The following is a 113,792-nucleotide window of genomic DNA, read 5'->3' as shown; positions in this document are numbered from 1 at the left end:
CCTTGGCACGCGCCACCGACAGCCGGAACCCCTCAGCCGCGGGCGGCGCCCACACCGAGCAGGGCCGCCAGGCCGAGCGCGCTGCGTGGCGCGTACGCCGTGCGCCACAGGCCGCCGTGCACCGCGGCGTACGCCTCGTCCTGCCAGGGGTGGTCGTGCCGGGGACCGCCGTCGGTGTGGAGGTCGTGCACGAGGAGCGCCGCCATCAGCACGTTGGAGGTGGCCGGCTCGAAGACCTCGACCCCGAACCGGTGGGCGCCGGCGTACGCCGCGGCCAGGGCCCGGTTCTTCACCACCGAGCGGGTGCGCGTGGGCGGCGCCACGTTCATCGACACGGTGCCGCCGTCGGCACGCGCCACCACGGCCCGCCAGCGCTGGACCCGCTTGGCGAGCGCGTAGTTGGGCCCCTGCTGGGGCACCAGCGCATCGGTGACCCCGGGGTCGGCGCCCGCCAGGTAGTGGCGTTGGAGCAGCCGGCCGCCGGAGACCGTGCGCAGCGGCCGGCCGAGCAGGCGACCCGCCCGGGAGCGCTCCGCGTAGGCCGTGCTCGCGTGCGCGACCGCGTCGCCCGGCACCACGAACACGTCGGTCGGGGTGGCCAGGAACGCCAGCGCGGTCTCCGGCCGGGCCCGCTGCACGCGGAGGGTGAGCGCGTCGACGGCGGTGGAGACCAGCAGGTTCTTCGCACCGTCGGCGTAGACGTAGTTGCCGAGCACCGGACGGCCGGGCAGCGCGGAGAGCCACTCGGCGACCGGGGGCGCGGCGCCGACCAGGTCGACGCCGGCGGCGCGGGTGAGCTCGGCGTCCGGGTCGCGCACCGGCGCCAGCAGCGTGCCGGCGCCTCGCTGGGCGTGGCCGAGCACCCTCTCCCAGACCGGCGGCGACGGCAGGTCGACGGCCGCCACCGTGGCGCCCCAGCGCAGCAGGGCCTGCAGCGGACCCATCTCGGCGCCGGCCCCGAGCACCGCGACGGTGCTGCCCTCCACCCGCAGCCACCGGGGGTTGGCGGCGACCGTGCGCACCGCCTCGGCGGCGGACGGCTCGAGGATCCCCGCGTCGGCCCACTGGTCCAGCCGGCGCAGCAGGTCGTCGCCGCGCAGCCGACGGCCTCGGTAGGGCAGCGACAGCTCGGTCTCCGGCTCGGCGTCGCCGCCGACCTGCGCGGTGACCGGCACCTGCTGCGCGCCATCGGGCCGGGGGTCGTCGAACCAGTCGCTCAGCGGCGAGTCGGCCTGCTCGTCGCCACCCGGGCGGTCGACGACGCGCATCCGCTCGTGCAGCGACGCCAGCCCGCTCCGGGCGATCCGGTGGGCGGCCTCCGGGGAGGCCAGGCCGGCGACCACCAGCCGGCGGAAGTGCGGTAGGTAGCCGGTCCGCCACGTCGTCTCCTGCTCGGCGGCGAGGGCACCGGCGGCGTCGACGAGGCGCAGGGCGTCGGCGACCACCGCCCGCCCGAGCGCGGAGGTGCTGCGCTGTCCGTCGGCCGTGCGCGGGAAGGCGACGCCCTGGTCCTCGTGGGTGCTCATGGTCCTCTGGTCCCCCGGGTGCCGGCGTACTACGCGTATGCCTGGCCAGGCCCGGGCTCAGGCTCGGGCTCAGCCGAGGGTCTGGGTGATCTCCCGCCGCCGGTCGTCGACGACCACCCGGGCCGGGGCGCCGTTGACCAGCGGCAGGTAGGGCGGCACGTGACCGCACTCGACGTCGAGCACGATCGGCACGTCGAGCCCCCCGAGCGCGTCGAGGACGGCGTCGCGCTGGGTGAACTCGCCGGTGGCGGGGCTCGAGGAGGGCGCCCGGGTGCGCCCGACCAGGATCGCGTCGGCGTCGTCGAACCAGCCGGCCAGCCGCAGGCCGTGCAGGTTGCGGCAGATCTCCAGCGCGGGGTCGTCGGAGGCCTCGACGTAGACGATCAGCCCCTCGTCGGCGTGCTCGCGGCCGAAGCCGGGCAGATCGCCGTACGGCGTGCCGGTCAGGTTCGAGATCGTCTCGATGCAGCCGCCTACGAGGCGTCCGGAGACGTCGACTCCCCCGCCGCCGACGACCTCCCAGGTGCCCTCCGCGTCGAGGGTGTAGCCGGTCGTCGTCGGGTCGTCCTCCCACCGGTCGAAGCCGCTGCTGCGGTACCGGCCGCTCCCGCGCTGGGTGAGCGGCCCCGTGGCCGCGGCGACCTCGGTCCAGTGCGCCAGCCCGTCGACCGCGGTGTAGGGGGTGTCCATCAGGTTGGCGCCGTGCAGGGTGGCCCAGCCCAGGCGCAGCGTGATCGGCAGCATCAGCGTGGTGAGGTCGCTGAAGCCGACCAGCCAGGTGGGCTCGGCATCGGCGAGCGCGTCCCAGTCGAGCCGGTCGAGCAGGTCGATCGCGGTCTCGCCGCCCCAGGGCGGCACGACCGCGCGGATCCGCGGGTCGCAGAGCATCCGGGACAGCTCGGCCGCCCGCTGGTCGGCCGGGGCGCTGACGTGACTGGTGTCGCCGTCGAGGCACTCGCCGACCTCGACCTCGTAGCCGCGCTCACGGAGCCAGCCGACGGCGAAGTCGAGCCGCGGCCGCAGAGGGGTCTGGACGCCGCTGGAGGGCGCGGTGACCCCGATCCGGTCGCCGGGGGTCAGGGGCCGGGGGAAGCGCACGGTCATGGGTCTACCGTGCCAGCCGGGCCAGCTCCTCGCGAACCAGTTCCAGCCCGCGCCAGAGCTCGTCGTACGACGTCGACAGCGGCGAGAGCCCCAGGCGCAGGCCCTGCGGCGCCCGGAAGTCGGGGATCACGTCGCGGTCCCACAGGGCGGCGGTGACCGCCCGCATGTCGGGGTGGTCGAGGGTGAGGTGGCCGCCACGACGGTCCGGGTCGCGCGGGGAGGCCAGCCGGACGCCGTGCTCGCCCAGCAGCTCCTCGGCCCAGGCGATCGCCTGCTCGGTCAACGCGACCGACTTGGCGCGCACCGCGTCGACGCCGACCTCCTCGAGGAGCGCGAGCTGGTCGCGCATCGCGAGAATGCCGACCACCGGCGGGGTGCCCGACAGCATCCTCCGGATGCCCTGCGCGGGCTGGAAGTCGGGCCCCATCTCGAAGGGGAGGGCGGCGCCCATCCAGCCGGTGACCGGCTGGGCGAGCTCCTCCTGCCAGCGGTCGGCGACGTAGCAGAACGCCGGCGACCCGGGACCGCCGTTGAGGTACTTGTAGGTGCACCCGACCGCGAGGTCGACGCCGGCCTCGTCGAGGGCGGTCGGCACCACCCCGGCCGAGTGGCACAGGTCCCACAGCACCAGCGCGCCGGCGTCGTGGGCGATCGCAGTGAGGGCGGGCAGGTCGGCCAGCCAGGCCGAGCGGTAGGCGACGTGGCTGAGCAGGACGACGGCGGGCTCGTCGTCGAGGGCGGCGGCGAGCGCTTCGGGGGTGACCCCGCCGTCGGGGTCGACCTCGACCCAGCGCAGCGTCAGGCCGCACTCGCGGGCGACGCCCTGGGCGACGTAGCGGTCGGTCGGGAAGTTGTCGCGGTCGAGCACGATCGTGCGGCCCTCGGGCCGGGCGTCGACGGCGGCGCGCAGCAGCTTGTAGAGCAGCACCGTGGTCGAGTCGGCCACGATCGTCTGCCCCGGTGCGGCCCCCAGGCAGACCCGGCCGATCGTGTCGCCCAGCCGGGTGGGCAGTTCGAGCCACTCCTCGTCCCAGCCGCGGATCAGCCGTCCGCCCCACGCCTCGTCGACGAACTCGGCGAGGCGGGCGGCAGTGACCCGCAGCGGCCGGCCCAGCGAGTTGCCGTCGAAGTAGACCAGCGGGGTCTCCGACCCGACGTAGCGGTCGCGGTAGGCCGCCAGCGGGTCGGCGGCGTCGAGCCCGGCGGGCGTGGCGGGCGTGGCAGCGGTGGAGGTCACCCGGCCATCCTGCCGGGTCACCGGCCGGTCACTGGTAGCTCACGAACCGCACCCGCGGCCGGATCGCGTGCACGGCCGCGGGACCCATCCGGTTGCGGTCCTCGTCGTAGAAGAGCTTCAACCCCATCGTGAACCGACCGGGTCGGGCGATCACCCGGTAGGTGTCGAGCTTCTGCCGGCGGGTGCCGAAGCCGTCGGCGTGCTGCACCATCGCCAGCCCGGGCCGGTCCCGGATGCGCTCGATGCGGGGCAGCATCGAGGTGCGGAACTGGTGCAGCACGAACAGCTTCTCGGGCAGGTCGTGGCGGCGCACCAGGCGCGAGAGCCAGGCCGAGGTGCGGTTGACCTCGGCGGGCCGGACGTGGCCGATCACCGAGGCCGGCACCGAGCGGGGGCCCATCCGCCACTCGGGGTCGAGCGCCAGCCCGACGTGCGGCTCCCGCAGCGCCCACGCCCAGCGCCGGGCGACCGTGGCGAAGTCGGAGCGGCCCGGCTGCAGGTCGAGCAGCAGCAACGCGCCGTGCCGCCGCGCGGCGCGGACGTAGCGGCGCACCTCGGCGCGCGGGATGTCGTGGCTGTAGTCGCCGTCGCGACCCGGGGTGCGGTCGGCGATCGTCACGATCAGCTCGTAGACGATCTGCACCGGCTGCCCGGGGCGGCGGAACGGCCGGGCGGCGCGGCGTACCCGGTGCTGCATCTGCTCGGGCTCGGTCTCGCCGAGCACTCCCAGCGCGCCGGTCTGCGCCGTGCCGTAGTAGGCCACCAGGAACCGGTTGCCGGCGAAGATGCGGCGGCCACCGTGCGGTAGGACGGCCTGCTCGCCGGAGCCCGCGTCGGTGTCGGCCTCCGACTGGGGACTGTCGCCGGGCTGGTCCGGGCCCTCAGCCGCCGACTCCTCTGTCTCCTCCGACCCGTCCTCGGGGTCGGCGGCGGCATCGGGTCGACCCGGCGTCCAGCCCATCCCCACCGGTGTCCGTGGCTCCGGCTCCCCCGCCCGGGGCTGCCCGCCGAGGACCGCGTCGGGGTGCGCCGCACCCCAGGCGACCACGAGCAGCCCGGTCAGCACCAGCGCCAGCAGGAACAGGATCGGCCCCCGGGGCTCCGGCCTTCCTCCGCCGGTCACCGGATCCCCGGGCCGCGACGCGCCTGCCCCTGCCGAGTCATGGCGGACACCCTAGGTGTTCCTAGATCCGTAACGGTCACGGATGTGGCCGGCCCCGCCGGCTGCCCGGTGCGGATCGACGGCGGCCGGACGGCCGGGGCCCCTCGGTGCCGTGCAGATTTTACCTGGTCCGGGTCATGACACCCCCAGGCGGGTCGATGGGTCAGCCAGGGAGAGGCCAGTCTCGGCCGGGCCGCGAGCCCCCACGGACCGCGGCATCGGATCTGGCGCCCGTCGAGACCATCAGCCCGGTGGTCGTCGAAGCGTCGAGGAGTCCACGCATGTCCGTCAGCACCCCTGCCCCGCCGGAACCGACCACATCGCGGAAGGGGCGACGCGCCGTGCGCTGGTTCGACGACCGCAGGCTGCGCACGAAGGTCCTCGCCGTCGCGGCGCTCGGCCTGGTGCTGGCGGCGTCGGTCGGCCAGCTCGCCGTGACCCAGATGGGGTCCGTGGCCGACCAGGCCCAGCTGATCAAGCACGACGGCCTGGACCCGGTGCGTGAGACCGCCTTGATCCGCCAGAACTTCCTGCAGACGCGACTCGACGGCCTGGCCGACGAGATGGCCGAGGAGGAGGGGCCGGAGCACGAGGCCTACCTGGCCGACGTCCAGGCGGTCAACGCCTCCCTCGACGACTTCGAGCGCTCCAACGACCTCTCTGCGCAGGACGCGCAGCACCTCGCCGACTTCCGGGACAGCTGGACGCAGTACGAGACGCTGGTCAGCGGCGAGCTGCTCGACCTGGCCCGGGCGAAGAAGATGGATGCCTTCTACGAGCTGCGCAACGACGTGGTCAAGCCGCTCGCGGTCGCGATGCACGAGTCACTGACCGCGCTGGAGGTCAGTGCCAGCGAGACCGCGGACGCCGCGGTGGAGGAGGCCAGCTCCACCTACGCCGCCGCACGCACCACGACGTACGTCGTGCTGGGCCTGGGCCTGCTCCTCACGCTCGGCCTGTCGCTCCTGGTCGCCCGCCGCATCGCCGGACCCATCGTGGCCACCGCAACCGCCCTACGCGGACTCGCCGCCGGCGAACTCACCCAACACCTCGACCTCGACTCCAAAGACGAAGTCGGCCAAATGGCCACCGCCCTCAACACCGCCAGCGACCGCCTCGCCGAAGCCATGACCAACATGGCCGACAACGCCGGATCCCTCGCCTCCGCCGCCGAAGAGCTCTCCGCGGTCTCCAACCAGATGTCCGGCTCCGCAGGCGAGACCGCCACCCAGACCGAGCTCGTTTCCGCCGCCGCCGAACAGGTCTCCCGCAACGTCCAGACCGTCGCCGCCGGCACCGAAGAGATGTCCGCCTCCATCCGCGAGATCGCCACCAACGCCACCAGCGCCGCCGGCGTCGCCACTCAAGCCGTCGAAGTCGCCGAGTCCACCAACACCACCGTCGCCAAACTCGGCGAGTCCTCCATCGAGGTCGGCAACGTCGTCAAGGTCATCACCTCCATCGCCGAACAGACCAACCTCCTCGCCCTCAACGCCACCATCGAAGCCGCCCGCGCCGGCGAAGCAGGCAAGGGCTTCGCCGTGGTCGCCAACGAGGTCAAGGAGCTCGCCCAGGAGACCAGCCGCGCCACCGAGGACATCAGCACCCGCATCCAGGCCATCCAGACCGACACCGAGGCCGCCGTGCAGGCCATCGCCCACATCTCCACCATCATCGCCGAGATCAGCGACGCCCAGACCACCATCGCCTCGGCCGTCGAGGAGCAGACCGCCACCACCAACGAGATGAGCCGCAACGTCAACGAGGCCGCCCTGGGCGCGGGCGACATCGCCCAGAACATCACCGGCGTCGCCCGCACCACCGGCGACACCACCGCAGCCGCCAACTCCACCAGCCAAGCGGCCGGAGAGCTCGCCCGCATGGCCGCCGAGATGCAACGACTCGTCGGCGGGTTCAAGTACTAGGAGCCTGCTGAGCAGTCTGCTCGACCTTTTGCCTCGGATGCCGTCAAGCGACCGCTGAGCCCGTCGATGTTGCAGGCATGAGTGGCCGTCCAGTGACGGTGGGAGACAACCCGAGAAGACGTGGGGCCCTGGCCGGCGGCCGGGGCCCCTCGTGGGTTCTGGGTCAGCTGGTGACGGCGCCGTGGGCGGCCGACTGCACGGTCTTGGCGTACTTGCCGAGCACGCCGCGGGTGTACTTCGGCGGGTTCGGCTGCCAGCCGGCCTTGCGGGCCTCCCACTCCTCGGGCGTCCCGTCGATCTCGACGTCGAGGGTGCGGTTGAGCACGTCGAGGGTGATCGTGTCGCCGTCGCGGACGAACGCGATCGGGCCGGCGTCGACCGCCTCCGGGGCGATGTGGCCGACGCAGAGGCCGGTGGTGCCGCCGGAGAACCGCCCGTCGGTGATCAGCAGGACGTCCTTGCCGAGCCCGGCGCCCTTGATGGCGCCGGTGATCGCGAGCATCTCGCGCATGCCGGGACCGCCCTTGGGGCCCTCGTAGCGGATGACGACCACGTCGTTCGCGACGATCCGGCCCTGCTCGAGGGCGTCCATGGCGGCGCGCTCGCCGTCGAAGACGCGGGCGGTGCCGGTGAAGACCGACTCGTCGAACCCGGCGGACTTCACCACGGCCCCCTCGGGGGCGAGCGAGCCGTGCAGGATCGTGATGCCGCCGGTGGCGTGGATCGGCCGGTCCAGGTTGCGGATCACGTCGTCGTCGAGGGCCGGCGGGGCCAGCGCCTCGAGGTTCTCGGCCATCGTCTTGCCGGTGACGGTGAGACAGTCGCCGTGCATCAGGCCGGCGTCGAGCAGCGCCTTCATCACCACGGGGATGCCGCCGATCTTGTCGACGTCGTTCATCACGTAGCGGCCGAACGGCTTGAGGTCGCCGAGGTGGGGCACCTTCTCGCCGATCCGGTTGAAGTCGGCGAGGGTGAGGTCGACCTCGGCCTCGCGGGCGATCGCGAGCAGGTGGAGCACCGCGTTGGTGGAGCCGCCGAGCGCCATCACCACGGTGATCGCGTTCTCGAAGGCCTCCTTGGTCATGATCTGCCGGGCGGTGATGCCGCGACGCAGCATCTCGACGACGGCCTCGCCGGAGCGGTGCGCGAAGCCGTCGCGGCGCCGGTCGACGGCGGGCGGGGCGGCGGAGCCGGGCAGCGACATGCCGAGGGCCTCGGCGACCGCGGCCATGGTGTTGGCGGTGTACATGCCGCCGCAGGCGCCCTCGCCGGGGCAGATGTTGCGCTCGATCTTGTCGACCTGCTCGCGGCTCATCTTGCCGGCGAGACAGGCGCCGACGGCCTCGAAGGCGTCGATGATCGTGACGTCCTGGCCGTCGACCTGGCCGGGCATCGTGGAGCCGGCGTAGAGGAACACGCTGGCGAGGTCGAGGCGGGCCGCAGCCATCAGCATGCCGGGCAGCGACTTGTCGCAGCCGGCGAGCAGCACCGAGCCGTCGAGCCGCTCGGCCATCATCACGGTCTCGACGGAGTCGGCGATGACCTCGCGGGAGACCAGCGAGAAGTGCATGCCCTCGTGGCCCATCGAGATGCCGTCGGAGACGGAGATCGTGCCGAACTCCAGCGGGTAGCCGCCTCCGGCGTGCACGCCGTTCTTGACCGCCTTCGCGAGCCGGTCGAGCGAGAGGTTGCAGGGGGTGATCTCGTTCCAGCTGGACGCGACGCCGATCTGCGGCTTGGCGAAGTCGTCGTCACCCATGCCTACCGCCCGGAGCATGCCGCGGGCCGCCGCGCGCTCGAGTCCGTCGGTGACGTCGCGGGAGCGGGGCTTGATGTCGGGTCCGGCACCGGCCGGGGGACGCTGCGAAGGGTCCTGCTGGGTCATGGGCTGAGCCTAGTGGTGGGGGTACGCCGCTGCGGGCGCGCGGTCGGGATGTGGGCCGGGCAGGGCGGGGTTGATCACCGACCCCGACGAATGTCGGCGGCGCGAGCAGCGGCGACGTGCGAGCATGCGTGGATGACCCGCCGCGTGCTGATGATGTGCGAATACGGCGTCGACTTCCCGCTCTGGAGGCGGCGGGGAAAGGTGACGATGATCCAGGACCGGGCGGCGCTGCGCGCCGAGCTCGGCATCTCCGACGAGCTGATCTCCGAGCTGGCCGCGTGGCAGGAGGCCTGGCGGCCCCTGGACGCCGACTTCTCGGAGGCCGACCACCAGGAGGCCGGCACCGCGCTCCTCGAGCGGCTGCGCGCCGAGGCCGCACCGGGGTTCAGCTTCAGACTGTTCCGGTCCTGAGCTGCTTCCCCGCCCCGGCAACCAACGGTCCTCGGCCCGCATCCCACCGGTGAGGGAAGAAGGAGATGAGGGCCATGCGACTGCGCTGGGCCACCACCGTCTGCACGCTGCTGCTCCTCGCCTCGTGCGGGTCGTCGGACTCCGACACCCCGTCCGCAGGAGAGCCCGAGAGCAGCGCACCCACCAGCACCCCGGCCAGCAGCCCGGAGTCCCCCGAGGCGTCGCCGAGCGCCGACCCGGTGCTGATGCCCGACCTGATCGGCATGCCCCAGACGTTGGCCGGCCGAGCTCTCGGCCGGATCGAGGCCAGGCACGACCTCGGCCTCTCCTCCGCCTGGGGCCGGCCGGTCACGGTGCGCTGCGGCACCCGCCCCGAGACCGTGGCGTTCCAGCACCCCGACCCCGGGACGCCGCTGCGGCCTGGCACCACGGTGCGCATCCGCACCGCCGCGCTCGACCTGGCGCGCTTCCGCGGACCGTGCGAACCCGTCGACGGTGACCTCGGCCCGGTCACCGGCCCGGACGCCACCCTGGCCCGCGCCTTCTACCGGTTCGCCGCCGACCCGACGCTCGGTGCGCCGTTCGCGCCCGGAGCCGTGTGGACCGGTATCGAGGACGGGCTCGCCGGGACCAACCTCGACGAGGCAGCACGCACCGACCTGTCCGCCTGGCAGCTCCACACGACGTACGCCGAGCGCGGCGGCCCGTTCTCCGCGCTCGACGTGGTGGCGGCCAGCGGCGGCTACTACGAGCTGACCCGCGGCGTCGCCGGCACCTGCCCAGCGGGCGAGGGTGAGGCTCCCCCCGAGCTGGCGGGCCTGCGCGCCCTCAGCCTGACCGCACCGCGCGACGTCACCGACTCCTGCATGGAGTGGTGGGGCGTGACGCTGTTCCTCGACGGCGAGGACCACATCCGCGGCATCGCCCTGCGCCTCGGCTCACCGTGAGCGTCCGCTCGTAGATCGACGGACGTAAGCCCCGACCAAGCGGCGGGTCCACGCCTGGCGCGGACCCGCTGGCCGGCGTTGTGTCCGTCCATCTACGACGCCCGAGGAAGGTAGGCTCGGGCCCCGAGCCACCCACGGCTCACCGGACGAGGGAGCCGTACCCGGCACGCGACAAGACGGCCACCAGGAGGTCATCGTGGCGTGGCTCGTGCTGGTGGTGTCGGGAGTGCTGGAGTCGGTGTGGGCGGTCGCCCTTGGCAGGTCCGAGGGGTTCTCGAAGCTCGCGCCGTCGGTGCTGTTCGCCGTCGCGCTGACGCTGAGCATGGGCGGCCTGGCCTACGCGATGCGCGCGATCCCCACCGGCACCGCGTACGCCGTGTGGGTGGGCATCGGCGCCTCGCTCACCGTCGCCTGGGGCATGGCGACGGGCACCGAGCCGGTGAGCATGGTCCGGGTGCTGCTGCTGACCGGGCTGGTGGCCTGCATCATCGGCCTCAAGCTGGCGCACTGAGCATCGTCGGCCTCGGCCGGTGGCGCGGCTCTCACACCGCGATCGGGAGAGGTCCCACGCGCCCACCACGGCTCCCCTAGCCTCGGACGTGTGAACACCCGACACCCGGAGGTCCGCCCGGTGGACTGGACGCGCTTCGAGGCGGTGCTGTTCGACCTCGACGGCGTCGTGACCCCGACCGCCGAGGTGCACATGCGCGCCTGGGCGGAGATGTTCAACGAGTTCCTCAGCGCCTACGGGGCCGACCCCGCGGTCGACACCGCCCCCTACACCGACGCCGACTACTTCGCCCACGTCGACGGCAAGCCGCGCTACGACGGGGTCCGCGACTTCCTGGTCTCACGGGGGATCGAGCTGCCCGAGGGCACCAGCGACGACGCGCCCGACCAGGTGACGGTGCGGGGCCTGGGCAACCGCAAGAACGACGCGTTCAACGTGGTGCTGGAGCGCGACGGGGTGGTCGCCTATCCCGGCTCGGTGGCGCTGCTGGACCACCTGCGCGACCTCGGGCTGCCGCTGGCGGTGGTCTCCTCCTCGGCGAACGCCCCGGCGGTGCTGGCCGCGGCCGGCCTGGCCGACCGGTTCGAGACCGTCGTCGACGGCCGGGTCGCCCATCGGGAGGGGCTGCCCGGCAAGCCGGCGCCCGACACGTTCGTGCACGCCGCGACTCTGCTCGGCACGACGCCCGCGCTCAGCGTGGTGCTCGAGGACGCCGTCTCCGGCGTCCGCGCCGGGGTCGCCGGCGGCTTCGGGCTGGTGATCGGCGTCGACCGGGGCGCGGGCGACGCGCTGCGCGCGGCCGGGGCCGACCCGGTGGTCGCCGACCTGGCCGTGCTGGTGCCGGGGGCCGAGACCGGGGCCGTCCGGTGAGGCGCCGCCGCATCCCCGCGGACCCGATCGACCGGGGCCGGTTCCCGCTCGACCCCTGGCGGCTGGTCGAGGAGGACCTGCGCACCGACGACCTGGGCGTCACCGAGACCCTCTTCTCGGTCGCCAACGGCTACCTCGGCATGCGCGGCAACCCCGACGAGGGCCGCGACTCCCACACCCACGGCACGTTCATCAACGGCTTCCACGAGACCTGGCCGATCCAGCACGCCGAGGCCGCGTTCGGCTTCGCCCGCACCGGGCAGACGATCGTCAACGTCCCGGACGCGAAGGTGATCAAGCTCTACGTCGACGACGAGCCGCTGCTGCTCGCCACCGCCGACCTCGAGCACTACCAGCGCAGCCTGGACTTCCGCGACGGCATCCTGCGGCGCAGCCTGATATGGCGCACTCCCGCCGGCAAGCGGCTGCGGATCAACACGACCCGCATGGTGTCGATGACCGAGCGCCACCTGGCGATGATGACCTTCGAGATCACCATGCTCTCCGGCGACGCGCCGATCGTGCTCTCCTCCCAGCTGCTCAACCGGCAGGACGGCCGCGACGAGTACCACGTGCCGTCGGCGGCCATGGGGTCGGGCTTCGACCCGCGCCGCAGCTCGGTGTTCACCGACCGGGTGCTGCTGCCGCAGCTGTCGCAGGCCGCCGGAGAGCGGCTGATGCTCGGCTACCGGTGCGCCCGCTCCGGCATGACCCTCGCCGTCGGCGCCGACCACCGCGTCGAGTGCGAGTCCGACTACGACGTGCTGCTGCGCCACGAGGACGACCTGGCCAAGCTGGTGCTGCGCGCCGAGCTCACCGAGGGCTCGACGCTGCGCCTGGAGAAGGTGGTGGCCTACCACACCTCGCGCGGCGTGCCCGTGCGCGAGCTGACCGACCGCTGCGAGCGGACGCTGTCCCGCGCCGCCAGCCACGGCGTCGAGCACTACCAGCGGGAGCAGCGCGCCTGGTTCGACGGCTTCTGGGAGCGCGCCGACGTGCAGGTCGACGGTGACCCGGCGGCCCAGCAGGCGATCCGGTTCAACCTGTTCTCGCTCGCGCAGGCGACGGCCCGCTCCGACCAGATGGGGGTGCCGGCCAAGGGCGTGACCGGCTCGGGCTACGAGGGGCACTACTTCTGGGACACCGAGGTCTACGTCGTCCCGTTCCTCAGCTACACCGACCCCGACGTGGCCCGCAACGTGCTGCACTTCCGCACCCGGATGCTGCCCGCCGCGCGCGAGCGGGCGGCCGAGATGGCCAACCGCGGCGCGATGTTCCCGTGGCGCACCATCAACGGCGAGGAGGCCTCGGCCTACTACGCGGCCGGCACCGCACAGGTGCACATCGACGCCGACATCGCCTTCGCGCTCGCCAAGTACGTCTGGGTCTCGGGCGACGAGGGGTTCGCCGTGCGCGAGGGCATCGACGTCGTCGTCGAGACCGCGCGCATGTGGGCCGACCTGGGCTTCTGGCACGACAACGGCGAGCGCACCTTCCACATCCACGGGGTCACCGGGCCGGACGAGTACACCACCGTCGTGAACAACAACCTGTTCACGAACGTGATGGCCCGGTTCAACCTGGAGAAAGCCGTCCAGATCGTCGACTACGTCCGCGAGAAGTACCCCTCGTCGTACGCCCTGGTGGTCTCACGGCTCGGCCTCACCGACGAGGAGGTCGCCGAGTGGCGAGCGTGCGCCGAGGGCATGACGATCCCGTTCGACGCGGGGCTCGGCATCCACCCGCAGGACGACTCGTTCCTCGACCGCGAGGCGTGGGACCTCTCCCGCACCCCGGAGGACCTGCTGCCGCTGCTGCTCAACTACCACCCGCTGGTCCTCTACCGGTTCCAGGTGCTCAAGCAGGCCGACGTGGTGCTCGCCATGTTCTTGCAGGGTGACCGGTTCAGCCCCGACGAGAAGCTCGCCAACTTCGCCTACTACGACCCGATCACGACCGGCGACTCGACGCTCTCACCGGTGGTGCAGTCGATCATGGCCGCCGAGGTGGGCTACCGCATCGCCGCCGCCGACTACTTCCGCGAGGCGCTCTTCGTCGACCTGCTCGACCTGCACCGCAACACCGTCGACGGGGTGCACATCGCCTCAGCCGGCGGGGTGTGGCAGGCGCTGGTCTTCGGGTTCGGGGGGCTGCGCGACCACGAGGGCCACCTCTCCTTCGACCCGCGGCTGCCCGACGACTGGACCGCGATGCGCTACCGGCTGCGGGTCCGGGGCCTGTCGCTGTCGGTCGAGCTGACCGCCGAGGCGCTGAGCCTCTCGCTGGAGTGCGACGGCCCGCGCGGCGCCGGGGTGTCCGACGACGGGCCCGGCTTCGTGCACTCCCACGAGCTCCACCTCACGGTGCGCGGCGTCGACCACGTGATGCTCCCCGGCGAGACGCTGCGCCTCGAGATGGACTGCCGCGGCCCGCGCCAGACCGCCCGGCTCGGCAAGCACCCGCGCACCGGCGGGGTCCGCGCCGACGGCACCAGGATCACCGCCGGCGTGCCCGACCCGGTGCGCCACCGCGATCCGACCGACGCCGACCAGACCGGCGAGCTCCCGGCGATCTCGCTGGGGCCGGACGACGGCCTGCTCTCCCCGAACCGCACGCCCGACTGAGCCGAACGGGTACGCCCGGACGGCGTACGCCGGTCAGCCCGGCAGGGCGGCGGCGCGCACGGTCATCACGTCCGGCAGCCCGCTGACCACCTCCCGCCAGCTCTCGCCGTCGTCGGCCGACCCCCACACCGAGCCGTTGCGACCCCCGAAGTAGACCCCGGCCCGCTCGTGGTCGTCGGTGCACATGGCATCGCGCATCACCGCCACCCAGAACGTGTCCGGCAGCCCGTCACCGAGCTCCTGCCAGCTGCCGCCGGCATCGCGCGAGCGCCACACCCGGGCCCGGCCGTGGGGTGGGAAGCGCCCCTCGCCGCCGTCGAGCGGGAAGACGAAGATCGTGTCCGGCTCGTGGGGGTGCACCACCATCGGGAACCCGAAGTCGCTGGGCAGCCCCGCCCCGATGTCGACCCAGGAGGCGCCGTGGTCGTCGGAGCGGTAGACCCCGCCGTGGTTCTGCGCGAACAGCCGCTCCGGGCGCGCCGGGTGCCGGGCGACCTTGTGGACGCACTGGCCGAACGCGGGGAAGCGCTGGTCCTCGGGCAGGAAGTCGGCCCGGATGCCCTGGTTGCGCGGCGCCCACGAGCCCCCGCCGTCGCTGGTCTGGTAGACGCCGCCGGTCGAGATCGTCACGGTCACCGAGGCCGGGTCGGACGGGTGCGGCAGGATCGTGTGGAACGCCTGACCGCCGAAGCCGGCGCCCCACTCCGCACGGTGCGGGTGGTCCCACAGGGCCTGCTCGAGCGCGAAGGTCTCGCCGCCGTCGGTGGAGCGCCACACCGCCCCGGGCTCGGTGCCGGCGAAGACCACGCCCGGCTCGCTGCCCGGCGTCAGCTGCCAGACCCGCTCGACGCTGGCCCCGGCGTCCTCGGCGAACCGGACGCCGCCCCCGGGGGTCTCCTGCCAGGTCTCGCCGAGATCGTCGGACCAGCGCACCGCGGGCCCCAGCCAGCTCGACGACGCCCCCGCGAGGAGCCGCGGCGGGCGACCCTGCGGCGTACGCGCGTCGACCAGGCAGGAGTAGACCTCCTCCATCGCGAAGTGCGGACCGGTGACCTGCCACTCTCGCCGCTCCTCGTCCGAGGTGCCCAGCCACAGCCCCTTGCGGGTGCCGATCATCAACACCGTGCGCTCGCCCATCCGGCTCTCCGTCCCGCGCCGGGGGCGTCCCCCTCGGCGCACTCGTGGTCGCATTCCCTACATTGACCCGGTGACCACCCGAAAGTCATCGCCCGGGCTGGTCCTCTCCCCCGTGTGGCTGGTGCTCGCCGGGATCGCGTCGGTCCAGCTCGGCGCCGGGGTCGCGAAGAGCCTGTTCGACGAGGTCGACCCCACCACGATCGTGTGGTTGCGGCTGGCGACCAGCTCGCTGGTCCTGGTCGCGGTGGCCCGGCCGCGGCTGGCCGGCCGCTCGGCCGCCGACTGGTGGGTAGTGGCCGGGTTCGGGCTCAGCCTGGGGCTGATGAACTGGGCGATCTACCAGTCGTTCGCACGGATCCCGCTCGGGGTCGCGGTGACGATCGAGTTCGTCGGGCCGCTGACGCTCGCGGTGCTCGGCTCACGACGCCCGCGCGACCTGCTGTGGGTGGCCCTCGCCGCGATCGGCGTCCTGCTGCTCGGCTTCGAGGGCGCGGCCCTGACCGTCGCGGGAGTGCTCTTCGCACTGCTCGCCGGCGCCGCGTGGGCGGCGTACATCCTGTTGAGCGCGCGGACCGGACGGCACTGGGCCGGCTTCGACGGGCTCGCGGTGGCGAGCGTCGTGGCCACCGTGCTGTTGACCCCGCTCGCGGTCGGCGGGGGCGGGGAGCAGCTGGTCGACGGGCGGGTGCTGCTGCTGGGGGCGGCGGTCGGACTGCTCAGCTCGGTCATCCCCTACAGCTGCGAGCTGGTGGCGCTGCGGACGCTGCGCCCCGCGGTGTTCTCCATCCTGATGAGCCTGGAGCCGGCCGCGGCGGCGCTGGCCGGGATGCTGGTGCTCGCCGAGTTCCTCTCGGGCTGGCAGTGGCTGGCGATGGCCTGCGTCGTCGCGGCCAGCATCGGCGCCACCCGCAGCGGGCGGGCGATCGCCGAGCCGGTCCCGGACTGACCGGCACCGGCCGGTCCCTCGAGCTCGTTCACGGACTCGTCACACGACGGTGACCGCCGGGTCGCATGCGCTGCCTAGCGTTGGGGGCCCGTCAGCACCTCCCACCCAGCCCCACGGAGTCGCAGATGCTCGGATCCTCGCTCCTCCTGGCCGCCCGACTGCCCCGCGTCGCCCTGCGTCCGGTCCTCCAGCCCGCCACCCGCCGCTTCGACCGCTGGTCGGTGCAGGCCCAGCAGCAGGCTCGACGCAACGCCATGATCGCCTCCACCGTGCTCGCACAACGGCGTGCGGAGCACGTCGAGGTGGAGGAGTTCCTCGCCGCCCGCTTCGGCCGGGCCGCCGAGGACACCCTCGGTCTGCCACCCGCCGCCGCACCCTTCGCGGAGGCGGCGCACGGCTGACCCTCGGGGCCCGGTCGCCGGAACCGGCCGGGCCCCGAACCGTGGGCGGCTCGGGCACAATCGGTGCATGCCGACCTCCGCGGCCCGGGCCGCCACCCAACGTTCCCTCGCCTACCGTGACGTCCTCTCCGACGACGGCACCCGGCTGCGGGCGTGGACCAACGACCCCGACGGCACCTCCGGCGCACCCACCGTGCTGCTGTGCAACGGCCTCGGGACCAACCCGTGGGTGTGGCCGGCGCTGCTGCGTCCCGACTGCGGGGTGCGGGTGGTGTCGTGGTTCCACCGCGGCGTGGGCGGGTCGGCGCGGCCGACCGACCCCGACCGGGTCGGGGTCGAGGTGATGGTGGAGGACGCCCTGTCGGTGATGGACTCCTTCGGCATCGACAAGGCGGTGCTGCTCGGCTGGTCGATCGGGGTCAACACGATGTTCGAGCTGGCCGCCGAGCACCCCGAGCGGGTGCGCGGCCTGTGCGCGGTCGCCGGGGTGCCCGGCGACACGTTCGCGACGATGCTCGGCCCGTTCCGGGTGCCGATGCCCGTGGCCAAGGTCGCGGTCCGCGGGCTGTCGCGGGCGTTGAAGCTCGGGGGGCGTGCGGTCACGCCGGTCACGAGCCGGCTGCCGGTGGGCACGAAGACGATCGGGGTGCTCAGCCACACCGGGTTCATGTTCCCGATGCCCGACCAGCAGGCAGGCGCCCGCGCGGTCGCGGAGTTCCTGCGCACCCCCGTCGACTGGTACTTCCACTCCGCGCTGCGCGCCTCGGAGCACCCGCGGGTCTCGCTGAGCCGGGTCAAGGTGCCGGCGGTGTTCATCTCGGGGCGCTACGACCTGATGGCCGGTCACCGGCACCTGGCGAGCGCGGCGGAGCGGATGGACGACGCGACGTACGTCGAACTGCGCGGCAGCCACTTCCTGCCGCTGGAGCAGCCCGACGAGGTGCACCGCCACCTGCTCGAACTGATCAACCGGGCCGAGCGGGCCGAGCGGGCCGAGCGCAACGAGCGGGACGGCTGAGGTGCGGCGCCGGCCCGGGCTGCTCTCGAGTTCGATGGTTGGGCTGCTAACCACAGGGGTGCTGGTCGGCTGCTCGCAGGGCGGCAACGAGGTCGACGTGAGCGTCACCGGCACGCCGGTGCCGTCGGTGTCGGACTCCCCCACCGGGTCGCCGTCGGCCACCGACGATTCGAGCGGCCCGAAGAGCGATCGCCCCGACCGACCGCCGAGGGTGCTCGGCACGATCGCCTCCGGCCTGGAGGTGCCGTGGGGGCTGGCCTTCCTGCCGAGCGGCGACGCGGTGGTCACCGAGCGGATCAGCGGCCGGGTGCTGCTGTTGAGCGGCCCGAAGCACCGGGTGAGCGAGCTCGGCACGATCGCCATCACCGAGCCGAACGTCGAGGCGGGGCTGCTCGGCGTGGCGGTCTCCCCCGACTTCGACAGCGACCGGCTGCTCTACTTCTACGTCAGCACCGCCGAGGACAACCGGGTGGTGCGCGCCGAGCTCCGCGGCGGCGGGCTGGGCGAGCTCCAGGACGTGCTGACCGGCATCCCGAACGGCTTCATCCACGACGGCGGCCGGCTGCTGTTCGGCCCCGACGGGCTGCTCTACGTCTCCACCGGCGAGATCGGCGAGCCCTCGCTGGCGCAGGACCGCGACTCGCTGGCCGGCAAGATCCTGCGGATCACCCCCGACGGCGACCCTGCCCCCGGCAACCCGTTCGACAGTCCGGTCTGGTCGTGGGGCCACCGCAACGTGCAGGGTCTGGCCTTCGACGACGCCGGCCGGCTGTGGGCCTCGGAGTTCGGCGACAGCTCCTTCGACGAGCTGAACCTGATCGAGAAGGGAGCCAACTACGGCTGGCCCGAGGTCGAGGGCATGCCGCAGGGCAGCCAGACCGACCTCGACTTCACCGACCCGCAGGCCACCTGGGACGTCGCCGAGGCCTCCCCCTCCGGCCTGGCCTTCGCCGACGGCTACCTCTACCTCGCCGCGCTACGCGGCGAACGCCTGTGGCGGGTGCCGGTGACCGGCAGGGGCGCCGGCAAGCCCGAGCCGTTCCTGGCCGGCGAGTACGGCCGGATGCGCACCGTCGCCGTCGCCCCCGACGGCACCCTGTGGGTCACCACCAGCAACCGCGACGGACGCGGTGAGCCGACCAAGGACGACGACCGGATCATCTCGGTGCGGCCCTGAGGCATGAGGTGGCGGGGGTTCCTGCCCAGCCATTCGGTCGCGACGTGGCGCACCGCCGTGCTTCGCTTCGTCATGCTGGAGGCAGGGATGAGGCGAGGCGTCGGTGAACTTCTGCCACGGTCTGGGTCGGAAGCGGACCGTCCGCACTGAGATTGGCATACAGCCTCTTCGGCCACAGCGCCTGGACGCCCGGACTCGGCTCACCCTCCACGAAGCAGACGGTATCCGCCAGCAGGGCATAGGGGGCTCCCACTTCACGCAGTCCGCAGCCGACCAGATCAGCGCCTTCCGTCCGCGCCCCTCCGCCGCGATCGCCTTCAGGCGGCAGTGGTGTCGGGCAGCCGGCGGCTGCCGGTGTGGTCGACGAGGTAGAAGCCGCCGTGGGGGTCGCGCCAGAGGTAGATGCCGGGGAAGGGTTGCTTGGCGTCCCAGTTGCCGTGGGTTTTCAGGCGGTGGTGGCTGGTGGTCATCGGGCCGTAGTTGCCGATACGGCTTTGGCCGGGTGGACCGCCGGGGTCGTAGGCCTTCGTGTGGTCGATCTGTTGCCTGCGGCTGGTCGATGAGCCCCACGGGAAGGTGTCGGCGGGGGTCATCAGGTGCACGGCCTGGCGGTGGCGTTCGGGGATCTCGTAGGCATCGACCGGGGCCTGGCCGGCCAGGTCGAGGACGGGCTGGATGCGGAACTTCGCTCGGGGCCCGAGGAGGTCGCGGATCCAGGCCTCGCTGACTGGTCCGTGGCCCTCGACCCGGGCGATGCCCTCGCCCTCGCGGCCGCCGTAGCAGTGGATGTGCAGCTGCACGGCAGGCAGGAGGTCGCTGGTCTCGGTGGTGGCGTCGGCTTCGGGGTCGGCGCCGGTGGCGAGGGCGAGGACGGCGTGGACCCGGCGCTCGTCGTCGGTCGCGAGCAGCGGGTCATCAGGCCGAGCGGCGGCGAGCTGGTCGGCGCGGGCGGTGATGGCGGCGTCGATGGCGTTGATAGTCGCGACATCGGCGCGGATCAGGAACGAAGCCATCCCGTGCGCCTCGCCGTGGACCTTCTTCGCGAACCTCGCCCGGGCGGCCTTGAGCTCCTTCTCCCGCGCGGTGGCGGGGGCGGCTTGGGCGACCTTAGCCTCGACCAGGGCCTCGAACCGGGACCAGGGGATGCGGCCGTCGGCCGACTCCACCACCCCAGCGTCGACGAACGCGGCTTCGTCGGGTTCGAGGTCGCGGGTCTTGGTCACGACGTGGCGGGCGTAGGAGGCACGGACCTCCCCGGCCTGGACCCGGGCCCACAGTTGGGGGTGGCGATGGTGGAGGTCGAGGGCGTCGGCGATCAACTGCGCGCCGGCGTAGGAGGAGCGCCCGATCCGCGCACCGAAGGTCGCGGCCGCGAACTCGCTCACCATGGGCGTGCCCTTGCCGCCGAACAGCTTGGGCTTCTCCCGCCCCGGCCGCGCCGACACCTTTGGATTCAGGCGGTCGGGGTGGTGCAGCACGGCCCACTGGTGGGCGAGCTCGAGGAGGTCGGTCTCGGCGTCGCGGATCGCGTGCGCGCGGGCGGTGGCGGCGTCGAGGACCTCGTCATCGACATCTCGTCCACTGCTTCGATCATGGGTCTAGTAGATCAGTGACCACCGACAGTCGAACGTGCATTCCCACCACTTTCCGAGGCTTCAGAGGTCACGAAAAGGTCACGATCTCCTCTACAGGCCGCGGTCGACCACCGGGGCAGGGGGTCTCGGCAGGCTCGACCACCGGAGCGGGTCGGCGGCCCGGCGGCGATCGAGGGGTGACCCGGCAGAGCGACCTCGTCGCAGCACCTACGCAGGCGGCCGGATCGCGCTCCATCCGGTGATGTCGCACTGACCGTGCCCGTTGCTTCCGGCGGCGACCACGGTTCCGTCCGTGCGTAGTCCCAGGGTGTGGGTGGATCCGGCCGCCACGGCGACGATCCCGCGCCAGCCGGCCACGTCGCACTGGCCGGAGTCGTTGCCACCGACCGCCACGGCTCGGCCGGCCGCGGTGACCGCGACGGTGTGAAAGCTGCCCGCCGCCACCGCCACGACGTCCCGCCAGGCACCGACGTCACAGGCTCCAGCCGATCGGTCCCCGACCGCGAGGACGCGTCCCTCGTCGGTGAGACCGACCGTGTGAAGGGAGCCGGCGGCGACGGCGACGACGTCCCGCCACGTGTGGACCGCGCACTGCCCACGGCGGTCGTTCCCCACGGCCACGGTGGTCCCATCGGCGCTGAGGCCCACCGAATGCCAGTCGCCACACGCCAACGCGACAACCTCACGCCAGTGACTCACGTCGCACGCCCCCTCGCGGAGCCGGCCCGCAGCCACCACGGTGCCGTCGGCGACGAGTCCCAAGGTGCGGCGCCAGCCCGCGGCGACACCGGTCACGCCGCGCCATGCCGCGACGTCACACTGTCCGGCACCGTTCCAGCCCGTCGCCCTCACCGTGCCGTCGGCGCAGAGTCCGACGCTGTGCGACCGTCCGGTGTTCGGCGCCGCGTGCACGTCACCCGCGGCCACGGCGACCACCTGGGTCCAGTCTGCGACTCGACACTCACCGGATCTCCCCGTGCCCGCTGCAACCACGGTGCCGTCGGCACACAGCCCCAGCGAGTGCCGGGGTCCAGCGGCGATGACAGGGCCACGCACGCGCCCAGCATGACCGATCATCTGGCGCCACGGCAGACCACGTCGCTCGGGCTCCTCGACCACCGAGCGGCACACCGACTAGACGGGCCGCAGGAGCGCGACCAGGAAGTCGGAGTCCTCGCGCCACGGTCGCAGGTCCCACGAGGACAGCAGCAGATCGGCCTCCAGCCCCGCCTCACGCGCATCCGCCAGGAACGCGGAGAACTCGTAGCCGCGTCCGGCTCCGAAGCCGATGACGGCCCGGCCCTCGGGTCGGACGTGCGCCCGGAGCCGCCGCAGCACCTCACCGCGCGTGCTCGGGGCGAGGAACGTCATCACGTTTCCGGCACACACGACGGCGTCGAAGGGCTCCGAGACACCGTGAGCGGCCAGGTCGAGCTCGGCCAGGTCCCCGACGATCCATCGAGGACCGGGATGATCCTCGACCGCGGCCTCGATCAGCACCGGATCGACGTCGACGCCGACCACGTCGTGCCCGAGGCGGGCGAGCTCGGCGCCGACCCGACCGGGACCGCAGCCCGCGTCGAGGATGCGCGCCCCGCGCCCCACCATCGCGTCGACCAGGCGTGCCTCCCCGGCCAGGTCGTGGCCGGCCGCCGCCATCGAGCGGAACCGCTCGACGTACCAGGACGAGTGGTCCGGGTCCGCCGCGACCTTCCGCATCCACGCGCTCTGTTCCACCATGCCTGCATTGTGCCGCCCGGGTGCCCAGGTCGATGAGCGGCACTAGGGTCGACACGTGCACGAACACGAGCGATTCGACGACGCGGCCGCGACCTGGGACGACGACCCGGCCCACGAGGCACGCCAGCAGGCGGTGGCTCACGCCATCGAGGAGGCCCTCGTCCTCACCCCGGAGTCGAGGGCACTCGACATCGGCGGCGGCACCGGCCGGTTGAGCATCCTGCTCGCCGACCGAGTCGGCTCCGTCGTGGTGACCGACACCTCCGCCGGCATGGTGCGGGTCGCGCAGGAGCGGATCGCGCAGGCCGGGCTCGGCGACCGGCTGCACGCCGTCCGGGCCGACCTCACGACCGACCGGCTGGAGGGGCCCTTCGACGTCGTGTGGAGCTCCATGGCCTTCCACCACGTGCCGGACCTGCCGGCCCTGCTGCGCTCGCTCGCCGGCCTCCTGGTGCCCGGCGGGCGGCTCGCCGTCGCGGACCTCGAGGAGGACCCCGAGGGCGCCTTCCACGCCGACAAGGCCGAGTTCGACGGGCACCACGGGTTCGACCGACAGCATCTGGCCGCCCAGCTCGCCGACGCCGGCTTCACCGACATCGCCTTCGTCGACGCCACCACCATCGTCAAGCAGGACCGCGAGTTCGGCGTCTTCCTCTGCACGGCGGCCAATGCGGCCGAGCCCGGCAGCGACGGGTGAGGGACCGCCGGACTCCAGGCCCTCAGGCCTCCGTGTCGTCGGTGGACTCGAAGCCGTTGCGGTAGCCCCACGCGACCGCCTCGGGGCGCTTGGTCACGCCGATCTTGGCGTAGGCGCCGCGGATGTAGGTCTTGACGGTGTTCACGCTCAGGTAGGACCGCTGCGCGATCTCGTCGTTGCTGAGGCCGCGGGTGATGAACGTCAGCATCTCGGCCTCGCGTTCGGACAACCCGAGCGACTGACCGGGCCAGGTGTGCACCGGCTCCCCCGCCACGGCGCCCGGCCGCGGCCGAGTGCTGTCGTGGATCTCGCAGATCGCTGCGACCAGCTCGGAGGCGCTCAGGCCCTTGTGCAGGTAGCCGGCGGCACCCGCGCGCCGGGCGGCCTCCTCCGGGTACTCCTCCCAGCTGTAGACCACCACCTTCGCCGAGTTCCCCGCGAGGATCCGGTGCAGCTTCGGATCTCGGTCCGGCAGCCGGCCGAACGTGTCGTAGAGGATCAGGTCCGGGCGGTGCGGTGTCATCGTGGGCGAGGTGGTCAGGTCCACCACCTGGATCTGCTCGGGGTACGCCGCGAGCATCTGCGCCAACCCGAGCAGCGCCAGCTCGTAGTCGTTGGACAGCGCCACCTTGATCGGGCGTCGTGCCTCCTCGGCCTCGGGCCGCTGGTCCTCGGGATCCATGACCCTCCGCTACCCGGGGACGGGCGTGGCCACTCGTCCGGTCGACGCTCGCCGCCCGGCGACACCCGGGGAACCGCCCGACCTCGCCCGCCGTCTGGCACGGTATGCCCATGCGTCTTCTCGGGGGGTCCGGCGCGGCCCTGCTGTCTGCCGGCGTCCTCACCCTGCTCGCCACCGCCCCAGCCACCGCGGCACCGGCCCCACCGGCCGAGCCGAGCCGGAGCCTGTGCGCCACGACCGTCGTCCACGACGGCGCCGGGGTGCTCGACGACGACCGCGTGCAGCAGGCCGCCGAGCGCGCCTTCGGCCGGGCCCTGAGCGACGGGATGATCGTCAAGGTCATCACCTACCAGCGCACCCCCGGCCGGCCCCGGGACTTCCCGCAGGTGCTGGCCCGCGACGCGCACAGCTGCGACGACTGGGGCTTCCGCGACGGCCGGGGCGGCTCGCTGCTGGTGATCGGACTCTCGGTCGACGACACCAAGCTCGGCAGCTACTTCGACGGCGCCGCCTCCGCCCGGTTCACCGCCGCGGAAGAGGCCGTCTACGACCGGATGGAGGCCAGCTTCCGGGCCGGCAAGTGGGACGAGGGCATGTCGGCGGCGCTGCTCGGCTTCGCCCGCGCGCACCCCACGGACACCTCCCCCGGTGGAGGACAGGCGCCGAACGACCGGCCCCCCGCCCCGCTCTACGAGCCGAACCGCGACGACACCGGCACGGACGCCCCCGGCTGGCTGCTCGCCGTGCCCGTCGGACTGCTGGTGGCCGGACTCGGCACCGCCGGCGGAGTGAGGCTCCGCCGACGCCGCCAGGAGCGCGCCGAGGCCCGCGCGGCCCTGTCGGACGCGACCGACGCGATGGCCCAGGCCTGGCTGGCGCTCGAGGGCTCCACGGAGCTCGTGGACGCTCGCGTCGTCGCGCTGCCCGGGGTCACCGACAGCGTGCTGGACGACGTCCGCGCCCGGCACGCCGAGGCTCGCCAGGCAGCCGACGCCGCGGCCGCCGACTACCTCGCCCTCTCCGAGCGGTACCCCGCCACCGCGGTCCGCGACGCCGACACCGACGAGGCCCGCCGCGGCCTCGAGCCGGTGCGCTCCTGCACCGCCGCGCTGCAGGGCGCGCGAACGGCGTACGACGCCGTCGACGAGCGGCTCACCGCCTGGGACGGGCTCCGCACCGGCCTGGCCGCCCGAGTGGCCACGCTGCGCCGGCAGGCCGACGAGGTCGAGGGTCTGCTGCGCAGTCGTGAGGCCGAGGGCTATCGCACCACCGACCTGGCCTCGTCGCCGCAGCGTGCCCGCGAGGCCGCGAGCGAGGCCGAGGCCACCGGCCGCGCGCAGCGCTACGGCGACGCCACCGCGAGCGTGACGGCGGCCGAACGGCTGCTGGACGCCGGCGAGCAGTGGCTGCGCGGGCTCGACGAGGTCCGCGCCACGCTGGCCGCCGACGCCGCGGCGCTGCACGAGCGACTCCGGGTGCTCGACACCGCTCTCGCCGAGGCCACGGTCACGTTGGAGTCGCTCGAGCGCGACCAGCACCCCACCTGCGTCGCCGGTCTCCGAGCCGACCTCGACGCGGCAACGGTCGTGCGTCGTCGGCTGACCGACGACCTCGGCGAGCTCGAGCGCAACGCGACCATGGCCGTCCAGGAGTTCCGGCTCGCCCAGGAGCAGGTCGCCCAGCGCCGGCGGGCCGCCCACTCGACCTGGAACGACTCCGGCGGGTCCGGCGGCTCCGGCCTCTTCGGCGGAGGCGGCTGGTCGGGCGGCGGCTCAGGTGGGGGCGGTCGCAGCTTCAGCGGAGGCGGCGGCGGTCGCTCGTTCGGCGGTGGTGGCGGCGGCGGTCGCTCCTTCGGCGGTGGCGGCGGCGGTCGCAGCTTCGGCGGCGGTGGCGGCGGCCGCCGGGGCCGGTAGGTCAGGCCGAGGCCGGCTGGGCGACGGCGGTCACCGTGGCTCGCCGCGCCGCCCGGCGCAGCGTGGTCAGCACCGCCGGGCCGAACAGCACGATCGCGAGCGCGGTGGTGATCGCGCGGCCGGTGTCCCAGCTGCCGGTCGAGGTCAGCAGCGTGTAGACGCCGAACCGCTCCAGGTTCCCCAGCAGCGGCGCACCCGGCACGTAGGCCAGCGACGACTCGTGGCCGGGCACCTGCACGCCCAGCAGGAACGGCCAGCCGGAGAGGTTCATCAACAGCCCGTAGGCGTACGACGCCACCACGCCGTACGCCGCGAGCAGCGCCACCTCCGCCCGGCCGGCGACGCGCCGGGGCAGCAGGCCGGCTCCCATGCCGACCCACGCCGCGATCAGCATCTGGAACGGCAGCCACGGCCCGACCCCGGCGGTCATCAGCGCCGAGGCGAACAGCGAGGTGCAGCCGAGCACGAACCCGAACCCGGGCCCGAACACCCGGCCTGACAGCACCAGCAGGAAGAACACCAGCTCGATGCCGGCCGTCCCGGCCGAGAGCCCGCGCAGGATCGCGTTGACCGCGCTCAGCACCCCGAGGAGTGCGAGCACTCGTGGGTCCAGGCCGCCCTCGGTGATCTCGGCGAGCACCACGGCCACCACCACCGGCAGCAGCGCCAGGAACAGGAACGGCGGGTCGACCCGGCCGCCCCCCGACGGCTGGAGGAGCAGCGGCCAGCAGAGCATCAGCAGACCGGCCACCGAGGCGGCGGTCAGCACCAGCGCCGAGCGGCGCGAGACCGGCACCGCCGCCGGCACGGCACGGCCAGCACGGGTGCTCATGCCGACTCCAGCGCGGTGACCACCTCGTCGACCAGCAGCCACGGCGGCCCGAGCACCTTGGTCACCTGCGGCGCGAACGACGGCGACTCGGCGAGCACCCGCTGCACGGGGCCGGCGGAGACCACCTCGCCCTCCGCGAGCACCACCACCTCGTCGGCGGCGCGGGCCACGAACTCGACGTCGTGGGTGGCGACCAGCACCGCGTGCCCCTGCACCGCCAGATCGCGCAGGATGTCGGCGAGCACGTGCTTGGCGGCGTAGTCGAGGCCCCGGGTGGGCTCGTCGAGCAGCAGCACCGGCGGCCGGGTGGCCAGCACCAGCGAGAGGGCGAGCGCGAGCCGCTGCCCCTCCGAGAGGTCGCGGGGATGCGCGTCCCCGGGGATCCCGGGAGCGAGCCGTTCGAGCAGCGCCCGGGCCGCTCCGGTGCCGTCGTCGCCGGCTGCGCACTCGGCGTCCACGGTCTCGAGGTAGAGCAGGTCGGCCGCGGTCTGCGGCAGCAGGCCGACCAGTCCTCGCCGGCCGGCGGCGTCCAGGGAGCCGGGGTCCTCCCCCGCCACCAGCACGCTGCCCGACCGGCGGCGACCGGTGCCCTGCAGCGCCCACAGCAGCGAGGACTTGCCGGCGCCGTTGCGCCCCATCAGCCCGGTCACCCGGCCGCCCAGGAGCTCCAGGTCGACCTCGCGGAGCGCGACGGTCCGGCCGTGCGCCACGGTCAGCCCGCGCGCGACCAGCGCGGTGCTGGTCTGCGGCCGGGCTCGCGGCGGCGGCACCACCAGGCGCTCGGCGAGGCCGCGCGCCCGGCGGCGGGCGTCGCGCACGCTCAGCGGCAGCGGCCGCCACCCGGCCGCCCGGCCGAGCTCGATGATCGGCGGGACCACCGGCGAGGAGGCCAGCAGCTCGGCGGGGTCCCCGGCCAACAGCCGGCCGTCGCCGGGCAGCACGCACAGGCGGTCGGCGAACGGCACCACCCGCTCCAGCCGGTGCTCGGCCAGCAGCACCGAGAGGCCCAGGTCGTGCACCAGGCGGGTGAGTGTGGCGAGCACGTCCTCGGCGGCGGTCGGGTCGAGCGCGGAGGTCGGCTCGTCGAGCACCAGCAGCCGCGGGTGCATGGTCAGCACCGACCCGATCGCCACCCGCTGCTGCTGCCCGCCCGAGAGCGTGCGCAGGTCGCGGGCCCGCAGGTCGGCGATGCCCAGCAGGTCGAGGGTCTCCTCGACGCGGCGCCGCATCGTCTCCGGTGGCAGCCCCAGCTGCTCCATGCCGTAGGCGAGCTCCTCCTCGACGGTGTCGGTGACGAACCCGGCCGCCGGGTCCTGCCCCACGTAGCCGAGCACGTGCGCCCGGTCCCGCGGCGCGGTGTGCACGATGCTGCGCCCGTCGAGCAGCAGGTCACCGATCAGCCGGCCCCCGGAGAACCGCGGGACGAGCCCGGTGACCACCCCGAGCAGCGTCGACTTGCCGACGCCGGTGGGGCCGGAGACCACCACCAGCTCGCCCTCCTCGATGGTGAGGTCCACGCCGTCGAGCACGAGCTCGGGCCGGTCGGGGTCGTCGTAGCCGAAGCTGACGCCGCGCAGCTCGATCACGCCGCCACCCCCAGGTGCGCCGGCCGTGGGGAGGCCACGGCTGGCAGCAGGCCGGCCAGCACCCCCACCAGTGCCAGCAGGCTCACCTGCGGCAGCACCGACAGGTCGGGGTAGGCGATGAGCATCTGATGCTCGCTGACCCACCAGGCAGTCACCGCGACCAGCACGCCCACGGCCGCGACCCCCATCTCCGGCAGCGACCACGGGTCCGGCCGGTAGCGGGTGCGCTCGACCCGGCGGCCGGCGCTGACCATGCCGGCGACCGCGAGCAGCAGCCCGGCGGCCAGCATCGGCAGGGCCAGCCACCGCGGCGCGGTGCTGTCGAGGACGGCGTACACGCCGACGCAGACGCCGCACAGGCCGACCAGCATCAGGGCCCCGGTGGTACGCCGCTGGGCCGGCGTCGCGGCGCCGGCCCGGCCGTAGCCGCGGGCGTCCATGCCGGCGGCGAGCGCCAGGGACCGCTCGAGGGCGTCCTCGAGCACCGGCACCAGCAGCCGGCGCAGCCGGCCGATCCGGCCGGTCGCGCCGGCGCGCAGCGCCTGCGCCGCCCGCACCCGGCGGACGCTGTCGGCGAACTGCGGGAGCACCGAGACGGCCACCACCATCGCGGTGCCGATCTCGTAGAGCGCCGGCGGCACGGAGCGGAGCAGCCGCTTGGGGTTGGCCAGCGCGTTGGCGGCGCCGATGCAGACCACGATGGCCGCGAGCCGCAGCCCGTCGTAGAGCCCGGCGAGCAGCGACTCGCGGGTGACCGGCCCGAGCAGCGTGACGCCCGCGACCCAGCTCGGCAGCGGCACGGTCGGCAGGTCGACCAGCACGGTGCCGGGGTAGCTGCCGCCGAACAGCAGCCGGAACAGCACGCGCAGCACCACGATCGCCAGCCCCACCCACAGGTAGAGGCGGAACGCACGGGCCCACGGCTGGTCGGAGCGGCGGGCGGCCACCACCAGCGCCGCCACCCCGACCAGCATCAGCAACAGCCAGGGGTTGGTGGTGAACGAGGCGGCCGCGGCCAGGCCGATCGCCCACACCCACCACGCCACGGGGTGCAGGTCCCTGGGCAGCCCCCCGGGCACGCTGGCGGTCACGGCGTCGCGGACCCCCGTCGCCGCAGCAGGACCGTCCCGCCCGCGCCGGCGAACAGCAGGGCCACCAGGCCGGGGGCGACCCAGCCCGGCAGCCCGTCACCGCCGTCGGCCGGCGGTTCGGCGGACGGCGCGAGGTCGCTCGCCTCGTCGGTGGGCGCGGCCGAGCCGCTCGCGCCGTCGGGCGAGGCCGACGGCTCGCCGTGCCGGCCCTTGCCGGGCTGGTCGCGCTTCTCCGGCTTGCCGGGCTTCTCCGGACGCCCGCGCTCGCCGGGCTCGGCGCCGGCCCCCGCCGCGGTCGGGGACGCCGAGGGCGACGCCGTGGGCGCCGGGCTCGAGGTCACCGGGCCCGAGGCCTGGCCGCCACCACCGCCACCACCGCCCGTGCCACCGCCTCCGCGGCCGCCGGAGCCACCGTTGGACGGCGACGCGGTCGGCTCGGACGTGGCGTGCGCGGCCGCGGCGAGCCCCGGCTGGACCGACCCGGCGGAGGCGTCCCAGGCGAACCCGACGTACCCCCCGTCAGGGATCTTCAGCGACCCGGCCCCAGCCGTGGAGTAGGTCCAGCTCCCGGAGGTGCCGTCGGACCACCACAGCGACCAGTAGGCGTCCTCGGGGGGCGTGTTCACGCATGCCTCGTCCGCCGGCACGCCGTCGATGCGACAGACGAAGCCCGGCTGACGCTGCACGTAGGAGAGCGCGAACCCGTTGCCGCTGAACAGGCTCGCCGCGGTGCTGCCGCCGCCGTCGGTGTCGCACACCGACTGGACGCCGCCGCCGAGCCCCTTGAAGTCGACCACCACGGTCACGCCGCTGTCGGTGGTGCACGCCGCCGCGGACGCGGGCGCCGCCGGGACGCTCACGGTGGCGGCCGCGGCCACGAGGGCCACGGCCGCCACGCGGGCCAGGAGCGTCATCGGCGGCAGGCGCCGCGGGCCAGCCAGCGCAGCGCGGGCGCCGCCTGGGCGCTCGCCCGGCGCCACTGGTCGCGGGCCTCGACGGTGATGCCGTCGGTCTTCGCGGTGTCGTAGCCGACGCGGTCGAAGGCGATCGCACCGGTCTCGCCGGCGAGCGGAGTGCGAGCGACGCCGCCGGGCACCTGCAGCCTGGCCACCCAGCGCGCGGCCTTGCGGGCCGGGGCGCAGACCCCGAGCTCACCCAGCGCCCACGAGGCCAGGCCGGTGGAGTTGGCGTTCGGGATGACCAGCGTGGGGTCGTCGCCCGGCCCGCCGTCGAAGCTGCCGTTCTTGCGCTGCTGGCGGACCAGCCAGCGCTTGCCGTCCGCGATGGCACTGCGGACCGCCTTGCTCCGGTGCGACTTGGGCAAGGCGTCCAGACCGAGCACGGCGATCGCGGTGACGTCGTTGTCGGGGGTGCGGGCGGACCTGGGAGCGTCGTCGCACCCCTGGTCGGCCGTCGTGAGCTCGTTGAAGTTGAGCCGGAAGAACCCCTTGCCACACTGCTGGAGGAGGAGGAAGTCGATCGCCTCGTCGGCCAGTGGCGACTTCGCCCGGGCCAGCGCCTCGGCGGCGAAGGACTGGCCGATCACGTTGGCGTAGTCGCTCTCGGACTTGTCACTGATGCGGCCCGCGAGCGGACCCCGGGCCTGCACCCGCTGCTCGAGCCGCTCGACGAGGTCGACGCCGCCGAAGTCGCGAGGGTCGCCGCCGGTGCGCTGCGCGAGCACGACGGCCTTGGCCACCGACCCGGCGTACACGTCGTCGGGAGCCCACTCGCCTCCGGTGGTGTAGGCCTCGATGTTGGCGGCGACCGCCTCGCGGGCGGCCCTGACCTTCTTGGGCGCCCGGTCGAGAGCCTCCAGCGCGAACGCGACGTCGACGGTCAGCCCGTAGTCGTCGAAGTCGTACTGGTCGTTGTGCACGACGCCTCCGGTGAGCTGGCGGGTGAGCCAGCCGGATGCTCGGCTGTCGGCGGTGGGGGCGGCCGAGGCCGAGGGGCCGACCAACACGGTGCCGGCGACGAGGGTGGCGCACAGGGACGCGGTGAGCGTCCGGAGGCGGTGCTGCATGAGGTTCCTTCCCGCTGCTCAGCGGGAGGCTCCGGCGCACCGGGTTGGCCACCCGCTGCTTTCCACGACAGCGTGTGATCCAAGACGCTCGCAGCAGGTGCTCCGGCTTGCCGTCGCGGTCCGGAGCACCTCGAGAGGTGTCCGGCCAGGATCGGCCTACGGTTGCGGGTCAGCGCCGGATTCGGACCGGCTTTCCCCGCTGCGGGCGTGGGTGATTGGTGCTCGCACCCTACCAACGAAACCGGCCCGCGCGCCGGTCGGTGCGCGGGCCGGGACGTCGGCGTGACGAATCGCTCAGGCGAGCTTCTCCAAGATCAGCTCACGCACCCGGCCGGCGTCGGCCTGGCCGCGCATCTCCTTCATCACCGCACCGATCAGGGCACCGGCGGCAGCCACCTTGCCGTCACGGATCTTCTGCGCGACGTCGGGGTTCGCGGCGATCGCGTTGTCGACCGCCGCGGACAGCGCGCCTTCGTCGGAGACGATCGCCAGACCGCGCTTCTCCACGACCTCCTCGGGGGTGCCCTCGCCGGCCAGCAGGCCGTCGAAGACCTGGCGCGCGAGCTTGTCGTTGATCGACCCCGCGTCGACCAGCGCCTGCACGCCCGCCACCTGCGCCGGCGTCACGCCGAGCTCGGCCAGCTCGACGCCGGCGTCGTTGGCGCGCCGGGCCAGCTCGGCCAGCCACCACTTGCGGGCGGCCTGCGGCGACGCCCCGGCGGCGATCGTCTCCTCGACCATCGACAGCGCCCCGGCCCCGACCGTGTCGCGCATCTCCAGGTCGGTGAAGCCCCACTCGGCCTGCAGCCGCGCGCGCTTCTGAGTGGGGTTCTCGGGCAGGGTGCCGCGAAGCTCCTCGACCCATTCGCGGCTCGGCGCGACCGGCACCAGGTCGGGCTCGGGGAAGTAGCGGTAGTCCTCGGCGTCGGACTTCTCCCGGCCGCTGGTGGTGACGCCGGTGTCCTCGTGCCAGTGGCGGGTCTCCTGCAGGATCGAGCCGCCGCCGGCCAGGATCGCGGCGTGCCGCTGCATCTCGTAGCGCACCGCCCGCTCCACCGAGCGCAGCGAGTTGACGTTCTTGGTCTCGGTGCGGGTGCCGAGCGGCGCTTCGGCGGTCGAGCCCGCCGAGACCTTCGGGGCGAGCGAGAGGTTCACGTCGGCGCGGATCGAGCCCTGGTCCATGCGTGCGTCGGAGACACCGAGGGCGACGATCAGGTCGCGCAGCTGCGCGACGTACGCCTTGGCGACCTCGGGTGCCCGCTCCCCCGCCCCGCGGATCGGCTTGGTGACGATCTCGATCAGGGGGATGCCGGCGCGGTTGTAGTCGACGAGGGAGTAGTCGGCGCCGTGGATGCGGCCGGAGGTGCCGACGTGGAGAGACTTGCCGGTGTCCTCCTCCATGTGGGCGCGCTCGATCTCGACCCGGAAGGTCTCGCCGTCGACCTCGACGTCCATCCAGCCCTCGAAGCAGATCGGCTCGTCGTACTGGGAGGTCTGGAAGTTCTTCGGCATGTCCGGGTAGAAGTAGTTCTTCCGCGCGAACCGGCACCACTCGGCGATCTCGCAGTTCAGCGCCAGGCCGATGCGGATCGCCGACTCGACGGCCTTGCCGTTGACGACCGGCATCGCGCCGGGCAGGCCCAGGCAGGTCGGGCACACCTGGGTGTTCGGCTCGGCCCCGAACTCGGTCGGGCAGCCGCAGAACATCTTCGAGGCGGTGTTGAGCTCGACGTGGACCTCCAGGCCCAGCGCCGGGTCGTACGCCGCGAGGACGTCGTCGTAGGACAGCAGGGCGTCGCCGGTGGCAGAGGTGGCGGTCATCGGGCGTCTCCGTTCCGCTGGTCGAGCTTGACCTGTCCTGAGCCTGTCGAAGGATCGAGACCAGGAGCCTTGTCGAGCAGCGGTCCGCCCCACTTCCGCTCGAGCGCGGCCTCGAGGGCGGCGCCGACCCGGTAGCACCGGTCGTCGGCGAGCGCCGGCGCCAGCACCTGGAAGCCGGCCGGGAGGCCGTCCTCGTCGGCCAGGCCGCTCGGGATCGAGATGCCCGGCACCCCGGCGAGGTTCGCGGGGATCGTCGCGAGGTCGTTGAGGTACATCGCGATCGGGTCGTCGAGCTTCTCGCCCAGCTTGAACGCCGTGGTGGGCGCGGTCGGCGAGACCAGCACGTCGGCGGTCTCGAACGCCGCGGCGAAGTCGCGGCCGATCAGCGTGCGCACCTTCTGCGCCTGGCCGTAGAAGGCGTCGTAGTAGCCGCTGGAGAGCGCGTAGGTGCCGAGGATGATGCGGCGCTTGACCTCGTCGCCGAACCCGGCGTCGCGGGTGGCGCGCATGACCTCCTCCGCCGAGGGGTTCTCCACCCCCTCGGGCAGCACCCGCAGGCCGTAGCGCATCGCGTCGAACTTGGCCAGGTTGCTGGACGCCTCGGCAGGCATCACCAGGTAGTAGGCCGCCAGGGCGTGCACGAAGCTGGGGCAGGAGACCTCGACCACCTCGGCGCCGGCCTCGACCAGCAGGTCCAGCGACTCCTGGAATCGGGCGAGCACGCCCGCCTGGTAGCCCTCGCCGGACAGCTCGGTGATCACGCCGACGCGGACGCCGGACAGGTCGCCCTCGGCGCCGCGCCGGGCGGCGTCGGCGAGCTTGCCGACCGGCTGGTCGATGCTGGTGGAGTCGAGTGGGTCGTGGCCCCCGATCACCTCGTGCAGCAGCGCCGCGTCGAGCACCGTGCGCGAGACCGGGCCCACCTGGTCGAGGGAGTTGGCCATCGCGACCAGGCCGTAGCGGGACACCCCGCCGTAGGTCGGCTTCATCCCGACGGTGCCGGTGACCGCACCCGGCTGGCGGATCGACCCGCCGGTGTCGGTGCCGAGCGCGAGCGGCGCCTGGAACGAGGCGACCGCGGCGGCGGACCCGCCGCCGGACCCACCCGGGATCCGGTCGAGGTCCCACGGGTTGCGGGTCGGGCCGTAGGCGGAGTGCTCGGTGGAGGATCCCATCGCGAACTCGTCCATGTTGGTCTTGCCCAGGATGGGCAGACCCGCACGCTTCAGGCGCGCGACGACCGTGGCGTCGTACGGCGGCACCCAACCCTGGAGGATCTTGGAGCCACAGGTGGTCGGCAGTCCGGAGGTCGCGAGCACGTCCTTGACCGCGATCGGCACCCCGTCGAGCGCGGACGCTGGCGCTCCGTTGGCGCGGCGCTCGTCGGCGGCCGCGGCCTGCGCGAGCGCACCTTCGGCGTCGACGTGCAGGTAGGCGTGGACCGCGCCGTCGTGGCGCTCGATGTTGTGCAGGTGCGCGCGGGTCACCTCGACCGAGGAGGTCTCGCCGCGGGCCAGGGCACCGGCGATCTCCGCGGCGGAGACGCGCGTGTTGCAGGTGATCGCGGTCACTGCTCGTCCCCCAGGATCCTCGGCACGGCGAAGCGCTGCTGCTCGCTCTCGGGGGCGCCCGAGAGCGCCTGCTCCGGAGTCAGCGACGGCGTCACCACGTCTTCACGGAACACGTTGGTCAGCGGCACCGGGTGGGAGGTCGGCGGCACGTCGTCACCGGCCACGCCCTTGATCGAGGCGACCGATTCGAGGATCACCGAGAGCTGAGGGGCCAGGTGGTCCAGCTCGGCCTCGTCGAGGTCGATCCGCGCGAGGTCGGCGAGGTGGGCCACCTCCTCGCGGGTGATCTGCACGCGTCCTCCGCTCTCGGCGGGGGCTCCGGGGGTGTCAGGCATGGTGCGAATCCTAGGCGGCGGGCCGGCCCCGGCCCGAACCGGCCGCTGTCGTCGACGCCGAGCCGTCGATCGTTCCGCGACACGCCGCGGAATGGCGGGAATCACTGACGGGTCGGCGCCGGACGGGTCACCCCAAGAGGTGAGGCTTCTTGACTCGGTCCACTTAGACTGGCGGAAGCGGGTAGACGCGTGTGCCACATCAGGCCCTCCGTGCTCGTGTGAGCAGGGGAGAATTCTTGACGTCGGTGCGCGAACGCCACGCTCGACTGCTGGCGGACTCGCGGTCAGCGGAGCCGCGGGCCCGGCTCGCGCAGGCGGTCAGCCGGGCCGAGTTCCTGCTGCGGCTCTCCCGCACTGTCTCGGCCATCCAGAACCCCGAGCGGGCCCTGCTCGCCCTGGTCGACCTGCTGCTCGAGGACGTCGTCGACGTCGCCCAGGTCTTCGTCCGCACCGGCACTCACCAACTGGTGTGCTCCGGCGTCCAGGGGCAGACGCCGGTGACGGAGACCCGACTGTTGGCCGATGGCTCTCCGGACGGCGTAGACGAGGCGATCCGCAGCGGGGTACCGCAGGACGTCGTCCTCTCCCAGGCCGGTCGCACCCGGCGGCGCACGCTCTCCTCCCTGCTGCAGGGCGAGGAGATCGTCGAGGCCGTCGACGCCCTGGGCACCGACCAGCTGACTGTGCTCCCCTTGACCGCGCGCGGCCGCACCTTCGGCCTGCTCGTGCTCGGCCGCGGCAAGGGCTACGGCTTCTCCGGCTCGCACGCTTTCCTCGGCGACCTGGCCGACCGGGTAGCGGTCGGACTCGACGCCACGCTGGTCGTCGCCGAGAGCCGCTACGTCGCCGGCGTCCTGCGCCGCTCGCTCGCACCCGCGGAGATCCGCCAGGTGCCCGGGCTGCAGATCGCCTCCTTCTACCGGGTCGCGCACCAGTCCGAGGCCGTCGGCGGCGACTTCATCGACGTCCACGGACCCGACGACGACCTCGTGGTGGTCTGCGGTGACGTGGCCGGCAAGGGCGTCGAGGCCGCGGTGCACGCCAAGCGCATCCGCAACGCCATCCGCACCGCCGCGCACGTCGACCGCGACCCCGGCTGGTCGCTCGGGCTGGTCAACCGGGTGCTGGTCTCCGAGACCCACGGCGATGCGGGCGGGCTGGCCACCGCCGTGCTGGCCCGGATGCGCCCGGCCGCGAGCATGTCCCACCCCGACGCGGGGCCCGACGCGGGCGACCGCGAGCCGCCCGGGAGCGTGCACGTCACCCTGGCCAGCGCCGGTCACCCGCCGGCCCTGATCGTGCGCAGCGACGGCACGGTCGAGGAGGCGCCGGCCCGCGGGCTGCTGCTCGCCCTGATGGCCGAGACCGACTACACCACCGTGACCACCACGCTGCGCCCCCGCGACACCCTGCTGCTCTACACCGACGGGGTGACCGAGGCCCGCGGCCTGGACGACCTCTTCGGCGAGGAACGGCTGCACGAGGCACTCTCCCGGCTCGGCGGGCTGTCCGCGCCGGCTGTCGTCGAGGCGGTCGCTGTCGCGGTCTCCGAGCACCTCGGCGACCGGGCGCACGACGACATCGCCATGCTCGCCATCCACGTCCTGCCGGAGCCCACGTGACCGGGTCGGGGCCCGACCCGCTCGTCGCAGCGGTCGGCCCCGACGACCTCGAGAGCTACTGGCGGGCGGTCACCGCCGCCGACCCGGACGCGGCGTACGCCGTCGCGCGCAGGCTGCGCACCGCCGGCGCCCCGCTCGACAGCGTGCTCTCCGGGCTCGTCGTGGCCAGCCAGGCCCGAGTCGGTGGGCTCTGGGCCCGCAACCAGTGGACCGTGGCGCACGAGCACGCCGCCACCGCCGTCAACGAGGAGGTGGTCCGCCGGCTCGGCGCCGACCAGCCCGAGCCGACCGACGGCCCCCCGCTGCTGGTGGCGTGCGTCGAACGGGAGTGGCACGCCCTCCCCGCGCTGGTGGTCACCCACACCCTGCGCTCGTGGGGGATGCGCGCCACCTTCCTCGGTGTCAACTCCTCCCGCGACCAACTGGTCAGCCGGATCCTCGACACCGGGCCGCGGGCAGTGCTGCTGAGCGCGTCGCTGGCCTCGTCGTTGTCCCGGGTGCGTCGGCAGGTCGAGGCGATCCGCGGCACCGGCACCCCCGTGGTCGTCGGTGGCGCCGCGTTCGACGCGGCCGGTGTCCGGGCCAGCGCCCTCGGCGCGACCGCCTACGCGGCCGGCCCGGCCGAGGCGGCCGAGCTTCTCGTCACGATCCCCCGGCACGTGTCCCAGGCACCACCGCTGCGGCATGCGGAGGCGGACGAGGCCCGAGTGCTCGTCGCCTCCGGCGAGGAGATCGTGCGCGCCGCGATCGCCGCCACGACGACCGCGCTGGGCCGCGGCGACGACCCCTCCCCGGCCTCTCCCGACACCTGGTGGTCGGTGCTGACCGGCTTCGCCCCGCACGTGGTCGACTGCGTCGCCGGCGCCCTGCTCACCGGTGACCCGAGCGTGGTCGACGAGACCCGCACCTGGTACGCCGAGGTGCTCGCCGGCCGCGACGCCGACCCCCGCGCGCTGCCCGCGCTGTGGTCGGCCTTCGCCCACGAGGTGCGCGACATCCCGCGCGCGGCAGCCCTGCTGGCTCGGGGCTGACCGGCGGCTCGTCCCCCGACGTGCGATTCGGCGCGGCCGGCTGGCCCAGGCACTGGTCCGACCCGGTCATGTGGGGTGTCATGCTCGGCTCGACTGCCGGCTGCTTCGCCACCTTCACGTTCGCGGTCGTCTGACGTCGCACCCAACCGATCCACCTCGGGCCGCATCTCTCCAGGTGGACCGACCCAGGAGGACCGATGCCAAGACCACCGAAGGATGAGGAGTTCACCGACTTCGTGCATGCGTCGTGGCCGTCGTTGTACCGCACGGCGTACCTGCTGCTCGGCGACCATGCCGCCGCCGAGGACCTCGTGCAGACCGCCTTGGCCAAGACCTACGCCGCGTGGTCGAAGGTACGCAGCGTGGAGGCCGCGCCCGCCTTCGCCCGCACCACCCTCGTCAACACCGCCAACTCCTGGTTCCGCCGTCGCTCCTGGGGCCGCGAGCGCCCTACGGACCCGATCCCCGAGCGTGGTGCGCCGGCACCCGATCCCAGCGATCGACCCGCCGTCGTCGCCGCACTCGCCACGCTGCCGCCCCGCCAGCGCGCGGTCGTGGTGCTGCGCTACTACGAAGACCTGAGCGTCGCCCAGGTCGCCCGGATCCTCGGCTGCGCCGAGGGCACCGTCAAGAGCCAGACCTCCGACGCCCTCGCCAAGCTCCGTGTCGAGCTCGGCGAGGCCGTCGTCCCCGAGACCCTCGGAGCCAGCCATGACTGAACGCCTCTCCGCTCTGCTGCACGACGAGGCCGACCACCTCGACGTACCGCCGCCCGCGCCCGGCACGGTGCTCGGCCGCGGCCGGGCGCTGCGCCGGCGCCGTCGCGTCACCACGGTCGCGGTGGCGGTGGCCTCCCTCGCCGTGGTGGGGGTCGGCTCGACCCTCGCCCTGGGTGGCGACCGCGACGACGACCGGGCCGTGGAGCCGGCGGCGCCGGCCGCCGGGTTCGGTGAGGTCTTCGCGATCGGCACCGACATCTACCTCGACGGTGGGCGCACGCACGCCGTCGTCGACGACGTCGCCGTCAAGTCCCTCTACTACACCTCTGCGGGCGTCGTGGTGCGCCACGGCAACAACTCCTGGAGCGACGGGGGCGGTCCGCAGCGGTTCTCGCTGGTCGCCGGCGACGGCACCGTCACCAGGCTCAGCGTGGTCACCGACGGCGCCGTGCACGCCACCGACCCGGCGCAGCCCTACCTGGCGTACGCCGTGCGTGACGGCGGCGGCCCGGCGGAGGTCGTCGTCCACGACGTCACCACCGACGAGGTCGCGGCCCGGGTCCGGGTGCCGGGGCTGTCCGGCGGCTGGTTCCCGGTCGCGATCACCGGCGACACCGTGTTCGTGGGCGACGGCCGCGAGGACGTCTTCGCGGTCGACTGGCGCACCGGCGAGGTCACCACCTCTCCGGTCCTGCGCGGCTACCCAGAGGTCGCGGGCGCCAGCACCAGCGCGCACCGCGACGACCGGCCGGTGGTGCTCGACGTGGCCACCGGCGAAGTGGTGCTGAGCCCGGAGACCACCGGTTGGGCCGACCTGCGCCTCTCCCCCGACGGGCGCTACGCCCTGCTCGACCAGGAACGGGACGGCGGCGGCGGGTCGAGCTTCCAGGTCTACTCCGTCGACACCGGGGAGTCGGTGGAGATCGAGGGCGAGACCTGGCAGTACGGCTGGACCGCCGACGGCGACCTGTTCTCGCTGCTCGGACGCGAACTGACGACCTGCCAGGCGGACACCGGCGAGTGCGCCACCGAAGAGGTCGACCTGGTCCGCTCGCCGGCACCCGGCATCGATGAGGGCAGCAACATCGTGTGCGACGCGAACGGCACCTGCCAGGACCCGGAGGCCGAAAAGGGCGACTCGGTCGATCTCAAGCTCGGGGGGCGCACCTACGAGTCGTGAGCTGGGCCCGTGAGGCCCCTGGAGGTCAACCTGAGACCGCGCTCGGGCCGGACTCGAGCAACTGCCTGAAGCCGTCCTCGTCGAGGATCGGGACGCCGAGCTGCTCGGCCTTGTCGGCCTTGGAGCCGGCGTTCTCGCCGACGACGACGAAGTCGGTCTTCTTCGACACCGAGCCGGACGCCTTGCCGCCGCGGGCCAGGATCGCCTCCTTCGCCGAGTCGCGGCTGAAGTCGACCAGCGAGCCGGTCACCACCACGGTGAGGCCCTCCAGGGTGCGCGGGGTCGACTCGTCGCGCTCGTCGGCCATCGACACGCCCGCGCGCTCCCACTGCTCGACGATCTCGACGTGCCAGGGCTCCTTGAACCACTCGATGACCGCCTCGGCGATCGTCGGGCCGACGCCCTCGGCGGCGGCGAGCTGTTCCTCGCTCGCCTCCCGGATCGCGGCCATCGAGCCGAACTCGGTCGCCAGCGCCCGGGCGGCGGTCGGGCCGACGTGGCGGATCGAGAGACCCACCAGCACCCGCCACAGCGGCACGCTCTTGGCCCGGTCGAGGTTGTCGAGGAGCCGCTGGCCGTTGGCGCTCAGGACGGGCGCGTCGCCCTCCCCCTTCTTCGGCGCGCGGGTGAACAGCGGAGCCCGGAGCAGCTGCTCGGCGGTGAGGTCGAAGACGTCGCCCTCGTCGTCGATCACTCCCGCCTCGAGCAGCGCGGAGGCGGCCTCGTAGCCCAGCCCCTCGATGTCGAACGCGCCGCGGCCGGCGACGTGGAAGACCCGCTCGCGCACCTGGGCGGGGCAGTGCCGGTGGTTGGGGCAGCGCCGGTCCTTGTCGCCCTCCTTCTGCTCCACCAGCGTGGTGCCGCAGGCGGGGCACTCGCTCGGGCCGACCCAGGGGGCGAGGCCCTCGGGGCGCAGCGCCAGCACCGGGCCGAGGATCTCGGGGATCACGTCGCCGGCCTTGCGCAGCACCACGGTGTCGCCGGGGCGCACGTCCTTGCGCTCGACCTCGTAGTAGTTGTGCAGGGTGGCGTTCTCGACCGTCGAGCCGGCGACCCGGGTCGGCTCCATCACGCCGTAGGGGGTGACCCGGCCGGTGCGCCCCACGTTGACCCGGATCTCGAGCAGCTTGGCGTTGACCTCCTCGGGTGGGTACTTGAAGGCGATCGCCCACCGGGGCGCCCGGCTGGTGGAGCCGAGGCGTCGCTGCAGCGCGACATCGTCGACCTTGACCACCACGCCGTCGATCTCGTAGGGCACGATGGTGTGCCGGTGCTCGCCGGCGTGCTCGATGTAGTCGCGCACCTCCGCCAGCGTCGCCAGCACCTTCACCTGGCTCGAGACCGGCAGGCCCCAGGCCGCCAGCGCGGCGTACGCGGCGGACTGCGAGACCGGCTCGAACCCGCGTCGCTCACCGATGCCGTGGCAGACCATGTCGAGTGCCCGGGTGGCGGTGACGCGCGGGTCCTTCTGACGCAGCGACCCGGCCGCGGCGTTGCGGGGGTTGGCGAAGACCGGCTTGCCCGCGTCGGTCATCGCGGCGTTGAGCCGCTCGAACGCCTCGGCGGGCAGGAACACCTCGCCGCGCACCTCGACCAGCTCGGGGACCGGGAACTCCTCGGTGCCGGTGAGCCGGTGCGGCACCGAGTCGATGGTCTTGACGTTGGGCGTGACGTCCTCGCCGGTGGTGCCGTCGCCGCGGGTGAGCGCGCGGACCAGCCGGCCGTTCTCGTAGAGCAGGTTGATCGCCAGCCCGTCGACCTTCAGCTCGCACAGCAGCGCCGCCGAGTCGATGCCGTCGCGGGCCAGCCGGGCGTGCCAGGACTCGAGCTCCTCGAAGGAGAAGGCGTTGTCGAGGCTCTCCATGCGCCGCAGGTGTGCGACCGGAGTGAACTCGGTGGAGACGGCTCCCCCGACCTTCTGGGTCGGCGAGTCGGGCGTGCGCAGCTCGGGGAAGCGCTCCTCGAGCTCCTCCAGGCGGCGCATCCTGGCGTCGAAGTCGGCGTCGTCGATGGTGGGCGAGTCGAGGACGTAGTAGCGCCACCGCGCCTCCTCGACCTCCTCCGCCAGCTGGCGGTGCTGCTCGCGCGCCTCGTCGGGCGCGGCGTCGACGCGCGCCTCCTCCTCGGTGCCCTGGGAAGTGCTCATGCCCGCATTCTGCCGGGCGGCACCGACGCTGCCGCCAACCCGACACGACCCCGCCACCTGCCGCACGGTCTAGACCGATGAGGAATCACCACTCGAAAAGTCGGTTGGAGGGAATGGCAGTGCGGTCCTACGCTGTTGGCGATGAAACGAAACCGTTTCGTTTCATCTGTGTGAACGAAACGCGACACCGACCAACGCCAGCACCGTGAGGACGCCGACGATGACCCCCAGCCCCGAACGCCCCCGCATCGAGGGCGAGCGCGAGCACGAGATCTTCGAAGCGACCCTCGAGGTGCTCGCCGAGGTCGGCTACGACCGGCTCACCATGGACGCCGTGGCCGCGCGGGCGCGCGCGTCCAAGGCGACGCTCTATCGCCGCTGGAGCAGCAAGGCCCGGCTCGTGGTCGACGCACTGCTGGTGAGCAAGGCCCCCACGACCCTGCCCGAGACCGGCACCCTGCGCGGCGACCTGCTCGAAGTCTTCTGCGGGCTCGACGGCTTCGTCTGCCCCGGCAACATCGCGCTGTTCGGCAGCGTGATCACCGCCATCACCCGAGACCAGGACTTCGCCGACGCCTTCCGCCGCGACGTCATCGCCCCCAAGGTCGCCCTCTCCCGCCAGGTGTGGGAGCGGGCCCGGGAGCGCGGCGAGATCGACCCCGACGCCGATCTCGACCTCCTGGAGTCGGCGCTGCCCGGCATGGTCCTGCACCGCGTGTTCGTGCTCGGGGACTGCCCCGACCAGAGCCTGGTCGAGCGCGTGCTCGACCGGATCGTCCTTCCCGCCGCCACCCGCGGCTCACACCCCCGACCGGAGGAGACCCCTTCATGACCGACGTCCCCCAGACCCGGGACCTCGCGGACGCCGACGTGGCGCTCGCGGCGGCACCGGAGTCGACCACCGACAGCCCGCCGGGGCACTCCCGCCTCGGCTGGGCCCTCGTGCTGATCTCGGTGGCCCAGCTGATGGTGGTGCTCGACGCCACCATCGCCAACATCGCCCTCCCCTACATCGGCGCCGACCTGAACATCGACGCCGCCAACCTGACCTGGATCGTCACCGGCTACGCCCTCGCCTTCGGCGGGCTGCTGCTGCTCGGCGGCCGGCTCGGAGACCTCTACGGTCGCCGCCGCGTCTTCATGGCCGGCCTGGCCACGTTCGCGGTCGCCTCCCTCCTCGGTGGTCTGGCCACCAATGAGGGCCTGCTGCTCGGCGCCCGCGGTCTGCAGGGACTCGGTGCCGCGCTCGCGTCCCCCGCCGCCCTGGCGCTGATCACGACGACGTTCCCGGCCGGGCCGGCGCGCAACCGGGCGTTCGCGGTGTACGCCGCGATGTCCGGGGCCGGCGCCGCGGTCGGCCTGATCCTCGGCGGCTGGCTGACCGGCACCGACAGCTTCCTCGGCCTCTTCGACGTCGACGGGTGGCGGATGACGTTCCTCATCAACGTGCCGATCGGCCTGGCCGCCGCCGCGCTGGCACCACGCTTCCTCCCCGAGTCCGAGTCCCACCCGGGCCAGCTCGACGTCCCCGGTGCCATCACCGGCACCCTGGGTCTGCTCGGGCTGGTCTACGGCTTCAGCCGGGCCGGTGAGGCGGACCACGGCTGGGGCGACACCTGGACGATCGCCTCACTCGCCGGCGGCGCGGCGCTGCTCGCGGTGTTCGGGTTCGTCGAGGCCCGCGTCGCACACCCGCTGCTGCCGATCCGGGTCTTCGCCAACCGCACCCGGGCGACCAGCTTCGGGGTGATGGCTCTCGTGCCCGCGGCGATGTTCGCGATGTTCTACTTCCTCAGCCTGTTCATCCAGCAGGTGGTGGGCTACAGCCCGCTGACCACCGGGTTCGCGTTCCTGCCGTTCTCGCTGGGCATCGTGTTCGGTGCCGGACTCTCGTCCAACCTGGTCAACCGCATCGACCCGCGCTGGCTGGCCGGCGTCGGCACCCTGATGGCGATGGTCGCCCTGGTCGGGTTCTCACGACTGTCGGTGCCCGACTCCACCGCCGACCTGCTGGCCGTGACCGCGGACAACCCCCTCGGCGAGGGGGTCAACTACTGGACCTCGATCTTCCCGTTCATCGTGCTGATGGCGGTGGGCATGGGCGCGGTGTTCGTGCCGCTGACCCTGACCGCGGTGCACCACCTGCGTCCCGAGGAGGCAGGCATCGGGTCCGGCGTGCTCAACACGATGCAGCAGGTCGGTGGGGCGCTCGGCCTGGCGATCCTGAGCACGGTCGCCCTCAACGCGGGCGACGAGAAGGCGACCCGGATCGCCGGCGAGCTCGGAGCACAGGGCGCGAGCCCGGAGGCCATCGGAAAGCTCGCGTTCCTCGGATCGTTCACCGACGGCGCCACCGCGGCGTTCCTGGTGGGCGCCGGGCTGATCCTGGTCGGCTCGGTGGCCACCTGGCTGTTCCTCAACGTCAAGCACGAGGAGCTGGCCACCGACGGCCCGGAGGCTGCCCCGGTGCACATCGGCTGACGCCGGCTTCGCGCCTCCCCCCAGCACGAGGGGCCACCCGGACACGCTCCGAGCGGCCCCTCGTCCGTCGTCCCTGGCCTGCGTTGGCCCCGCCGTCAGGCCAGCGCGTCCTCCAGGGCCTTCACGAACGCCGGCAGGTCGCCGGGGTTGCGGCTGGTGATCAGGTTGCCGTCAACGACGACCTCCTCGTCGACCCACTCGCCGCCGGCGTTGCGCACGTCGTCGGCCAGGCTCGGATAGCTGGTCAGCCGGCGACCGCGCACCAGGCCGGCGGAGACCAGCAGCCAGGGGCCGTGGCAGATCACCGCCAGCGGCTTGCCGGCCTCGGCGACCTCGCGCACGATCCGCTGCGCGTGCTCCTCCACCCGGATCCGGTCGGCGTTGACCGTGCCGCCCGGCACGACGAGCGCGTCGATGCCCGCGACGTCGAGGTCCTCGAAGGTGCCGTCGACGGGCACCTTCGAGCTGGGGTCGGTGTCGCCCTGGACCGCCTGGATCGGGTCGGTCTGGTTCGAGAAGACCCGCACCTGGGCGCCGGCGGCCCGCAGCTCGTCGCGCGGCTGCACCAGCTCGGGCTCCTCGAAGAAGTCGGTGGCGATGATCGCGACGGTCTTGCCGGTCAGGTCGGCCATGGTCTCTCCCCTACGTGCTCGCGTGCAGTGACCCCGACCCGGTACCCGCCGTCAGCGCGTTGGATGCCGGCGCTCACTCCTCCGTCTGCAGCACGAAGTCGACGACCTCGCGGGTCGTGGTGGTGCCCAGGCGACCGCTGGAGAGCACCCGGCTGACGATGACCGACCACTCGATGTCGGACTTGACCTCGGTCAGCGACGCCGGCACCTCGAACCCGCTCATCCGGACGGCGACGGTCTCGTCGCGACGCAACCCGACGGCCCACACGACCCCACCGGAACTCTCCGGGCCCGGCCGCCACATCAGGTAGAGCGGCCCCCGTCGGCCCTCACCGGCGCGCTGGCACGAGCCGAACCGGCCGTCCGCACACGGGTCGCCGCGCAGCCAGGCCGGTCGCCCCTCGACCACGAGGACGTCGACAACCAGCGCGGGCCGACCGTCCTGGGTGAACCGCGACCCGATCGCGCCGGGTCCGAGCTCGTCGCGCACCTGTGACGGCACCGGCTGCGTGTAGTCGAGGTAACCGCCACGGGTCAGGAAGTAGGCGTGCGAGGTCGCGGTGTCGGTGGCCGGCACCCGGTCGAAGCGGGTGGGGTCCTGCTCGCCGCCCGTCCAGTCCTCGAGCTCCTCGCCCGCGTCGACGACCGCCTGGCTGGTGGTGAGCCCGAGCCGCTCGTCCTGGGCCAGCTCCTCGAGGGTCTCCACGGAGAACCGCAGGTCCTGCTCGCGCGGGTCGCCGGTGATCTCGTCACCGGCGAGGAGGACCGAGACGACCTCGTCGCCGCGGTCCATGGCGACCGCCACGTAGCCGGGGTCCTCCTCGGGCGCGACCTCATCCCAGGCCAGCAGCAGCGTGCCGCCGTCGACCTCGCGCGCCTCACACTGCGGGTCGTCGGGCTCGCACGCCGGGGCGTCCCCATCGGCAGGCGCCACGACCACGCTGAGCAGGTCGCCGTCGTACTCGCCGTCGGCGTCGTAGCGCAGGTCGGCCCCGACGGTGCCCGGGGTATCGTCACGGCCGGTCCAGGTGGCTCCGGCGTCGGACGTGAGCGGCACGTGCTCGAACGCCACGGCCGCCACCGCCCTGGAGGTGATCGGCACGTCTCCCCCACCGGCCGGCAGGTCGCCGGCGGTGTCGTCGCCACAGGCTGTCGCCGCGAGCGCCACGGCGCAGGCGAGCGCGATCAGGCGCACGAGGCGCGTCGGATGCAGCATGGAGCCTCCCGAGAGACGAGGCTCGGTCAGGCGGAGATGTTGCCGGCAGCCCGGTGCAGCGCCCGCAGCAGCCCCGCCGCGCGGGCAGCAGAGGCGCCGGCCAGGCCGCAGGACGGGGTGAGCACCAGCCGGTCGCCGAGCTCGCCGGGGTCGAGGCCGAGCATGTCGAGCCAGCGCACGGCGGCCTCCGTGAGCCGGCCGTCGTCGGGCACGGCCGCCTCCGAGACGGCCGGCACCAGGCCCAGCGCCACGGAGCCACCCGCCTCCAGGTTCTCGGCCAGGACGTCGTGGTCGGCGGCCGACAGCACGGCCAGGTCGACGGCGAGTCCCTGCGCGCCTGCTCCGCGCAGCACTCCGAGCGGCGTGCCCGCCGCGCAGGAGTGGACCCATGCCTCGGCGCCCTCGTCGGTGACCGCGCCCAGCACGGCGGCGAGCAGGTCGGAGGCCTCCGGCAGGTCGACGCTGCGATGGCGTGAGAAGCCGGACGCCGTCGGCACCCGGCCACCCAGCACAGCCGGCAGAGCGGGCTCGTCGACCTGGACGACCAGCCGGTCCACACCGGGTAGCCGGCGGCGCACGTCGCGGACGTGGTCGCGCAGCCCCTCGGCCAGCGCGTGCGCGAGGTCGCGACGGGCGCCGTGGTCGGCGAGGATCCGGTCGCCGCGAGGGCGCTCCACGGTGGCGGCCAGGGTCCACGGGCCGGAGACCTGCAGCTTGAACGCGCCGGTGAGCCCCTGCGCCCGCTCTTCCAGCCCGTCGAGGTCCTGCGCCAGCAGGCTGCGCGCGCGGCGGTGGTCGACGCCGGGGGCGCCGCCGGTGCCGGTGAGCCGCCAGCCGGCAGGTTGGAGGTCGGCGTCGAGCTCGGCGAGCACCGCGACGCTGCGGCCGGTCATCGAGGCGGTGGCCCCCCGGCCCGGCACCTCGGGCAGGTGCGGCAGGCCGTGCTCGTCGGCGAGCTCGCCGAGCACGACGCGCACCGCCTCGTCGTAGTCATGCTGGTCGGCGCCGGGCATCGAGCCGACCCCGCTCGCGAGCGTCATGCGCGGACTCCCTGGTCGGCTCGGCGGGTGGCCGAACGGGTGGTCGAGATCGTGGCGGAGCCGACGACGCGAGTGCCGTCGTAGACGACCACCGCCTGGCCGGGCGCGATGCCGAACGCCGGGTCGAGGAGCTCGACGTCGACCCGCTCGCCAAGGCTGCCGGGACCGTCTGGGCCGTCAGGGTCGGGGACCACGCGCACGACCGCGCGGTGCTCGTCGCCGTGGGCGCGCAGCTGGACGGTGCCGTGCAGCGGCTGGCTCGGCGCGGCGCCGCACCATCGTGGCCGGATGCCGGTGAGGCCGTCGACGGCGAGCCGTTCGCGCGGACCGACCCGCACCGCGCCGGAGACCGGCTCGATGTCGAGCACGAACCGCGGCCGGCCGTCGGCGGCGGGCCGTCCGATCCGCAGGCCCTTGCGCTGGCCGATGGTGAACCCGACGGTGCCGTCGTGCCGGCCGAGCACCTCTCCGGTGGCGTCGTCGACGATCTCGCCGCCGGTGTTGGGGGCCCGCTCACCGAGCTTCTCCTTCAGCCACCCGGCGTTGTCGCCGTCGGCGACGAAGCAGATGTCGTGGCTGTCGGGCTTGTCGGCGACCAACAGCCCCCGCTCGGCCGCCTCGCGCCGCACCTCGCTCTTGGGGGTGTCGCCGAGCGGGAAGATCGAGTGCCGCAGCTGCTGCTGGTCGAGCACGCCGAGCACGTAGGACTGGTCCTTGCCGGCGTCGGCGGCGCGGTGGAGCTCGACCAGGCCGTCGCCGGCCGGGCCGGGGCGCAGGGTCGCGTAGTGGCCGGTGGCGACCGCGTCGAAGCCGAGCGCGAGGGCCCGGTCGAGCACCGCCGCGAACTTGATCTTCTCGTTGCAGCGCAGGCACGGGTTGGGGGTGCGGCCGGCGGCGTACTCGTCCATGAAGTCCTCGACCACGTCGGTGTGGAACCGGTCGCTGAGGTCCCAGACGTAGAAGGGGATGCCGATGACGTCGGCGGCCCGGCGGGCGTCGTTGCTGTCCTCGATCGTGCAGCAGCCGCGGGCGCCGGAGCGGTAGGACGCCGGGTTGCGCGACAGCGCCAGGTGGACCCCGGTCACGTCGTGTCCGGCCTCGACGGCCCGCGCGGCGGCCACCGCGGAGTCGACGCCGCCGGACATCGCCGCGACGACCCGGAGCGAGCCGGTCACGGCGCCTTCGCGGCCCGCGCCCGCTCGACCGCGGGGCCGATCGCCTCGACGAGCGCGGCCACGTCGGCAGCGGTGCTGGTGCGGCCCAGCGAGAAGCGCAGCGAGCTGCGCGCCTCGGTGTCGGTGCACCCCATCGCCAGCAGCACGTGGGAGGCCTGCGGCACGCCCGCCGAGCAGGCCGAGCCGGTCGAGCACTCGATGCCGCGGGCGTCGAGCAGCATCAGCAGCGAGTCGCCCTCGCAGCCGGGGAACCGGAGGTGGGCGTTGCCGGGCAGTCGGTGCACGGGGTGGCCGTTGACCACCGCGTCCGGCACGGCGTGGCGGACGCCGGCTACGAGGTCTCCGCGCAGGGCTTCGAGCGCCGCGGCGTGCTCGGCCTGCTGCTCGACCGCCAGTTCGACCGCGGCGGCCAGGCCCGCGATCGCCGGGGTGGCCAGGGTGCCGCTGCGGATGTCGCGCTCCTGCCCGCCACCGTGGATGAGGGGGGTCAGCGAGACCTCGCGCCGCACCACCAGGGCGCCGACGCCGTAGGGTCCGCCCAGCTTGTGGCCGGTGAGGGTGAGCGCGTCGACCCCGGAGGCGGCGAAGTCGACCGGCACCGCCCCGACCGCCTGCACGGCGTCGGTGTGCACCGGGATGCCGTGCTCGTGGGCGATCGCGACCACCTCGTCGATCGGCTGGAGGGTGCCGACCTCGTTGTTGGCCCACATCAGCGTCACCAGCGCCACCGTGTCGGGGTCGCGCTCGACGGACTCGCGCAGCGCCGAGACGTCGAGGCGACCGTGCCGGTCGACCGGCAGCAGCTCGACGTCGGCGCCCTCCCGCTCCGCCAGCCAGTGCACCGCGTCGAGCACCGCGTGGTGCTCGACGGCGGAGGTGAGCACCCGGGTGCGACGGGGATCGGCGTCTCGGCGGGACCAGAAGCTGCCCTTGACCGCCAGGTTGTCGGACTCGGTGCCGCCGGAGGTGAACACCACCTCGCCCGGACGGCAGCCGACCGCACCGGCAATGGCCTCGCGGGACTCCTCCACCACCCGTCGCGCCCACCGGCCGGAGGCGTGCAGCGAGCTGGGGTTGCCGACCCGGTGCAGGTGTGCGGCCATCGCCGCCACGGCCTCCGGGCGGACCGGGGTGGTGGCGGCATGGTCGAGATAGACGGTCTCCCGCGCCGGCGGGGGCTTCGTCGCTGAGGTCGCGGGGTCGGTGGCGGGCGTCATGGCGACCTCCAGGGTACGGCGCCCCGGCGCGAGGCCGGGGCGGGGCTCACTTGGCCGCGAGCTCGGCGACCAGCACCCGGTGGTCGGTGCCGGCCAGCTCCACGGTCCGGGTCCCGAGCACTGCGAGCCGCTCGCCGACGAGCACGTGGTCGATGGCGGCGAGGGTGGGAAGCGGCACTCCGAGCACCTCGAAGAGCCCGTTCGCGGGCCAGGTCGGCTGCCAGCCCGCGTTGGCCAGCTCGGCCGCGTCGCGGTAGCCGACGTCGAGCAGGCGGCGCAGCACCGCATGGTCGAGCGTGGCGTTGAGGTCGCCCACCACCAGGTCGGCTCCGCGGGCGCTGGCCTCGGCGCGGATCGTGGCGTGGTCCGCGCGCCACGCCGCCTCGTCGGTGGGCGCCATCGGGTGCACTGCGAGCAGGGTCAGCCCGCTCACCTCGACCCGCCAGCCGCCGAGCCGCGTGTCGAGCTGTCTCTCGCCGGTGACCGGCTCGCGTGCGAACACCACGGTCCCGCCCAGGCCGTCGGCGGGGGCACCGGTGCGGTGCGGCAGCACCTGTTCGAGACCCGCGCTCTCCATCCGCTCCACGGTGGCGGAGTTCGCCTCGGCGACGACGAGCAGGTCGGCGCGCTCGCTGCTGACCAGCCGGACCAGCTCGACGACGTCTCCCTCACCGCCGTAGATGTTGGCGGTCACCACGACGAAGGGGTCGGCCTCGGACGACGGCGGCGGATTGGGCCCCAGCACCATCGGCGCGAACCACCACGCGTGCAGCCCGAGGCCGAGCGCCGCGACCAGGGACAGGACGATCAGCGGCGAGCGAACCCCGCGGCGCCGCAGCAGCGCCGGGAGCGCCACCCCCAGCACCACGGCGTACGCCGGCAGGGCGACGGGCGTGAACGCCACCAGGCGGACCGCCGGACCTGCCTCGGGCTCGAGCAACCGGACGGCGGTCACCGGCAGCGCCGCCGCGAGCAGGGCGAGCAGCGGCACCCAGAGCGCGACCGTGCCCCGGCGCACGCCGGCGGACCTACAGGAGCACGAGGTCGTCGCGGTGCACGACCTCGCGCTCGTAGGCGGTGCCCAACTCGCGCTTGAGCTCCTTGGTCGAGCGGCCCACGAGCGTCGGCACCTCGGCGGAGTCGAAGTTGACCAGTCCGCGGGCCACCGGCACCCCGTCGGGTCCGGCGAGGTCGACCGGATCGCCCGCCGTGAAGGTGCCGGTCACCCCGGTGACGCCGGCAGCGAGCAGAGAGGCCCTTCGCTCCACCACGGCACGCACTGCGCCGGCGTCGAGCAGCAACGCGCCCTTCGGCTCGGTGGCGTGGCGCAGCCACAGCAGCCGCGTGGGCCGGCGACGCCCGGTGGCGTGGAACACGGTGCCGACCGGCTCTCCGGCCAGCGCCGCGGCGGCCTGGTCGGCGGAGGTGAGCACCACCGGGATGCCCGCGCCGGTGGCGATCCGGGCTGCCTCGACCTTGGTCTGCATGCCGCCGGTGCCGACCCCCGCGGCGCCGGCCTTGCCGATGCGCACGCCGTCGAGGTCGTCGGCATCGCGCACCTCGCGCAGCATCGAGGAGCCGGGGGCCGACGGGTCGGCGTCGTAGAGCCCGTCGACGTCGGAGAGCAGCACCAGCAGGTCGGCGCGCACCAGGTGGGCGACCAGCGCGGCCAGCCGGTCGTTGTCGCCGAACCGGATCTCGGACGTCGCGACCGTGTCGTTCTCGTTGACGATCGGGAGCACCCCGAGGTCGAGGAGCTTGGCGAGGGTCTGGAAGGCGTTGCGGTAGTGCGCGCGGCGGGTCACGTCGTCGACGGTGAGCAGCACCTGCCCGGCGACCACGCCGTGCCGGGCCAGCTCCTCGTTGTAGCGGTGCACCAGCAGCCCCTGGCCGACCGAGGCGGCCGCCTGCTGCACCGGCAGCGCCCGCGGCCGCCGGCGCAGCCCGAGCGGCGCGAGCCCGGCGGCGATCGCCCCGGAGGAGACCAGGACGACCTCGGCCCCGCGCTCCCGGGCGGCGACCAGCACCTCGACCAGCGCCCGGACCCGCTCGGGGTCGATGCCGCCGGCGGCGCTGGTCAGCGACGAGGACCCAACCTTCACCACGACGCGCCGGGCGCCCAGCACGAGCTGCCGGGGCTCCATCAGCGGCCGTCCTCCACGCCGTCGTCCAGGCCGTTCGCCAGGCCCGGGTCGTCCTCGGCCCAGTCAGGGTCGTCGGCACCGCCGATCTCGTAGGACGTGGGGCCGTAGCGCTCGGGCTGGTCGAGGCGGCGCGCCACGTCGGCGCGGGTCTCGTTCTCGGCGCGGTCTCCCATGGCCTCGTCGATGGCACGGCGCCGCCGCGCGGCCGGCCGGGCCTCGTCGAAGCGGTTGTCCTCGCCGCGCCGGCTGAGCACCTCGGCGGCGGCGTCCAGGCCGGGACGGAAGTCGAAGACCACCGAGTTGTCGGGGTCGCCGATCAGCACCGTGTCGCCCTCCTCGGCGCCCAGCTCGAGCAGCCGCTTCTCGACGCCGAGCCGGTTGAGCCGGTCGGCGAGGAAGCCGACGGCCTCGTCGTTGCTGAAGTCGGTCTGCCTCACCCAGCGCTCGGGCTTGGTGCCACGGACCCGCCAGCCCTCGCCGGTCTGCTTGACGGTGAAGTCCTCGCCGCCGTCGACACCGGCAGGGCGCAGCACGATGCGCTGGGCCGGCGCCTCGGCCACGTGGGTGCGCGAGGCCGCCACGATCTCGGCCATCGCGAAGGTCAGCTCGCGCATCCCCTCGCCGGAGGCGGCCGAGACCGGGATCACCCGCAGCCCGCGACCCCGCAGGTCGTCGATGGTGATGTCGGCGATGTCGCGGCCGTCGGGCACGTCGATCTTGTTCAGGGCGACCAGCCGCGGCCGGTCGTCGAGCCCACCGTAGCGGTGCAGCTCGTTCTCGATGACGTCGAGGTCGTCGGCGGGGTTGCGGCCGGGCTCGATCGAGGCGGTGTCGATCACGTGCACCAGCGCCGCGCAGCGCTCGATGTGACGCAGGAAGTCGTGGCCCAGACCGCGTCCTTCGCTGGCACCCTCGATCAGGCCGGGCACGTCGGCGACCGTGAACGTGGTGTCGCCGGCGGTGACCACACCGAGGTTGGGCACCAGGGTGGTGAACGGATAGTCGGCGATCTTGGGCCGGGCCCGCGACATCGCCGCGATCAGGCTCGACTTGCCGGCGCTGGGGAACCCGACCAGGCCGATGTCGGCGACCACCTTGAGCTCGAGCACGATCTCGACCTCGTCACCGGGCTCGCCGAGCAGTGCGAAGCCCGGCGCCTTGCGCTTGGCCGAGGCCAGCGCCGCGTTGCCGAGTCCGCCGCGCCCGCCCTCGGCGACCACCAGCTCGGTGCCGGTGCCCACCAGGTCGGCGAGCACCTCGCCGCGGGGGTCCTTGACGACGGTGCCGGAGGGCACCGGAAGCACCAGGTCGCTGCCGTGCCCGCCGTTGCGGTGGGCGCCGGCGCCGTGGCCACCGTGCTCGGCGCGCCGGTGGGGGCTGTGGTGGTAGTCGACCAGCGTGGTCACGTCGGGGTCGACGCGCAGGATCACCGAGCCGCCAGGACCGCCGTTGCCGCCGTCGGGGCCGCCCAGCGGCTTGAACTTCTCACGGTGCACCGACGCGACGCCGTTGCCCCCGCGTCCGGCGGTGACGAGCAGCGTCACCCGGTCGACGAATGTGGGGACGGCCATGTGGGTGCCTCTCGCTGTCGGCCCGGAGGCCGGTGGATGGTACTGCCGGCGCGCCGGCCGGGGTGGAGCTCGACAGGTGCCTCCAGCTCACGCCGGAGGCCGACAAATGCACGGAGGGCGACCCCGATGTGGGGACGCCCTCCGGATGCTGGGTCGCGCAGCGAGCGTCAGGTCACTCGCCCGGGACGATGTTGACGACGCGCCGGCCACGGCGGGTGCCGAACTCGACCGCGCCGGGAACCAGCGCGAACAGGGTGTCGTCGCCACCCCGTCCGACGCCGCTGCCCGGGTGGAAGTGGGTGCCACGCTGGCGGACGATGATCTCGCCGGCGTTGACGACCTGGCCGCCGTAGCGCTTGACGCCCAGACGCTGCGAGTTGGAGTCGCGGCCGTTCTTGGTGGACGCCGCGCCCTTCTTGTGAGCCATCAGTTCAGTCCTTTGCGAAAGGGTGCCGTGAGCGAGCTCAGGCGGAGATGTCGGTGACCTTGACCTGGGTGTACTTCTGGCGGTGACCCTGGCGCTTCTTGTAGCCGGTCTTGTTCTTGTACTTCTGGATGACGATCTTCGGGCCCTTGGTGGCACCGAGGACCTCGGCGGTCACCGACGCCTTGTCGAGACCGGTCGCGGTGACCTTCTCGCCGTCGACGAGCATGACCACGGGCAGCGTCACGGACTCACCGACCGCCGTCGCGACCTTGTCGATCTCGATGACGTCGCCGACGGCCACCTTCTGCTGCTTGGCGCCTGCGCGCACGATCGCGTACACCGCGGTCTCCTTCGTCGTTGCTGCTTCTGCGTGCTTCTTGCTGGGGGTCTGGGGCGCCTGCCGGGCAGAGCACGACCTCGATCGGAGGTTGACCGGGGGCGTCGGGCGGAGCCGCACAGAGAAGGCGCGCCGGAGCGCACCGAAGATCAATACTACGGCTCGGGTCCGGAGAGGGCAAAACGACCCCGGCCGGACCCGAACCGGTCACCGCTTGCGGGTGCCCTTCTTCTTCACCGGCACATGCTCGACCGCCGTCTGGTCGCCCTCCGCGTCGTCGGACGGCGACTCCGGGGTGCCCTGCCCGACCGCAGCGTCGGTCTCCGCGGCCGGCGGTCCGGCGGGCCGACTGGCGGCCCGCCGGCGGGTGCGGGTCACCACGCGCGGCGGCTCGGGCACGCTCACGTCGGTGGCCGGCTCGGGCATCGGCTCGGCCGGTGCCGGGTCGGGCGCGGACGCCTCCGGCGCGGCGGCAGGCGCGGGCTCCACGGCGGCCGGGGCCTCGGCGGGGCGGCTGGCCGCCCGGCGCCGGGTGCGGGTGACCACGCGCGGCGGATCGGGCGCCACCGCCTCGGTCTGCCCGGCTGCGACGGTCTCCGCCGGCAGAGAGCCGGCGTCGGTGGCGGTGGGCACGTCCTGGGGCTCGACCACCACCGGCTCGGCGGTGCCCGCGGGCTCGGCCGGTCGGCTCGCCGACCGGCGCCGGGTGCGGGTCACCACCCGCGGCGGCTCGGGCGAGGCCGGCTCCGCGGCTGCCTCCGGCTCCGCGGCCTCAGCGGACGCGGCCGGAGCGGACGCCTCGGGCGCAGCCTCCTCGGGGGCGACCACCTCGGGCTCGGCCGGTCGGCTCGCCGACCGGCGCCGGGTGCGGGTCACCACCCGGGGCGCCTCGGGTGTCGCCTCGGCGTCCAGCGGAGCGACCTCCGGCTCCGGCGCCATCTCGGGCGTGGTCTCGACCGAGGCCAGGGCCCGCCGCGGTGCGACCTCGGACGGCTCCTCGGTGGCCTCGGCGGCGGTGACCTCCGAGACGGCCGGCTCGTCGACCGGGGGCTTGGCCATCGCCGCGATGTCCTTGGGCGACGGGGGCGGCTTGGGCGCGCTCCGGCCCTGCTCCTGCCCGCGCTCGCCGTCGTCGGATCCCTTCCGGCCCCTGCCGCGTCCACGACTGCTCGAGCCGCCGCGGCGGTCGTCGTCGGACTTGCGCGGCTCGACCGGCATGTCGTGCAGGGTCAGGCCACGCCCGCCGCAGTGCTCGCAGGTCTCGCTGAACGCCTCGAGCAGGCCGGTGCCGATCCGCTTGCGGGTCATCTGGACCAGGCCGAGCGAGGTCACCTCCGCCACCTGGTGGCGGGTGCGGTCGCGGCCGAGGCACTCGACCAGGCGTCGCAGCACCAGGTCACGGTTGGACTCGAGCACCATGTCGATGAAGTCGACGACGATGATGCCGCCGATGTCGCGCAGCCGCAGCTGGCGCACGATCTCCTCGGCCGCCTCGAGGTTGTTCTTGGTGACGGTCTCCTCGAGGTTGCCGCCCGACCCGGTGAACTTGCCGGTGTTCACGTCGACGACGGTCATCGCCTCGGTGCGGTCGATCACCAGCGAGCCGCCGGAGGGCAGCCACACCTTGCGGTCGAGGCCCTTGGCGATCTGCTCGTCGATGCGGTAGGTCGCGAAGATGTCGCGCCCATCCTCGGGCGTGTAGCGCTCGAGGCGGTCCTTGAGGTCGGGGGCGACGTGCTCGACGTAGCCCTCGACGGTCTCCCACGCTTCGTCGCCCTGGATGACCAGCTTGCTGAAGTCCTCGGTGAACAGGTCCCGCACGACCTTGAGGGTGAGGTCCGGCTCGCCGTAGAGCAGCTGCGGCGAGCTGCCCTTGGACTTCTTCTCGATGTCCTCCCAACGGGCCTTGAGCCGCTCGACGTCGCGGGTCAGCTCGTCCTCGCTGGCACCCTCCGCGGCGGTGCGGACGATCACGCCCGCGGTGTCGGGGACGATCTCCTTGAGCAGCGACTTCAGCCGCGAGCGCTCGGTGTCGGGCAGCTTGCGGGAGATCCCGCTGGTGGTGCCGTCGGGGACGTAGACCAGGAACCGGCCGGCGAGGCTGACCTGGCTGGTGAGCCGGGCGCCCTTGTGGCCGATCGGGTCCTTGGTGACCTGCACGAGCACCGACTGGCCCGAGCTGAGCACCGACTCGATCTTGCGGGGCTGGCCCTCCTTGTGGCCCAAGGCGGACCAGTTCACCTCGCCGGCGTAGAGCACCGCGTTGCGGCCCTTGCCGATGTCGATGAACGCCGCCTCCATGGAGGGCAGCACGTTCTGCACGCGGCCGAGGTAGACGTTGCCGATCAGCGAGGTCTGCGACTCGCGGGCCACGTAGTGCTCGACGAGGACCTTGTCCTCCAGCACGCCGATCTGGGTCAGGTCGCCGCGCTGTCGCACGACCATGACCCGGTCGACCGACTCGCGGCGGGCCAGGAACTCGGCCTCGCTGACGATCGGCGCCCGCCGGCGTCCGGCCTCCCGGCCCTCCCGGCGGCGCTGCTTCTTCGCCTCGAGGCGGGTCGAACCGGAGACCGCGGTGATCTCGTCCTCGGCGGAGCGGGGCTTGCGGGCCCGGCTCGTGCCGCCGGAGCCGCCCGACTGGTCGCCGTCGCCACCGTCGCCGTTGTCCCCGGCGCGGCGCCGCCGCCGGCGGCGGCGCGAGCTGCCCTCGCCCTCGGCGCTGTCGCCGTTCTCGCCGGCCTGGCCGCCGGCCTGGTCGCCGGCATCGCCCTTGTCGCCCGCGTCCGTGGACGCGGCCGGGTCGCCATCAGCGTCGGCGGGCTCGCTGTCGTCGGAGGTCTCCGTGCCGGACGCGGAGTCCTCGCCCTCGCCGGAGCCTCCGGACTTGCGGCGCCGGCGGCCACCGCGACGACGCCGGCGGCGGCCGCTGCCGGTGCCCTCGCCGGACTGGTCGTCCTGGTCCTGTTCCTGCTCGTCCTGGTCCTGGTCGTCCTGGCTGTCCTGGTCCTCGCCGTCGCGGTCCTGCTCGTCGGCCGGGGCCGCCGCGGACTTGCGCGCGGACCGCTGGCGGCCCGTCGACTGCCGGGCCGTCGGCTCGGTCGTGGTCTGGGCGTCCGCTCCGGCCTCGTCCTCGGCGGGCGCTGCCGGCTCCGCCTGCTCCCCCGTCTGCTCGGCGGCAGCTGCCGAGCGGCGGCTGCTGGTCTTGCGCGTGCGGGTGGACCGGACGACCGGGGCGGTCTCGGGCCCGTTGTCGGACCCGGCCTCGGACGCGGTGGCGTCACCGGGAGCGGTCTCCGCGGTGGCCGCCTGGTCGGCTGCGGCCGGGTCGGCGGGAGCGGGCTCTGCGGTCTTGCGCGTGCGCCGGCGGGCGGGTGCCTTGGCGGCCGGCGCCTGGAAGAGCGGGGCGACCGCGGGTCGCTCGACGGGCTCGGCCTCCGCCGGCGGCACGGCGTCGGTGCCGGGCAGCGCGGGCTGGTCGGGCTCGTCCGCCGCAGCCGCGGCCGCCTTCTTCGTGGTGCGCGCGGAGGTCTTCTTCGCGGGCGCCTTGCGGGCGCGCTTGGCCGGTGCCGGCGACTCGGCGGCGGGCGCTTCGGGCTCCGCAGCCTCGGCGGCCGCCGGGGCGGTCTCGGGCGCTGCGCCTTCGGGAGCGGCCGGCTCCTCGGCGGCGGCCTTCTTGGCCGTCGTCCTCTTCGCGGCGGTCTTCTTGGCCGTCGCCTTCTTCGCGGTGGCCTTCTTGGCCGGGGCCTTCTTGGCGGCGGTCTTCTTCGCCGCGGTCTTGCGGGTCGGGCGCTCGGAGGCGTCCTCCCCGGCGGTCTCCTCGGGTCCGGACCCGGTCTGGAGCTCGTCGTCAGCCATGTGCTGCTCCTCGACCCGACCTGGCGGTCGGGCGTGTCGGACGCCGCGACCCCGGCGGGCGGGTGCACGCGACGCTAAGCCTTCGTGTGGCGGCGACACCCTCCGCGGTGCGTCACTGGGAACGCTGCGTCGCCTGCCGCGGTCGCCGGGCCGGGTCCGGTGGGACCTTCGGACGACTCCCTGTCACGGAGCCGCCGGCCGCGTCGCGGTCTGGCGACGACGCGTCTCCACTGTGCCGATCCCGGCCGCACGAGGCGGCATGGACCGGCGAGAACGTCGTCGGGTCGAGTCGTGCGGCGCACCCGGGGGCGTGTCGCGGGTCATCGACCACGGCGAGTATCGCACACGGCGTCGGCGCAAGCGGTTATCGCGGCGAGTGCAGCGGGTCGCCGACCTCGCCGGTGGTGGGGTCCAGGGGCCCCTGGGCGAGCCTCGTGAGCAGCGGCGCCGACCCGATCTCGAGGCCGGAGACGCTCGCCAGGCCGGACAGCACGTCGTCGGGCCGCACCGACGGGGTGCCGTGCCGGAGGACCAGGTCGAGCCGCGATCCCGTGTCGCGTGGCTCGACGCCCAGGGCCACCACCGCGGCACGGCAGTCGAACTGGCGCAGCCCCTTCTTGGTCATCCGCTCGACCGGCACGGACTCGGCGGCCAGGAAGGTCACCACCGCGGCCTCGGCCTCCAGCGGGGGCGCAACCAGGTCCACCCACCACCGGCTGGCCTCGAGCCGGTCGGCCAGCGCGCCGCCCGGGGACTCCACGACCTCCACGACGTCGAGGCCGTCTGGCAGTGCCTCGGCCAGCGACTCCTGGACCGCCGCCGGGTCCAGCACCTGCGCCAGCCCGATCTCGAGGTACTCCGCCTCGCTGGCCGCCCCGGTGGGGGCGGCGTTGGCATAGGAGATGCGGGGATGGGGGTTGAACCCGGAGGAGTAGGCCATCGGGATCCGGGCCCGGACCACCGCCCGCTCGAAGGCCCGGCTGAAGTCGCGGTGGCTGGTGAACCGGAGCCGCCCGCGCTTGGCGTACCGGATGCGCAGACGCTGCGCCGGTGGGGCCTGTTGCTCGGGCTGCTCACGCACCCGCACAGGGTAGGTGAGACCCCTCCTGCCACCATCAGGCAGGTGACCCGTCGCAGCGCCGCCCTCCTGATCGCCGGGCTGCTGCTCCTCTCACTCAACCTCAGGCCGGCCGCCGTGAGCGTCGGGCCGGTGCTCGCCGAGGTCCGCGCCGGCCTGGGCATGTCAGCCGCCTCGGCGGGGCTGCTCACCTCGCTCCCCGTCCTGGCCTTCGCCTGCTTCGGGGCGCTGGCGCCGCTCGCCGCCCGGGTGGTGGGCGTCCACCGGGTGACCCTGCTCGCGCTGCTGGCCGTCGTCGGCGGACTGCTGGGCCGGGTACTGGTGGGCGGTGCGCCTGCCTTCCTCGCACTCTCCATGCTGGCCCTCGCCGGCATGGCGGTGGCCAACGTGCTACTCCCCTCGCTGGTCAAGCTGCACTTCCCCGACCGCGTCGGCCCAGTCACCGCGCTCTACACCGCCGCGCTGGCGGTGGGGCTGACCGCAGCGCTGACGCTGACGGTGCCGATGGCCGAGGGGTTCGGGGGCTGGCGGGCCGGTCTCGGGGCATGGGCGGCGCTCGCGCTTCTCGCCGCCCTCCCCTGGGTGCCGCTCGTCGCCCACGACCGCGCACCGGACCGCGCGCCACACGACGTCCGCTTCGCCGAGGTGGCCAGCACCCGACTCGGGTGGGCGATGGCGGCGTTCTTCGGGCTCCAGTCGCTGCAGGCCTACGCGATCTTCGGCTGGTTCGCCACCCTGTGGCGCGACGCGGGCCACGGCGCCGGGGCGGCCGGCGCCCTGGTCGGCCTGGTCGCGGCCACCTCGATCCCGTTGTCGCTCTGGCTGCCGGCAGCCACCGCCCGCCGTCGTGACCCGCGGGCGGTGCTCGCGGCGGTGATGGGCTGCTACCCGGCCGGCTACGTGCTGCTGCTGCTCGCGCCGTACTCGCTGGCGGTGCCCGCCGCGGTGCTGATCGGCATCGGCACCGTCACGTTCCCGCTGGTGCTGACGCTCATCGGGCTGCGCTCGCGCACCGCTGCGGGCACCGCGGCGCTGTCGGGCTTCACCCAGTCGGCCGGCTACCTGCTGGCGGCGCCCGGCCCGTTCGCGGTGGGCGCGGTGCACGAGGCCACCGGCGGCTGGACCTGGCCGCTGCTGCTGCTCCTCGCGCTGGTCGTGCCGCTGGTGGCCGTGGGGCTGCGAGCGGCGCGGCCGGGCTTCGTCGAGGACGAGCTCGGGATGCGCTCCGGCGCGTCCGGCGCCGTTTCTCGATGATCTCGGGCACTTCGGCCCTATCCTGCACGCGATGACGAACACACCTCCGCCGCCGCCGCCCTCCGAGCCGCCTCCGGGCGGGCAGCCGCCGTACGGGCAGCCTCAGCCCGGCCAGCCCCCCTACGGGCAGCCGTACGGCCAGCCGGCCTACGGTTCGCCCGCGGACAACCCCTACGGCCCACCGCAGCCGGGCGGGTACGGCGCGCCCCCGCCGCCCGGGTACGGCGGCACCTCCGGCGGCGAGCCCTCCAAGGGTCTGGCGATCGCCGCGCTGGTGCTGGCGATCTTCGGTTGCGTCGGCATCTCGTGGATCGTCTCGATCGTGCTGGCCATCCTGGTGCTGGTCCGGGTCAAGAAGGGCCAGGCCGGCGGCAAGGGGCTGGCTATCACCGCGCTGATCATCGACGCACTGTGGGCCCTGGCCCTGATCGGGTTCGTGGTGCTGGCCGTCGTGGTGGGCATCAACACCCCCTCGGCTGCCGACCTCAAGGACGGTGACTGCGTCAACGCCAGCGGCCTCCACGACGACAAGGACGTCGCCGAGCTCAGCGACATCGAGGAGGTGTCCTGCTCGAGCAGCCACGACGCCGAGATCCTCGCCCAGGTCAGCCTGGGCGACGACGACGTCGCGGACTACACCGAGGACGTCGCGATCGACCTGTGCCTCGAGGCGATCCTCGACCAGAGCCCCGAGGCCCAGCCGCAGCTGGCCGCCGGCGACCTCTTCTACATCGCCTTCGCCGACTCCGACGAGCCCGAGAGCGGGGACAAGCTGGCCTGCATGGCCGCCCCCACCGACGGCTCGAAGCTCGACGGCCCGATCGGCGAGTAGCCGGCCCGCGACCCGTCGATCATTCCCCGCGACACGCCGTGTCCCGCGGGAACGATCGACGGGTCGGCGCGGTGACTCACCGGGCCGGCGGAACGATGCCGGTCCGCGCCGGCAGGTCGGGCAACGCCTTCAGCGCCGACCAGCGGCGCAGGAACTCCAGCCGCACGTGCCAGCCCCCGGCGAGGTGGCGCCCGAGGGCGTCCTCGGCCAGGAATCGCTCGAGCGCAGCCTCGTCGCGCCACTGGGCGAAGACGGCGATGCGGCCCAACTGCAGGCGGTCCGGCGACACCGTCGGCGCTCCCAGCCGCATCAACGCGAGCGGCTCGGACGCATCCAGACCCGGGACGGATCGACCGGACGGCGGGCGCACGAGCGCCCGCGCCGTCATCCGGCGGGGCAGCTCGGCGAGGTGGAACGAGTGGATGCTCACGACGCCGGCTCCAGCTTGTAGTGGAGCCGCGCCGCCGGCATCGCACGCAAGCGCAGCTCGTGGTCGGTGCGCAGCACGCCCCGCGCGTCGACGTGGACGTGGAAGGTCTCGTGCAGCGGCACCCGGGCCGCGAAGTGCCGGCCGTCCCGGCCGTCGCGCACCACGACGTAGGCGCCGTCCTGCCCGAACCGGCCCCGCGGCGACTCGAGGAGCAACCCGCCGCCGTCGGTGACCGAGGGGTGCAGGAAGACCTGCACGTTGCCCGACTCGAGCGGGAACGCGACGTGCACGCTGGGCCGGTCGGCGCCGGGCAGGGTGCGCGTCGCGTAGTTGCCGCTGAAGACGTGGCGGCCGCTGCTGCGCAGCGTGCGCAGCCAGGCGGCCGAGACCTGGCGGCCGTCACGGTCGCGGACCACGGTGACCCGGCTGTCCATGCCGTGGGCGACGTCGAGGGGCCGCATCGGCAGTGCGAGCTGCTCCACCCGCCGGCTGTAGAGGCGTGCGATCAGCTCCCCGGCGGGCCAGAGAAGCGGCGACCAGCTGCTCCACACCTCCATGTCCCACATCGCGGTGTGCTCGTAGAAGTCGCGGATCTCGGGCCGGAGGCGGGTGGAGTCGAAGCCGGGCCCGTCCAGCGCCGCCATCGACGGCAGCAGACCCGCGCGCGGGTCGTCGGGCTCCAGCGACCAGCCGCGGTGAGCCGCCTCGGCCTCGAGCCAGCCGTCCGCGACCCGCTCCGAGCGGCTCATCGGGGCGTTGAGCCAGGCCTCACCGTCCCCGAGATCGACTTCCCGGCCGGTGAGCCGCCAGAGCTTCCGGGACGCGAGATCCCTCAGGTGGGGCACGGCCGGGATTCTGGCACGTCCCGGCGGCTACACCACGCTGAGCGGCAGCAGCTTCTGCCCGGTCGGGCCGATCTGGATCTCGGTGTTCATCTCCGGGCAGACACCGCAGTCGTAGCACGGCGTCCAGCGACAGTCCTCGACCTCGATGTCGGCGCTGCCGTCGGCGACCGCGAGGGCGTCCTCCCAGTCACTCCACAGCCAGTCCTTGTCGAGACCGGAGTCGAGGTGGTCCCAGGGCAGCACCTCGTCGTAGTCGCGCTCGCGGATGGTGAACCAGTCGAGGTCGACGACGGTGCCGGCGAGAGCCCGCTCGGCGGCGGCCACCCACCGGTCGAAGGAGAAGTGCTCGCTCCAGCCGTCGAACCGCCCGCCGTCGCGCCACACCTCCTCGAGGATCCGGCCGACCCGACGGTCGCCGCGCGAGAGCAGGCCCTCGATGACGCCGGGCTTGCCGTCGTGGTAGCGGAAGCCGATGGCGCGCCCGAACCGCTTGTCGTCGCGGACGGTGTCGCGCAGCTTCTTCAGCCGCTCGTCGGTGGTCTCGTGGTCGAGCTGCGCGGCCCACTGGAACGGCGTGTGCGCCTTGGGCACGAACCCGCCGATCGAGACGGTGCAGCGGATGTCGTTGCGGCCCGAGACCTCGCGGCCGGTCGCGATCACCCGCTTGGCCAGCTCGGCGATCTGCAGCACGTCCTCGTCGGTCTCGGTCGGCAGCCCGCACATGAAGTAGAGCTTCACCTGCCGCCAGCCGTGGGAGTACGCCGCGGCGACGGTGCGGATCAGGTCGTCCTCGGTGACCATCTTGTTGATCACCTTGCGCATCCGCTCCGACCCGCCCTCCGGGGCGAAGGTCAGACCCGACCGCCGCCCGTTGCGGGAGAACTCGTTGGCCAGGGTGATGTTGAAGGCGTCGACCCGGGTGCTGGGCAGCGACAGCGAGACGTTGGTGCCGTCGTAGCGGTCGGCCAGGCCCTTGGCGACGTCGCCGATCTCGGTGTGGTCGGCGCTGGAGAGCGAGAGCAGTCCCACCTCCTCGAAGCCGGTGGAGCGGACGCCGTTCTCGACCATGTCGCCGATCGTGGAGATCGAGCGCTCCCGCACCGGGCGGGTGATCATGCCGGCCTGGCAGAACCGGCAGCCGCGGGTGCAGCCGCGGAAGATCTCGACGCTGAACCGCTCGTGCACGGTCTCGGCCAGCGGCACCAGCGGCTTGCGCGGGTAGGGCCACGCGTCGAGGTCCATCAGGGTGTGCTTGCGCACCCGGAACGGGATGCCCGGCCGGTTCGGCACGACCGCCTCGATCGCGCCGTCCTCGCCGTAGGCCACGTCGTAGAAGCGCGGCACGTAGACGCCACCGCTGACCGCGAGCCGGCGCAGCAGCTCCTCGCGCCCGCCCGGACGCCCCTCGGCCTTCCACTCGCGCACCACCTCGGAGATCGCCAGCACGACCTCCTCACCGTCGCCGAGCACGGCGGCGTCGAGGAAGTCGGCGATCGGCTCGGGGTTGAACGCGGCGTGACCGCCGGCCAGCACCACCGGGTGCTCGTCGGTGCGGTCGGCGGCGTGCAGCGGGATGCCGGCCAGGTCGAGTGCGTTGAGCATGTTGGTGTAGCCCAGCTCGGTGGAGAAACTGAGCCCGAAGACGTCGAAGGCGGCGACCGGGCGGTGCCCGTCGACGGTGAACTGCGGGATCGGCCCCTGCTGGTCGCCCTCCCGCATCACCTTCTCCATGTCGGGCCACACGGCGTAGGTGCGCTCGGCGATGATCCAGTCGCGCTCGTTGAGCACCTCGTAGAGGATCTGCACGCCCTGGTTGGGCAACCCCACCTCGTAGGCGTCGGGGTACATCAGCGCCCACCGGACGGTCTGCCCCTCGCCGGAGTCGCCGGCGCCGCAGTCCCAGTCCTTGACGGTCGAGTTCAGCTCGCCGCCGACGTACTGGATCGGCTTGGACACTCCCGGCAGCTTGGGCTCGAGCCGCGGGAAGACGGACTCGGGCGCTCGGGTGTCGAGACCGGTCACGGACACAGGTGTTTCCTCGTGGGATCGGGGTCGGGGAGCGCCGCCAAGGGTACGCGCCGGAGGCCAACGGACGCAGTCCCCGCGGACCCTCGCCCCCTCGGCCGCCGCCTTGGCGCTCGGCCCTACATTCACCACGTGGTGATGACCGGGGTGCGCGGCAGGTTCAGCTGGACGCTCGTGGTGCCGGTGGTCGCGCTGCTGCTGCTGGCCGTCACCTGGGTCGAGCACGACCCGGTGGTGGTGCGCGTGGCGATCGCGGCCGCGCTCGTCGGCAGCGTGCTGGCGGCGGTCCACCACGCCGAGGTGGTGGCGCACAAGGTCGGTGAGCCCTACGGCTCACTGATCCTCGCGGTCGCGGTCACCGTGATCGAGGTCGGCCTGATCGTGATGCTGATGACCGGCGGCGGGTCCGGCGCCAGCACCTACGCCCGCGACACCGTCTTCGCGGCGGTGATGATCACCGTCAACGGCATCGTCGGCATCTCGCTGCTCATCGGCGCCCTCAAGCACCACCTCGTCAGCTTCAACGCCTCCGGCACCGGCGCCGCGCTCTCGACCGTGATCGCGCTCGCGGGGGTCACCCTGGTGCTGCCGAGCTTCACCACCTCCGGCGCCGGACTCGAGTACTCCGCCTCCCAGCTGGCCTTCGCCGCCGTCGCGTCGCTGATGCTCTACGGCGCGTTCGTGTTCACCCAGACCGTGCGGCACCGTGACTTCTTCGTGCCGGTCACCAGCGACGAGTACGGCCGGATGACCGGCCTGCTCGACGAGGACGGCGACCAGCACGCCGACCCGCCGCCCACCCGCGACGCGCTGATCAGCCTCGGACTGCTGCTGGTGTCGCTGGTCGCGGTCGTCGGGCTGGCCAAGCTCCTCTCCCCCACCATCGAGGACGCCGTGGGCGCCCTGGGGTTGCCCTACGCCGTGGTCGGCGTCGTGATCGCGCTGCTGGTCCTGGCCCCGGAGTCGATCGCCGCGGTCCGCAACGCGGCGCGCGACCGGGTGCAGATCAGCCTGAACCTCGCCTACGGCTCGGCGATGGCCTCGATCGGGCTGACCATCCCCACGATCGCGATCGCGATGATCTGGCTCGAGGGCCCGCTGGTGCTGGGGCTGGAGCCGACCCACCTGGTGCTGCTCGCGCTCTCGGTGGTGGTCAGCGTGCTCACGGTCGTGCAGGGCCGGGCCAAGACCCTCCAGGGAGTCGTCCACCTGGTGCTCTTCGCCGCGTTCCTCTTCCTGTCCGTGCAGCCGTAGACCGGGTCTCGGCAGGCGCGACCACCGACCACCGACCACCGGCCCGGGCGTCAGACAGGGCCCGGCGGCTGGTGTGCCGCCGGGCCCCGCCCGTGGTGGTGGCTGTGGCTCAGGTCCGCATCAGCCGCTGGTCACCGAGGTGTCGTCGATGACGAAGCTGGTCTGGAGCGAGGAGTCCTCGGTGGCGGAGAACCGCACCGTGACGGTCTTGCCGGCGTAGGAGGACAGCGAGAAGGTCCGCTGCACGTAGCCGGAGCCCTTGTTCAGGTTCGAGAAGGTCCCGAGCGTGCTGGTGCTGCCACCGGAGACCACCTGGACGCTGAGCTTGTCGTAGGCGGTGCTCGTGGTGGTCTCGGCGGAGTCGATCCGCAGCCAGAACGACAGGGTCGCGGCCTTGCCGGCAGGCAGGGTGACCGACTGGCTGAGCGTGTCGGTGTTGGTGGAGCCGTAGCCGTTCAGCCAGGCCTTCCACGAGCCGGTGCGCGCCGGACGGTTCGCCGAGCTGGTGATCACCCCGCTGGTCTGCGACCACGAGGTGGCTCCCGCCTCGAATCCAGGGTTGGCCAGCAGGTTCGAGCCGGTCGCCGGCGGCGGGTCGGTCGGCGTGGTGCCGCCACTCCACAGCGAGTGCAGCAGCCGGTTCGGCGAGCCGCTGCCGGGGTTGCCGACCACGCCGGTCGTCGCGTTCGCGACCACGGCCGAGGCCACGGAGGAGGCCGATGCCGACGGGTTGGCCTCCAGGTAGAGCGCGGCCACGCCGGCCACGTGCGGGGTCGCCATCGAGGTGCCGCTGATCGTGTTCGTCGCGCTGGTGCCGGTGTGCCAGGCGGAGGTGATGCTGGAGCCCGGGGCGAACAGGTCGAGGCAGGAGCCGATGTTGGAGAAGCTCGAGCGCGCGTCGCTGCTGGTGGTCGAGCCGACGGTGAGCGCCGCCGGGACCCGCGACGGCGACCCGTTGCAGGCGTTGGCACCCGAGTCGTTGCCGGCCGCGACGGCGTACACGACGCCGTCGGCGATGGAGTTGGCCACCGCGGTGTCGAGCGCCGAGGACACGCCGCCGCCGAGGCTCATGTTGGCCACCGCGGGCGCCCCCGCCGCGTGGTTGGCGGTCACCCAGTCGACGCCGGCGATCACGCCGGAGTCGGTGCCCGAGCCATCGCAGTCGAGCACTCGCACCGGCCGCAGCGTCACGCCCTTGGCGACGCCGTAGGTCGAGCCGCCGACGGTGCCGGCGACGTGGGTGCCGTGGCCGTTGCAGTCGGTGGTGCCGTTGCCGTCGTTGATCGAGCTGTAGCCGGCGGCGGTGCGGCCGCTGAACTGGCTGTGCGAGGTGAGGATGCCGGTGTCGATGATGTACGCCGTGACGCCGCTGCCGGTGCGGTCGTAGCGGTAGCTCGTGGTCAGCGGCAGGGCCCGCTGGTCGATCCGGTCCAGGCCCCAGGTGGCGCCGGTCTGGTCGGCCGCGATGCTCACCCGGCGGTCGGCCTCCAGGTAGGCGACGTTCGGGTTCTCGCGCAGCGCCTCGACGGCCGCGGGGGTCAGGTCGGCGGCGAAGCCCCGCATCGCGGTCGTGTAGCGGAAGTGGACGTCGGCGCCCTCGGCGACGGCGTCCTGGCGGGCGTCCTTGGTCTTGGCGGCACCGACGCCGTTCCTCATCACCACGATGTAGCGACCGTCGATCGCGCCGGCCCGCTCGGCTCCGATCATCGGGGCGCGGGTGCCGTCGTCGGCTCCGCTGCCGGGAGCGGCGAGTGCCGGGGCCGCCGGTCCGGCGACGACCGCGGCCGCGCCGGTCAGCGCGACCGCCAGGAACGTCCTGCCACCGGTGCGGCGCAGGGATGCGAGTGATCTGTGCATGTGTTCTCCGATCATCACGCGGTCGGGTCGCGACCGCGTCGGGTGGCTGCCCGAGTTGGCACCCGCCGCGAACCTAGCGAGCCGCGGAGGACCTGGCCTATCGGCAACTTCATGCACCGCACATTTGTGCAGAAGTGGCGCCACGCAGGAGATCGTCCGGCCGTCACGGTGACTCGACCGCCCGAACCAGCCGCCCGGCGAGCGCCTGGACCGCCGCGGTGAGCTCCGGGCCGCCCTCCACCCGGAAGTCGAACGGCACCCGGGCCAGCCACTCGCCGGCGTACATGGCGGGGTTGCGCGTGCTGCCGACGAGCACGCACCGCCGGCCCTGGGAGCCGGGCAGTGGATCGAGCCGGCCCATGGCCGGGAACACCCACGGCGCCACCTGCTCGGCGGATGCCTCGAACACCACCCTCGTCGGCGTCCCCCAGCCACGGGTCAGCTGCTCCTCGAGCGCCGCCACCGGGTCGAGCCCGTCGGGAGGTCGGCACGGGTGGTCGGTCTGGGCGACCGCGTGGACCCGGTCGAGGCGATAGGTGCGGGTCGCTGCGGCGCTCAGGGAGTGCCCCAGCAGGTACCACCGTCCGTGCCTGGCCACGACCGCCCAGGGCTCGACCTCCAGCTCGCGCTCCGTGCCGGACTCGCCCCGGTAGGTCAGCCGAACCCGGCGTCGGGCCGCGAGCGCGGCCACGAGGTCGCTGGCCACCGACGGATCCGGCCGGTTCCAGTGCCGCTCCGGCGTCGCCGCCGCGTAGGCGCGCAGGGTCGCCGCCTCCCGCCCGACCGCCTCGGGCAGGGCCCGCACCACCTTGCCCATGGCGTCGTCGACCAGATCGCCCTCGCCTTCGGGCCCCCGGCGGCCGTCGAGCAGCGCCATCACGAGTGCCAACGCCTCGGACTGGGTGAACAGCACCGGTGGGAGCCGGACGCCGCGGCCCAGCCGATAGCCGCCATGCGGTCCGCGGACCGACTCGATCGGGACCTCGGCCTCGCGCAGGATCTGCACGTAGCGGCGCGCGGCCCGGTCGGTGACGCCCAGCCGCTCGGCGATCTCGGCGGCGGTGACCCCGGGGCGGCTCTGCAGCAGCGCCAAGCAGCGCAGGGCACGGGCGGTGGGACTGACCTCGGCCGGCACCCCCTCACGATAGGACCAGCTCCGGACATACCGGAAGCAGAACGTCCGCAACCACCCCTAGCGTGGGTGTCATGACCGAGACGACCCCCCACCAGACCGACCGCCGCGCGCACCCGGAGGTGCTCCTGATCGCCGGGTTGTGGCTCGACGCGACCGCATGGGACGACGTGCTGCCGCCGCTCGCGGCGGCCGGCGTGCGCGGCGTCCCCGTCGACCTTCCCGGCCAGGGCGCCGGGCCCGGGGCAGCCACCCTCGAGGACCAGGTGGCGGCTGTGGTCGCCGCCGTGGACGCCGCCTCCGGACGCCCGGTGCTGGTCGGACACTCCGCCGCGTGCTCGCTGGCCTGGATGGCGGCCGACGCCCGGCCGGACAAGGTGGGCGCGGTCGTGCTGATCGGGGGCTTCCCGTGGACCGACGGCCAGCCCTACGCCGACTTCTTCGAGCCGGTGGACGGGCTGGTGCCCTTCCCCGGCTGGGAGCCGTTCGAGGGCCCCGACTCCGCCGACCTCGACGAGAGCGCACGGCGCCGGTTCGAGGCCCGGGCGGTCCCGGTGCCGGCCAGCGTGACCAAGGGGCTGGTCCGGCTGCGCGACGAGCGCCGGTTCGACGTACCGGTGGTCGTGGTCTGCCCGGAGTTCTCCCCCGAGCAGGCGCGGGCGTGGATCGACTCCGGCGACGTCCCCGAGCTGGCCGCCGCGCACCAGGTGGAGCTGGTCGACCTCGACTCGGGCCACTGGCCGATGTTCAGTCGTCCAGCCGAGCTGGCCCGGCTGCTGGCGGTCGCCGGCCAGGCCTCGACCGGCTCCGGGCTCAGCGGACGGTGAGCACCCGGGGCGCCGCGGTGTAGCGGGCCGGCTCGGGGGTCGTGCTGCGCAGGTGGATGTTCTGCAGCAGCCCCACCGCGAGGAGACTGGCGAACATCGAGCTGCCGCCGTAGGACACGAACGGCAGCGGCACGCCGGTGACCGGCATGATGCCCAGGCACATGCCGATGTTCTGGAAGGCCTGGAAGCCGAACCAGCAGGCGATCCCGGCCGCGGCCACCCGGCCGAACACGTCGTCGGTGCGGTAGGCGATGGCGAGCGCCCGCCACAGCACGACCACCAGCAGCCCGATCAGGGCTCCGGCGCCGACCAGGCCGAGCTCCTCCCCCGCGACGGTGAAAATGAAGTCGGTGTGCTGCTCGGGCACGAAGCCGGCTCGGGTCTGCGACCCGTCGAAGAGGCCCTGGCCGAACAGGCCGCCGTTGCCGACCGCGATGCGTGCCTGCTCGACGTTGTAGCCGGCGCCACGGGGGTCGAGGTCGGGGTCGGTGAACGCGAGGAACCGGTCGACCTGGTAGTCCTCGAGCACTCCCGCCGCGACGGCGGCCACGGCCGCGGCCGCCCCGCCGCCGGCCAACAGCAGCAGCCAGCGCCGCGGCGCGCCGGCCACCGCGAGCACCCCGAACACCGTGGCCGAGAGCACCAGCATCGTGCCGAGGTCGGGCTGGAGCAGGATCAGCACGGTCGGGACCGCCGCGATCGCCAGCATGCCGAGCACCTCGACACTGCCCACCCGCGCCCGCCACCGGCCCTCGGCCCGCTCGGCGACGACCAGCGCCATGCCGATGACCACCGCGAGCTTGGCGAACTCCGAGGGCTGGATCGACATGCCGGCCACCTGCACCCACGAACGCGAACCGTTGATCGTGGTGCCCATGGTCAGCACGAGCACCAGTCCCACCAGCGAGGCGAGGTAGACCAGCGGCGCGACGATCCGCACCCAGCGGTGGTCGGTGGCCATCACCAGCACCATCAGCACCACGCCGATGGCCACGTTCACGACGTGCTTCTCCAGATAGGCGCGCGGGTCGCCCCCGGTGAGCGCATCGCGGTTGCTGGTGGCCGACCACACCAGCAGCGTGCCGACCACCACGAGCGCCGAGGTGGCCAGCATCAGCAGCCAGTCGACGCCGGGGGCACGCAGCCGAGCGATGCGCGCAGCTGGTCGTGGAGCAGCCATCTCAGTCCTCCCGCCGCGCGGGCGGCATGATCGAGCCGTCGCGCAGGAACGTCGGCAGCCGGTCGGAGGCGACCACGCCGGGGATCGCGGCCCGCTCCGGGCGCACCTGATCGCCCTCGATGCCGTAGAGCGCCTCCCAGATCGCCCGGACCGCCGGGCCGGAGGTGCCGGAGCCGGTGCCGCCCTGGCTGACCATCATCACCACGACGTAGTCCTCGGAGTACGACGCCACCCACGACGTCGACTGCTTGCCGTGCACCTCGGCCGAGCCCGTCTTGGAGCGGACCACCACGTCGTCGAGCGGGAAGCCGCCCATCCGCCAGGCCATCGTGCCCTGCCGGGTGACGCCCTTCAGGGCGGTGTCGATGTAGTCGAGCACCCGCTGCGGGACGTCGACGGTGCCGACCTTCTTCGGCGGCACCCGTCGCAGCAGCCGCCCATCGGCGGCGACGATCGCCTTGGCCACCCGCGGCGCGTAGAGGTCGCCGCCGTTGACCAGCGCGGCGTACGCCCGGGCCAGCTGGAGCGGCGTGACGATCGTGTCGCCCTGGCCGATCGAGAAGTTGACCGCGTCGCCGGCCCGGTAGGCGTAGCCCTCGACGCAGAACTCTCGCGCGAACAGGTAGACGAAGTCGCTGATCCCCTCGTTGTCGGGGTGGTCCTGCGGCTGCTCGGCGATGCCGCAGTAGTAGTCCTTCATCGACTCGTAGTAGTCGCGCTTCCACTGCCGGTCGGCGATCCGGCCGGGGGCCTCGCCGGGCAGGTCGATGCCGGTCTCGGCGCCGAAGCCGAACTCCTGGGCCTCCTCGACGAGCGGGTCACGGGCGTCGACGTCGGCCACGTCGGAGCCGAACCGCTGCCAGAAGTCGAAGCCGACGCGGTAGAAGAAGGTGTTGCACGAGACCTCGAGGGCCTTGTCGAAGCCGATGTAGCCGTAGGCACCGGACTCGTAGTTCTTGAACACCCGGTTGCCCACGGCGAAGCCCGAGGAGCAGTCGAGCCGGGTGTCGGTGCCGTAGCCGTTGGTGAGGGCGCCCGCGGTCATGAACGGCTTCCAGGTCGAGCCGGGCGCGAACTGGCCCTGGGTGGCTCGGGACAGCAGCGGGGTGCCGGCGGCCTCGGAGTAGAGCCGGCGCAGCTGCCGCTCGGAGATGCCCCCCACCCACACGCCGGGGTCGTACGTCGGCTGGCTGGCCATCGCGACCACCCTGCCGGTGCGCGCCTCCAGCACCACGGCAGCGCCGGAGTCGGCCACGTAGTTGCGGCCGGTGACGGTGTCGCGGGTCTGCCGTGCGGTGGTGATGGTGTCGGCCAGCTGACGCTCGACCACGCCCTGGACCTTGGCGTCGATCGAGGTGACCAGGGTGTCGCCGGGCTGGCTCTCGACCTCGCCGTCGTCGCCGAGCACCCGGCCCATCGAGTCGACCGCGACGCTGCGGTAGCCGGGCATGCCGCGCAGCCAGCGGTCGTACTGCTTCTCCAGGCCCGCGCGGCCGACGGCGGAGGCCCCGTTGACCGAGCGGTCGCCGGACTCCTGGGCGGCGTCGAACTCCTCCTCGGTGATCGGGCTGAGGTAGCCGAGCAGGTGGGCCGCGTTGAGGCCGAAGGGGCGCGGGTAGTCGCGGACCGTCTGCTCCTCGGCCAGCACCGCCGGGAAGTCCTCGGGCTGCTCACGGATGCGCAGTGCGACGGCCTTGTCGACGTCGGTGGCCACCGGGACGGGCTGGTAGGGCGAGCCGTTCCAGCAGGTGCCGGGGGTGCTGCCGTCGTCTCCGCAGTCGAGCAGCCGGGCGGCGATGCGCGACGGGCGCACGCCGACGACCTCGCCGAGCCGGTCGAGGAGCTTGGCCTGCTTGGCCTCGTCGAGCTTGCCGAGTACGGTGCGGTCGACCGAGACCGCCCACGCGGTGCGGTTGGTGACCAGCGGGCGGCCCTGGGCGTCGACGATCAGCCCGCGCTGCGGCTGCACGACGATGTCGCGCACCGACTGCGAGGCGGCCTGGGCGGTGTACTCCTCACCGCTGACCACCTGGAGGTAGTAGAGCCGCGCGAACAGCGTGGCGAACAGCGAGAACACCAGGGCCTGCACCACGACCAGGCGCAGGCGGCTCTTGCGCGACGCGGTGCCCGGGTCGGGCCGGGCGGCCATCAGGCGGGCACCCGCTGCGGGTCGAGCCGTCGGAAGCCGGCCATCGCGGCGGGCAGCACGAAGGGCGTCAGTGCGACGTCCCAGACCACGGCCACGCCGATCACGGCGAGCAGGTGCGGGACGCCGGGTGCGTGCGGCTCGAGGAGCAGCCCGGAGAGCGCGAACACCGACGTGCCCACGAACGAGCAGGCAGCCACGGTCGCGACCACCGCGACGGCGGTGGGCCGGGTGTCCTGACGCATCCGGCCCGCGACGTAGCCGACCAGGACCAGCGCCAGCGCCCAGCGGCCGGCGACGTGGTCGGCGGGTGGGGCGAGGTCGAGCAGCAGTCCGCCGGCGAAGCCGAGCAGCATGGCGGGCTGGGCGCCGCGGACGAGGGCGGTGGCGACCACCAGCAGCAGACACAGGTTGGGCACCACCCCCTGCCAGGCCAGGTGGGAGAAGACCGTGACCTGCAGCACCAGTGCCACGGCCAGCGCGAGCGCGGAGAGCACGATCCGCACGCCCGTCACCGCTGGCTCACCCGCCCGGCCAGCATCGTGGGGTGGTTCCGGGGTCCCCGCGGCGGCGTGAGCGGGAGGAGCGCAGCGGGGGACGCGAGCGGCGTCGCGGGGTGCTTCATCGCAGGCTCCCGTCGGCCTCGACCACGGCCCGGTCGGAGTCGCTGCCCGAGGCGACCACGACCCCGACGACGTCGAGGGCGCCGAAGTCGACGTAGGGCTCGATCACCGCGCGCTGAGTGGTCTCGCGCACGTCGCTGTAGACCCGGGTGACCCGCCCGATCGGCACCCCGGCGACATAGGGCGCGCCGCCCTCGCTGCCCCAGGTCAGCACGGGGGCATCGCGGGCCGGCACCACCGACTCGTCGACGAGCTCGAGGTCGAGCAGCCCGCCGTCGCCGATCTCGTCACGGCCGGTGAGGAAGCCGACCTCCATGCTGTCGCCCACCCGGCCGCCGACGGTGGAGCCGGGGTCGACGATCAGGAGCACGGTCGCCGTGGTGCGGGTGACCCGCAGGATGCGACCGACCAGGCCGTCGTCGTTGAGCACGGTGAGGTCGGGGGTCAGCCCGGCCTCGGAGCCCGCGTCGATGGTCACGGTGCGCGAGAACGACTGCGAGGGGCCCATGCCGACCACCCGCGCCGGGACCAGCGCCCTGCCGAGGTCGCGCGCGGCGGTGGTCAGGCCGTCGTACTCCTCGAGGCGGTTGCGGTCGACGCCGGAGCTGCGCAGCTGGGCACGTAGGGCCGCGTTCTCGGCCTCGAGGTCGTCGAGGTCCTCGCGGAGCGAGTCGTGGCTGCGAAACCAGTCGGGTACGGCGGTGAAGGGGCGCACCGCGGCCGCGGCGGCGGTCTCTGCGGGGCCCACGACCTCGCCGAGTGCGCGGCGGGCCGGTTCGAGCGGCGAGTCGGCGCCGCCGCGGTAGTCGAGGGTGATCAGCGTGGCGCAGGCCAGCAGCAGCGCCACGACGAGCGAGCCGGGCGGACGTCCGCGGTCGTCGGGGCGATCGGTGGCACGCCAGCGGCGCTCGCGCCGGTCGGGTGCGGTCATCAGTAGCGCCTCGGCTCGGTGACCAGCACCTGCTGGAGCGCCTCGAACTCCTCGACGCACTTGCCGGCGCCGAGCGCGACCGAGGAGAGCGGGTCCTCGGCGATGTGCACCGGCATGCCGGTCTCGTGACGCAGCCGCTCGTCGAGCCCGCGCAGCAGCGCGCCGCCGCCGGTGAGCACGATGCCGCGGTCCATGATGTCTCCGGCCAGCTCAGGCGGTGTCTGGTCGAGGGTGGTGCGGACCGCGTCGACGATCGCGTGCAGCGGCTCCTCGAGCGCTTGGCGGACCTCGGCGCTGGAGACCACCACGGTGCGCGGCAGCCCGGAGACCATGTCGCGGCCGCGGATCTCGGCCTCGGGCTCGTCGGCGAGCGGGAACGCCGAGCCGAGCGTCATCTTGACCTCCTCGGCGGTGCGCTCGCCGAGCATGAGGGAGTACTCCTTCTTCATCCACGCCACGATCGCGGCGTCGAGGTCGTCGCCGGCGGTGCGGATCGACAGCGAGGTGACGATGCCGCCCAGGGAGATCACCGCGACCTCCGTGGTGCCGCCGCCGACGTCGACGACCATGTTGCCGGTGGCCTGGTGCACCGGCAGGCCGGCCCCGATCGCGGCGGCCATCGGCTCCTCGACGATGTAGACCCGCCGGGCGCCGGCCTGGTAGCCGGCCTCCTTGACCGCGCGCTGCTCGACCGCGGTGATGCCGCTCGGCACGCAGATGACCATCCGCGGCTTGGCGAAGTAGCGGCGGCGGTGCACGCGGGTGATGAAGAACCGCAGCATCTGCTCGGTGGCCTCGAAGTCGGCGATCACGCCGTCCTTGAGCGGCCGGATCGCGGTGATGTTGTCGGGCGTGCGCCCGATCATCCGCTTGGCCTCGTGGCCGACCGCGAGGATCTCGCCGCTGCCGGAGTTGAGGGCGACCACGCTCGGCTCGTCGAGCAGCACCCCCTTGCCGCGCACGTAGACGAGCGTGTTGGCGGTGCCGAGGTCAACGGCCATGTCCCGGCCGATGAAGCTGTTCGCCATGGTGCCGCCTCGGGTGCCCTGGTGCTGGTGAGAACTCGTGTGAGCCCTGTGAGTGGAGTGACTCATAGGCTAGGCAGCGCGGGCGCGCGCGAGCGGCAGGACACGCCCGCGGGCCGGGCGCGACGGATCAGCCCGGATCGGGCTGCCGCGGGGAGACGGCTGAGTTCAGCAGGTCAGAGCCCGGGGAACCAGATCCCGATCTCGCGGGCGGCGGACTCGGTCGAGTCGGAGCCGTGCACGAGGTTCTCGCGGTTGGAGAGCGAGAGGTCTCCGCGGATCGTGCCCGGAGCGGCCTTGCTGCCGTCGGTGGCGCCGTTGAGCGCGCGCACGATCTCGACCGCGTGCTCACCCTCGAGCACCACCGCGACGAGCGGGCCGCTGGTGACGAAGTCGCGCAGCGGCGGGTAGAACGCCTTCTCGACGTGCTCGGCGTAGTGCCGGTCGGCGACGGCGGCGTCGATGGTGCGCTGCTCCATCGCGACGATCCGCAGTCCCTTGTCCTCGTAACGCGCCAGGATCCGCCCGGACAGCCCGCGTGCGACGGCGTCGGGCTTGAGGAGGACCAGGGTGCGCTCGGCAGTCGTTCCGCTCATGAGCCTGACCCTAGCGTCCGGCGTCGCGGCCACTTCACGCACAGCTGGACCCGGCGCTCGCCACGGTCGTCGCCGGCGTGCGCGGGGTGCGATCAGGCCGTCGCCGCCAGCGGCCGGGCGGCGCGAGAATCGCTGGAGCCGGCCAGGCGGGCCCGGACGGCGTCGTGGTAGGCCTCGCGACGGCGGGCGGCGCAGCCACCCGGGCGCGGCGCCGGGGCGGTCGCGATCCCGGGCTCCAGCTCGCGGGCGAAGACCTCGCGCAGCAGCACCAGCGCCTCGGCCCGGATCTGCGAGATCCGGGACTCGGTGACGCCCAGCTCGGCGGCGATCTCGGCCATCGGGCGCTCCGCGAGGAAGTACTCCTCGACCACCGTGCGCATCCGGTCCGGGAGCTCGGCGATCGCGGCCACGAGGTAGGTGAGCCGCTCCTGGTGCTCGGCGGCGGCGGCCGGGTCGGGGAACGCGCTGATCAGGACCTCGGCGAGGGCGCCCTCCCCGGCGTCCAGCGAGAACACCTGGGCCCGCGAGACGTCGTCGTCGCTCTCGGCGACCTGCTGCTCGCTCAGGCCGGTGGCACTGGCGACGTCCGCGTTGGTGGGGACCCGTCCCAAGGTGACCGCCAGCTGGGAGCGGGTGACCTCGAGCTCGCGGGCCCGGCGGCGCACCGACCGCGACGCCCAGTCGCGACCACGGAGCTCGTCGAGGATCCCGCCGCGGATCCGCTGAGCGGCGTACGCGGTGAACGGGACGCCGCGCTCGGCGTCGAAGCCCTGGGCGGCCTGGGCCAGCGCGAACAGGCCGGCGGAGGTGAGGTCGTCCCGGTCCACGTGGCTGGGAACCCGGCTCAGGGTCTCGCGGACGATGTGGCCGACCAGCGGCAGGTGCTGGTGCACCAGCTCTTCGACGTTGTTAGCGTTCACGAGACAGAGTTTGAGCGAACAACCCATGGGTCCGCAGGGTCTTTGGTCCCATCCCGGCGCATTCAAACTGGAATGATCACTACGGACCTGTCGAACTACCTGAAGTCGGCAGATCGCGGACTATCGGAGCATGGCCCAGATGGGCTATCCGCTTGGACCGAACGCCATTTCCGATGCCCGAATGGGCCCGTTCGTGCCAAATAGTGGCCCGTTTGTGGATGAGAGGTGGATCACCGGTTCCACTGTCGTGGGCCGCCGGTGGACGTCGTCGTCAGTCCTGATCGGGGAGGTAGGCGGCCCACGCGGCGGCCCGCTCGCGTTCGATCTTGCGTCCGAGCCAGTCGGCCGTCCCCCACAGCAGCGCGAAGACGCCGCCCAGGAAGAACATCAGCGGCACCACGAAGCCCAGGCCGACCGCCGCCACCTGGATCGCCCAGCCGGCGCGGAAGCCCCACTCCGAGCGGAGGGCCCCGGCGACGAGCAGACAGAGCACGGTGAGCCCCAGGCCGACGGTGAGGGCCGCACCCAGCCGCACGTCGGCGATCGTCACCATCACGGGCGTGGTGAGGCCGAGGGTGATCGCCTCGAGCGAGAGCACGGCCGCACACATCCCGCGGCGCGGCGACCGCTGCCCGGCCGGGCCGCCGGGCGCCGGATCCCGCCCCTGCGCCGCCTCGTTCTCGGCTCCGGGCTCGGCGCCGCTCACCGGTCGCGCTCCCGGACCAGCAGCGAGCGGGCCTCACCGACCGTGACGACCGAGCCGGTGACCAGCACCGCCCCTGAGCCGAGCGGGTCGCCGAACGCCTCGCCGGCCTCGGCGAGGGCCGCGGCCTGGTCGATCGCGTCGGAGAGGTCCGGCACGACCGTGACCCGCTCGGGGTCGAAGATCTCGCGGGCGGCGGCGGCGAGCCGCTCCGCCGGGAGCGCACGGTCGGTGGAGTTCTGGGTGCAGATCAGGTGGGCCAGGTGCGGCTCGAACGCCGCCAGCAGGCCCTCGTGGTCCTTGTCGCCCATCACCGCGACCACACCGATCAGCGGGGCGAACGCGAAGGAGTCCTCGAGTGCCGCGGCCGTCGCCGCGGCGCCGTGCGGGTTGTGGGCGGCGTCGAGCACGATCGTCGGGCTGCGCCGGACCACCTCGAGGCGGCCTGGCGAGGTGACCTCCGCGAACGCGGCACGGACCAGCTCGTCCTCGAGGGGCTGCTCGCCGAGGAACGCCTCCACGGAGGCGAGGGCGACCGCGGCGTTCTGGGCCTGGTGGGCGCCGTGGAGCGGCAGGAACACCTCGTCGTAGCGCGCGCGCAGTCCCTGCAGCGAGACCACCTGGCCACCGACCGCGGGCACTCGCGAGACGACGCCGAACTCCACGCCCTCGCGGGCGACGGTGACGCCGGCCTCGACGGCGCGGCGCAGCAGCACCTCGGCCGCCTCGGGCGACTGCTCGGCCATCACCACCACCGAGCCCGGCTTGATGATCCCGGCCTTCTCCTCCGCGATCGCGGCGGGCGTGCCGCCGAGGTAGCGGGCGTGGTCGACGGCCACCGGCAGCACGACCGCGACCTTGGCGTCCACGATGTTGGTGGCGTCCCAGGACCCGCCCATCCCGACCTCGACCACGGCGACATCGACCGGGGCGTCGGCGAAGGCGGCGTAGGCCATGCCCACCACGGTCTCGAAGAAGGAGAGCGGGTGGCCTGCGTCCGCGTCGACGAGGTGGGTGTAGGGCGCGACGTCGTTGAACGCGCGCACGAACGCCTCGTCGTCGAGCGGCTCGCCGTCGACCGCGATCCGCTCCGCCATCCGCTCGACGTGCGGGCTGGTGAACCGACCGGTGCGCAGGTCGAGCGCCCGCAGCAGCGTGTCGATCATCCGCGAGGTGGAGGTCTTGCCGTTGGTGCCGGTGAGATGGATGACCGGATAGGCGCGCTGCGGGTCGCCGAGCAGCTCCGCGAACGCGCGGATCCGGTCCAGCGAGGGCTCGAGCCTGGTCTCGGGCCAGCGGGAGAGCAGGGCGTCCTCGACCTCGGCGGCGGTCTGGGCGAGGCGGGCGGCGGGGGGTTCGCTCATGGCGGAGCCGAGTCTATGCGGCCCGACGAGACGCCGGCGGGGCGGACGGACCGCCCGAACGGGACGCGCCCGGGACAGTGAGCTGGAACACGTTCTAGTCTCCGTTCATGAGGACCACGGTCGCCGTCGTGAACGGCCAGGGACAGGACTTCTCGATCGAGGAGGTCGAGCTCGACGGGCCCCGCGCCGACGAGGTGCTGGTGCGGATCGTGGCCGCCGGGCTCTGCCACACCGACATCACGCTGCGCTCCTTCCTGCCGGAGGAGATGTTCCCGAACGTGTTCGGCCACGAGGGGGCGGGCGTGGTCGAGCAGGTCGGCGCCGACGTCTCCGGCATCGCGGTCGGCGACCACGTGCTGCTCAGCTTCCGCTCCTGCCGCGGCTGCGCACCCTGCCGGGCCGGGCGGGTCGGCTACTGCGAGTCCCACCTGATGCTCAACTACATGGGCATGCGCCTGGACGGCTCGACCACCTACCGGCGCGACGGACAGCCGGTGTTCGGCTCGTTCTTCGGCCAGTCCAGCTTCAGCCGGCACGCGATCGCCTCGGCCGACAACTGCGTGGTGGTCGACAAGGACGTCGACCTCTGCCTCGCCGCCCCCTACGGCTGCGGCTTCCAGACCGGGGCCGGCACCGTGCTGAACGTGCTCCGGCCCGGGCCCGAGGACAGCCTGGTCGTGTACGGCGCCGGCGCGGTCGGCCTGGCCGCGGTCATGGCGGCCGCCACCACCGAGGTCGCCACCGTCGTCGCCGTCGACCTGCAGCCGGGCCGGCTGCAGATCGCACAGAAGCACGGCGCGCTCACCGTGGACGCCACCGGGCTCGACGGCGCGGCGGTCGTCGAGGCGGTCAAGGGCCTGACCGGGGGTGGCGCCTCCTTCGCGATCGACACCACCGCGGTGCCCGCGGTGGTCAAGCAGGCGCAGCAGTCGCTGGCGCCGCGCGGCACGCTGGTCGCCCTGGGCCTCGGCGCCGAGGAGTACACCCTCGACGCCATCGACCTGCTGCAGAACGGGAAGCGGGTGATGGGCTCGATCGAGGGCGACTCCGACCCCCAGGAGATGGTCCCTCGCCTGCTGCGCCTGGCCGCGGAGGGCCGCTTCCCCGTCGCCGAGCTGGTCCGCAGCTACCCCTTCACCGAGATCCGCACCGCCGTGGCCGACGTGCTCGCGGGTGCGGTGATCAAGCCGGTGCTGCTCTGGGATTGACGCCGAGGGGTCCCCCATTCCCCGCCGGTTCTCGGCGTGTCGCGGAACGATCGACCCCTCGGCGTGGGAGGGAGCACCCGGAGGCTCGCGTCCGAGCAGGGCGACCGGTTTCCGCAGGTGAGCACGCTCACCCTAGGATTTCGCCCATGACCGACACCCAGCAGCCCCAGGCCACCGATACGACGAGCGCGCCCGCCGCCGTCGTCGTACCGGACAAGCCGGCGCTGGAGGGCCTGGAGGCCAAGTGGGCCGAGCGGTGGAAGGCCGACGACACCTACGCCTTCGACCGCACCCAGCCGCGGGAGAGCGTCTACTCGATCGACACTCCCCCGCCGACGGTGAGCGGCAGCCTGCACGTCGGCCATGTCTTCTCCTACACCCACACCGACCTGGTCGCCCGCTTCCAGCGGATGCGCGGCAAGAGCGTCTTCTACCCGATGGGCTGGGACGACAACGGCCTGCCCACCGAGCGGCGCGTGCAGAACTACTACGGGGTGCGCTGCGACCCGAGCCTGCCCTACGACCCCGACTTCACCCCGCCGGAGAAGCCGGACCCCAAGAAGCAGGTGCCGATCAGCCGCCCGAACTTCGTCGAGCTCTGCGAGCGGCTCGTCGAGCAGGACGAGCAGGTCTTCGAGCAGCTGTGGCGCACCCTGGGCCTCTCGGTCGACTGGAAGCAGCACTACACGACGATCGGCGCCAAGGCCCGCACCGCCAGCCAGCGCGCCTTCCTGCGCAACTACGCCCGGGGCGAGGCCTACCTGCAGGAGGCGCCCACGCTGTGGGACGTCACCTTCCAGACCGCGGTCGCCCAGGCCGAGCTGGAGGCCCGGGAGTACGCCGGCGCCTACCACCGGGTGGCCTTCCGCCGTCCCGACGGGCAGCCGGTCCACATCGAGACCACCCGACCCGAGCTGATCCCCTCGGTCGTGGCGCTGATCGCGCACCCCGACGACGAGCGCTACCAGCCGCTGTTCGGCAGCACGGTCACCAGCCCGGTGTTCGGCGTCGAGATCCCGGTGCTGGCCCACCCGGCCGCCGAGATGGACAAGGGTGCCGGCATCGCCATGTGCTGCACGTTCGGCGACCTCACCGACGTCACCTGGTGGCGTGAGCTCCAACTGCCGGTGCGCACGTTGATCGGCCGCGACGGACGGATGACCCGGGAGACCCCGGAGTGGCTCGCCTCCGACCGCGCCGCCGCGGCCTACGAGGACCTCAAGGGCAAGACCGCCTTCTCCGCCCGTGAGGCGATGGTGGCCAAGCTCCGCGAGTCCGGCGACCTGGACGGCGAGCCGAAGCCCACCCAGCGGATGGCCAACTTCTACGAGCGTGGCGACAAGCCGCTCGAGATCGTCGCCACCCGGCAGTGGTACATCCGCAACGGCGGCCGCGATGCCGGCCTGCGCAAGGAGCTGATCGACGACGGCGCGTCGATCACCTGGATCCCCGCGCACATGCAGCACCGCTACGACAACTGGGTCGGTGGACTCAACGGTGACTGGCTGATCAGCCGGCAGCGGTTCTTCGGCATCCCGTTCCCCGTCTGGTACCCGCTCGACGCCGAGGGGGAGCCCGACTACGACCACCCGCTCCTGCCGAGCGAGGCCGAGCTGCCGGTCGACCCGTCCACCGACGCTCCGCGCGGCTACGACGAGGGCCAGCGGGGCAAGCCGGGCGGCTTCGTCGGCGACCCCGACGTGATGGACACCTGGGCCACCTCGTCGCTGACACCGCACATCGCCGGCGGCTGGGAGAGCGACCCCGACCTGTTCGAGCGGGTCTTCCCGATGGACCTGTGCACGCAGGGCCACGACATCATCCGCACCTGGCTGTTCGGCCGGGTGGTGCGCGCGCACTTCGAGAACGGCCGGGTGCCGTGGTCGCACGCCATGCTCTCGGGCTGGATCCTCGACCCGGACCGCAAGAAGATGTCGAAGTCGAAGGGCAACGTGGTCGTCCCGACCGAGATCCTCGACAAGTTCGGCTCCGACGCGGTGCGCTGGCGGGCCGCGATGGCCCGCCCCGGCCTCGACTCCCCCTTCGACGAGACCCAGATGAAGGTCGGGCGCCGGTTGGCGATGAAGGTGCTCAACGCGTCCAAGTTCGTGCTCGGCGGCGTCGGCGCGACCGAGCCCAACCCGTTCGAGGTCTCCGACCCGATCGACTGCGCCCTGCTCGCCCGGCTCGCCGAGGTGATCGAGAAGGCCACCGACGCCTTCGAAGGCTACGACTACACCACGGCGCTGGAGGCGTCCGAGAAGTTCTTCTGGTCCTTCTGCGACGACTACCTCGAGCTGGTCAAGGAGCGGGCGTACGCCGAGGACGGCGGCGCCGCGACCGTCTCGGCGAAGGCGACTCTCGCCATCGCCCTGCACGTGCAGCTGCGACTCCTGGCGCCGTTCCTGCCCTACGTGACCGAAGAGGTCTGGTCGTGGTGGCAGGAGGGGTCGGTGCACCGCGCCTCCTGGCCCGAGCCGGTCGAGCTGGGCTCGGCCGCCGCGGCGGAGGCCGCCACCGTCGACGCGGTGGCGTCGGCACTGGCCGGGCTGCGTGGCGTGAAGTCGCAGGCCAAGGTGTCGATGCGCGCCCAGCTCGCCCACGCGCGGGTGAGCGGCCCCGAGACGTTGGTGCGGGCTGCCGAGCTGGCCGCCGAGGACCTGCGCAAGACCGGCAAGGTCGTCGGCGAGCTGGTCTTCGCCGCGGACGAGTCGGCGACCGAGCTCTCGGTCACCGCGGAGCTGGCCGAGCAGTCCGAGTAGTCCGAGTAGTCCCTCGGCCGGCGGCGCGCTACGGCGTCGCCGGCTCCGGGGCGGGTGCGGGGTCCGGCCGGGCGTCCTCGGACGCCGGGTCGTCGGGCCCGGTCGGCGTCGCCTCGGGCACGGTCGGCGTCACCGGCCCCGGGCTCGGCTGGCCGGCGGGCGGTGCCGGCGGTGCCGGCGGCAGTGTCCAGAGCTCGGCGAAGCCGAAGGCCGGCGATCCCGGCTTGGGGCCTCCCGGCTGGCTGTCGGGCTCCTCCCCATCGGCGGCGTCGGGCGCCTCCTGCCCGGACGTGGGGATCGGCTCCGCCGCCCCCACGACGTCCACGGGTGTGAGGGTGCTGCCGGTCGACCCGGGCTGCGGCACGGTGGCGCTCGTCGCCACTCCGATCAACGGGCCGCTCTGTGGGGCGGCCGGCGCCGCCGCGACCCGCTCTCTCGACACCACGGACGGCTCCGCCCACGTGGGCGTGCTGGCCGCCGGGACGTGAGGGACCGGGGACGGCGTCGTGGCGTGCGGCTGGCCGCCCGACTGGGCGGGGCCGCCGAGCGCCGCGCCGACCGGATGGCTGGGAGCCCGGGTGCCGCCGATGATGGCGCTGCCGCGTAGGTCGCTGACCAGGATGAAGCTGCAGGCGATCGCGAGCATCACGAAGACATACAGCGGCGCCTTGTGCCTCGAGCCCACGGCTCGACCCCTTCCTGCCCGATTCAGGAACGACGAGATGTCGCGATCGAGTCTTGCGGGCTCGACGGCTCGTTTCGACCCCCAGCGGACAAAATGGCCCGAAGGGACTAGACGGCCTAGCCCGGTCGGACAGGCCCCGGTGGGCCTGCGCCGGTCAGGCCGACTTCTTCTTCTTCGTCTCGGACTCGCGCAGGACCAGGGTGGGGGCCTCTCGGCCCTCGACCACCTCACCGGACACGATGACCTTGCCGACGTCGCCGCGCGAGGGCACGTCGTACATCACGTGCAGCAGGACCTCCTCGATGATCGCCCGCAGGCCGCGAGCGCCGGTGCCGCGCTCCATGGCCTTGTCGGCGACCGCCGCGATCGCGTCGTCGGTGAACTCCAGCTCGACCCCATCGAGCTCGAAGAGCTTCTGGTACTGCTTGACCAGCGCGTTGCGGGGCTCGGTGAGGATCTGGACCAGAGCCTCCTGGTCGAGCTTGGTGACACTGGCGATCAGCGGCAGCCGGCCGATGAACTCGGGGATCAGGCCGAACTTGGTGAGGTCCTCGGGGCGCACCTGGGCCAGCAGGTCGTCGGCCTCGTCCTCGGCGTGGGCGCGCACCTCGGCGGTGAAGCCGAGCGTCTTCTTGCCGACCCGCTGCTCGACGATGTGCTCGAGCCCGGAGAACGCGCCGCCGACGACGAACAGGATGTTCGTGGTGTCGATCTGGATGAACTCCTGGTGCGGGTGCTTGCGTCCGCCCTGGGGCGGCACCGAGGCGGTGGTGCCCTCGATGATCTTCAGCAGTGCCTGCTGGACGCCCTCGCCGGAGACGTCTCGCGTGATCGAGGGGTTCTCCGCCTTGCGGGCCACCTTGTCGATCTCGTCGATGTAGATGATGCCGGTCTCGGCCTTCTTGACGTCGTAGTCGGCGGCCTGGATCAGCTTCAGCAGGATGTTCTCGACGTCCTCACCGACGTAGCCGGCTTCGGTGAGCGCGGTCGCGTCGGCGATCGCGAACGGCACGTTGAGCATGCGAGCCAGCGTCTGGGCGAGGTAGGTCTTGCCGCAGCCGGTCGGCCCGATGACCAAGATGTTGGACTTGGCGACCTCGACCGACTCGTCCTTGCTGTGCTTGCCGGCCACCGGCTGGAGCCCGGCCTGCACCCGCTTGTAGTGGTTGTAGACCGCGACGGCGAGGGACTTCTTCGCCTGCTCCTGGCCGATCACGTAGGAGTTGAGGAACTCGAAGATCTCGCGGGGCTTCGGCAGCTCCTCGAGACCGACCTCGCTGCCCTCGCTGAGCTCCTCTTCGATGATCTCGTTGCACAGGTCGATGCACTCGTCGCAGATGTAGACGCCGGGGCCGGCGATCAGCTTCTTGACCTGCTTCTGGCTCTTGCCGCAGAAAGAGCACTTCAGCAGGTCGCCTCCGTCACCGATGCGTGCCACGGGCGGTCATCCTCCTCATCACCGGCAACCGGGTGCCGGGGTCCAACGTCGATGCGGCCAGCCGCAGTGCGGTCAGTCGGTCGGACAGACCTCCCTCACACTCACGACGGTACCTCGTGCCGCCGCCCGATGGGCGGCGGACACGAGAGAACCGTGAGTCGAGCACGGGGAGGCAGGCCGTCGGGTGGCGGCTCAGGCCAGGGCCGGAGTGCCCTTGCGGGACTCGATCACGGTGTCGATCAGGCCGTAGTCGACGGCCTGCGCCGCGGTCAAGATCTTGTCGCGCTCGATGTCGTGGCTGACCTGCTCGGCCGAGCGGCCGCTGTGGTCGGCGATCATCTTCTCCAGCAGCTCGCGCATCCGCAGGATCTCATTGGCCTGGATCTCGATGTCGGAGGTCTGGCCGAAGGTGCCCTCGGTGTAGGGCTGGTGGATCAGGATGCGGCTGTTCGGCAGCGCCATCCGCTTGCCGCGGGTGCCGGCGGCGAGCAGGATCGCGGCCGCCGAGGCGGCCTGCCCGATGCACACGGTCTGCACGTCGGGCTTGATGAAGTTCATCGTGTCGTAGATCGCGGTCAGCGCCGTGAACGAGCCGCCCGGGGAGTTGATGTAGATCTGGACGTCCTGGTCGGGGTTCATCGACTCCAGGCACATGAGCTGGGCGATGACCGCGTTGGCGACGTCGTCGGAGATCGGGGTGCCGAGGTAGATGATGCGGTCCTCGAAGAGCTTGGCGTAGGGGTCGATGCGCCGGAAGCCGTAGGAGGTGCGCTCTTCCCACTGGGGGATGTAGTAGTTCACTTCGAGTCCTTCTGCCGGGCCGGGCGGCCGTCGTCGGCTGCTTCGCGTGCGCTCTTGATGACTTGGTCGACCAGGCCGTACTCGCGGGCCTGGTCGGCGGTGAACCAGCGGTCGCGGTCGGCGTCGGTCTCGACCTGCTCGCGCGACTGGCCGGTGTGCTCGGCGATCAGGTCGAGCAGCACCTGCTTGATGTGCAGCGACTGCTGGGCCTGGATCTTGATGTCGGAGGCGGAGCCGCCCATGCCCGAGGAGGGCTGGTGCATCATGATCCGCGCGTGCGGCAGCGCGTAGCGCTTGCCCTTGGTGCCGGCGCAGAGCAGGAACTGGCCCATCGAGGCCGCCAACCCCATCGCGACCGTGGCCACGTCGTTGGGGATGTAGTTCATCGTGTCGTAGATCGCCATGCCGGCGTCGACGGAGCCGCCCGGGCTGTTGATGTGCAAGAAGATGTCGGCCTCGGGGTCCTCCGCCGAGAGCAGCAGCAGCTGCGCGCAGATCGCGTTGGCGTTCTGGTCGCGCACCTCGGAGCCGAGGAACACGATGCGCTCGCGCAGCAGGCGCTGGTAGATGTGGTCGTCGAGGACGCCTAGGCCCGCCGCCCCGTTCATCTGGGCGCTCCGGGCGTCGAGGGAGTCGCTGAGGTTCTGGTTCACGCTTGCGACCCTAGCCGCAGTCACCGACAACTCCACGGAGTATCCGCCCCTGTTCGCCGACAGCGGATTTCATCGACGCCGCCCCGTACACCCCCGAGCCTGTCAGCCCAGCCACGACCGCAGGGCTCGATGCACGTGGGCGTGGTTGAGCAGATCGAAGTGGTCGGCTCGGCCCACGTGGAGGACCTCCGCCCCCGGGAACAGCTCGACGCCGTGCCGGTCGTGCCCGCAGGCCGACGGCACCCGCACCAGCAGGTCACCGACCACGTGCCCGACGGGGTGCCGCGGGGATCCCGTGACCGTGGCCGCCACCAGCCGGTAGCGCGCCCGGGGCATCGGCGGAACGTCCGCGGCGAGCCCGGCGACCAGGTCGTGCACCCCCGCCGACCGCCAGTCGAGGAACCGGCCGATCGCCGCCGTCTCCGGCAGCCGGCTCAACGCCCGGCTGCCGTGGCCGATGCCCCGCGCGATCGGCGCACCCAGGTGGGGAGTGCCCAGCGTGACCACGTCGCTCACCAGCCGGGTCCAGTCCGTGGCCCCAGCCGGCCCGCGCCGCTCCCCCGGCTCCGCGTCGACCACCGCGCCGGCCGCCCGGATCACCAGGCCGCCCATCGAGTGCCCGATCATCGCGATCCGCGCGACCTCGGTCGGCCAGTGCTCGACCAGCCGCTGCATCAGCGACGAGAGCGCGACCCCGTTCTCGCGGACCCCCAGCCCGGTGTTGGCGCGCAGCATCACCGGTGTCCAGCCCTCGGCGCCCAGCGCCTCGGCGTACGTCGGGCCCCGCTCGGCCCGCCGGTGCCGCCAGTAGCTCTCGTTCTCGCAGAGCCCGTGCACGAAGACCACGATCCGCTGGGCGGCCTCGGGGAAGGCCCGGGCCAGCGCCGCCGGCTCGAGCGGGACGTCGCGCCCCTCGCTGCGGACCGCCATCGGGAACGCCAGGTGCGGCCGCTCCCGCACGAGCCGGTCGCCGATCAACCCGTTGACCGCCGAGCTGACGAACCTGCCCCGCGGGGTGGCCTCGAGCCGGGGCCCGTGCCCGCGACGACCGAGCCGGTCCAGGCCGTGGGAGGCGGTGCGCAGACCAGCGCCGACACCGGCGAAGACCGCCGAGGAGATCGCGCGGTGCGCCAGCTCCGGCACCGCCGAGGCGCCACCGGTGGCCTCGCGCACGACGCCGTGCACGCGGTCGGCCCAGGCATGGTGGGTGTCGCGGATGCCGCCGACGAGCAACTCCTCGGTCGCGTGGCCCAGCAGCGCCAGCGCGTCGAGGACGCCGGGCTCGTGCGCGGGCGGGCTGGTCGCGGCGCTCATGCGGCCGAACGCTACGACGTCGCAGGGGTCGCGCGGAACCCTCCCGGACGACGAAGCTCCCGCCGGGCGGGGCCCGGCGGGAGCTCGATCGTCAGGGTGAAGCCAGGGGCTCCGCGGCGTCACGCCTCGGTCTGCTCCTCGGCGGACTCGTCGGCCTGCTCGGCCTCGGCGCCCTCGTCCTCAGGCTCGCCGATGGTGCCGTCGGGCCGCAGGTTCTTCAACTCGACCACGTTGCCCGAGGCGTCCTTGACCACGGCCGCCTCGACGATGCGGGCCAGCGCCTTGCCGCGCAGCACCTCCTGCACCAGCTCGGGGATGTGGTTGTGCTCGAACATGTGGTTGGCGAACTCCTGCGGGTTCTGGCCCGACTGCTGGGCGCGCCGCACCAGGTGCTCGGACAGCTCCTGCTGGCTGACCCCGAACTCCTCCTTCTTCGCGACCTCGTCGAGCACGAACTGCGCGGCGACGGCGTCACGGACCCGGCGGTCCAGGTCGGCCTCGAACTCCTCGATGGTCTGCCCCTCGTCCTCGAGGAACTTCTCCATCGTGATGCCGGCCATCATCAGCTGCTGCTCGATGTTCTGGCGGCGGGCGTTGAGCTCGTCGGTGACGACGTGCTCGGGCAGCGGGACCTCGACCTTGTCGAGCAGGGCCTCCAGCACCGCGTCGCGGGCCTCGGCGGCCTGCTCGAGGCGCTTGCCCCGGCCCAGCCGCTCACGCACGTCGGCGGTGAGCTCCTCGACGGTGTCGAACTCGGAGGCGAGCTGGGCGAACTCGTCGTCGACCTCGGGCAGCTGCTGCTCCTGCACCTGGCTGACGGTCACCTCGACCTGGACCTCCTCGCCGACCAGGTCACCGCCGACCAGCTGGGAGGCGAAGGTCTTGTCCTCGCCCGCGGACATCCCGGTCAGGGCCTCGTCGAGCCCGTCGATCATGCCGCCGCGGCCGACCTGGTAGCTCATGCCGGAGACCTCGGCGCCCTCGAGCACCTCGCCGTCCTTGCTGGCCTTGAGGTCGAGCACCACGAAGTCGTTCTCGGCGGCGGCGCGCTCGACGTCGACGAGGGTGCCGAACCGCTCGCGCAGCGACTGCACCTGCTCCTCGACGTCCTCGTCGGTGACGGTGACGTCGTCGACCTGGGCCTCGAGCCCGTCGTAGTCGGGCAGCTCGATCTCGGGACGGACCTCGACCTCGGCGGTGAACTCCAGGGTCTGGTTGTCCTCGAACTTGGTCACCTCGATCTCCGGCTGGGCCAGCGGCTGCAGGTCGTTGGCCTGCAGCGCCTCGACGTACTTCTTGGGCAGCACGTCGTTGATCGCCTGGTCGAGCACGGCGCCACGGCCGACCTGACGGTCGATCACCATCGGCGGCACCTTGCCGCGCCGGAAGCCCGGGACGTTGATCTGCTGGGCAATCTGCTTGTACGCCGCGTCGAGGCTCGGCTTGAGCTCCTCGAAGGGCACCTCGACGGTCAGCTTGGCCCGAGTCGGGCTCAAGGTCTCGACGGCGCTCTTCACAGGTGGTCTCCTACTGGTCGTCCGGCACGAGGTGGTCCGGTTGGTGTCGTGGTCGCGGGCCCCGGGCCCGGCTGTCACCGGGGTCGGCGGATCGCTGGTGGCCGTCGGGGCGACAGGACTCGAACCTGCGATCTCCTGCTCCCAAAGCAGGCGCGCTAGCCACTACGCTACGCCCCGCCAAGCAGCCGGCACCCCGCCGGTCTCCCGGTGGGCACGGCTCCTTGGAGCGGATGACGGGAATCGAACCCGCGTAGCCAGTTTGGAAGACTGGGGCTCTACCATTGAGCTACATCCGCGCGCGCGAGAACCTGCCTCGCGCGAGGGTCATGGTGCCACATCACGGGGGCCGCACCCCAACCGAGGGAGCGCCCGCCCAGGAACGGGCGCCGCCGACGGGCCCCACTGGTGGTTGCCGCTGGGCTCAGCGCCGGTGCAGCACGACCATGGCCCGGTCGTCGTCGCGGGACCCGACCGCCTCGACCATCCGGAGAGCGGCGTTCTCGAAGTTCCCGCGCAGCAGCGACTCCGCCTCGCCGAGCATCCGGTCGATGCCGAGCTCGATGTCGCGCTGCGGCTGCTCCACCATGCCGTCGGTGTAGAGCAGCACCGCGTCGCCCGGACGGAGCACTCCGGTCACCACCGCGAACTCGGCGTCCTCGATCAGGCCCAGGACCGGTCCGGACGACTCCAGCACCTGCCAGCGCCCCGAGCCTGCCGTGCGGTGAGCGGCCGGCGGGTGGCCCGCCGTACGGATCTCGAACTCCCCGGTGTCGAGGTGCAGGCTGAGGTGGATCGCGGTGGCGAAGCCCTCGTCCCAGCCCTGCCGCAGCAGGTAGTCGTTGGCCGCCGGGAGGAACCGATCGGTGGGCAGCGCGCCCAAGAGCCCACCGAACGCGCCCGAGAGCAGCAGCGCGCGGGTGCCGGCCTGCTCGCCCTTGCCGGAGACGTCGACCAGCACGACCTCGAGCCGATCGGGCTCGGGGTTGCTGGTGACGAAGAAGTCGCCCGCGAAGGGGGTGCCACCGGCGGAGCGGAGCGCGGAGTCGACGTGCCAGCCGGCCGGCATCTCCGGCACCCCACCCTGACCGAGGATGCGGTCCCGAAGGTCGATCAGCATCGACTCACCCATCACCCCCGCCACGCCGAGGCGCGAGCGGCGGAACGAGGTGAGCAGCACGATGAAGCCCATCAGGAACTCGGTCGCCACCGTGCCCACCAGCCGCAGGGTGATCTCGGTCTGCGCGAGCAGCGCGATCATCAGCATCAGCATCACGAAGATCACGAACCACGGCAGCTGCCGTGGGCCCAGCACCAGGCTGCCGAGCAGCAGCGGCACCATCAGCGTGACCATCGGCATGCCCTCGGGCCACAGCGCCACCGCGATCGTGCACGCCGCCGCCAGCGCGGCGAGGACGCCGACCACCCTGGTCTCGTGCGCCAGGCCGCGCCGCAGGGTCCGCCAGGGATGACGGGTGGCGGGCGACTGCGCCCGAGCGGCGCCGTCCGCAGCGGTCATGGGGTCCGTCCTCGCGCTCATCTGTGCGCTCACTGTACGGCTCGGGAGCGGAACGTCGGCTGGCAACGCGGGCACCAGAAGACGTTGCGCGCCTGGAGGACGTCGGTGCGCACCGCCGAGCCGCAGACGTGGCAGGGCTGGCCGGTGCGCCGGTAGACGTAGACCTCTCCGCCGTGGTCGTCCCGCCGCGGGGGCCGGCCCATGGCCTCGGGCGTGTGCTCGGGCCGCACCGTGTCGATCCGGCCCAGTCGGACCCCCTCGGCCATCAGCTCGACCAGGTCGTCCCACATCGCCCGCCACTGGCCCACCCGGAGGGTGCGTCCCGGGCGCAGCGGATGCATCCGGTGCCGGAACAGCAACTCGGCGCGGTAGACGTTGCCGACGCCGGCCAGCACGCTCTGGTCCATCAGCAGCCCCCCGATCGGAGACCGGCTGCGACGGATGCGCTCCCAGGCCCTGGACGGGTCGGCATCGGGGCGCAACGGGTCCGGCCCGGAGCGGGCCACGACGGCGTCGCGCTGGGCACGCGTCACGAGCGCGCAGGTGGTGGCGCCGCGCAGGTCCGCGTAGGCCACGTCGCCGGCCAGCGTGTCCTCGACCGCCAGGCGCAGCCGGACCTGTCCGACCGGGTCCGGCAGCTCGGCCACGCCGGCGTGCACGTCGAACTTGCCGTAGAGGCCCAGGTGGACGTGGACGAAGCGCTCGCCCTCGAACCCGACGAACAGCTGCTTGCCCCACGCGTCGGCGTCCAGTACGGCGGAGCCGTCGAGCAACGCGGCGGCCTCGGCGAACCGGCCCTGCGGGCTGCTCACCCGCACGGCGCGGCCGCCGAAGGTGCCGGTGAGCTCCCGGGCGAGCCGGTGGAGGGTGTGCCCCTCAGGCATCCGGGCCGAGTCCGGCCGCCGAGTCGGGCAGGGGCGGCAACACGCGGGTCTGCTCGTAGGAGGCCAGCTGGCCGATCCGGCGCACGTGCCGCTCGTCGCCGGGGAAGCCGGTCGACAAGAACACCTCGACGAACCGGGTCATCTCCTCCAGGGAGTGCATCCGGCCACCCACCGACACGACGTTCGCGTCGTTGTGCTCCCGGGCCAGCACCGCGGTCTCCTCGGACCAGACGAGGGCGCACCGGACCCCGAGGACCTTGTTGGCCGCCATCTGCTCGCCGTTGCCCGACCCGCCGATCACCACACCGAGGCTGTCGGTGCCCGCCGCTCGCTCGGCGGCCACGGCCTCGGCGGCCCGCAGGCAGAACACCGGGTAGTCGTCGAGGGCGTCGTAGACGAACGGACCGTGGTCGATCGGCTCGTAGCCGTGCTCGCCCAGCCAGGCCAGCAGGTGGTTCTTCAGGTCGAGGCCGGCATGGTCGGAGCCGAGGTGCACGCGCATGGGCCGATCATCCCAGAGCCCGCACCGCACCGGATCGGGGCCCGGCGCGCAGCACGGCGCCGGTCCTCACCGATGCAGCCGCAGGAACCCCGCCACCTGCGCCATCAGCGGCTCCGCCGCGACGAAGGCCGACGCGTGCCGCCAGAACCCGTGCACCTGCCCGAGGTAGCGGGTGGCCACGACCGGCACCTCCAGCACGGCCAGCCGCCTGGCCAGTTCCTCGGCCTCGTCACGCAGCGGGTCGTGCTCGGCGCTGACCACCAGGGTCGGCGGCAGGGTGCCGAGCCGATCCGAGCGGAGCGGAGCCAGATCGGGGTGTTCCAGGTCGGCCGGCGTGGCGGCGTACTGCCGCCAGTACCAGGCGGCCTCGGCCTGGTCGAAGGTCTCGGAGGCGGTGCGATAGGAGTCGAAGGCCTGGGTGGGGTCCAGGAAGGGGTAGATCAGAGCCAGGGCCCGGAACCGTCCGGGGTGCCGCAGCGCCGCGACCAGGGCCAGGTTCGCCCCGGCGCTGTCGCCGTGGGCGTAGGCCGGCCCGGTGATCCCCCAGCGGCCGGCCTCGCGGTCCAGCCAGCCCAGGACCCGGTCGACATCGTCGGGGGCGGCGGGGAAGCGGTGCTCGGGCGGCCGACGGTAGTCGACGCTGAGCACGGCGAGACCGCTGCGGTTGGCCAGGCGCCGGGCACTCGGGTCGTGCACCTCCACGTCGTTGAACACGAAGCCGCCACCGTGCAGGTGCACGACCAGTCCGTGGCCGGCGGCCTCCCGCGGCCGGTAGAGACGGCACCGCACCCCGTCGACGTCGAGGTCGACCACCTCGCCGACCTCCTCGCGGGGCTCGGCCAGCGCCGCCCGCCGCGCCTCCTCGCGGGCGGCCGCCACGTCGTACGCCGGGTCGTGGACGGGCAGCTCGCCGGCGGTCGCCTCGACCGCTCGACGGGCGTCGGGGAACAGCATGGGTCGCTCGCGCCTGGCTCGACGGCGTCAGCGCTGCATCAGCGCGTCGAGGCCGACCGCCACTGCCGCGGCGACGCGGAAGTCGACCCGCGGGTCGGGCACCGAGACGGTGTAGCGGTCCCGCACGCTGGCCTGTCGCTCGCTGGAGAGCAGCACCTGGCCGCCGGGGTCGGTGAAGTCGAAGTGGATCGGCAGGAACGGGATGTCCATGAACCGGCGGATCAGTGCCACCGCCTGGCTGCGCTCCTGGCCGACCGCGGTGTAGCCCGGCCCTTCCAGGTGGAACGTCGAGCGGAGCAGGCTCGCCTTGAAGTCCTTGCGGAAGAAGCCCAGTTGCACGCCGTTCTCGTCGTAGACGTCGTAGCCGGCGTTGAGGTCCATCACCGAGCGGGCCTTGAACGAGAAGACGCGGCGGCTGCGCGACTCGTCGGAGAAGAAGACGACCTCCTCCTTGAACGCCAGCCGCTTCTGCTGCGCCACGCCCATCAGCTGCCCGAAGCCGCCGTCGGGCGCGACGGCGTACAGCTCGTAGCGGTTCGTGGTCATCGCGAACTTCTGGCGGACGTAGAACGTGGGGAGGTACATCGGGGCGCTCATGGGCACGACCCTAGGGTGTCGCGACCGATGAGTCCGGGGCGCCCGGCGGGTCGGCACCACCATGGTCATCGTCAGCGGACACCTGGTCGTCGCCGAGCACCGGCGCGAGGCCTTCCTCTCCTCCTGCCGGCCGATCGTCGAGCAGGGCCGGAGCGCCCCGGGCTGCCTCGACTTCGCGATCTCGCCGGACCTGCTCGACCCCGACCGCGTGAACGTCCTCGAGTGCTGGGAGTCTCAGGAGGCGGTCGACGCGTTCCGCGGCAGCGGCATCCCCGACGACCTCGGCCCGCTCGTCGAGTCGGCATCGGTCGCCGAGCACGACGTCACCTCGACCCGGTCTCTCACCTGACGTCGAGGCGTCGACCTTTCCGCGACACGCCGCGGGAACCAGTGACCCCCGGCGTCAAGCGCCGAGTCGGGCCAGCTCCTCCTCGACCACCGACGGGTCGAGCTTGCGGAAGATCGGGCTGGGCTTCGCGACGGCGGTGCCGACGACGACCGGGCGGCGCTCCCAGGCCGGGAACGAGGAGTACTCGCCGGTGATGATGGGGTACGCCGGGCCGCCGTCGAGGTCGTCGACCTCGACGATGCGGGGCATGGGGGCGACCTCGCCGGTGCCGCCGAAGACCCGGTCGACCTCGTTGGCCGAGTGGGGCAGGAACGGGCTGAGCACCAGGTTGAGGTCGGCGACGCACTGCGCCATCACGTGCAGGACCGTCGCGAGCCGGTCGCGCTGGTCGTCGCCCTTGAGCTTCCAGGGCTCGGAGTCGGAGACGTACTTGTTGACCTCCGCGACCGCGCGCATCGCCTCGCCGACGGCCTGCTTCTGGCGGTGCCGGGCGATCAGGTCGCCGACGGTGTCGAAGGAGGCGGCCACCGTGTCGAGCACCGCCCGGTCGGCGTCGATGAGCTCGCCCGCGGCGGGGATCGCGCCGAAGTTCTTCGCGACCAGCGTGGCGGTGCGGTTGACCAGGTTGCCCCAGCCGGCCACCAGCTCGTCGTTGGTGCGGCGCACGAACTCGGCCCAGGTGAAGTCGGCGTCCTGGTTCTCCGGGCCGGCGGCGGCGACGAAGTAGCGGAATGCATCGGCCTGGTAGCGGCTGAGCAGGTCGCGCACGTAGATGACGACCTTCTTGGAGGAGGAGAACTTGCGCCCCTCCATCGTGAGGAACTCCGAGCTGACCACCTCGGTGGGCAGGTTCAGCTCGCCGTACTGTCGCGGGGTGCCGCCCTTGGCGCCCTTCCCGGAGTAGGCCAGCAGCTCGGCCGGCCAGATCTGGGAGTGGAAGGTGATGTTGTCCTTGCCCATGAAGTAGTAGGACAGCGCCTCGGGGTCGTTCCACCAGTCGCGCCAGCGCTCTGGCTCGCCGAGCCGGCGGGCCCACTCGATCGAGGCGGACAGGTAGCCGATGACGGCGTCGAACCACACGTAGAGCTTCTTGGTGGGGTTCTCGCGCCAGCCGTCGAGGGGCACCGCGATGCCCCAGTCGATGTCGCGGGTCATCGCCCGCGGCCGGATCTCGGAGAGGATGTTCTGGCTGAACCGGATCACGTTCGGCCGCCACAGACCGGTGGCGGCGCGCCCGTCGAGCCACTCTCCGAGCGCGTCGGCCAGCGCCGGCAGGTCGAGGAAGAAGTGCTGGGTCTCGATGAACTCCGGGGTCTCCCCGTTGATGCGGGACCGGGGGTTCACCAGGTCGGCCGGGTCGAGCTGGTTGCCGCAGTTGTCGCACTGGTCGCCCCGGGCGCCGTCGGCGCCGCAGATCGGGCAGGTGCCCTCGATGTAGCGGTCGGGCAGGGTGCGTCCGGTCGACGGCGAGATCGCGCCGTACGTCGTCTGCTCCACGAAGTAGCCGTTCTCGTAGACGCCGAGGAACAGCTCCTGCACCACCGCGTGGTGGTTGCGGGTGGTGGTGCGGGTGTAGAGGTCGTAGGTGCAGCCGAGGGCGGCGAGGTCCTCGGCGATGATCCGGTGGTTGCGGTCGGCCAGCGCCTGGGGGGTCAGCCCCTCCTCGTCGGCGGCGATCAGGATCGGGGTGCCGTGCTCGTCGGAGCCGGAGACCATGAGCACGTCGTGGCCCGCCATCCGCATGTATCGGCTGAACACGTCGGAGGGCACGCCGAAACCGGCCACGTGGCCGATGTGGCGCGGGCCGTTGGCGTACGGCCAGGCGACGGCGGACAGGACTCGGGTCATGGGGTGAATCCTAGGAGCCACCCCCCGGGCTCCCGTGCGCCGGGCGGGCCGGACGCTACGGTCGGCACGTGGACACCTTGATCGCCGAGGACCTGCTGCTCCTGCTGCTCGACGACGACTCGGGAGCGCTCACCGCCAGCACCTACGCCCAGCCCGCGCTCGGCGGCGCGCTGCTGGTCGAGCTGGCGATGGCCGACCTGGTGACCGTCGAGAAGCCCGCCGGCATGTGGAGCACCGCGAAGGTCCACCCCGGCCCCGGGGCGACCGCACCCGCGGACCCCCTGCTGGCTCAGGCGCTCGCGACCGTGGCGGAGAAGCCCCGCACCGCCCAGGACCTCGTCAACCGGCTGGGCAAGGGCGTGCGCGACACGCTGGCGACGCGCCTCGCCGACCGCGGGGTGCTGGAGCGGCGGGACGACCGGGTGCTGGGGTTGTTCCCCCGCACCCGCTGGCCCGCCGTCGACTCCCGCCACGAGGAGGAGGTACGCCGCGCGCTGGCCGCGACGCTCGTGCAGGGGCTCGACCCCGACGCCCGCACCGGGGCGCTGGTCGCGCTGCTGCACGCGATCGGGCAGGCGCACAAGGTCGTCGACCGCCAGGGTCGCTCCGCCGGCGAGGTGCGCCGACGCGCCAAGGAGGTGGCCGAGGGGCAGTGGGCGGCGAAGGCGGTCAAGGACGCCGTCGCAGCCTCGATCGCCGCGATGACCGCGGCGGTCGCCGCGGGAGGCGCCGTGGCCGGGTCGTCGTGACCGTCGGCCGCGGCTCCGGACCGGAGGCGCCCGGCCGCGCGCACCGGCTCGTGCGCGCCTCGCTCGGACCGTTCTGGGTGGTGCCGTCGCTGTGGTGCATCGGCGCGGTGGGCCTCGGGCTGGTCCTGCCGGAGCTCGACGAGGGCACGGCGTCGTGGATGCCGCTGCTCTTCCAGGGCGGGCCGGAGGGCGCCCGCACGGTCCTCTCGAGCGTCGCCGGCGCGATGATCTCGGTGACCGGGCTGGTCTTCTCGATCACGATCGTCGTGCTGCAGCTGGCCAGCAGCCAGTTCAGTCCGCGCGTTCTCGGCACGTTCCTGGAGGACCGCGTCACCCAGCACACCCTCGGGGTCTTCGCCGCCTCCTTCCTCTACTCCCTCACGGTGCTGCGCTCGATCGTGGACGTCGAGGGGCGCGCGGTGCCGCAGCTGGCGGTCACGGCGTCGTACCTGTGGGTGCTGGGCGCGGTAGGCATGTTCTTGGCGTTCATCCACCACATCACCCGGTCGATCGCGGTGGACACGATCGTGCGGCGCACCGCCGGCGAGACCCGGGCGCTTCTCGTCGCCGACGTCGCGGCCCGGGCCGAGCGCCCCCCGACGGCGCAGCTGCCCGACGCCCCCGGCGAGCACGTCGTCACGGCCGCGTGCTCCGGCTACCTCGACGTGGTCGACCTCGCGCCGCTGGTCCGGTGTGTCGAGGCACAGCAGGCGTGGGTCGACGTCCTCCATCCACTCGGCACCTTCGTCGTCGAGGGCTCGCCGCTGGCGGTCGTGCACGGCGCCGGGCCGGGCACCACCGCGTGGGACGAGCCGGTCCGCAGCCACCTCCACCTGCGGGGCGAGCGCACGCTGCAGCAGGACGTCTCGTTCGGGTTCCGCAGGATGGTCGACATCGGCGAGCGAGCCCTCTCCCCGGGCACCAACGACCCGACCACCGCCGTCCAGGTGATCGACCAGCTCCACGACCTCCTCCGCAGGCTCGCGGGCGCGCCCGACCCGGCGGCCGTCGCCGCCGGCGAGGACGGCGCGGGACGGGTGGTGCTGCGCCCGCACCGCTTCGCCGACCTGCTCGACCTCGCCGTCGACGAGCTGGCCCACTGGGGTGCCGAGAGCCTTCAGGTGCCGCGTCGCCTGCGGAGACTCCTGCACGACCTGCGCGCCGCGGCCCTTCCCGAGCATCGGCCGACGGTCGACGCGAAGCTGGCCCAGGTCACCGCGGCGACCCCGGCGACGCCGTTCGACGGCGGCTGACGGCGACTGACGGCGACTGACGGCGGCTGACCGGCCCTACCTCGCCCCGAGGCTGGCCCCCCGGGCGTCGGCCCGCTCGGTGTCGTAGGCCGCGGCGACCCGCTGCCGCAGCGACGCCACCTGCTCGCTGATCGTGCGGGCGGCCTCGCGCACGGAGTCGGCCGCGTCGGCGGATCCGTGCACGGACCGGGCGACGTCGCGGATCCACCCGGACATCTCGTTGCTGGTGGCGCTCTGCTCCTCGACCGCGCTGGCGATCATCGTCTGCTGGTCGGCCACGTCGGTGACCAGCTCGACGATGCCGTTGATGGCCTCCATCGCCTGGCTGCTCTCGCCCTGGATCGCGTCGATCATCCGGGTGATCTGCTGGGTGGCCTCGGCGGTGCGTGCGGCCAGCTCCTTGACCTCGCTGGCGACCACCGCGAAGCCCTTGCCGGCCTCGCCGGCGCGGGCCGCCTCGATGGTGGCGTTGAGCGCGAGCAGCTTGGTCTGCTCGGCGATCCCGGTGATCAGCCGGGTGATGCTGCCGATCTCCTCGCTGGACTGCTGCAGCTTGGCCATGTTGTCGCTGGCGTTCCGCGCGGACTCGACGGCGGTGCCGGTGCTGCTGGCCGCGGTGGTCGCACGGCTGGCGATCTCGCCGACACTCTGGGCCATCTCGCTGGAGCCGCTGGAGAGCGCCTCGGCCTGACCGGAGGTCTCCCCGGCCGAGCGGGTGAGCACCTCGCCCATCTCGGTCAGTGACGACGAGGCCTCGGCCAGCCGCTCGGCGAGCTCGTGGTTGAGCTGGTTGCCACGGACCTCGTCGGTGGCGTCGCGCCAGCTCACCGTGTAGCCCCCGGGCATCTGGGCGACGGTCACCTCGACGTACATCGTCTCCGCGCCGATGCCGGCCGAGACCAGCTCGCTGCTCGGGAAGGACCTGGAGTCGCGGATCAGCCGTTTGAGGACCGAGCGCAGCATGTCCAGGGACTCCGGCCCGTGCGCGGTGGCCGTCTTGACCGCCATCGCGGTGGCGGCGGCGTTGCGGTAGACGATCTCGCCGGCGGGGTCGGTGATCAGCAGCTCGCTCGGCAGTCCGTCGAGAGCCGCGACCAGGGTGGCTGCCGAGCGCAGCAGGGGGGGCGCGTCGCCCTCGCCGCTCGCGCGACGGAACAGCCTTGCGAAGACCGGCATGGCGGATCTCTCTCTCTGCTCGACGAGGGTGACACTGAGCTCATCGGCAGCGAGGACCGCGCTGCTTAGCCCATGACCTCGAGACCTTCCCCACGATCGCGCGCTAGCTGAAGTCGAGCGGCGCGGTGCGGCTGCGCTTGAGCTCGAAGAAGTACGGGTAGCCCGCGAGCAGTACGGCGCCGTCCCAGACCTTGCCGGCCTCCTCGCCGCGCGGGATCGAGGTCAGCACCGGCCCGAAGAACGCGGTGCCCTCGATCGCGATCGTGGGGGTGCCGACGTCGTCGCCGACCTGGTCCATGCCGCGGTGGTGGGAGGCGGCGACGGCCTCGTCGAGGGAGGAGTCGTGCATCGCGTCGGCCAGCTCGACCGGGAGGCCGGCGTCGGCCAGGGCCCCCTCGATCATGGCCCGGTCCTTCTCCTGCTTCTCGACGTGGATGCGGGTGCCCATCGCGGTGTAGAGCGGGAGCAGCACCTCCTTGCCGTGCTGCTGCTCGGCGGCCATCAGCACCCGCACCGGCTCCCAGGCGGTCTTGAGGAACTCGCGATAGTCGTCGGGGATGTCCTTGTCCTGGTTGAGGTAGGCCAGGCTCATGATGTGCCAGGTGACCTCGATGTCACGGACCTGCTCCACCTCCAGGATCCAGCGCGAGGTGATCCAGGCGAACGGGCAGGCGGGGTCGAACCAGAAGTCGGCGTTGGTCATGCCCTCCGGAACCCGCGCACCGGCCCGCCCATTCCCGCGGGCCCGGTTGCTCGTCTCGCCTCAGAGCAGGCCGACGAGCAGGCCGACCGCGCCCCCGCCCAGCACCAGCCAGGCGCTGTTGAGGCGGGTACGCAGCAGCAGGAGCAGGGCGACCAGCCCGATGGCGACGGTCCAGCCGTCCACGAACGCGGCCCGCCCGAGCTCGAGGGTGACACCCGCCATCAGCGCGAACGCGGCCGCGTTGAGGCCATCGAGCATCACCGCCGTCCACGGCGAGGAGCGCAGCTTGTCGGTGATCTTCGTGAGCAGCCCGACGAACGCGAACGAGGGCAGGAAGATCGCGACCGTCGCGAGGCCGGCGCCGACCGGGCCGGCCACGACGTACCCCACGAACGTCGCGGTCGTGAAGACCGGGCCGGGCGTCACCTGGCCCACCGACACGGCGTCGACCAGCTGCTGGTGGCTGAGCCAGCCGAGCCGGTCCACGAAGTCGCCCTCCAGGAACGTCAGCAGCACGTAGCCGCTGCCGTAGAGCACCGACCCGATCTTGAGCATCGTCCAGAACAGCTCGGCGAGCTGGCCCCCGGACGGGTCACCGAGGGTCGGCCGCCCGGTGGCGACCAGCACGGGAAGCGCCACCAGCTGGGCGGCGCCGCCTCGGGCCAGCGCCCGCCCTGCGCGCACCAGTGCCGGCAGCATCGCCCCGGCCGCGAGCACCAGCAGCTCGTGCACGCCGAGCAGGTACGCCGTCAGCGCGGCCGCCGCGAGGACCGCGGGCCAGGCCCTCTTCGCCACCGTGCGCAGCAGGCCGGTGAGCGCGTGCAGCACGATCGCGATCACGGCGGGGACCACGCCGTACAACAGCGACTCGACCGCGGGGGTCTCGCCGTACTCCACGTAGGCCCAGGCCAGCCCGGCCACCATCAGCGCCGCCGGCACGATGAAGCAGACCCCGGCGACGACCAGGCCCCGCCACCGCGCACGGTCGTAGCCCAGGTGGATCGCCAGCTCGGTGCTGTTCGGGCCGGGCACCAGGTTGGTGGCGCCGACCAGGTCCAGGAACCGCTGGTCGTCGACCCAGCCGCGTCGGCGCACCAGCTCTTCGCGCATCATCGCGATGTGGGCGGCGGGGCCGCCGAACGCGACGGCACCGAGCCGTAGGAAGACCGCCGCGACCTCGCCGACGCCGCCCGGAGTGCTCACGGCGGCGCAGTGTGCCGGACCCAGGTGAACACGGTCTCGGCAGGCTCGACCACCGGACAGGCTCGACCACCGGACCAGGCTCGACCACCGGGCGGGCGGGGTCAGCGCAGCACGGTGACGGTGGTGCGCGCACGGGCGGCCTCGACCATCCCGGCGCCGGCGTAGTCGACCCGCACGGTGCGCTCCCCCGGACGCAGATCGGGCACCACGACGCGGGCCTTGCCGTCGACGAACCTGCCGGAGACCTCGCGGCCGGCGGCGCGGACCGTGAAGCGTCCACCCGGGTCGGCCACGCCGGGGGCGGAGATCCGCAGCACGACGACGGCGCGCTTGGTCTTGCCGAGGGCCCGGACGGCCAGCAGCGGACGGGTGGTGACCTTGGCGCCGGTGCGCACGGTGAACGCGTGGTCGCGGTAGCCGTTGCGGCGCATCGCGACCTCGACCGCGATCCGGTGGCCGACGTCGTCGACCCCCAGCGGATAGCTGTCTCCGGTGGCCCCGGCGACCGGCTCGCCGTCGCGGGTCCAGGTGTAGGAGATCCAGGCGTCGGCCGGTGTGAAGCGGCCGGGCTCGACCCGCAGCACCTCGCCGTAGCGCGGGGTGCCGGAGACCGTGAACGGCTCGGTGACGTCGATGGTGCCGGCGCGCACCGGGCCGATCGGGTCGGTGTCGACCGCGATCTTGCGGTAGCCCTCGGCCCGGGCGACGACCCGCGCCGAGACGGTGGCTCCGATCAGGGACTGGTCGAGCGGCAACGACCACCCGTCCGCGCCGGTGAGCGGCGAGCCGTCGACGAACCACTTCACGCTGGTCGTCTGCGGTGAGGGCGTCATCGGCGGAGCCGAGAGCGTGAGGACCCCGTCGACCTCGGGCGTGCCGGTCACCACCGGATCGGCGTCGAGCACCATGGTGCCGGCGCGGACCTTGCCCACCGGGGCGGCAGCCGATGCGGGGGTGTAGCCCTTGCGCTTGGCCGTGACCTCGACGCTCACCGCGCGGCCCTTGTCGGCGGGCCGTGGCGTGAAGGTGCTGGCGTTCGCCCCCTCGACCGGCTCTCCGCCGACCGTCCAGCGGTAGCTGACCTTCACCTTCGCCGCCGGCTTGAACGAGCCGGGCGACGCGACCAGGGGGGCGCCCACCTCGGGGGTGCCATTCACCGATGGCGGCCGCTCGACGGTGATCTCCTTCGGCGCCTCGTCGATGAAGTGGATGAACCCCGATGGCCAGCCACTGGTGCCCCTGACCACGCGGCGCCAGTGGAAGTCACCGCTCCAGCTGTCCTCGGAGACGAGGATCTCGTCCTCGGAGACCACCTTCTCGACGTAGGCGACGTGCCCGCTGGACGGCGCCCAGGCGGACCCCTTCTTCCACCACGCGACCGCGCCGACCCGCGGCGTCTGGTCGGTGATGTCGGCCATCGCGACACCCCAGTGGTAGGCCATGCCGCTGCCGTCCCAGGGACGCTCCTCGGACATGCCGGCCTTGACCATGCGGTAGGCGACGTAGTTGGTGCAGTTGTGCCCGGCATACATCCGCCACCACATCTGGCGTCCGGCCCGCTTGTAACCGAAGTGGGAGTAGCCGGCGTCCGAGCACGCGTCATAGCCGGTGCACAGGTAGGAGCTGGATCGCTCGGGGATCACCGTGCGGGTCAGGGCGCCGCGCTCGGCGCGCCCGTCGCGGTCGGCGCCGTCGAGGGCCGCGGACGACGTCGGCGCCAGCAGCCCGAGGGGTGCCAGCAGCAGCGCCAGCCCACTCACGAGCATGGCGCGACGGCATCGCGCGGACAGCAGCACGACCCGGACGGTAGTGGATGTCAAGCACCGACACGCCGATTCGGCGAAAAGTGTCTCAATTTTCGCATCGGCCTCGGTGGCCACGCCGGTCACAGACGCCCCAGGCACCTCAGCATGCCCGCGACGTCGCCGCGCGTCCAGCGGTCGCGGCCCACCGGCCCCGTCGTGCACCGGTATCGCCCGCCCCGGGACCGGGTGGCAGGATCGGGTCCATGCCTGGAACCAACCTGACCCGGGACGAGGCCGCCACCCGCGCCGCCCTCCTGGACGTCTCGTCGTACACCATCGACCTGGACCTCACGACGGACGAGAAGACCTTCGGCTCGACCACCACGATCCGCTTCACCTGCACCGAGCCCGGCGCGGAGACGTTCGCGGACCTGGTCGACGCGACCGTGCACGAGATCAGCCTCAACGGGCGCGCGCTCGATCCCGCCACGGCGTACGCCGACAGCAGGATCGCGCTGCCCGATCTCGCCGCCGAGAACGAGCTCGTGGTCCGCGCCGACTGCACCTACTCGCGCACGGGCGAGGGCCTGCACCGGTTCGTCGACCCGGCCGACGACCGGGTCTACCTCTACTCCCAGTTCGAGGTGCCGGACGCCCGCCGCGTCTACACGACCTTCGAGCAGCCCGACCTCAAGGCGCCGTTCACCTTCAACGTGACCGCGCCGGCGCACTGGAAGGTCGTCTCCAACTCCCCCACCCCGCAGCCGGAGGAGCTCGGTGACGGCAAGGCCATGTGGCGCTTCGCGCCCACGAAGCCGATGTCGACCTACATCACCGCGATCGTGGCCGGTGAGTACCACGCCGAGTTCGACACCTACGAGGGCAAGCACGGCACGATCCCGCTCGGCCACTACTGCCGCCAGTCGCTGGTGGAGCACATGGACACCGCGGCGCTGGTCGACACCACCAAGCGCAGCTTCGCGTTCTTCGAGGAGCAGTTCGACTACCCCTACCCGTTCGGCAAGTACGACCAGCTCTACGTGCCGGAGTACAACATGGGCGCGATGGAGAACGCCGGCTGCGTGACGCTGCGCGACGAGTACCTCCCCCGCAGCCGCCAGCCGCGCTCGTTCTACGAGTTCCGCACCTCGGTGATCACCCACGAGATGGCGCACATGTGGTTCGGCGACCTGGTGACCATGAAGTGGTGGGACGACCTGTGGCTCAACGAGTCGTTCGCCGAGTGGGCCTGCTACTGGTGCGAGGCCGAGGCGACCGAGTTCACCGACGCCTGGACCGGGTTCGCCAACGCCCGCAAGCAGACCGGCTACCGGCAGGACCAGCTGCCCAGCACCCACCCGATCGCGGCCGACAACGTCGACCTGCGCGCGGTCGAGGTCAACTTCGACATGATCACCTACGCCAAGGGCGCGTCGGTGCTCAAGCAGCTGGTCGCCTGGGTGGGCCTCGAGCCGTTCCTGAAGGGGCTGCGGGCGTACTTCAAGGAGTTCGAGTACGCCAACTCCGAGTTCTCCGACCTGCTGCGTCACCTCGAGACCGCGTCCGGCCGCGAGCTCACCGGCTGGGCCCAGGAGTGGCTGCAGACCGCGGGTGTCAACACGCTCTCCCCCGAGTTCGAGCTCGACGAGCAGGGCCGGTTCACCCGGCTCGCCGTCCGCCAGACCGCGCACCCCGACTGGCCCACACTGCGCCGGCACCGACTCGGTGTCGGGTTCTACCACGAGCGGGACGGACACCTGGTGCGCGAGCGCTACCTCGAGGTCGACGTCGACGGCGAGCTGACCGAGATCGCCGAGGCCGCCGGGCTCGAGCAGCCCGACCTGCTGCTGCTCAACGACAACGACCTGAGCTACGCCAAGATCCGGCTCGACGAGCGCTCGCTGGCCACCGCGGTCGGCGGCCTCTCGCGGCTCGACGACTCGCTGGCCCGGGCCCTGGTCTGGGGCGCCGCCTGGGACATGACCCGCGACGCGGAGATGTCGGCCACCGACTTCGTCTCGCTGGTGCTGGCCAACATCGGTGCCGAGACCGACTCGTGGGGCGTCAGCCGGATCCCCACCTACGCCGCGCAGGCGGTTGACCTGTACGCCGCGCCGGCGAACCGGGCCGGGCTGCAGCAGCGGTGGGAGGCCGGGCTGCGCGAGCTGCTGCTCGCCGCGGAGCCGGGCAGCGACCACCAGCTCACCTTCGCCCGCTCCTACGCCGCGGCCGCGCACAGCGACGCGGCGCTGGCCGACCTCGACGGGCTGCTCGACGGATCGTTCACCGTCGAGGGGCTCGCGGTGGACCAGGACCTGCGCTGGCAGCTGCTGACCGCGCTCGCCGGGCGTAGCCGTGCCGAGGAGGAGCGGATCGCCACCGAGCTGGAGCAGGACAACACGATCTCCGGCCAGGAGCACGCCGCCGCCGCCCGCGCCGCCCGCCCGACCGCGGAGGCCAAGGCCGAGGCGTGGGAGCTGGCCACCGTGCGCGACGACGTGCCGAACGAGACGCACCGCTCGATCGTGCTCGCCTTCCAGCGCTCGGACCAGGACGACGTGCTCGCACCGTACGTCGAGAAGTACCTCCAGACCGCGGAGGACGTCTGGGAGCGGCTGGGCACCCAGCGCGCCTCGACCGTGCTGGAGTTCATCTTCCCGCGGCAGCTGGTCGGCCAGGAGCTCCTCGACCGGGTCGACGCCTGGCTCGAGACCACCTCGGCCAACCCGGCCGCGCAGCGCTACGTGCGCGAGGGCCGCGCCGACGTCGCCCGGGCCCTGGCTGCCCGGGAGCGCGACGCGCGGGGCTGAGCACCCCGCCCACGACGAAGGGCCCGGCCGGGAGCGATCCCGCCGGGCCTTTCGCTTCGTCGTACGCCGTGGCGTCGGGCGGTCAGTCCGCGTGCAGGTAGTGCGGTGGCCGCGCGTGCTCGGCGAGCATGCCGATGCCGTGCTTGAGGCCGCCGACCAGGTCGCCGGCGGCGAACGACTCGCGCATGTGCAGCGCGGCCAGCTCGGTCTCGTTGTCGGAGAGGGTGCGGCGGACCTCGCTGCCGGTGACGATCTCCAGCGCCCGGGCCGCCGGGTCGACCATGATCAGGATGCTGCGGGCCGGGACGACCAGCGAGTTGTGCAGGCTGCCGGCGAAGGCGCGTGGGTCGCCCTCGGCGCGGCCCACGAAGACCGAGAACTCGTAGCGGCAGGTCTGCTCGGCCCGGCGGATGGCCTCGTCGAGGGCGAACCGCTCCGACGGGCTGAGCTCACCAGCGGGCACTTGCGCCTCCGGTGTGGGAGTCCTCGGCCTCGGGTGCGGTGAGCTCGTGCGGCTCCTTGCGCGGACCACCGAGCCACTGGTTCTCGACCTCCGGTGCCCCCGGGGCGACCCGCTCGCCCCGGGCCATCGCCGGCAGGTAGACCAACGCCGCCAGCAGCAGGCACAGCCCCAGCGGGATCGCGCCGAGCACGAACAGGGCGTGCAGGCCGTCGACGTCCGGCTCGGCCGGCCACCCCTCGGGGGTGTCCGCCCCGGCCGGGGCGGCGACGGCCGCGAGGACGCCCGCGGCGACGAGGACGACGGCAAAGCGACGGAGGACGGTCACGAGGCTGGTCACGCCCAGAGGATATCGACCCGGGCCGAAGGTCCCGACAGGCGGCCGGGGGCCGGTCACGTCAGACGAGTCACACCGCCCCGCTCAACGCTCCTCTCGCGGCTCGAACAGGCCAGTCGCTGCCTGTTTACTGTGGCGCATGCTCTCCTTCGGCACCGGTGACTGCGACGAGGACCAGCAGGTCTGCAACTTCGTCTACGACCTGACCGACAACCAGACCACCGCCCACGTCGCCGATGTGCTCATCGGCAAGCCGCTGGCGATCGCCGGGCTGCTGGTGCTGGGGCTGCTGATCCGCTGGGCACTACACCGGCTGGTGGACCGCCTGGTGGCCGGCGCCCAGGACGGCGTGCTGCCCGACAGGGTCGGCCGGTTCTCGCTGGGCCACCAGCGCAGCGAGGCCCCGCCCACGCCGCTGGACCTGGCCACCTCCACCCGCCGGGTGCAGCGGGCCAAGACCATGGGCAGCCTGCTCAAGAGCATCATCACGGGGCTGGTGACCGCGATCGTCGTCACGATGATGCTCAGCGAGCTCGGCGTCGACATCGCGCCGATCATCGCCAGCGCCGGCATCGTGGGCGTCGCGCTCGGCTTCGGCGCCCAGTCGCTGGTCAAGGACTTCCTCTCGGGCATCTTCATGATCTTCGAGGACCAGTACGGCGTCGGCGACGTCGTCGACCTCGGCGAGGCCAGCGGCACCGTCGAGGCGGTGAGCCTGCGCGTGACCCGGCTGCGCGACGTCAACGGCACCGTCTGGTACGTCCGCAACGGCGAGATCCTGCGAGTGGGCAACATGAGCCAGAACTGGGCCCGCACCGTCCTGGACATCTCGGTTGCCTACGACGAGGACCTCGCCCGGGTGCGCCGGGTGCTGCAGGAGGTCGCCCACGACCTGTGGGAGGACGAGGACTTCCGCGGCCGGATCATTGAGGAGCCGGAGGTCTGGGGCGTCGAGGCGCTCGGCGCCGACGGCGTCGCCGTCCGGGTGACGCTGAAGACCGCACCGTTGGAGCAGTGGGCGGTGGCCCGCGAGATGCGTCAGCGGATCAAGGCCCGCTTCGACTTCGAGGGCATCGAGATCCCGTTCCCGCAGCGGGTGATCTGGCACCGTGGTGACACGGCGGCGACGGCAGCCACAACGCCGGCGGGCTCCTCTCCCGCAGGAGAGAAGCCCGTCGACGGTTGATCCGCGGGAGGTCAGCCCAGCGATGCCTCGAGCGTGATCGTGGTGCCGGCCAGTGCCTGGCTCACCGGGCAGCCGGTCTTGGCACCCTCGGCGAGCTCGACGAACGTGGCCTCGTCGATGCCCTCCACCGTGCCGACGACGGTCAGCTTGATGCCGGTGATGCCGGTGCCGGGCGTGAACTCGACGTCGGCGGTGGTCTTCAGCGAGGTGGCCGGGGTGTCGTTCTTCGCCAGCGCGTTGGAGAACGCCATGGAGAAGCAGGCCGAGTGGGCGGCCGCGATCAGCTCCTCGGGGCTGGTCTTGCCGTTCGCCTCCTCCGCGCGGGAGGGCCAGGACACGTCGTAGGTGCCGAGCCCGGAGGACTCGAGGGTCACCTTGCCGGAACCCTCGAAGAGGGTCCCCTCCCAGTTCGTCGTGGCCTTGCGCGTGGTTGCCATCTGCCGATCACTCCTTGTGCGGGACGGGTGCAGGACGGGTGGCCCACCGGCGGTCGTCGGACCGGGCCGTGGGACGCCTGCGAGTCTTGCACGCCCACGTCGAACCCGGCTGGGCCGCATCGGCAGAATGGACCCGTGAGCGAGACGACGTTCTACGAGGAGATCGGCGGCTTCGAGACGATGCGCACCATCGTCGCGGGGTTCTACGAGGGCGTCGCGACCGACGAGGTGCTGCGACCGATGTACCCCGAGGAGGATCTCGGGCCCGCCGAGGAGCGGTTCCTGCTGTTCCTCGTGCAGTACTGGGGAGGTCCGACCACCTACTCCGAGAGCCGGGGCCACCCGCGACTGCGGATGCGGCACGCACCGTTCGCGGTGACCCCGCAGGCCAAGGAGCGGTGGCTCACGCACTTCCGGGCCGGCTTGGACGCCGCCGCGCTGACCCCCGAGCAGGACGCGCAGTTCTGGGACTACGTCACGCACGCGGCGCAGTTCATGGTGAACACCCTGGAGTAGCAGAGCGAGGCGACCACGCTCGAGAGCGCGGAGAGAAACTTCAGATCGGCTGTAACGCCCGCCCGGGACCGCGACAGGTAGCAGGTGGAGAGGGAGCGGGGGGTCACTTGACCACCACCCACACCGATCGAGGAGAGATCACGTGCGCAGCATCACCGCAGCCAAGGCCGCCGTGGCCGGAACGGCTCTGGCCGTCCTGTCCGTCGGTGGCGCCTTCGCCGCCGGGAGCATCTCGGACAGCACGGAGACCGACCCCGCCGCAACGCCTGTCGTGAACAAGGCCGGCCACGAGGTCGACGAGCACGCCGCCTTCGGCCAGGCACGCGCCGCCGAGGCCCGCGCGAAGGCCACCGCCACCCCGACGGCCGACCCGAGCGAGACGGCCGACCCGACCGAGACCGCCGACCCGAGCGAGACCGCGACGGCCGACCCGACCGAGACGGCCACCGCCGACCCGACCCCAGTGCCGGCCGACGAGGGCAAGCAGGGCCACGGGCCCAACGAGAACGCCGGCGACCACCCGAACGAGCACGCCTACCTCGGGTCCGCGAACGGCAACCAGGGCGGTCATGGCCCGAAGGAGGGCCACGGCCCCAACGAGAACGCCGGAGACCACCCCAGCACCCAGGGCAGCGCCAACGGCGGCGGCCAGGGTCACGGGCAGGGTAAGCCCGGCGGCCCCCACTCGGGCAGCTGACCCGAGTCCCCCAGTTCAACGGCCCCGGCGGTGACCCCCCCTACAATCGTCGGGGCCGTTGTTGTTCCTCCAGGTGTCCACACCGGACATGCTGTCCAGACGGTCGAGAAGGTGACGCAGTGAGGCTCCAGCCCCATCCTCCCGCGCGCGAGTGCGGAGGTGTTCATGGCTGAGCACCCCCGGCCCTCACCCGGCGAGCTGCGCGACGCGCTCCGGGCCGACATCCCCACGCTCGAGCCCGACGACCTGTTCGTGGCGCGCCTCGCCGAGACCGCCGCCACCGCGCACGCCAGGGCGCAGCGACCCCGTCCGGCCGCCGGCTGGCGCGTCGGACTGGCCTCGGCCGGGGTCGTCGGCGTCGCCGCACTCGGCACCTGGGCGGCCGCCACCGTCACCGACTCCGACCCCACTCCGCCCCCGGTCGAGCCGCTGACCGACCCCGCTTCCCCCTCTGAGGAGCCCGGTGGCCCGGACGGTTCGGACGGCCCGGACGACGCCGAGCCGACGGGCAGCGGAACGGTTCCCGGTTCCGGGACGCCGTCGGGCCGCAGCGGTCCCGACGGCGTCCCTCCCGACGGTGGACAGGGCAACGGCACCGGCCCCTCGTCCGGCCCGGACGACGGCACGCCCGACGGCCCGGACGACGGCGGCCAGGGACAGCCCGGCACCGACCCGGGCGCGAACCCCGGCACCAACCCCGGGAGCAGCCCCGGCACCAACCCCGGCTCGGAGCCCGGCGAGCAGGGCCAGGGCACGCCCCCCGGACACGCCGACGAACCGGGCGCTCCCCCGCACGCCGGTGAGCCCGGTCAGGGCAGCGAGCCCGGCCAGGGGGGCGGCAAGCCCGACGACAAGCCCAGCGGCAAGCCGACCGACAGGCCCAGCGGCAAGCCCAGCGGCAAGCCGACCGGCAAACCGGGTCAGGGCGACCGCGTCGTGGCCGATCGGAGCGGCAGCGCACGCACTGTCCGAGTCGCGGGTGGTGCCCACGAGCAGGCGAGGGAGCGGGGGCAGGCCGGACGCACCCCTGGGTCGACGAGGGACGACCAGAGGACAGGGTGGACGACGACGAGCTGATCCAACGGGCCAAACAGGGGGACCCGGACGCCTGGCGAGAGCTGTACCGCGCTCACGCCGGGCGTCTCGTCGTGTGGTTGGAGGCCCGCCCGAGCGGTGACACCGCCTCGACCGCCGAGGACCTCGCCGCCGAGGCCTGGCTCACCGCGGCGCAGAAGATCGTCGACTTCCGAGGCGACTCCTCGGACTTCGCAGGTTGGCTGTTCGGCATCGCGCGCAACCTGCACGCCAACTCGCGGCGCCGCAGTCTGCGTCGCCGGACCGACCCCACCGCCCACGAGGACCTCCAGGACACCCAGGTGACCGAGGGCCACGAGGGCTACCTCGCCGGTCAGGACTGGGTCAAGCAGGCGTTGGGATCGCTCTCGGCCCGGGAGCGGGACGTCGTCGGCTGCATCGACGTCGTCGGCCTCGACGTCGAGAGCACGGCCCAGGCGCTGGGCATCAGTGCGGTCGCGGTGCGCGTCGCCCACCATCGTGGGCTGCGCAAGCTGCGCCGCGCCGGGTCGGGGGGTCAGCCTCCGGTGAGTGCCGCCAGCAGCGGTTCGCGATAGACCTCCGCCGGCGGGGCGGCCCGCTGCGTGTCCTGATCGAAGAAGACCACCACGACGCGCGCCCGGGCATAGACGGTGTCGCCGTCACGGATCTCCGACTCGATGGTCGCGGAGCTGCGCCCGACATGGGAGATCCAGGACCACGAGTCGTAGGGCTCGGCGCGGAACATCAGCGGCGCCAGGTAGTCGACGTCGGTCTGGGCGACGACCATCGCCACCGGCGGGCTCCCCGGGGGCACGTCGGACCACAGGTGCGCGGTGAGCTGGATGCGCGCCTCCTGGAGGTACTCGAAGTACTTCACGTTGTTGACGTGCCCGTAGACGTCGACGTCGGAGAAGCGGACGCGGACCGGATAGTGGTTGACCGGCTCCCGGCGCGGGGTGTCGAACGGCCGCCGGGGGGTCCGCTCGGACGGCTCGAGGTAGGCCTCGAGGGATCGCCGCTCCCCGGCGTCGAGCCGGCGCGGACGCTCCGCGGCGAAGACGTACGGCGTGAGCACGGTCGAGGCGCGCAGATAGACGCGTCGCATCGACCCCTGCCCGGGGTTCGGGTCCTCGATCTCGTCGAAGACCTCGTAGGCCATCGTGAAGGAGGCTGCCCTGATCTCGGTGACCCAGCACTCGATGCGCACCGGGCGGAACCGGAAGGTCAGCGGCGACAGGTAGGTCACCTCGTGGCGGGCCACGACCAGACCCTCCGCCAACCCGGCGGTGGCGTCGGAGCGACGGTGGGTGCGCAGCATGTCGACGCGGGCCTCTTGGAGGTAGTCGACGTAGACGACGTTGTTGACGTGGCCGAGGAGGTCCATGTCGGCCCAGCGCAGCGGGCACTCGTAGAGGTGGCGCACGCCGGCGATGCTGCCATGCCGAGGGCGGCCGCACTCGGGCGGTCCGCACAACCGACGTGGGCCCGCCGGACGGGAGTGGTGCACGCCACTCCCCCGGTCGCCCGGCAGCGTCTAGGGTGACTGCGCTGTATCCCCTCAGATCGGAGAACCCATGCCCGAGGCCGTCATCGTTTCTGCTGCTCGCACGCCCATCGGCCGGGCGAACAAGGGCTCGCTCAAGGACTTCCGGCCCGACGACCTGGCCGCGCTGATCGTCAAGACCGCGCTCGACAAGATCCCGGCCCTGGACCCCAACACGGTCGACGACCTCTACCTGGGCTGCGGACTGCCCGGCGGCGAGATGGGCAACAACATGGGTCGCGTCGTCAACGTGCTCAACGGCATGGACGACGTGCCCGCCGCCACGATCACCCGCTACTGCGCCTCGTCGGTGCAGACCACCCGGATGGCCTTCCACGCGATCAAGGCCGGCGAGGGCGACGTCTTCATCTCCGCCGGCGTCGAGACGGTCTCGCGGTTCCGCAAGGGCACTTCCGACCACCTGCCCGACACCAAGAACCCCCTGTTCGAGGACGCCCAGGCCCGCACCGAGGAGTACGCCCAGGGCGGCCGGGACTGGCACGACCCGCGCCAGGACGGCGTCCTGCCCGACGTCTACATCGCGATGGGCCAGACCGCCGAGAACGTCGCTCGCCTGCGCGGGTTGGACCGCAAGGAGCTCGACGAGTTCGGCGTCCGCTCGCAGAACCTCGCCGAGAAGGCCATCGCCGACGGGTTCTGGGCGCGTGAGATCACCCCTGTCACGCTGCCCGACGGCACCGTCGTCTCCACCGACGACGGCCCCCGCTCCGGGGTCACCTACGACGCGATCTCGCAGCTCCAGCCGGTCTTCCGACCCGACGGCGTCGTCACCGCCGGCAACTGCTGCGCGCTCAACGACGGCGCCGCCGCGGTGGTGCTGATGTCGGACACCAAGGCCGCCGAGCTCGGCCTGAAGCCGCTGGCCCGCGTGGTCTCGACCGGCGTCAGCGGGCTCTCCCCCGAGATCATGGGTCTGGGCCCGGTCGAGGCGACGAAGCGGGCCCTGGCCAACGCCGGCATGAGCATCGGCGACATCGACCTGGTCGAGATCAACGAGGCGTTCGCCGCCCAGGTCGTGCCGTCCTACCAGGAGCTCGGCATCGACCTCGACCGGCTCAACGTCAACGGCGGCGCGATCGCGGTCGGCCACCCGTTCGGCATGACCGGCGCCCGGCTGCAGAACACGATGATCAACTCCCTGGAGTGGCACGACAAGTCCACCGGCCTGATCACCATGTGCGTCGGCGGCGGGCAGGGCATGGCGCTGATCCTCGAGCGTCTCTGACCGCTGGGAGTCTCTCCCGGACCCGAACGCCTGGTCGCCGCCGCGGCCAGGCGTTCGGCCATTTCCGACGGTCCTCGTCGGCGGGCGCGTTCCGCCCTGCCACGCCCGGGACCCGGCATAGACTGCCGCGGTGGCGAACGACGAGACTCGGTGGCTCGACGCGGATCAGCAACGGTCGTGGCGAGCCCTGTTGATGGGCATGACGCTGCTCCAGGACCGCCTCGACGACGAGCTGCGACGGCGCCACGACCTCTCCCTCGTCGAGTACGAGATCCTGGTCCGGCTCTCCGAGAGTCCCGGCCGGCACCTGCGGATGGCGCAGCTCGCCGACGCCCTCGCGCACAGTCGCAGCCGGGTCACCCACACCATCGCCCGGATGGAGAAGTCCGGGCTGGTGGAGCGCTCGCACTCCCCCGACGACGGTCGCGGCATCCTCGCCACGATGACCGACCAGGGCTGGGACCTGCTGGCCAGCTGCGCCCCCACCCACGTCGAGGGGGTCCGCGCGCACCTGGTCGACCTGTGCGACCCCGACGACTTCGCCGCCCTCGGCCGGGTGATGAACGCCGTCGCCGACCACCTGGTCAGCGCTCACCCCGAGATGGAGATCCGGGGCCCGGGCGCGGGCTGACCATCACTCACCGATGAGTCCGGCAAAGGGGGCGGGCACCCTCGCCGGGCGCGGCGGCGAGGCGCTCGCCCGCGAGCTGGGCGTGGAACCCGTTGTGTTCCCTGGCGACCACGGTGGGTTCACCGTGAGCCCGATGTCGCCCACGAACGACCCCGCGGCGTTCGCCGCCAGGCTGCGCGAGGTCCTCGACGGCTGACCTGAGAGGCCGCAGCCCGCCCCCACCATCCACCTCACGCAACGCCGGAGGCCCACGCATCAGCGCGGTAGTCGGTGCGGCATGCCTCGCCCTCCACAAGCGACTGCCAGACAGCCTCATTACAGGCGCACACCTGTTCGAACGCGACTGTCGGTGGTCGCCTCTAACGTAGTGCCATGACGACAACCAGCACCCGCGAGCATCCGCTCCGGGCATGCGCCACCGCGATCAC

General features: G+C 73.0%; 102 protein-coding genes, 2 tRNA genes and 1 riboswitch. Of the genes, 37 read left to right on the top strand and 67 right to left on the bottom strand.

All coding sequences use genetic code 11. From position 1 onward, the window contains the following. Nucleotides 1-32: 32 nt before the first annotated feature. The 4 genes from D6B71_RS03575 to D6B71_RS03560 all read right to left on the bottom strand — a co-directional run bounded on the left by D6B71_RS03575 (nucleotide 33) and on the right by D6B71_RS03560 (nucleotide 4,990). Nucleotides 33-1,526: an MDR/zinc-dependent alcohol dehydrogenase-like family protein gene (locus D6B71_RS03575; protein WP_121252117.1), complete on the bottom strand. Its 1,494-nt coding sequence runs from the start codon at nucleotides 1,524-1,526 to the stop codon at nucleotides 33-35. Nucleotides 1,527-1,595: 69 nt separating this feature from the next. Next, a complete protein-coding gene (locus D6B71_RS03570; protein WP_121252116.1) occupies nucleotides 1,596-2,630 on the bottom strand; it encodes a S66 family peptidase in 1,035 nt (344 codons plus the stop codon). A gap of 4 nt (nucleotides 2,631-2,634) precedes the next feature. Next, a complete protein-coding gene (locus D6B71_RS03565) occupies nucleotides 2,635-3,867 on the bottom strand; it encodes a kynureninase (protein ID WP_164519529.1) in 1,233 nt (410 codons plus the stop codon). Nucleotides 3,868-3,895: 28 nt separating this feature from the next. Beyond that, nucleotides 3,896-4,990, bottom strand: a complete 1,095-nt coding sequence (locus tag D6B71_RS03560; protein WP_121252112.1) for a hypothetical protein — start codon at nucleotides 4,988-4,990, stop codon at nucleotides 3,896-3,898. 320 nt (nucleotides 4,991-5,310) lie between these two features. Between D6B71_RS03560 and D6B71_RS23725 the strand changes: the two genes are divergently transcribed. Then, the gene (locus D6B71_RS23725) at nucleotides 5,311-6,954 is read left to right on the top strand and encodes a methyl-accepting chemotaxis protein (protein ID WP_121252110.1); all 1,644 of its coding nucleotides are present in this window, start codon (nucleotides 5,311-5,313) and stop codon (nucleotides 6,952-6,954) included. Between the two features lie 163 nt (nucleotides 6,955-7,117). Here D6B71_RS23725 and ilvD read toward each other — a convergent pair whose 3' ends face one another. Next, a complete protein-coding gene (ilvD, locus tag D6B71_RS03550) occupies nucleotides 7,118-8,839 on the bottom strand; it encodes a dihydroxy-acid dehydratase (protein WP_121252108.1) in 1,722 nt (573 codons plus the stop codon). A 132-nt stretch (nucleotides 8,840-8,971) separates the two neighbouring features. Here ilvD and D6B71_RS03545 point away from each other — a divergent pair, with 132 nt between their 5' ends. The 5 genes from D6B71_RS03545 (at nucleotide 8,972) to D6B71_RS03525 (ending at nucleotide 14,202) form a co-directional block, all read left to right on the top strand. After that, nucleotides 8,972-9,250 carry a hypothetical protein gene (locus tag D6B71_RS03545; protein WP_121252106.1) on the top strand — a complete coding sequence of 93 codons (279 nt, stop codon included), beginning with the start codon at nucleotides 8,972-8,974 and terminating at the stop codon, nucleotides 9,248-9,250. 74 nt (nucleotides 9,251-9,324) lie between these two features. Continuing rightward, the gene (locus D6B71_RS03540) at nucleotides 9,325-10,197 is read left to right on the top strand and encodes a PASTA domain-containing protein (RefSeq protein WP_121252104.1); all 873 of its coding nucleotides are present in this window, start codon (nucleotides 9,325-9,327) and stop codon (nucleotides 10,195-10,197) included. Nucleotides 10,198-10,317: 120 nt separating this feature from the next. Then, a riboswitch (guanidine-III (ykkC-III) riboswitch) is annotated at nucleotides 10,318-10,382 on the top strand. A gap of 11 nt (nucleotides 10,383-10,393) precedes the next feature. Continuing rightward, on the top strand, nucleotides 10,394-10,708 hold the full coding sequence (locus tag D6B71_RS03535) for a DMT family transporter (RefSeq protein WP_121252102.1): 315 nt from the start codon (nucleotides 10,394-10,396) through the stop codon (nucleotides 10,706-10,708). 90 nt (nucleotides 10,709-10,798) lie between these two features. Continuing rightward, nucleotides 10,799-11,578 (top strand): HAD family hydrolase, encoded by a 780-nt coding sequence (locus D6B71_RS03530; RefSeq protein WP_420846288.1) that lies wholly within the window; start codon nucleotides 10,799-10,801, stop codon nucleotides 11,576-11,578. Beyond that, nucleotides 11,575-14,202 (top strand): glycoside hydrolase family 65 protein, encoded by a 2,628-nt coding sequence (locus D6B71_RS03525; RefSeq protein ID WP_240641043.1) that lies wholly within the window; start codon nucleotides 11,575-11,577, stop codon nucleotides 14,200-14,202. Before D6B71_RS03530 ends, D6B71_RS03525 begins: the two co-directional genes overlap by 4 nt. A 33-nt stretch (nucleotides 14,203-14,235) precedes the next feature. On the opposite strand, the gene D6B71_RS03520 is transcribed toward D6B71_RS03525, so the two are convergent. Then, nucleotides 14,236-15,339, bottom strand: a complete 1,104-nt coding sequence (locus D6B71_RS03520; protein ID WP_121252098.1) for a WD40/YVTN/BNR-like repeat-containing protein — start codon at nucleotides 15,337-15,339, stop codon at nucleotides 14,236-14,238. A gap of 70 nt (nucleotides 15,340-15,409) precedes the next feature. Between D6B71_RS03520 and D6B71_RS03515 the strand changes: the two genes are divergently transcribed. The 4 genes from D6B71_RS03515 to D6B71_RS03500 all read left to right on the top strand — a co-directional run bounded on the left by D6B71_RS03515 (nucleotide 15,410) and on the right by D6B71_RS03500 (nucleotide 18,881). Then, nucleotides 15,410-16,285: an EamA family transporter gene (locus tag D6B71_RS03515; RefSeq protein WP_121252096.1), complete on the top strand. Its 876-nt coding sequence runs from the start codon at nucleotides 15,410-15,412 to the stop codon at nucleotides 16,283-16,285. Nucleotides 16,286-16,410: 125 nt separating this feature from the next. Beyond that, on the top strand, nucleotides 16,411-16,686 hold the full coding sequence (locus tag D6B71_RS03510; protein WP_121252094.1) for a hypothetical protein: 276 nt from the start codon (nucleotides 16,411-16,413) through the stop codon (nucleotides 16,684-16,686). 67 nt (nucleotides 16,687-16,753) lie between these two features. Further along, nucleotides 16,754-17,704: an alpha/beta fold hydrolase gene (locus tag D6B71_RS03505; protein WP_121252092.1), complete on the top strand. Its 951-nt coding sequence runs from the start codon at nucleotides 16,754-16,756 to the stop codon at nucleotides 17,702-17,704. 34 nt (nucleotides 17,705-17,738) lie between these two features. After that, on the top strand, nucleotides 17,739-18,881 hold the full coding sequence (locus D6B71_RS03500) for a PQQ-dependent sugar dehydrogenase (protein ID WP_121252903.1): 1,143 nt from the start codon (nucleotides 17,739-17,741) through the stop codon (nucleotides 18,879-18,881). Between the two features lie 317 nt (nucleotides 18,882-19,198). Here D6B71_RS03500 and D6B71_RS03495 read toward each other — a convergent pair whose 3' ends face one another. Beyond that, the gene (locus tag D6B71_RS03495) at nucleotides 19,199-20,326 is read right to left on the bottom strand and encodes a hypothetical protein (protein ID WP_121252090.1); all 1,128 of its coding nucleotides are present in this window, start codon (nucleotides 20,324-20,326) and stop codon (nucleotides 19,199-19,201) included. 21 nt (nucleotides 20,327-20,347) lie between these two features. Between D6B71_RS03495 and D6B71_RS22605 the strand changes: the two genes are divergently transcribed. Then, nucleotides 20,348-20,494: a hypothetical protein gene (locus D6B71_RS22605; RefSeq protein WP_164519528.1), complete on the top strand. Its 147-nt coding sequence runs from the start codon at nucleotides 20,348-20,350 to the stop codon at nucleotides 20,492-20,494. A gap of 189 nt (nucleotides 20,495-20,683) precedes the next feature. On the opposite strand, the gene D6B71_RS03490 is transcribed toward D6B71_RS22605, so the two are convergent. Together D6B71_RS03490 and D6B71_RS03485 are read right to left on the bottom strand one after the other, a co-directional pair. Continuing rightward, a complete protein-coding gene (locus D6B71_RS03490; RefSeq protein ID WP_240641042.1) occupies nucleotides 20,684-21,403 on the bottom strand; it encodes an RCC1 domain-containing protein in 720 nt (239 codons plus the stop codon). 207 nt (nucleotides 21,404-21,610) lie between these two features. Next, nucleotides 21,611-22,216 carry a class I SAM-dependent methyltransferase gene (locus D6B71_RS03485; RefSeq protein ID WP_121252086.1) on the bottom strand — a complete coding sequence of 202 codons (606 nt, stop codon included), beginning with the start codon at nucleotides 22,214-22,216 and terminating at the stop codon, nucleotides 21,611-21,613. Between the two features lie 55 nt (nucleotides 22,217-22,271). On the opposite strand from D6B71_RS03485, the gene D6B71_RS03480 reads away from it, so the two are divergent. Further along, nucleotides 22,272-22,913: an SAM-dependent methyltransferase gene (locus D6B71_RS03480; protein ID WP_121252084.1), complete on the top strand. Its 642-nt coding sequence runs from the start codon at nucleotides 22,272-22,274 to the stop codon at nucleotides 22,911-22,913. A gap of 22 nt (nucleotides 22,914-22,935) precedes the next feature. Here the strand turns inward: D6B71_RS03480 and D6B71_RS03475 are convergent, their stop codons facing one another. Beyond that, nucleotides 22,936-23,595 carry a response regulator transcription factor gene (locus D6B71_RS03475; protein WP_121252082.1) on the bottom strand — a complete coding sequence of 220 codons (660 nt, stop codon included), beginning with the start codon at nucleotides 23,593-23,595 and terminating at the stop codon, nucleotides 22,936-22,938. Between the two features lie 110 nt (nucleotides 23,596-23,705). Here D6B71_RS03475 and D6B71_RS23040 point away from each other — a divergent pair, with 110 nt between their 5' ends. Next, nucleotides 23,706-25,508 (top strand): TPM domain-containing protein, encoded by a 1,803-nt coding sequence (locus tag D6B71_RS23040; RefSeq protein ID WP_206051543.1) that lies wholly within the window; start codon nucleotides 23,706-23,708, stop codon nucleotides 25,506-25,508. A 1-nt stretch (nucleotide 25,509) separates the two neighbouring features. Here D6B71_RS23040 and D6B71_RS03465 read toward each other — a convergent pair whose 3' ends face one another. The 8 genes from D6B71_RS03465 to gatC all read right to left on the bottom strand — a co-directional run bounded on the left by D6B71_RS03465 (nucleotide 25,510) and on the right by gatC (nucleotide 34,770). After that, the gene (locus D6B71_RS03465) at nucleotides 25,510-26,340 is read right to left on the bottom strand and encodes an ECF transporter S component (RefSeq protein WP_121252080.1); all 831 of its coding nucleotides are present in this window, start codon (nucleotides 26,338-26,340) and stop codon (nucleotides 25,510-25,512) included. Then, a complete protein-coding gene (locus tag D6B71_RS03460) occupies nucleotides 26,337-27,926 on the bottom strand; it encodes an ABC transporter ATP-binding protein (protein WP_121252078.1) in 1,590 nt (529 codons plus the stop codon). Before D6B71_RS03460 ends, D6B71_RS03465 begins: the two co-directional genes overlap by 4 nt. Next, nucleotides 27,923-29,017, bottom strand: a complete 1,095-nt coding sequence (locus tag D6B71_RS03455; RefSeq protein ID WP_240641041.1) for an energy-coupling factor transporter transmembrane component T family protein — start codon at nucleotides 29,015-29,017, stop codon at nucleotides 27,923-27,925. The genes D6B71_RS03460 and D6B71_RS03455 overlap by 4 nt, the downstream gene beginning before the upstream one ends. Continuing rightward, the gene (locus D6B71_RS22600) at nucleotides 29,014-29,931 is read right to left on the bottom strand and encodes a hypothetical protein (protein WP_164519525.1); all 918 of its coding nucleotides are present in this window, start codon (nucleotides 29,929-29,931) and stop codon (nucleotides 29,014-29,016) included. Before D6B71_RS22600 ends, D6B71_RS03455 begins: the two co-directional genes overlap by 4 nt. Further along, a complete protein-coding gene (locus tag D6B71_RS03440) occupies nucleotides 29,928-31,043 on the bottom strand; it encodes a prenyltransferase/squalene oxidase repeat-containing protein (protein ID WP_121252072.1) in 1,116 nt (371 codons plus the stop codon). Before D6B71_RS03440 ends, D6B71_RS22600 begins: the two co-directional genes overlap by 4 nt. A gap of 294 nt (nucleotides 31,044-31,337) precedes the next feature. Next, nucleotides 31,338-32,864 (bottom strand): Asp-tRNA(Asn)/Glu-tRNA(Gln) amidotransferase subunit GatB, encoded by a 1,527-nt coding sequence (gatB, locus tag D6B71_RS03435; protein WP_121252070.1) that lies wholly within the window; start codon nucleotides 32,862-32,864, stop codon nucleotides 31,338-31,340. Then, nucleotides 32,861-34,426, bottom strand: a complete 1,566-nt coding sequence (gene gatA, locus D6B71_RS03430) for an Asp-tRNA(Asn)/Glu-tRNA(Gln) amidotransferase subunit GatA (RefSeq protein ID WP_121252899.1) — start codon at nucleotides 34,424-34,426, stop codon at nucleotides 32,861-32,863. Before gatA ends, gatB begins: the two co-directional genes overlap by 4 nt. 5 nt (nucleotides 34,427-34,431) lie before the next feature. Continuing rightward, a complete protein-coding gene (gene gatC / locus D6B71_RS03425; RefSeq protein ID WP_121252068.1) occupies nucleotides 34,432-34,770 on the bottom strand; it encodes an Asp-tRNA(Asn)/Glu-tRNA(Gln) amidotransferase subunit GatC in 339 nt (112 codons plus the stop codon). 245 nt (nucleotides 34,771-35,015) lie between these two features. Between gatC and D6B71_RS03420 the strand changes: the two genes are divergently transcribed. The 4 genes from D6B71_RS03420 to D6B71_RS03405 all read left to right on the top strand — a co-directional run bounded on the left by D6B71_RS03420 (nucleotide 35,016) and on the right by D6B71_RS03405 (nucleotide 39,322). After that, nucleotides 35,016-36,392, top strand: coding sequence for a PP2C family protein-serine/threonine phosphatase (locus tag D6B71_RS03420; protein ID WP_126688181.1), 1,377 nt, complete (start codon nucleotides 35,016-35,018; stop codon nucleotides 36,390-36,392). Then, nucleotides 36,389-37,423 (top strand): cobalamin B12-binding domain-containing protein, encoded by a 1,035-nt coding sequence (locus D6B71_RS03415; RefSeq protein ID WP_121252064.1) that lies wholly within the window; start codon nucleotides 36,389-36,391, stop codon nucleotides 37,421-37,423. Before D6B71_RS03420 ends, D6B71_RS03415 begins: the two co-directional genes overlap by 4 nt. A gap of 197 nt (nucleotides 37,424-37,620) precedes the next feature. Then, the gene (locus D6B71_RS03410) at nucleotides 37,621-38,142 is read left to right on the top strand and encodes a SigE family RNA polymerase sigma factor (protein WP_121252062.1); all 522 of its coding nucleotides are present in this window, start codon (nucleotides 37,621-37,623) and stop codon (nucleotides 38,140-38,142) included. Beyond that, nucleotides 38,135-39,322, top strand: a complete 1,188-nt coding sequence (locus D6B71_RS03405) for a hypothetical protein (RefSeq protein ID WP_121252060.1) — start codon at nucleotides 38,135-38,137, stop codon at nucleotides 39,320-39,322. The genes D6B71_RS03410 and D6B71_RS03405 overlap by 8 nt, the downstream gene beginning before the upstream one ends. A gap of 25 nt (nucleotides 39,323-39,347) precedes the next feature. On the opposite strand, the gene ligA is transcribed toward D6B71_RS03405, so the two are convergent. Next, nucleotides 39,348-41,468, bottom strand: coding sequence for an NAD-dependent DNA ligase LigA (gene ligA, locus D6B71_RS03400; protein WP_121252058.1), 2,121 nt, complete (start codon nucleotides 41,466-41,468; stop codon nucleotides 39,348-39,350). Nucleotides 41,469-41,688: 220 nt separating this feature from the next. Between ligA and D6B71_RS03395 the strand changes: the two genes are divergently transcribed. After that, the gene (locus D6B71_RS03395; RefSeq protein WP_121252056.1) at nucleotides 41,689-42,300 is read left to right on the top strand and encodes a TetR/AcrR family transcriptional regulator; all 612 of its coding nucleotides are present in this window, start codon (nucleotides 41,689-41,691) and stop codon (nucleotides 42,298-42,300) included. Continuing rightward, the gene (locus D6B71_RS03390) at nucleotides 42,297-43,949 is read left to right on the top strand and encodes an MFS transporter (protein WP_121252055.1); all 1,653 of its coding nucleotides are present in this window, start codon (nucleotides 42,297-42,299) and stop codon (nucleotides 43,947-43,949) included. Before D6B71_RS03395 ends, D6B71_RS03390 begins: the two co-directional genes overlap by 4 nt. A 95-nt stretch (nucleotides 43,950-44,044) precedes the next feature. Here the strand turns inward: D6B71_RS03390 and D6B71_RS03385 are convergent, their stop codons facing one another. The 12 genes from D6B71_RS03385 to D6B71_RS03330 all read right to left on the bottom strand — a co-directional run bounded on the left by D6B71_RS03385 (nucleotide 44,045) and on the right by D6B71_RS03330 (nucleotide 58,653). After that, entirely contained in the window at nucleotides 44,045-44,581 is a 537-nt protein-coding gene (locus D6B71_RS03385) for a type 1 glutamine amidotransferase domain-containing protein (protein ID WP_121252053.1), read from the bottom strand. A 73-nt stretch (nucleotides 44,582-44,654) separates the two neighbouring features. After that, complete coding sequence (locus D6B71_RS03380; protein WP_121252051.1) at nucleotides 44,655-45,797, bottom strand: hypothetical protein; 1,143 nt, start codon at nucleotides 45,795-45,797, stop codon at nucleotides 44,655-44,657. Nucleotides 45,798-45,823: 26 nt separating this feature from the next. Further along, nucleotides 45,824-46,837 carry a uroporphyrinogen decarboxylase/cobalamine-independent methonine synthase family protein gene (locus D6B71_RS03375; RefSeq protein WP_121252049.1) on the bottom strand — a complete coding sequence of 338 codons (1,014 nt, stop codon included), beginning with the start codon at nucleotides 46,835-46,837 and terminating at the stop codon, nucleotides 45,824-45,826. Continuing rightward, entirely contained in the window at nucleotides 46,834-47,982 is a 1,149-nt protein-coding gene (gene mnmA, locus D6B71_RS03370) for a tRNA 2-thiouridine(34) synthase MnmA (protein WP_121252897.1), read from the bottom strand. Before mnmA ends, D6B71_RS03375 begins: the two co-directional genes overlap by 4 nt. Nucleotides 47,983-48,008: 26 nt before the next feature. Beyond that, nucleotides 48,009-49,229 carry a cysteine desulfurase family protein gene (locus D6B71_RS03365; RefSeq protein WP_121252047.1) on the bottom strand — a complete coding sequence of 407 codons (1,221 nt, stop codon included), beginning with the start codon at nucleotides 49,227-49,229 and terminating at the stop codon, nucleotides 48,009-48,011. Nucleotides 49,230-49,275: 46 nt separating this feature from the next. Then, entirely contained in the window at nucleotides 49,276-50,247 is a 972-nt protein-coding gene (locus D6B71_RS03360; protein ID WP_121252045.1) for an endonuclease/exonuclease/phosphatase family protein, read from the bottom strand. A gap of 10 nt (nucleotides 50,248-50,257) precedes the next feature. After that, on the bottom strand, nucleotides 50,258-51,373 hold the full coding sequence (gene proB / locus D6B71_RS03355) for a glutamate 5-kinase (protein WP_121252043.1): 1,116 nt from the start codon (nucleotides 51,371-51,373) through the stop codon (nucleotides 50,258-50,260). Further along, nucleotides 51,373-52,944, bottom strand: a complete 1,572-nt coding sequence (gene obgE / locus D6B71_RS03350; RefSeq protein ID WP_121252041.1) for a GTPase ObgE — start codon at nucleotides 52,942-52,944, stop codon at nucleotides 51,373-51,375. Before obgE ends, proB begins: the two co-directional genes overlap by 1 nt. Nucleotides 52,945-53,116: 172 nt before the next feature. Beyond that, the gene (gene rpmA, locus D6B71_RS03345; protein WP_121252039.1) at nucleotides 53,117-53,371 is read right to left on the bottom strand and encodes a 50S ribosomal protein L27; all 255 of its coding nucleotides are present in this window, start codon (nucleotides 53,369-53,371) and stop codon (nucleotides 53,117-53,119) included. Nucleotides 53,372-53,408: 37 nt separating this feature from the next. Continuing rightward, a complete protein-coding gene (gene rplU, locus D6B71_RS03340; RefSeq protein ID WP_121252037.1) occupies nucleotides 53,409-53,711 on the bottom strand; it encodes a 50S ribosomal protein L21 in 303 nt (100 codons plus the stop codon). A 204-nt stretch (nucleotides 53,712-53,915) separates the two neighbouring features. Next, entirely contained in the window at nucleotides 53,916-57,566 is a 3,651-nt protein-coding gene (locus tag D6B71_RS03335) for an Rne/Rng family ribonuclease (protein WP_121252035.1), read from the bottom strand. 364 nt (nucleotides 57,567-57,930) lie between these two features. After that, the gene (locus tag D6B71_RS03330) at nucleotides 57,931-58,653 is read right to left on the bottom strand and encodes a TIGR03936 family radical SAM-associated protein (RefSeq protein ID WP_420846285.1); all 723 of its coding nucleotides are present in this window, start codon (nucleotides 58,651-58,653) and stop codon (nucleotides 57,931-57,933) included. A 36-nt stretch (nucleotides 58,654-58,689) separates the two neighbouring features. On the opposite strand from D6B71_RS03330, the gene D6B71_RS03325 reads away from it, so the two are divergent. Both D6B71_RS03325 and D6B71_RS03320 read left to right on the top strand, forming a co-directional pair. Then, on the top strand, nucleotides 58,690-59,898 hold the full coding sequence (locus D6B71_RS03325) for an MFS transporter (protein ID WP_240641040.1): 1,209 nt from the start codon (nucleotides 58,690-58,692) through the stop codon (nucleotides 59,896-59,898). Nucleotides 59,899-59,929: 31 nt separating this feature from the next. Continuing rightward, nucleotides 59,930-60,730, top strand: coding sequence for a DUF4190 domain-containing protein (locus tag D6B71_RS03320; protein WP_121252033.1), 801 nt, complete (start codon nucleotides 59,930-59,932; stop codon nucleotides 60,728-60,730). 76 nt (nucleotides 60,731-60,806) lie between these two features. Here D6B71_RS03320 and D6B71_RS03315 read toward each other — a convergent pair whose 3' ends face one another. Genes D6B71_RS03315 through D6B71_RS03305 form a run of 3 tightly spaced genes read right to left on the bottom strand, consistent with a single transcriptional unit; the run spans nucleotide 60,807 to nucleotide 64,027 of the window. Beyond that, complete coding sequence (locus tag D6B71_RS03315) at nucleotides 60,807-61,160, bottom strand: hypothetical protein (protein WP_206051542.1); 354 nt, start codon at nucleotides 61,158-61,160, stop codon at nucleotides 60,807-60,809. Further along, nucleotides 61,157-62,005, bottom strand: a complete 849-nt coding sequence (locus D6B71_RS03310) for a hypothetical protein (protein ID WP_121252031.1) — start codon at nucleotides 62,003-62,005, stop codon at nucleotides 61,157-61,159. The genes D6B71_RS03315 and D6B71_RS03310 overlap by 4 nt, the downstream gene beginning before the upstream one ends. Nucleotides 62,006-62,032: 27 nt before the next feature. Then, a complete protein-coding gene (locus tag D6B71_RS03305; protein ID WP_121252891.1) occupies nucleotides 62,033-64,027 on the bottom strand; it encodes a TIGR03960 family B12-binding radical SAM protein in 1,995 nt (664 codons plus the stop codon). Nucleotides 64,028-64,168: 141 nt separating this feature from the next. On the opposite strand from D6B71_RS03305, the gene D6B71_RS03300 reads away from it, so the two are divergent. After that, a complete protein-coding gene (locus tag D6B71_RS03300; protein ID WP_121252029.1) occupies nucleotides 64,169-65,284 on the top strand; it encodes a calcium:cation antiporter in 1,116 nt (371 codons plus the stop codon). Between the two features lie 120 nt (nucleotides 65,285-65,404). Here the strand turns inward: D6B71_RS03300 and D6B71_RS03295 are convergent, their stop codons facing one another. Both D6B71_RS03295 and D6B71_RS03290 read right to left on the bottom strand, forming a co-directional pair. Beyond that, on the bottom strand, nucleotides 65,405-67,141 hold the full coding sequence (locus D6B71_RS03295) for a S8 family serine peptidase (RefSeq protein WP_240641039.1): 1,737 nt from the start codon (nucleotides 67,139-67,141) through the stop codon (nucleotides 65,405-65,407). Between the two features lie 163 nt (nucleotides 67,142-67,304). After that, nucleotides 67,305-68,276: a helix-turn-helix transcriptional regulator gene (locus tag D6B71_RS03290; RefSeq protein ID WP_121252027.1), complete on the bottom strand. Its 972-nt coding sequence runs from the start codon at nucleotides 68,274-68,276 to the stop codon at nucleotides 67,305-67,307. Nucleotides 68,277-68,347: 71 nt separating this feature from the next. On the opposite strand from D6B71_RS03290, the gene D6B71_RS03285 reads away from it, so the two are divergent. Continuing rightward, the gene (locus D6B71_RS03285) at nucleotides 68,348-69,100 is read left to right on the top strand and encodes an alpha/beta fold hydrolase (RefSeq protein ID WP_121252025.1); all 753 of its coding nucleotides are present in this window, start codon (nucleotides 68,348-68,350) and stop codon (nucleotides 69,098-69,100) included. On the opposite strand, the gene rodA is transcribed toward D6B71_RS03285, so the two are convergent. From rodA to D6B71_RS03240, 9 genes are all read right to left on the bottom strand, one after another. Further along, a complete protein-coding gene (gene rodA, locus D6B71_RS03280; RefSeq protein WP_121252023.1) occupies nucleotides 69,087-70,280 on the bottom strand; it encodes a rod shape-determining protein RodA in 1,194 nt (397 codons plus the stop codon). The genes D6B71_RS03285 and rodA overlap by 14 nt on opposite strands. A gap of 1 nt (nucleotide 70,281) precedes the next feature. Beyond that, a complete protein-coding gene (mrdA, locus tag D6B71_RS03275; RefSeq protein WP_121252021.1) occupies nucleotides 70,282-72,429 on the bottom strand; it encodes a penicillin-binding protein 2 in 2,148 nt (715 codons plus the stop codon). Then, nucleotides 72,429-72,932: a rod shape-determining protein MreD gene (gene mreD, locus D6B71_RS03270; protein ID WP_240641038.1), complete on the bottom strand. Its 504-nt coding sequence runs from the start codon at nucleotides 72,930-72,932 to the stop codon at nucleotides 72,429-72,431. The genes mrdA and mreD overlap by 1 nt, the downstream gene beginning before the upstream one ends. A gap of 115 nt (nucleotides 72,933-73,047) precedes the next feature. After that, nucleotides 73,048-73,980, bottom strand: a complete 933-nt coding sequence (mreC, locus tag D6B71_RS03265; protein WP_121252017.1) for a rod shape-determining protein MreC — start codon at nucleotides 73,978-73,980, stop codon at nucleotides 73,048-73,050. Next, nucleotides 73,980-75,008 (bottom strand): rod shape-determining protein, encoded by a 1,029-nt coding sequence (locus D6B71_RS03260; protein WP_206051541.1) that lies wholly within the window; start codon nucleotides 75,006-75,008, stop codon nucleotides 73,980-73,982. Before D6B71_RS03260 ends, mreC begins: the two co-directional genes overlap by 1 nt. Nucleotides 75,009-75,181: 173 nt before the next feature. Next, nucleotides 75,182-75,601 carry a nucleoside-diphosphate kinase gene (gene ndk / locus D6B71_RS03255; protein WP_121252015.1) on the bottom strand — a complete coding sequence of 140 codons (420 nt, stop codon included), beginning with the start codon at nucleotides 75,599-75,601 and terminating at the stop codon, nucleotides 75,182-75,184. A 92-nt stretch (nucleotides 75,602-75,693) separates the two neighbouring features. Next, nucleotides 75,694-76,521 (bottom strand): sigma-70 family RNA polymerase sigma factor, encoded by an 828-nt coding sequence (locus D6B71_RS03250; protein WP_240641035.1) that lies wholly within the window; start codon nucleotides 76,519-76,521, stop codon nucleotides 75,694-75,696. Between the two features lie 271 nt (nucleotides 76,522-76,792). Beyond that, nucleotides 76,793-77,227, bottom strand: coding sequence for a DUF4233 domain-containing protein (locus tag D6B71_RS03245; RefSeq protein ID WP_240641034.1), 435 nt, complete (start codon nucleotides 77,225-77,227; stop codon nucleotides 76,793-76,795). Next, nucleotides 77,224-78,588: a bifunctional folylpolyglutamate synthase/dihydrofolate synthase gene (locus tag D6B71_RS03240; protein ID WP_121252011.1), complete on the bottom strand. Its 1,365-nt coding sequence runs from the start codon at nucleotides 78,586-78,588 to the stop codon at nucleotides 77,224-77,226. Before D6B71_RS03240 ends, D6B71_RS03245 begins: the two co-directional genes overlap by 4 nt. 107 nt (nucleotides 78,589-78,695) lie before the next feature. Here D6B71_RS03240 and D6B71_RS03235 point away from each other — a divergent pair, with 107 nt between their 5' ends. Beyond that, complete coding sequence (locus tag D6B71_RS03235; RefSeq protein WP_121252009.1) at nucleotides 78,696-79,796, top strand: NAD(P)-dependent alcohol dehydrogenase; 1,101 nt, start codon at nucleotides 78,696-78,698, stop codon at nucleotides 79,794-79,796. Nucleotides 79,797-79,942: 146 nt separating this feature from the next. Then, the gene (gene valS, locus D6B71_RS03230; protein ID WP_121252007.1) at nucleotides 79,943-82,558 is read left to right on the top strand and encodes a valine--tRNA ligase; all 2,616 of its coding nucleotides are present in this window, start codon (nucleotides 79,943-79,945) and stop codon (nucleotides 82,556-82,558) included. Between the two features lie 28 nt (nucleotides 82,559-82,586). Here the strand turns inward: valS and D6B71_RS23720 are convergent, their stop codons facing one another. The 13 genes from D6B71_RS23720 to D6B71_RS03165 all read right to left on the bottom strand — a co-directional run bounded on the left by D6B71_RS23720 (nucleotide 82,587) and on the right by D6B71_RS03165 (nucleotide 93,419). Then, nucleotides 82,587-83,243, bottom strand: coding sequence for a hypothetical protein (locus tag D6B71_RS23720; protein ID WP_121252005.1), 657 nt, complete (start codon nucleotides 83,241-83,243; stop codon nucleotides 82,587-82,589). Between the two features lie 154 nt (nucleotides 83,244-83,397). Beyond that, the gene (gene clpX, locus D6B71_RS03220) at nucleotides 83,398-84,681 is read right to left on the bottom strand and encodes an ATP-dependent Clp protease ATP-binding subunit ClpX (RefSeq protein ID WP_121252003.1); all 1,284 of its coding nucleotides are present in this window, start codon (nucleotides 84,679-84,681) and stop codon (nucleotides 83,398-83,400) included. Between the two features lie 192 nt (nucleotides 84,682-84,873). Then, nucleotides 84,874-85,482, bottom strand: coding sequence for an ATP-dependent Clp protease proteolytic subunit (locus D6B71_RS03215; RefSeq protein ID WP_121252001.1), 609 nt, complete (start codon nucleotides 85,480-85,482; stop codon nucleotides 84,874-84,876). Continuing rightward, entirely contained in the window at nucleotides 85,479-86,090 is a 612-nt protein-coding gene (locus D6B71_RS03210) for a ClpP family protease (protein WP_121252883.1), read from the bottom strand. The genes D6B71_RS03215 and D6B71_RS03210 overlap by 4 nt, the downstream gene beginning before the upstream one ends. A gap of 147 nt (nucleotides 86,091-86,237) precedes the next feature. After that, on the bottom strand, nucleotides 86,238-87,449 hold the full coding sequence (locus tag D6B71_RS03205; RefSeq protein WP_121251999.1) for an alpha/beta hydrolase: 1,212 nt from the start codon (nucleotides 87,447-87,449) through the stop codon (nucleotides 86,238-86,240). 119 nt (nucleotides 87,450-87,568) lie between these two features. Next, nucleotides 87,569-88,966 (bottom strand): trigger factor, encoded by a 1,398-nt coding sequence (gene tig / locus D6B71_RS03200; protein ID WP_121251997.1) that lies wholly within the window; start codon nucleotides 88,964-88,966, stop codon nucleotides 87,569-87,571. Between the two features lie 104 nt (nucleotides 88,967-89,070). Continuing rightward, nucleotides 89,071-89,143 (bottom strand) — tRNA-Pro (locus tag D6B71_RS03195). A gap of 45 nt (nucleotides 89,144-89,188) precedes the next feature. Beyond that, nucleotides 89,189-89,262, bottom strand: a tRNA-Gly gene (locus D6B71_RS03190). A gap of 125 nt (nucleotides 89,263-89,387) precedes the next feature. Then, on the bottom strand, nucleotides 89,388-90,482 hold the full coding sequence (locus tag D6B71_RS03185; protein WP_121251995.1) for a PP2C family protein-serine/threonine phosphatase: 1,095 nt from the start codon (nucleotides 90,480-90,482) through the stop codon (nucleotides 89,388-89,390). A gap of 29 nt (nucleotides 90,483-90,511) precedes the next feature. Next, nucleotides 90,512-91,366: an Fpg/Nei family DNA glycosylase gene (locus D6B71_RS03180; RefSeq protein ID WP_121251992.1), complete on the bottom strand. Its 855-nt coding sequence runs from the start codon at nucleotides 91,364-91,366 to the stop codon at nucleotides 90,512-90,514. Beyond that, nucleotides 91,359-91,868, bottom strand: a complete 510-nt coding sequence (locus D6B71_RS03175; protein ID WP_121251990.1) for a ribose-5-phosphate isomerase — start codon at nucleotides 91,866-91,868, stop codon at nucleotides 91,359-91,361. The genes D6B71_RS03180 and D6B71_RS03175 overlap by 8 nt, the downstream gene beginning before the upstream one ends. 66 nt (nucleotides 91,869-91,934) lie before the next feature. Beyond that, a complete protein-coding gene (locus D6B71_RS03170) occupies nucleotides 91,935-92,822 on the bottom strand; it encodes an alpha/beta hydrolase (RefSeq protein ID WP_121251988.1) in 888 nt (295 codons plus the stop codon). Nucleotides 92,823-92,849: 27 nt separating this feature from the next. Next, nucleotides 92,850-93,419: an LURP-one-related family protein gene (locus D6B71_RS03165; protein WP_121251986.1), complete on the bottom strand. Its 570-nt coding sequence runs from the start codon at nucleotides 93,417-93,419 to the stop codon at nucleotides 92,850-92,852. A gap of 61 nt (nucleotides 93,420-93,480) precedes the next feature. On the opposite strand from D6B71_RS03165, the gene D6B71_RS03160 reads away from it, so the two are divergent. Next, nucleotides 93,481-93,768, top strand: a complete 288-nt coding sequence (locus D6B71_RS03160) for a putative quinol monooxygenase (protein ID WP_121251984.1) — start codon at nucleotides 93,481-93,483, stop codon at nucleotides 93,766-93,768. Nucleotides 93,769-93,822: 54 nt separating this feature from the next. Here the strand turns inward: D6B71_RS03160 and metG are convergent, their stop codons facing one another. Beyond that, nucleotides 93,823-95,616: a methionine--tRNA ligase gene (gene metG, locus D6B71_RS03155; protein ID WP_121251982.1), complete on the bottom strand. Its 1,794-nt coding sequence runs from the start codon at nucleotides 95,614-95,616 to the stop codon at nucleotides 93,823-93,825. A 68-nt stretch (nucleotides 95,617-95,684) separates the two neighbouring features. On the opposite strand from metG, the gene D6B71_RS03150 reads away from it, so the two are divergent. After that, nucleotides 95,685-96,365, top strand: a complete 681-nt coding sequence (locus tag D6B71_RS03150) for a GOLPH3/VPS74 family protein (protein ID WP_121251980.1) — start codon at nucleotides 95,685-95,687, stop codon at nucleotides 96,363-96,365. Beyond that, a complete protein-coding gene (locus D6B71_RS03145; protein ID WP_164519527.1) occupies nucleotides 96,362-97,618 on the top strand; it encodes a DUF2254 domain-containing protein in 1,257 nt (418 codons plus the stop codon). Before D6B71_RS03150 ends, D6B71_RS03145 begins: the two co-directional genes overlap by 4 nt. Before the next feature lie 36 nt (nucleotides 97,619-97,654). Here D6B71_RS03145 and D6B71_RS23320 read toward each other — a convergent pair whose 3' ends face one another. The 4 genes from D6B71_RS23320 to D6B71_RS03125 form a co-directional block, all read right to left on the bottom strand. After that, nucleotides 97,655-98,794, bottom strand: coding sequence for a methyl-accepting chemotaxis protein (locus D6B71_RS23320; RefSeq protein WP_121251976.1), 1,140 nt, complete (start codon nucleotides 98,792-98,794; stop codon nucleotides 97,655-97,657). 103 nt (nucleotides 98,795-98,897) lie between these two features. After that, on the bottom strand, nucleotides 98,898-99,497 hold the full coding sequence (locus tag D6B71_RS03135) for a mycothiol-dependent nitroreductase Rv2466c family protein (RefSeq protein ID WP_121251974.1): 600 nt from the start codon (nucleotides 99,495-99,497) through the stop codon (nucleotides 98,898-98,900). A 60-nt stretch (nucleotides 99,498-99,557) separates the two neighbouring features. Beyond that, nucleotides 99,558-100,700, bottom strand: a complete 1,143-nt coding sequence (gene chrA / locus D6B71_RS03130) for a chromate efflux transporter (protein ID WP_121251972.1) — start codon at nucleotides 100,698-100,700, stop codon at nucleotides 99,558-99,560. A 101-nt stretch (nucleotides 100,701-100,801) separates the two neighbouring features. Continuing rightward, nucleotides 100,802-102,466: a CHAP domain-containing protein gene (locus D6B71_RS03125; RefSeq protein WP_121251970.1), complete on the bottom strand. Its 1,665-nt coding sequence runs from the start codon at nucleotides 102,464-102,466 to the stop codon at nucleotides 100,802-100,804. Between the two features lie 242 nt (nucleotides 102,467-102,708). Between D6B71_RS03125 and pepN the strand changes: the two genes are divergently transcribed. Next, nucleotides 102,709-105,255 (top strand): aminopeptidase N, encoded by a 2,547-nt coding sequence (gene pepN, locus D6B71_RS03120; protein ID WP_121251968.1) that lies wholly within the window; start codon nucleotides 102,709-102,711, stop codon nucleotides 105,253-105,255. Between the two features lie 82 nt (nucleotides 105,256-105,337). Here the strand turns inward: pepN and D6B71_RS03115 are convergent, their stop codons facing one another. Next, nucleotides 105,338-105,718, bottom strand: coding sequence for a DUF5130 family protein (locus D6B71_RS03115; RefSeq protein WP_121251966.1), 381 nt, complete (start codon nucleotides 105,716-105,718; stop codon nucleotides 105,338-105,340). Further along, nucleotides 105,705-106,055 carry a hypothetical protein gene (locus D6B71_RS22595; RefSeq protein ID WP_164519526.1) on the bottom strand — a complete coding sequence of 117 codons (351 nt, stop codon included), beginning with the start codon at nucleotides 106,053-106,055 and terminating at the stop codon, nucleotides 105,705-105,707. Before D6B71_RS22595 ends, D6B71_RS03115 begins: the two co-directional genes overlap by 14 nt. A 136-nt stretch (nucleotides 106,056-106,191) precedes the next feature. Here D6B71_RS22595 and D6B71_RS03105 point away from each other — a divergent pair, with 136 nt between their 5' ends. Then, complete coding sequence (locus D6B71_RS03105) at nucleotides 106,192-107,238, top strand: mechanosensitive ion channel family protein (protein ID WP_121251964.1); 1,047 nt, start codon at nucleotides 106,192-106,194, stop codon at nucleotides 107,236-107,238. Between the two features lie 11 nt (nucleotides 107,239-107,249). Here the strand turns inward: D6B71_RS03105 and D6B71_RS03100 are convergent, their stop codons facing one another. Then, on the bottom strand, nucleotides 107,250-107,675 hold the full coding sequence (locus D6B71_RS03100; protein WP_121251962.1) for an OsmC family peroxiredoxin: 426 nt from the start codon (nucleotides 107,673-107,675) through the stop codon (nucleotides 107,250-107,252). A 135-nt stretch (nucleotides 107,676-107,810) separates the two neighbouring features. On the opposite strand from D6B71_RS03100, the gene D6B71_RS03095 reads away from it, so the two are divergent. From D6B71_RS03095 to D6B71_RS03080, 4 genes are all read left to right on the top strand, one after another. Next, the gene (locus D6B71_RS03095; RefSeq protein ID WP_121251960.1) at nucleotides 107,811-108,191 is read left to right on the top strand and encodes a globin; all 381 of its coding nucleotides are present in this window, start codon (nucleotides 107,811-107,813) and stop codon (nucleotides 108,189-108,191) included. 142 nt (nucleotides 108,192-108,333) lie between these two features. After that, on the top strand, nucleotides 108,334-108,888 hold the full coding sequence (locus D6B71_RS03090; protein ID WP_121251958.1) for a hypothetical protein: 555 nt from the start codon (nucleotides 108,334-108,336) through the stop codon (nucleotides 108,886-108,888). A 165-nt stretch (nucleotides 108,889-109,053) separates the two neighbouring features. After that, nucleotides 109,054-109,965 (top strand): hypothetical protein, encoded by a 912-nt coding sequence (locus D6B71_RS03085; RefSeq protein ID WP_121251956.1) that lies wholly within the window; start codon nucleotides 109,054-109,056, stop codon nucleotides 109,963-109,965. Then, nucleotides 109,947-110,519, top strand: coding sequence for an RNA polymerase sigma factor (locus tag D6B71_RS03080; protein ID WP_121251954.1), 573 nt, complete (start codon nucleotides 109,947-109,949; stop codon nucleotides 110,517-110,519). Before D6B71_RS03085 ends, D6B71_RS03080 begins: the two co-directional genes overlap by 19 nt. Here D6B71_RS03080 and D6B71_RS03075 read toward each other — a convergent pair. Continuing rightward, nucleotides 110,480-111,367: a thioesterase family protein gene (locus D6B71_RS03075; protein ID WP_121251952.1), complete on the bottom strand. Its 888-nt coding sequence runs from the start codon at nucleotides 111,365-111,367 to the stop codon at nucleotides 110,480-110,482. The two genes, D6B71_RS03080 and D6B71_RS03075, sit on opposite strands and share 40 nt — an antisense overlap. A gap of 151 nt (nucleotides 111,368-111,518) precedes the next feature. On the opposite strand from D6B71_RS03075, the gene D6B71_RS03070 reads away from it, so the two are divergent. From D6B71_RS03070 to D6B71_RS03060, 3 genes are all read left to right on the top strand, one after another. Next, nucleotides 111,519-112,733, top strand: a complete 1,215-nt coding sequence (locus tag D6B71_RS03070) for an acetyl-CoA C-acetyltransferase (protein ID WP_121251950.1) — start codon at nucleotides 111,519-111,521, stop codon at nucleotides 112,731-112,733. Nucleotides 112,734-112,863: 130 nt separating this feature from the next. Further along, a complete protein-coding gene (locus D6B71_RS03065) occupies nucleotides 112,864-113,364 on the top strand; it encodes a MarR family winged helix-turn-helix transcriptional regulator (RefSeq protein ID WP_420846284.1) in 501 nt (166 codons plus the stop codon). 13 nt (nucleotides 113,365-113,377) lie between these two features. Continuing rightward, entirely contained in the window at nucleotides 113,378-113,560 is a 183-nt protein-coding gene (locus D6B71_RS03060) for a hypothetical protein (protein ID WP_206051540.1), read from the top strand. The last annotated feature ends 232 nt before the right edge of the window (nucleotides 113,561-113,792 follow it).

Origin of the sequence: Nocardioides ferulae, assembly GCF_003660455.1 — a bacterium.
GTDB lineage: Bacteria > Actinomycetota > Actinomycetes > Propionibacteriales > Nocardioidaceae > Nocardioides > Nocardioides ferulae.
Note: the sequence above shows the minus strand (reverse complement) of the source record. Positions and strands in the feature narration are given on the sequence as shown.

Coding starts and splice junctions, on each gene's coding strand:
- D6B71_RS03485 (WP_121252086.1), bottom strand. CDS start 22,216: ATGGTGGAACAGAGCGCGTGGATGCGGAAGGTCGCGGCGGACCCGGAC.
- D6B71_RS03135 (WP_121251974.1), bottom strand. CDS start 99,497: ATGACCAACGCCGACTTCTGGTTCGACCCCGCCTGCCCGTTCGCCTGG.
- D6B71_RS03440 (WP_121252072.1), bottom strand. CDS start 31,043: ATGCAGCACCGCCTCCGGACGCTCACCGCGTCCCTGTGCGCCACCCTC.
- gatC (WP_121252068.1), bottom strand. CDS start 34,770: ATGCCTGACACCCCCGGAGCCCCCGCCGAGAGCGGAGGACGCGTGCAG.
- D6B71_RS03070 (WP_121251950.1), top strand. CDS start 111,519: ATGCCCGAGGCCGTCATCGTTTCTGCTGCTCGCACGCCCATCGGCCGG.
- D6B71_RS03475 (WP_121252082.1), bottom strand. CDS start 23,595: ATGGATCCCGAGGACCAGCGGCCCGAGGCCGAGGAGGCACGACGCCCG.
- proB (WP_121252043.1), bottom strand. CDS start 51,373: ATGGAGCCCCGGCAGCTCGTGCTGGGCGCCCGGCGCGTCGTGGTGAAG.
- D6B71_RS03545 (WP_121252106.1), top strand. CDS start 8,972: ATGACCCGCCGCGTGCTGATGATGTGCGAATACGGCGTCGACTTCCCG.
- D6B71_RS03410 (WP_121252062.1), top strand. CDS start 37,621: ATGCCAAGACCACCGAAGGATGAGGAGTTCACCGACTTCGTGCATGCG.
- D6B71_RS23040 (WP_206051543.1), top strand. CDS start 23,706: ATGCGTCTTCTCGGGGGGTCCGGCGCGGCCCTGCTGTCTGCCGGCGTC.
- ligA (WP_121252058.1), bottom strand. CDS start 41,468: ATGAGCACTTCCCAGGGCACCGAGGAGGAGGCGCGCGTCGACGCCGCG.
- D6B71_RS03180 (WP_121251992.1), bottom strand. CDS start 91,366: ATGCCTGAGGGGCACACCCTCCACCGGCTCGCCCGGGAGCTCACCGGC.
- D6B71_RS03500 (WP_121252903.1), top strand. CDS start 17,739: ATGGTTGGGCTGCTAACCACAGGGGTGCTGGTCGGCTGCTCGCAGGGC.
- D6B71_RS03380 (WP_121252051.1), bottom strand. CDS start 45,797: ATGCTGCATCCGACGCGCCTCGTGCGCCTGATCGCGCTCGCCTGCGCC.
- D6B71_RS03375 (WP_121252049.1), bottom strand. CDS start 46,837: ATGACGCTCGCGAGCGGGGTCGGCTCGATGCCCGGCGCCGACCAGCAT.
- gatB (WP_121252070.1), bottom strand. CDS start 32,864: ATGACCGCCACCTCTGCCACCGGCGACGCCCTGCTGTCCTACGACGAC.
- D6B71_RS22600 (WP_164519525.1), bottom strand. CDS start 29,931: ATGACGCTCCTGGCCCGCGTGGCGGCCGTGGCCCTCGTGGCCGCGGCC.
- D6B71_RS03170 (WP_121251988.1), bottom strand. CDS start 92,822: ATGCTGTTCCCCGACGCCCGTCGAGCGGTCGAGGCGACCGCCGGCGAG.
- rpmA (WP_121252039.1), bottom strand. CDS start 53,371: ATGGCTCACAAGAAGGGCGCGGCGTCCACCAAGAACGGCCGCGACTCC.
- D6B71_RS03105 (WP_121251964.1), top strand. CDS start 106,192: ATGCTCTCCTTCGGCACCGGTGACTGCGACGAGGACCAGCAGGTCTGC.
- D6B71_RS03100 (WP_121251962.1), bottom strand. CDS start 107,675: ATGGCAACCACGCGCAAGGCCACGACGAACTGGGAGGGGACCCTCTTC.
- D6B71_RS03205 (WP_121251999.1), bottom strand. CDS start 87,449: ATGAGCGCCGCGACCAGCCCGCCCGCGCACGAGCCCGGCGTCCTCGAC.
- valS (WP_121252007.1), top strand. CDS start 79,943: ATGACCGACACCCAGCAGCCCCAGGCCACCGATACGACGAGCGCGCCC.
- ilvD (WP_121252108.1), bottom strand. CDS start 8,839: ATGACCCAGCAGGACCCTTCGCAGCGTCCCCCGGCCGGTGCCGGACCC.
- D6B71_RS03300 (WP_121252029.1), top strand. CDS start 64,169: ATGACCGGGGTGCGCGGCAGGTTCAGCTGGACGCTCGTGGTGCCGGTG.
- D6B71_RS03510 (WP_121252094.1), top strand. CDS start 16,411: ATGCTCGGATCCTCGCTCCTCCTGGCCGCCCGACTGCCCCGCGTCGCC.
- D6B71_RS03240 (WP_121252011.1), bottom strand. CDS start 78,588: ATGAGCGAACCCCCCGCCGCCCGCCTCGCCCAGACCGCCGCCGAGGTC.
- D6B71_RS03335 (WP_121252035.1), bottom strand. CDS start 57,566: ATGGCTGACGACGAGCTCCAGACCGGGTCCGGACCCGAGGAGACCGCC.
- D6B71_RS23320 (WP_121251976.1), bottom strand. CDS start 98,794: ATGCCGGTCTTCGCAAGGCTGTTCCGTCGCGCGAGCGGCGAGGGCGAC.
- D6B71_RS23725 (WP_121252110.1), top strand. CDS start 5,311: ATGTCCGTCAGCACCCCTGCCCCGCCGGAACCGACCACATCGCGGAAG.
- D6B71_RS03390 (WP_121252055.1), top strand. CDS start 42,297: ATGACCGACGTCCCCCAGACCCGGGACCTCGCGGACGCCGACGTGGCG.
- D6B71_RS03060 (WP_206051540.1), top strand. CDS start 113,378: ATGAGTCCGGCAAAGGGGGCGGGCACCCTCGCCGGGCGCGGCGGCGAG.
- D6B71_RS03505 (WP_121252092.1), top strand. CDS start 16,754: ATGCCGACCTCCGCGGCCCGGGCCGCCACCCAACGTTCCCTCGCCTAC.
- D6B71_RS03285 (WP_121252025.1), top strand. CDS start 68,348: ATGACCGAGACGACCCCCCACCAGACCGACCGCCGCGCGCACCCGGAG.
- D6B71_RS03365 (WP_121252047.1), bottom strand. CDS start 49,229: ATGACGCCCGCCACCGACCCCGCGACCTCAGCGACGAAGCCCCCGCCG.
- D6B71_RS03210 (WP_121252883.1), bottom strand. CDS start 86,090: ATGAACGGGGCGGCGGGCCTAGGCGTCCTCGACGACCACATCTACCAG.
- D6B71_RS03520 (WP_121252098.1), bottom strand. CDS start 15,339: ATGGGCGAGCGCACGGTGTTGATGATCGGCACCCGCAAGGGGCTGTGG.
- obgE (WP_121252041.1), bottom strand. CDS start 52,944: ATGGCCGTCCCCACATTCGTCGACCGGGTGACGCTGCTCGTCACCGCC.
- D6B71_RS03295 (WP_240641039.1), bottom strand. CDS start 67,141: ATGCACAGATCACTCGCATCCCTGCGCCGCACCGGTGGCAGGACGTTC.
- rodA (WP_121252023.1), bottom strand. CDS start 70,280: ATGGCTGCTCCACGACCAGCTGCGCGCATCGCTCGGCTGCGTGCCCCC.
- D6B71_RS03165 (WP_121251986.1), bottom strand. CDS start 93,419: ATGAGCGCCCCGATGTACCTCCCCACGTTCTACGTCCGCCAGAAGTTC.
- mnmA (WP_121252897.1), bottom strand. CDS start 47,982: ATGTCCGGCGGCGTCGACTCCGCGGTGGCCGCCGCGCGGGCCGTCGAG.
- D6B71_RS03385 (WP_121252053.1), bottom strand. CDS start 44,581: ATGGCCGACCTGACCGGCAAGACCGTCGCGATCATCGCCACCGACTTC.
- D6B71_RS03160 (WP_121251984.1), top strand. CDS start 93,481: ATGGTCATCGTCAGCGGACACCTGGTCGTCGCCGAGCACCGGCGCGAG.
- D6B71_RS03570 (WP_121252116.1), bottom strand. CDS start 2,630: ATGACCGTGCGCTTCCCCCGGCCCCTGACCCCCGGCGACCGGATCGGG.
- D6B71_RS03125 (WP_121251970.1), bottom strand. CDS start 102,466: ATGCTCGTGAGTGGGCTGGCGCTGCTGCTGGCACCCCTCGGGCTGCTG.
- pepN (WP_121251968.1), top strand. CDS start 102,709: ATGCCTGGAACCAACCTGACCCGGGACGAGGCCGCCACCCGCGCCGCC.
- mreC (WP_121252017.1), bottom strand. CDS start 73,980: ATGACCGCACCCGACCGGCGCGAGCGCCGCTGGCGTGCCACCGATCGC.
- D6B71_RS03185 (WP_121251995.1), bottom strand. CDS start 90,482: ATGACCGCTGCGGACGGCGCCGCTCGGGCGCAGTCGCCCGCCACCCGT.
- ndk (WP_121252015.1), bottom strand. CDS start 75,601: ATGAGCGGAACGACTGCCGAGCGCACCCTGGTCCTCCTCAAGCCCGAC.
- D6B71_RS03235 (WP_121252009.1), top strand. CDS start 78,696: ATGAGGACCACGGTCGCCGTCGTGAACGGCCAGGGACAGGACTTCTCG.
- D6B71_RS03260 (WP_206051541.1), bottom strand. CDS start 75,008: ATGGCGAACAGCTTCATCGGCCGGGACATGGCCGTTGACCTCGGCACC.
- D6B71_RS03395 (WP_121252056.1), top strand. CDS start 41,689: ATGACCCCCAGCCCCGAACGCCCCCGCATCGAGGGCGAGCGCGAGCAC.
- D6B71_RS03085 (WP_121251956.1), top strand. CDS start 109,054: ATGGCTGAGCACCCCCGGCCCTCACCCGGCGAGCTGCGCGACGCGCTC.
- D6B71_RS03540 (WP_121252104.1), top strand. CDS start 9,325: ATGCGACTGCGCTGGGCCACCACCGTCTGCACGCTGCTGCTCCTCGCC.
- mrdA (WP_121252021.1), bottom strand. CDS start 72,429: ATGGCCGCCCGGCCCGACCCGGGCACCGCGTCGCGCAAGAGCCGCCTG.
- D6B71_RS03575 (WP_121252117.1), bottom strand. CDS start 1,526: ATGAGCACCCACGAGGACCAGGGCGTCGCCTTCCCGCGCACGGCCGAC.
- D6B71_RS03320 (WP_121252033.1), top strand. CDS start 59,930: ATGACGAACACACCTCCGCCGCCGCCGCCCTCCGAGCCGCCTCCGGGC.
- metG (WP_121251982.1), bottom strand. CDS start 95,616: ATGACCCGAGTCCTGTCCGCCGTCGCCTGGCCGTACGCCAACGGCCCG.
- D6B71_RS03465 (WP_121252080.1), bottom strand. CDS start 26,340: ATGAGCACCCGTGCTGGCCGTGCCGTGCCGGCGGCGGTGCCGGTCTCG.
- D6B71_RS03175 (WP_121251990.1), bottom strand. CDS start 91,868: ATGCGCGTGCACCTCGGCTCCGACCATGCCGGCCTCGACCTGAAGAAC.
- D6B71_RS03405 (WP_121252060.1), top strand. CDS start 38,135: ATGACTGAACGCCTCTCCGCTCTGCTGCACGACGAGGCCGACCACCTC.